98 protein-coding genes, 1 tRNA gene and 1 riboswitch (2 of these 100 only partly in view) are annotated in these 113,363 nt (G+C 71.6%); of the genes, 31 read left to right on the plus strand and 68 right to left on the minus strand.

Translation table 11 applies throughout. From position 1 onward, the window contains the following. The 6 genes in view from CP983_RS04880 to CP983_RS04905 are tightly spaced (at most 51 nt apart) and all read right to left on the minus strand, a layout consistent with a single transcriptional unit that may run on beyond the window. Positions 1-1,721: the 5' portion of an alpha-mannosidase gene (locus CP983_RS04880; RefSeq protein WP_150498646.1), read on the minus strand. 1,294 nt of this gene lie to the left of the window's left edge; only the first 1,721 of its 3,015 coding nucleotides appear in the window; it begins with the start codon at positions 1,719-1,721; the stop codon falls past the left edge of the window. Between the two features lie 33 nt (positions 1,722-1,754). Next, positions 1,755-3,752, minus strand: a complete 1,998-nt coding sequence (locus CP983_RS04885) for an endo-beta-N-acetylglucosaminidase (protein ID WP_150498647.1) — start codon at positions 3,750-3,752, stop codon at positions 1,755-1,757. Continuing rightward, entirely contained in the window at positions 3,749-5,005 is a 1,257-nt protein-coding gene (locus CP983_RS04890) for a glycoside hydrolase 5 family protein (RefSeq protein ID WP_150498648.1), read from the minus strand. The genes CP983_RS04885 and CP983_RS04890 overlap by 4 nt, the downstream gene beginning before the upstream one ends. Before the next feature lie 51 nt (positions 5,006-5,056). Further along, positions 5,057-5,965 (minus strand): carbohydrate ABC transporter permease, encoded by a 909-nt coding sequence (locus CP983_RS04895; RefSeq protein ID WP_150498649.1) that lies wholly within the window; start codon positions 5,963-5,965, stop codon positions 5,057-5,059. Continuing rightward, positions 5,962-6,855 carry a carbohydrate ABC transporter permease gene (locus CP983_RS04900; protein ID WP_150498650.1) on the minus strand — a complete coding sequence of 298 codons (894 nt, stop codon included), beginning with the start codon at positions 6,853-6,855 and terminating at the stop codon, positions 5,962-5,964. Before CP983_RS04900 ends, CP983_RS04895 begins: the two co-directional genes overlap by 4 nt. A 6-nt stretch (positions 6,856-6,861) precedes the next feature. Next, positions 6,862-8,154, minus strand: a complete 1,293-nt coding sequence (locus CP983_RS04905) for an ABC transporter substrate-binding protein (RefSeq protein WP_150498651.1) — start codon at positions 8,152-8,154, stop codon at positions 6,862-6,864. Between the two features lie 209 nt (positions 8,155-8,363). Here CP983_RS04905 and CP983_RS04910 point away from each other — a divergent pair, with 209 nt between their 5' ends. Next, on the plus strand, positions 8,364-9,410 hold the full coding sequence (locus CP983_RS04910; protein ID WP_150498652.1) for a LacI family DNA-binding transcriptional regulator: 1,047 nt from the start codon (positions 8,364-8,366) through the stop codon (positions 9,408-9,410). 58 nt (positions 9,411-9,468) lie between these two features. On the opposite strand, the gene CP983_RS04915 is transcribed toward CP983_RS04910, so the two are convergent. The 3 genes from CP983_RS04915 to CP983_RS04925 are packed head-to-tail and all read right to left on the minus strand — an operon-like array spanning position 9,469 to position 14,066. After that, positions 9,469-10,575, minus strand: a complete 1,107-nt coding sequence (locus CP983_RS04915) for a serine hydrolase domain-containing protein (protein WP_150498653.1) — start codon at positions 10,573-10,575, stop codon at positions 9,469-9,471. Positions 10,576-10,617: 42 nt separating this feature from the next. Then, entirely contained in the window at positions 10,618-12,162 is a 1,545-nt protein-coding gene (locus CP983_RS04920; protein ID WP_150498654.1) for an alpha-L-fucosidase, read from the minus strand. Between the two features lie 56 nt (positions 12,163-12,218). Further along, positions 12,219-14,066 carry a family 20 glycosylhydrolase gene (locus CP983_RS04925; protein WP_150498655.1) on the minus strand — a complete coding sequence of 616 codons (1,848 nt, stop codon included), beginning with the start codon at positions 14,064-14,066 and terminating at the stop codon, positions 12,219-12,221. Positions 14,067-14,316: 250 nt separating this feature from the next. Between CP983_RS04925 and CP983_RS04930 the strand changes: the two genes are divergently transcribed. Further along, a complete protein-coding gene (locus CP983_RS04930; protein WP_150498656.1) occupies positions 14,317-15,660 on the plus strand; it encodes an amidase in 1,344 nt (447 codons plus the stop codon). Between the two features lie 30 nt (positions 15,661-15,690). Here the strand turns inward: CP983_RS04930 and CP983_RS04935 are convergent, their stop codons facing one another. The 4 genes from CP983_RS04935 to CP983_RS04950 all read right to left on the minus strand — a co-directional run bounded on the left by CP983_RS04935 (position 15,691) and on the right by CP983_RS04950 (position 18,275). Beyond that, positions 15,691-16,887 (minus strand): GDSL-type esterase/lipase family protein, encoded by a 1,197-nt coding sequence (locus tag CP983_RS04935; protein WP_150498657.1) that lies wholly within the window; start codon positions 16,885-16,887, stop codon positions 15,691-15,693. Positions 16,888-16,904: 17 nt separating this feature from the next. Beyond that, a complete protein-coding gene (locus CP983_RS04940; protein ID WP_125524678.1) occupies positions 16,905-17,483 on the minus strand; it encodes a TetR/AcrR family transcriptional regulator in 579 nt (192 codons plus the stop codon). An 81-nt stretch (positions 17,484-17,564) separates the two neighbouring features. Further along, positions 17,565-18,047, minus strand: a complete 483-nt coding sequence (locus CP983_RS04945; RefSeq protein ID WP_150498658.1) for a GNAT family N-acetyltransferase — start codon at positions 18,045-18,047, stop codon at positions 17,565-17,567. A gap of 54 nt (positions 18,048-18,101) precedes the next feature. Further along, positions 18,102-18,275 carry a hypothetical protein gene (locus CP983_RS04950; protein WP_107908540.1) on the minus strand — a complete coding sequence of 58 codons (174 nt, stop codon included), beginning with the start codon at positions 18,273-18,275 and terminating at the stop codon, positions 18,102-18,104. A gap of 473 nt (positions 18,276-18,748) precedes the next feature. Here CP983_RS04950 and CP983_RS04955 point away from each other — a divergent pair, with 473 nt between their 5' ends. Then, a complete protein-coding gene (locus tag CP983_RS04955; protein WP_107908541.1) occupies positions 18,749-19,198 on the plus strand; it encodes an HD domain-containing protein in 450 nt (149 codons plus the stop codon). Positions 19,199-19,223: 25 nt separating this feature from the next. Next, positions 19,224-20,030, plus strand: a complete 807-nt coding sequence (locus tag CP983_RS04960; RefSeq protein WP_150498659.1) for an SDR family oxidoreductase — start codon at positions 19,224-19,226, stop codon at positions 20,028-20,030. 59 nt (positions 20,031-20,089) lie between these two features. Here the strand turns inward: CP983_RS04960 and CP983_RS04965 are convergent, their stop codons facing one another. Both CP983_RS04965 and CP983_RS04970 read right to left on the minus strand, forming a co-directional pair. Then, entirely contained in the window at positions 20,090-21,610 is a 1,521-nt protein-coding gene (locus tag CP983_RS04965; protein ID WP_150498660.1) for an SDR family NAD(P)-dependent oxidoreductase, read from the minus strand. 121 nt (positions 21,611-21,731) lie between these two features. Beyond that, entirely contained in the window at positions 21,732-23,069 is a 1,338-nt protein-coding gene (locus CP983_RS04970) for a wax ester/triacylglycerol synthase family O-acyltransferase (RefSeq protein ID WP_125524674.1), read from the minus strand. Between the two features lie 533 nt (positions 23,070-23,602). On the opposite strand from CP983_RS04970, the gene CP983_RS04975 reads away from it, so the two are divergent. Further along, complete coding sequence (locus tag CP983_RS04975; protein ID WP_150498661.1) at positions 23,603-24,268, plus strand: hypothetical protein; 666 nt, start codon at positions 23,603-23,605, stop codon at positions 24,266-24,268. Positions 24,269-24,315: 47 nt separating this feature from the next. Here the strand turns inward: CP983_RS04975 and glgC are convergent, their stop codons facing one another. The 3 genes from glgC to CP983_RS04990 are packed head-to-tail and all read right to left on the minus strand — an operon-like array spanning position 24,316 to position 27,518. Next, positions 24,316-25,536: a glucose-1-phosphate adenylyltransferase gene (glgC, locus tag CP983_RS04980; protein ID WP_150498662.1), complete on the minus strand. Its 1,221-nt coding sequence runs from the start codon at positions 25,534-25,536 to the stop codon at positions 24,316-24,318. Positions 25,537-25,587: 51 nt separating this feature from the next. Beyond that, on the minus strand, positions 25,588-26,739 hold the full coding sequence (glgA, locus tag CP983_RS04985; protein ID WP_150498663.1) for a glycogen synthase: 1,152 nt from the start codon (positions 26,737-26,739) through the stop codon (positions 25,588-25,590). Positions 26,740-26,780: 41 nt separating this feature from the next. After that, the gene (locus CP983_RS04990; protein WP_150498664.1) at positions 26,781-27,518 is read right to left on the minus strand and encodes a (2Fe-2S)-binding protein; all 738 of its coding nucleotides are present in this window, start codon (positions 27,516-27,518) and stop codon (positions 26,781-26,783) included. Positions 27,519-27,746: 228 nt separating this feature from the next. Between CP983_RS04990 and CP983_RS04995 the strand changes: the two genes are divergently transcribed. Beyond that, positions 27,747-28,892, plus strand: a complete 1,146-nt coding sequence (locus CP983_RS04995; RefSeq protein WP_189748449.1) for a DMT family transporter — start codon at positions 27,747-27,749, stop codon at positions 28,890-28,892. Here the strand turns inward: CP983_RS04995 and CP983_RS05000 are convergent. Next, entirely contained in the window at positions 28,882-30,033 is a 1,152-nt protein-coding gene (locus CP983_RS05000; RefSeq protein WP_150498665.1) for a transglycosylase family protein, read from the minus strand. The genes CP983_RS04995 and CP983_RS05000 overlap by 11 nt on opposite strands. A 292-nt stretch (positions 30,034-30,325) precedes the next feature. On the opposite strand from CP983_RS05000, the gene gndA reads away from it, so the two are divergent. The 3 genes from gndA to CP983_RS05015 all read left to right on the plus strand — a co-directional run bounded on the left by gndA (position 30,326) and on the right by CP983_RS05015 (position 35,248). Continuing rightward, positions 30,326-31,765, plus strand: coding sequence for an NADP-dependent phosphogluconate dehydrogenase (gene gndA / locus CP983_RS05005; RefSeq protein ID WP_150498666.1), 1,440 nt, complete (start codon positions 30,326-30,328; stop codon positions 31,763-31,765). A 637-nt stretch (positions 31,766-32,402) separates the two neighbouring features. After that, complete coding sequence (locus CP983_RS05010; RefSeq protein WP_229914712.1) at positions 32,403-33,662, plus strand: alpha/beta fold hydrolase; 1,260 nt, start codon at positions 32,403-32,405, stop codon at positions 33,660-33,662. Next, the gene (locus CP983_RS05015) at positions 33,659-35,248 is read left to right on the plus strand and encodes an alpha/beta fold hydrolase (protein WP_229914643.1); all 1,590 of its coding nucleotides are present in this window, start codon (positions 33,659-33,661) and stop codon (positions 35,246-35,248) included. Before CP983_RS05010 ends, CP983_RS05015 begins: the two co-directional genes overlap by 4 nt. A gap of 669 nt (positions 35,249-35,917) precedes the next feature. Here the strand turns inward: CP983_RS05015 and CP983_RS05020 are convergent. Then, positions 35,918-36,262, minus strand: a complete 345-nt coding sequence (locus CP983_RS05020; protein ID WP_150498668.1) for a GNAT family N-acetyltransferase — start codon at positions 36,260-36,262, stop codon at positions 35,918-35,920. Between the two features lie 45 nt (positions 36,263-36,307). After that, positions 36,308-36,736, minus strand: a complete 429-nt coding sequence (panD, locus tag CP983_RS05025) for an aspartate 1-decarboxylase (protein WP_150498669.1) — start codon at positions 36,734-36,736, stop codon at positions 36,308-36,310. A gap of 234 nt (positions 36,737-36,970) precedes the next feature. Here panD and CP983_RS05030 point away from each other — a divergent pair, with 234 nt between their 5' ends. Next, on the plus strand, positions 36,971-37,651 hold the full coding sequence (locus CP983_RS05030; protein WP_150498670.1) for a DUF1345 domain-containing protein: 681 nt from the start codon (positions 36,971-36,973) through the stop codon (positions 37,649-37,651). Between the two features lie 40 nt (positions 37,652-37,691). Here the strand turns inward: CP983_RS05030 and CP983_RS05035 are convergent, their stop codons facing one another. After that, complete coding sequence (locus CP983_RS05035; RefSeq protein ID WP_150498671.1) at positions 37,692-41,615, minus strand: glycoside hydrolase family 2 TIM barrel-domain containing protein; 3,924 nt, start codon at positions 41,613-41,615, stop codon at positions 37,692-37,694. A 207-nt stretch (positions 41,616-41,822) separates the two neighbouring features. Continuing rightward, positions 41,823-43,712, minus strand: coding sequence for an ABC transporter ATP-binding protein (locus CP983_RS05040; RefSeq protein ID WP_150506399.1), 1,890 nt, complete (start codon positions 43,710-43,712; stop codon positions 41,823-41,825). A gap of 150 nt (positions 43,713-43,862) precedes the next feature. On the opposite strand from CP983_RS05040, the gene CP983_RS05045 reads away from it, so the two are divergent. The 3 genes from CP983_RS05045 to CP983_RS05055 all read left to right on the plus strand — a co-directional run bounded on the left by CP983_RS05045 (position 43,863) and on the right by CP983_RS05055 (position 47,150). Then, positions 43,863-44,828 (plus strand): lysylphosphatidylglycerol synthase transmembrane domain-containing protein, encoded by a 966-nt coding sequence (locus CP983_RS05045; protein ID WP_176574451.1) that lies wholly within the window; start codon positions 43,863-43,865, stop codon positions 44,826-44,828. A 71-nt stretch (positions 44,829-44,899) separates the two neighbouring features. Beyond that, on the plus strand, positions 44,900-45,664 hold the full coding sequence (locus tag CP983_RS05050; protein ID WP_150498672.1) for a crotonase/enoyl-CoA hydratase family protein: 765 nt from the start codon (positions 44,900-44,902) through the stop codon (positions 45,662-45,664). Between the two features lie 391 nt (positions 45,665-46,055). Further along, the gene (locus CP983_RS05055; RefSeq protein WP_150498673.1) at positions 46,056-47,150 is read left to right on the plus strand and encodes a mechanosensitive ion channel family protein; all 1,095 of its coding nucleotides are present in this window, start codon (positions 46,056-46,058) and stop codon (positions 47,148-47,150) included. Between the two features lie 15 nt (positions 47,151-47,165). Here CP983_RS05055 and CP983_RS05060 read toward each other — a convergent pair whose 3' ends face one another. After that, positions 47,166-48,734 carry a M1 family metallopeptidase gene (locus CP983_RS05060; protein ID WP_150498674.1) on the minus strand — a complete coding sequence of 523 codons (1,569 nt, stop codon included), beginning with the start codon at positions 48,732-48,734 and terminating at the stop codon, positions 47,166-47,168. A 235-nt stretch (positions 48,735-48,969) separates the two neighbouring features. On the opposite strand from CP983_RS05060, the gene CP983_RS05065 reads away from it, so the two are divergent. Then, a complete protein-coding gene (locus CP983_RS05065; protein WP_150498675.1) occupies positions 48,970-51,189 on the plus strand; it encodes an NADP-dependent isocitrate dehydrogenase in 2,220 nt (739 codons plus the stop codon). Between the two features lie 103 nt (positions 51,190-51,292). On the opposite strand, the gene CP983_RS05070 is transcribed toward CP983_RS05065, so the two are convergent. Further along, the gene (locus CP983_RS05070; RefSeq protein ID WP_150498676.1) at positions 51,293-52,399 is read right to left on the minus strand and encodes a DNA glycosylase AlkZ-like family protein; all 1,107 of its coding nucleotides are present in this window, start codon (positions 52,397-52,399) and stop codon (positions 51,293-51,295) included. A 5-nt stretch (positions 52,400-52,404) separates the two neighbouring features. Next, entirely contained in the window at positions 52,405-52,746 is a 342-nt protein-coding gene (locus tag CP983_RS05075) for a DUF5713 family protein (protein WP_125526010.1), read from the minus strand. A 48-nt stretch (positions 52,747-52,794) separates the two neighbouring features. Between CP983_RS05075 and CP983_RS05080 the strand changes: the two genes are divergently transcribed. Beyond that, positions 52,795-53,592: an N-formylglutamate amidohydrolase gene (locus tag CP983_RS05080; RefSeq protein ID WP_150498677.1), complete on the plus strand. Its 798-nt coding sequence runs from the start codon at positions 52,795-52,797 to the stop codon at positions 53,590-53,592. Here the strand turns inward: CP983_RS05080 and CP983_RS05085 are convergent, their stop codons facing one another. Genes CP983_RS05085 through CP983_RS05095 form a run of 3 tightly spaced genes read right to left on the minus strand, consistent with a single transcriptional unit; the run spans position 53,593 to position 56,143 of the window. Continuing rightward, positions 53,593-54,081: a hypothetical protein gene (locus CP983_RS05085; RefSeq protein ID WP_189748453.1), complete on the minus strand. Its 489-nt coding sequence runs from the start codon at positions 54,079-54,081 to the stop codon at positions 53,593-53,595. Continuing rightward, positions 54,078-54,653, minus strand: coding sequence for an RNA polymerase sigma factor (locus CP983_RS05090; protein WP_107908559.1), 576 nt, complete (start codon positions 54,651-54,653; stop codon positions 54,078-54,080). The genes CP983_RS05085 and CP983_RS05090 overlap by 4 nt, the downstream gene beginning before the upstream one ends. 59 nt (positions 54,654-54,712) lie before the next feature. Further along, entirely contained in the window at positions 54,713-56,143 is a 1,431-nt protein-coding gene (locus tag CP983_RS05095) for a S8/S53 family peptidase (RefSeq protein ID WP_150498678.1), read from the minus strand. A 148-nt stretch (positions 56,144-56,291) separates the two neighbouring features. Here CP983_RS05095 and CP983_RS05100 point away from each other — a divergent pair, with 148 nt between their 5' ends. Beyond that, positions 56,292-58,859 carry a CHAT domain-containing protein gene (locus CP983_RS05100; protein WP_125526020.1) on the plus strand — a complete coding sequence of 856 codons (2,568 nt, stop codon included), beginning with the start codon at positions 56,292-56,294 and terminating at the stop codon, positions 58,857-58,859. Between the two features lie 137 nt (positions 58,860-58,996). On the opposite strand, the gene CP983_RS05105 is transcribed toward CP983_RS05100, so the two are convergent. Next, entirely contained in the window at positions 58,997-60,871 is a 1,875-nt protein-coding gene (locus CP983_RS05105) for a LuxR family transcriptional regulator AbsR2 (protein ID WP_167537646.1), read from the minus strand. Between the two features lie 94 nt (positions 60,872-60,965). On the opposite strand from CP983_RS05105, the gene absR1 reads away from it, so the two are divergent. Further along, positions 60,966-62,051, plus strand: coding sequence for a beta-glucuronidase AbsR1 (gene absR1 / locus CP983_RS05110; protein WP_150498679.1), 1,086 nt, complete (start codon positions 60,966-60,968; stop codon positions 62,049-62,051). 129 nt (positions 62,052-62,180) lie between these two features. On the opposite strand, the gene CP983_RS05115 is transcribed toward absR1, so the two are convergent. The 8 genes from CP983_RS05115 to CP983_RS45065 form a co-directional block, all read right to left on the minus strand. Beyond that, the gene (locus CP983_RS05115) at positions 62,181-63,554 is read right to left on the minus strand and encodes an NtaA/DmoA family FMN-dependent monooxygenase (protein WP_150498680.1); all 1,374 of its coding nucleotides are present in this window, start codon (positions 63,552-63,554) and stop codon (positions 62,181-62,183) included. A 19-nt stretch (positions 63,555-63,573) separates the two neighbouring features. Next, positions 63,574-64,776, minus strand: coding sequence for an LLM class flavin-dependent oxidoreductase (locus CP983_RS05120; protein ID WP_150498681.1), 1,203 nt, complete (start codon positions 64,774-64,776; stop codon positions 63,574-63,576). Positions 64,777-64,825: 49 nt separating this feature from the next. After that, complete coding sequence (locus CP983_RS05125) at positions 64,826-65,848, minus strand: ABC transporter substrate-binding protein (RefSeq protein WP_150498682.1); 1,023 nt, start codon at positions 65,846-65,848, stop codon at positions 64,826-64,828. Between the two features lie 67 nt (positions 65,849-65,915). Next, positions 65,916-66,701 (minus strand): amino acid ABC transporter ATP-binding protein, encoded by a 786-nt coding sequence (locus tag CP983_RS05130; protein ID WP_150498683.1) that lies wholly within the window; start codon positions 66,699-66,701, stop codon positions 65,916-65,918. After that, the gene (locus CP983_RS05135; protein ID WP_150498684.1) at positions 66,698-67,681 is read right to left on the minus strand and encodes an amino acid ABC transporter permease; all 984 of its coding nucleotides are present in this window, start codon (positions 67,679-67,681) and stop codon (positions 66,698-66,700) included. Before CP983_RS05135 ends, CP983_RS05130 begins: the two co-directional genes overlap by 4 nt. A gap of 169 nt (positions 67,682-67,850) precedes the next feature. After that, the gene (locus CP983_RS43850; protein ID WP_163017098.1) at positions 67,851-68,000 is read right to left on the minus strand and encodes a hypothetical protein; all 150 of its coding nucleotides are present in this window, start codon (positions 67,998-68,000) and stop codon (positions 67,851-67,853) included. Between the two features lie 29 nt (positions 68,001-68,029). Further along, positions 68,030-68,138: riboswitch (SAM riboswitch) on the minus strand. A 67-nt stretch (positions 68,139-68,205) separates the two neighbouring features. Beyond that, positions 68,206-69,102, minus strand: a complete 897-nt coding sequence (locus CP983_RS05140) for a glutathione S-transferase C-terminal domain-containing protein (RefSeq protein WP_150498685.1) — start codon at positions 69,100-69,102, stop codon at positions 68,206-68,208. 57 nt (positions 69,103-69,159) lie between these two features. Continuing rightward, on the minus strand, positions 69,160-69,270 hold the full coding sequence (locus CP983_RS45065; protein ID WP_312025373.1) for a putative leader peptide: 111 nt from the start codon (positions 69,268-69,270) through the stop codon (positions 69,160-69,162). Positions 69,271-69,448: 178 nt separating this feature from the next. Between CP983_RS45065 and CP983_RS05145 the strand changes: the two genes are divergently transcribed. Further along, positions 69,449-70,027: a MarR family winged helix-turn-helix transcriptional regulator gene (locus tag CP983_RS05145; protein ID WP_150498686.1), complete on the plus strand. Its 579-nt coding sequence runs from the start codon at positions 69,449-69,451 to the stop codon at positions 70,025-70,027. Positions 70,028-70,039: 12 nt separating this feature from the next. Here CP983_RS05145 and CP983_RS05150 read toward each other — a convergent pair whose 3' ends face one another. The 10 genes from CP983_RS05150 to CP983_RS05195 all read right to left on the minus strand — a co-directional run bounded on the left by CP983_RS05150 (position 70,040) and on the right by CP983_RS05195 (position 80,266). Further along, entirely contained in the window at positions 70,040-70,741 is a 702-nt protein-coding gene (locus tag CP983_RS05150) for a gamma-glutamyl-gamma-aminobutyrate hydrolase family protein (RefSeq protein WP_150498687.1), read from the minus strand. Then, positions 70,738-72,228 carry an aldehyde dehydrogenase gene (locus tag CP983_RS05155; RefSeq protein WP_150498688.1) on the minus strand — a complete coding sequence of 497 codons (1,491 nt, stop codon included), beginning with the start codon at positions 72,226-72,228 and terminating at the stop codon, positions 70,738-70,740. Before CP983_RS05155 ends, CP983_RS05150 begins: the two co-directional genes overlap by 4 nt. A gap of 140 nt (positions 72,229-72,368) precedes the next feature. Further along, on the minus strand, positions 72,369-73,817 hold the full coding sequence (locus CP983_RS05160; RefSeq protein WP_150498689.1) for an APC family permease: 1,449 nt from the start codon (positions 73,815-73,817) through the stop codon (positions 72,369-72,371). 162 nt (positions 73,818-73,979) lie between these two features. Beyond that, positions 73,980-74,645, minus strand: a complete 666-nt coding sequence (locus CP983_RS05165) for a TetR/AcrR family transcriptional regulator (RefSeq protein WP_150498690.1) — start codon at positions 74,643-74,645, stop codon at positions 73,980-73,982. A 44-nt stretch (positions 74,646-74,689) separates the two neighbouring features. Beyond that, a complete protein-coding gene (locus tag CP983_RS05170; protein ID WP_107908581.1) occupies positions 74,690-75,535 on the minus strand; it encodes a fumarylacetoacetate hydrolase family protein in 846 nt (281 codons plus the stop codon). Between the two features lie 10 nt (positions 75,536-75,545). Continuing rightward, positions 75,546-76,487, minus strand: a complete 942-nt coding sequence (locus CP983_RS05175) for a 3,4-dihydroxyphenylacetate 2,3-dioxygenase (RefSeq protein ID WP_150498691.1) — start codon at positions 76,485-76,487, stop codon at positions 75,546-75,548. Next, a complete protein-coding gene (locus CP983_RS05180) occupies positions 76,480-77,943 on the minus strand; it encodes an aldehyde dehydrogenase (RefSeq protein ID WP_150498692.1) in 1,464 nt (487 codons plus the stop codon). The genes CP983_RS05175 and CP983_RS05180 overlap by 8 nt, the downstream gene beginning before the upstream one ends. A gap of 96 nt (positions 77,944-78,039) precedes the next feature. Beyond that, positions 78,040-78,852: an acetoacetate decarboxylase family protein gene (locus CP983_RS05185; protein WP_150498693.1), complete on the minus strand. Its 813-nt coding sequence runs from the start codon at positions 78,850-78,852 to the stop codon at positions 78,040-78,042. An 11-nt stretch (positions 78,853-78,863) separates the two neighbouring features. Continuing rightward, entirely contained in the window at positions 78,864-80,072 is a 1,209-nt protein-coding gene (locus CP983_RS05190) for an NAD(P)/FAD-dependent oxidoreductase (RefSeq protein WP_150498694.1), read from the minus strand. Positions 80,073-80,077: 5 nt separating this feature from the next. Further along, on the minus strand, positions 80,078-80,266 hold the full coding sequence (locus tag CP983_RS05195; protein WP_030950801.1) for a ferredoxin: 189 nt from the start codon (positions 80,264-80,266) through the stop codon (positions 80,078-80,080). A 362-nt stretch (positions 80,267-80,628) separates the two neighbouring features. Between CP983_RS05195 and CP983_RS05200 the strand changes: the two genes are divergently transcribed. The 3 genes from CP983_RS05200 (at position 80,629) to CP983_RS05210 (ending at position 84,063) form a co-directional block, all read left to right on the plus strand. Further along, positions 80,629-81,939 carry a glutamine synthetase family protein gene (locus CP983_RS05200; protein ID WP_373309802.1) on the plus strand — a complete coding sequence of 437 codons (1,311 nt, stop codon included), beginning with the start codon at positions 80,629-80,631 and terminating at the stop codon, positions 81,937-81,939. A 32-nt stretch (positions 81,940-81,971) separates the two neighbouring features. Continuing rightward, entirely contained in the window at positions 81,972-83,246 is a 1,275-nt protein-coding gene (locus CP983_RS05205) for a cytochrome P450 (protein WP_030956714.1), read from the plus strand. A gap of 76 nt (positions 83,247-83,322) precedes the next feature. After that, positions 83,323-84,063: a class I SAM-dependent DNA methyltransferase gene (locus CP983_RS05210; protein ID WP_150498695.1), complete on the plus strand. Its 741-nt coding sequence runs from the start codon at positions 83,323-83,325 to the stop codon at positions 84,061-84,063. A 10-nt stretch (positions 84,064-84,073) separates the two neighbouring features. Here CP983_RS05210 and CP983_RS05215 read toward each other — a convergent pair whose 3' ends face one another. The 9 genes from CP983_RS05215 to CP983_RS05255 form a co-directional block, all read right to left on the minus strand. Further along, complete coding sequence (locus CP983_RS05215; protein ID WP_125526273.1) at positions 84,074-84,532, minus strand: RrF2 family transcriptional regulator; 459 nt, start codon at positions 84,530-84,532, stop codon at positions 84,074-84,076. A gap of 52 nt (positions 84,533-84,584) precedes the next feature. Next, a complete protein-coding gene (locus CP983_RS05220) occupies positions 84,585-85,844 on the minus strand; it encodes an acyl-CoA dehydrogenase family protein (protein ID WP_150498696.1) in 1,260 nt (419 codons plus the stop codon). 144 nt (positions 85,845-85,988) lie between these two features. Continuing rightward, positions 85,989-87,146: an LLM class flavin-dependent oxidoreductase gene (locus CP983_RS05225; protein WP_150498697.1), complete on the minus strand. Its 1,158-nt coding sequence runs from the start codon at positions 87,144-87,146 to the stop codon at positions 85,989-85,991. Positions 87,147-87,242: 96 nt separating this feature from the next. After that, positions 87,243-87,800, minus strand: coding sequence for an NADPH-dependent FMN reductase (ssuE, locus tag CP983_RS05230; RefSeq protein ID WP_150498698.1), 558 nt, complete (start codon positions 87,798-87,800; stop codon positions 87,243-87,245). A 98-nt stretch (positions 87,801-87,898) separates the two neighbouring features. Beyond that, a complete protein-coding gene (locus tag CP983_RS05235) occupies positions 87,899-89,188 on the minus strand; it encodes a sulfite oxidase (protein WP_150498699.1) in 1,290 nt (429 codons plus the stop codon). 88 nt (positions 89,189-89,276) lie between these two features. Then, positions 89,277-90,041 carry an amino acid ABC transporter ATP-binding protein gene (locus CP983_RS05240; protein WP_150498700.1) on the minus strand — a complete coding sequence of 255 codons (765 nt, stop codon included), beginning with the start codon at positions 90,039-90,041 and terminating at the stop codon, positions 89,277-89,279. Then, entirely contained in the window at positions 90,038-90,994 is a 957-nt protein-coding gene (locus tag CP983_RS05245; protein ID WP_229914644.1) for an ABC transporter substrate-binding protein, read from the minus strand. Before CP983_RS05245 ends, CP983_RS05240 begins: the two co-directional genes overlap by 4 nt. Further along, the gene (locus CP983_RS05250; protein WP_107908604.1) at positions 90,991-91,506 is read right to left on the minus strand and encodes a GNAT family N-acetyltransferase; all 516 of its coding nucleotides are present in this window, start codon (positions 91,504-91,506) and stop codon (positions 90,991-90,993) included. Before CP983_RS05250 ends, CP983_RS05245 begins: the two co-directional genes overlap by 4 nt. Then, positions 91,503-92,639 (minus strand): LLM class flavin-dependent oxidoreductase, encoded by a 1,137-nt coding sequence (locus CP983_RS05255; RefSeq protein WP_150498701.1) that lies wholly within the window; start codon positions 92,637-92,639, stop codon positions 91,503-91,505. The genes CP983_RS05250 and CP983_RS05255 overlap by 4 nt, the downstream gene beginning before the upstream one ends. 597 nt (positions 92,640-93,236) lie before the next feature. Between CP983_RS05255 and CP983_RS05260 the strand changes: the two genes are divergently transcribed. The 5 genes from CP983_RS05260 to CP983_RS05280 all read left to right on the plus strand — a co-directional run bounded on the left by CP983_RS05260 (position 93,237) and on the right by CP983_RS05280 (position 99,435). Next, entirely contained in the window at positions 93,237-94,250 is a 1,014-nt protein-coding gene (locus CP983_RS05260; protein WP_150506409.1) for an amino acid ABC transporter permease, read from the plus strand. Then, a complete protein-coding gene (locus CP983_RS05265; RefSeq protein ID WP_150498702.1) occupies positions 94,247-96,208 on the plus strand; it encodes an FAD/NAD(P)-binding protein in 1,962 nt (653 codons plus the stop codon). The genes CP983_RS05260 and CP983_RS05265 overlap by 4 nt, the downstream gene beginning before the upstream one ends. A 351-nt stretch (positions 96,209-96,559) precedes the next feature. After that, positions 96,560-97,666 carry an aliphatic sulfonate ABC transporter substrate-binding protein gene (locus CP983_RS05270; protein WP_150498703.1) on the plus strand — a complete coding sequence of 369 codons (1,107 nt, stop codon included), beginning with the start codon at positions 96,560-96,562 and terminating at the stop codon, positions 97,664-97,666. 34 nt (positions 97,667-97,700) lie between these two features. Continuing rightward, entirely contained in the window at positions 97,701-98,495 is a 795-nt protein-coding gene (locus CP983_RS05275; RefSeq protein WP_150498704.1) for an ABC transporter ATP-binding protein, read from the plus strand. Then, positions 98,482-99,435: an ABC transporter permease gene (locus tag CP983_RS05280; protein ID WP_229914645.1), complete on the plus strand. Its 954-nt coding sequence runs from the start codon at positions 98,482-98,484 to the stop codon at positions 99,433-99,435. Before CP983_RS05275 ends, CP983_RS05280 begins: the two co-directional genes overlap by 14 nt. Before the next feature lie 91 nt (positions 99,436-99,526). Here the strand turns inward: CP983_RS05280 and glpK are convergent, their stop codons facing one another. Further along, complete coding sequence (gene glpK, locus CP983_RS05285; RefSeq protein ID WP_125528494.1) at positions 99,527-101,041, minus strand: glycerol kinase GlpK; 1,515 nt, start codon at positions 101,039-101,041, stop codon at positions 99,527-99,529. Positions 101,042-101,083: 42 nt separating this feature from the next. After that, complete coding sequence (locus tag CP983_RS05290) at positions 101,084-101,851, minus strand: IclR family transcriptional regulator (RefSeq protein WP_107908619.1); 768 nt, start codon at positions 101,849-101,851, stop codon at positions 101,084-101,086. Positions 101,852-102,000: 149 nt separating this feature from the next. Here CP983_RS05290 and CP983_RS05295 point away from each other — a divergent pair, with 149 nt between their 5' ends. Then, positions 102,001-102,429, plus strand: coding sequence for an ATP-binding protein (locus CP983_RS05295; RefSeq protein WP_107908622.1), 429 nt, complete (start codon positions 102,001-102,003; stop codon positions 102,427-102,429). A gap of 60 nt (positions 102,430-102,489) precedes the next feature. On the opposite strand, the gene CP983_RS05300 is transcribed toward CP983_RS05295, so the two are convergent. Beyond that, positions 102,490-102,563, minus strand: a tRNA-Pro gene (locus CP983_RS05300). A 174-nt stretch (positions 102,564-102,737) separates the two neighbouring features. On the opposite strand from CP983_RS05300, the gene CP983_RS05305 reads away from it, so the two are divergent. Continuing rightward, on the plus strand, positions 102,738-103,679 hold the full coding sequence (locus tag CP983_RS05305) for an alpha/beta hydrolase (protein WP_150498705.1): 942 nt from the start codon (positions 102,738-102,740) through the stop codon (positions 103,677-103,679). Here CP983_RS05305 and CP983_RS05310 read toward each other — a convergent pair. The 7 genes from CP983_RS05310 to CP983_RS05340 all read right to left on the minus strand — a co-directional run bounded on the left by CP983_RS05310 (position 103,672) and on the right by CP983_RS05340 (position 109,898). Continuing rightward, a complete protein-coding gene (locus CP983_RS05310; RefSeq protein WP_150498706.1) occupies positions 103,672-103,971 on the minus strand; it encodes a hypothetical protein in 300 nt (99 codons plus the stop codon). The two genes, CP983_RS05305 and CP983_RS05310, sit on opposite strands and share 8 nt — an antisense overlap. 221 nt (positions 103,972-104,192) lie before the next feature. Next, positions 104,193-105,521 carry an MFS transporter gene (locus CP983_RS05315; protein ID WP_150498707.1) on the minus strand — a complete coding sequence of 443 codons (1,329 nt, stop codon included), beginning with the start codon at positions 105,519-105,521 and terminating at the stop codon, positions 104,193-104,195. Between the two features lie 128 nt (positions 105,522-105,649). Continuing rightward, entirely contained in the window at positions 105,650-106,600 is a 951-nt protein-coding gene (locus tag CP983_RS05320; protein WP_150498708.1) for a catechol 2,3-dioxygenase, read from the minus strand. Further along, positions 106,597-107,709, minus strand: coding sequence for a 4-oxalomesaconate tautomerase (locus CP983_RS05325; RefSeq protein ID WP_150498709.1), 1,113 nt, complete (start codon positions 107,707-107,709; stop codon positions 106,597-106,599). Before CP983_RS05325 ends, CP983_RS05320 begins: the two co-directional genes overlap by 4 nt. Beyond that, entirely contained in the window at positions 107,706-108,440 is a 735-nt protein-coding gene (locus CP983_RS05330; RefSeq protein WP_150498710.1) for a 4-carboxy-4-hydroxy-2-oxoadipate aldolase/oxaloacetate decarboxylase, read from the minus strand. The genes CP983_RS05325 and CP983_RS05330 overlap by 4 nt, the downstream gene beginning before the upstream one ends. Continuing rightward, positions 108,437-109,186: a PIG-L deacetylase family protein gene (locus CP983_RS05335; RefSeq protein WP_150498711.1), complete on the minus strand. Its 750-nt coding sequence runs from the start codon at positions 109,184-109,186 to the stop codon at positions 108,437-108,439. The genes CP983_RS05330 and CP983_RS05335 overlap by 4 nt, the downstream gene beginning before the upstream one ends. 61 nt (positions 109,187-109,247) lie before the next feature. Beyond that, positions 109,248-109,898, minus strand: coding sequence for a GntR family transcriptional regulator (locus CP983_RS05340; protein ID WP_150498712.1), 651 nt, complete (start codon positions 109,896-109,898; stop codon positions 109,248-109,250). A 182-nt stretch (positions 109,899-110,080) separates the two neighbouring features. Here CP983_RS05340 and CP983_RS05345 point away from each other — a divergent pair, with 182 nt between their 5' ends. Then, positions 110,081-110,425 carry a cupin domain-containing protein gene (locus CP983_RS05345; RefSeq protein ID WP_150498713.1) on the plus strand — a complete coding sequence of 115 codons (345 nt, stop codon included), beginning with the start codon at positions 110,081-110,083 and terminating at the stop codon, positions 110,423-110,425. On the opposite strand, the gene CP983_RS05350 is transcribed toward CP983_RS05345, so the two are convergent. Beyond that, positions 110,415-111,419: a LacI family DNA-binding transcriptional regulator gene (locus CP983_RS05350; RefSeq protein WP_107908687.1), complete on the minus strand. Its 1,005-nt coding sequence runs from the start codon at positions 111,417-111,419 to the stop codon at positions 110,415-110,417. The two genes, CP983_RS05345 and CP983_RS05350, sit on opposite strands and share 11 nt — an antisense overlap. A 122-nt stretch (positions 111,420-111,541) precedes the next feature. Here CP983_RS05350 and CP983_RS05355 point away from each other — a divergent pair, with 122 nt between their 5' ends. Next, the gene (locus CP983_RS05355) at positions 111,542-112,702 is read left to right on the plus strand and encodes a Gfo/Idh/MocA family protein (RefSeq protein ID WP_150498714.1); all 1,161 of its coding nucleotides are present in this window, start codon (positions 111,542-111,544) and stop codon (positions 112,700-112,702) included. After that, positions 112,699-113,363 carry the 5' portion of a Gfo/Idh/MocA family oxidoreductase gene (locus CP983_RS05360; protein WP_150498715.1) on the plus strand. The gene runs 328 nt beyond the window's last position, so only the first 665 of its 993 coding nucleotides appear in the window; it begins with the start codon at positions 112,699-112,701; its stop codon lies off the right edge, out of view. The genes CP983_RS05355 and CP983_RS05360 overlap by 4 nt, the downstream gene beginning before the upstream one ends.

Consider the following 113,363-nt stretch of genomic DNA (forward strand, 5'->3'; position numbering starts at 1 on the left):
AGCAACACCGTCTTCCAGATCCGGTCGAGTTCCTCGTACGGGTAGGGGAATCCGGCGCGTACGGCGGCGGTCGCGGCCCACAGTTCGGCCTCCCGCAGGAGGTGTTCGCTGCGGCGGTTGCCCTGCTTCGTCTTGGCCTGGCTGGTGAGGGTGGCGCGGTGCAGTTCGAGGTAGAGCTCGCCGACCCAGACGGGCGCGTCGGGGTACTCGGCCTCGGCCTTGCGGAAGAAGGCGTCCGGGGTCTCCCAGACGACGGTGGCCGAGCCCTCCAGGTCCCGCAGCCGGGCCGACTTGGCGATCATCTCGCGGGTCGTGCCGCCGCCTCCGTCGCCCCAGCCGGTGGGCGCCAGGGAGTGCCGGGCCGCGCCCTTGTCCTTGAAGTTGCGGGCCGCGTGGGCGATCTCGCTGCCCTTCATGGAGCAGTTGTAGGTGTCGACGGGCGGGAAGTGCGTGAAGATCCGGGTGCCGTCGATGCCCTCCCACTGGAAGGTGTGGTGCGGGAACTTGTTGGTCTGGCTCCAGGAGATCTTCTGCGTCAGCAGCCACTTGGAGCCCGCCGCCTTGATGATCTGCGGCAGTCCCGCGGCGAAGCCGAAGGTGTCGGGGAGCCATGCCTCGTCGTTCTCGATCCCGAACTCGTCGAGGAAGAACCGCTTGCCGTGCACGAACTGCCGGGCCATGGCCTCCGAGCCCGGCATGTTGGTGTCCGACTCCACCCACATGCCGCCCGCCGGCACGAACCGGCCGTCGGCGACCGCCTTCTTCACCCGCGCCCACACCTCGGGCCGGTGCTCCTTCACCCACGCCCACTGCTGGGCCTGGGACATGGCGAAGACGAAGTCGGGCTCGTCCTCGATGAGCGCGGTCATGTTGGACGTCGTACGGGCCACCTTGCGCACCGTCTCGCGCAGCGGCCACAGCCACGCCGAGTCGATGTGCGCGTGTCCGACGGCGCTGATGCGGTGGGCGGACGGCACGGCGGGCACGGCGAGCACCTCGGCGAGCTGCTCCCGGGCCCGGGCCGCGGTGCCGTTCACGTCCTGGAGGTCGATCGCGTCGAGCGCCCGCTCCACCGCCCGCAGGACGTCCCAGCGCCGCGCCGACTCCACCGGCAGCTCGGCCATCAGCTCACCGAGCACCTCCAGGTCGATGACGAGCTGCCAGACGTCCTCGTCGAGGACGGCGAGATCCATCCGGGCCAGCCTGTACTGGGGTTCGCTGCCGGCGGTCTCCTTGTCGCCCAGCTGCGTGGGCAGGAAGGGGTGGTAGTCGAGGATGACGGGGTTGGAGGCCGCCTCGATGTGCAGCCGCACCTCCTCGCCGCCCTCCACGGGGGCGCCGATGCGCACCCACTGGTTGCGGGGGTTGAGGCCCTTCACCGGGGTGCCGTCGGGCCGGTAGACCAGGCCCTCGCACTGGAAGCCGGGCATGTTCTCGTCGAACCCGAGGTCCAGCAGGGCCTCGACGGTCCTGCCCTTCCACGCCTCGGGCACGGTCCCGGTGACCCGGAACCAGCTGGTGCCCCACGGAGCACCCCAGCGGGCGCCCACCTCGATCGGCTCGGGTTCGGCCGCGAGTCCCTCGGCGACGGGCACCGGCTCGCCGGGCGCGTGCCACACCGCCACGTCCAGCGGCACGGACTCCGGGTACACGGCTGGGCGGATGCGCTCGTCGAGGACGCGCTTGAGGCGGGCTTCGACCAGGTTGCGGTCGTCATGCATGCGGGGTGCTCCGTAGGTCGTCCGGGCGGGTGGTTACCAGCGGTGGGTGACGGTCACGGGGGCCGACGTGGTGTACAGCTCCCCTACGGCACGCAGTTCGAACCGTGCCTCCTGCTCGCCCTGTTCCGGCTTCAGGCCGCCGAGGAAGTACGCGCTCTGGCAGGTGCCCCCGAGGAAGCGCCGGGTGCCGTCGGGCAGGAGGCGGTGCAGGGTGTGGTGACGTACGCCGGAGGCAGGATTCCAGGCGAGACGCAGGTCGCCGCCCGATGCCGCGGTGATGCGCAGGCCGGAGGGCGCCGCCGGTGTCTGCGGGGCGCTGCGCACCGCGATGCCGCCCAGCCGCCACCGCACCTGGCCGGTGCCGGCGGCGGTGAGCCGGACGCCGATCGCGCGCACGGTACCGGTCAGGCCGGTGAGCCGTACGGTCGTGGTCTGCCAGCCGCTGCCCGAGGTCACGGGGTAGTAGGTGTACGGCGGTGTCGCCCCGGGCGTGGTGGGTTCGGCGGTGGCGACGGCCAGCTCGGCCTTCACCGCGCCCGCGTCGGCCCGGTGGGTCAGCTCGACGACCGTGTCGGCCGTGACGGGCAGCCGTGTCGCATACACGTCCAGTACGGCCGGCCGGTCCAGTGCCCCGTCGACGAGCACACTGCTCCCGCCGCGCCACGCGGCCGCGAAGTCGAAGGTCACCGCGGGTCGCTGCCCGTCGGTGTGCACGACCCAGCGACGGGACGGCAGCCGGTCCTGGAGACCGAGATGGTTCCAGGGCGCGTCGGACGTCACCTGCCCGTCCTCGTACCAGCGCAGCCCGTGCCCGGTGTTGAAGACGCTCGCGAACGGCATCGAGGTGACCGTCGACCGGTCGGCGACGGACACGGCCGGTGCCCGCCAGCTGTCCGCGGTGTCGGGCCGCGAGGGGTCCCGTGACCGCCCGGTCCAGAAGTGGTCGTCGGCGGCGTGGAAGTCGCCCGGCGTCCGGCCGTCGGCCGGCAGGTGGTTGCGGGTCCACTCGGGTCGGTAGAAGCCGACCGACACGACGTGCGCCTTGTCGCGGGGCACGATGGCGTCCCAGTTCACGGACGAGTTCCAGCCGTTCGACTCGACGTCGACGCCGGCCCACAACTCGTAGCGATTGCGGCCCAGTTGCTGGGCCCGCTGCCCCGAGGACGTCAGTTTCGCGGCCGTCCAGCGGAAGTCGACGAACATGTCGTCGGCGGCCTGGAAGAACGGCTCGTTCTGCGAGTTGAGGGCGCCCTGCCAGCTCACGCCGCCGTTCACGGTCATCGAGTCGTACCAGGTGACCCGCTGCCCCTTGGCCCTTGCGAGCGTCTTCAGCTCGCGCAGGAAGCCGAGCATGTCGGTGCCCAGGGCGGTGTTCCCGCCGCTGGTCTCGGCGTTGACGAACCACCCGTCGAAGCCGTAGGCCGCCGCGACCGCGACCAGCCGGTCGGCCAGCGGATACCGGCCGGCCGCGTCCTTCTGCACCAGGTCACGGGTCCACTGCAACTGCCCGCCGTAGGCGACGGGCGGCAGGAAGATGTTGCCGAGGACGGGTACGCCGTGGCGGTGGGCGGCGTCCACGATCGGCGCGTTCGGGGCCAGGATCAGCCCCTCGCCGGAGGAGCCGCCCCAGAACACCAGCTCGTCGATGTACGCCCAGTGCGTGAGGGCGTAGTAGTCGGCGGTGGCGGAGCCCTGGGAGGGGTTGCTCGCGGTGGGCCCGAAGGAGACCAGGGACTGGATCCTGGCCTGGTCCGAGCGGGCGGTCGTGTTGGCCGGGGCCGGGGTGAAGCGCGGGGCGAGCGGCACCGTCGAGGCGTTGAAGGCGAGGTCCGCGTCGTCGGCGGGGCGCCAGGACTTCAGGCTGCGCCAGGTGATGCCGGTGCCGGGGCTGCCGGCGGGCAGCGAGTCCGGGTACCAGTAGGAGGCGTACGGCTGGAGGGCGGCGGCCTTGGGAGCCGCTTCGGCCGGCAGTGAGGGCATGAGAGCGGCCGTGGCCGCGGCGATGAGGACGGTGCGTCTGGTGGGTTTCACGAGCGGGTGCCTCCTTGTGGGGTGGGGAGTACCTGATCGGGAGCGACGACCTCGGTGATGCCGCGCGCCGCGAGGTGTTCCTGGTCGGCGGCGCGCACATCGAGGACGGTGGTGGGGCGGGCGCCGTCGGCGACCAGCCGGAAATAGGCGTCGAAGACCGGGCCGCCCGGTGCGCAGAGCGAGCGGGAGCCCGGATCGGCGGGGACGACCAGCGCCGTCGTGCGCGGCTCGGGCGTCCGTGGCACCTCCTGGGCGGCCCGCTCCAGCACCCGGGCCGTGTCCTTCGGTTTGCGGTCGTTGGTCAGCAGGCCGAGCCCGTATTCGAGTTCGGGGAAGTCGGCCAGCTCACGGGACACGTCGTGGGAGCACCACCAGGTGATGCCCCACAGGTCGGGGCAGTCCAGGGCGTTCGCGACGGTCGCCGCGGTGAAGGCGGCGGCGTGCTCGGGCGGGACCAGGGGCGCGGGCGCGCCGACCTCCTGGAGCCAGACGGGCCGACACGGTTCGTCGGACCACGCCTTGCTCAGCTCGACGAGCCAGGCGGCGTGGTGCTCGGACGGGACGGAGGTGCGGCCGTGGCGCTGGGCGGTGCCGTTGAAGACCCAGGAGTGCACGGCCGTGACGGCGCCGCGGCGGGCCGCCTGGGCCGGCGTGAACGGCTGGTCGTCCTGGTACCAGGTGGCGTCGTACTCGGCGTGCAGGTGCAGCCGACCGGGGGCGCCCTCCTCGCAGGCGGCGAGCATGCGCGTGAGCCAGCGGTCGATCTCGGCCTCGGTGGCGCGGTCGGGATCCGGGTGCGGGCCCGCCGAGAACTGGTTGACCTCGTTGCCGAGGGTCATGCCGAGGAAGTTCGGCCGGTCGGCGAGGGCGGCGGCGAGGGTGCGCAGGTAGGCGGCCTGGCCGTCGAGGACGTCCGGGTCGGTGAAGAGGTTGCGGCGGTGCCAGGTCCGGGTCCAGGCCGGCAGGTAGTCGAAGCTGCTCAAGTGGCCCTGCAGGCCGTCCACGTTGACGTCGAGGCCGCGTTCGGCGGCGGCGTCGACGAGCCGGACGAGCTGTTCGACGGCCCTGGGGCGGATCAGGGTGCGGTTGGGCTGGAAGTACGGCCACAGCGGGAAGACCCGGATGTGGTCGAGACCGATCGCCGCGATGGAGTCGAGGTCGGCGCGTACGGAGTCGAGGTCGAAGTCGAGCCAGTGGTGGAACCACCCTTCGCTCGGGGTGTAGTTGACGCCGAAGCGCACGGCAGAAGGCATGCGTGTCCTTGTCACGGAGGTACGACGGAGGTGCGAGAAGCGGGCGGGGGTTCAGCCCTTGACCGCGCCCTCGCCGACACCGCGGAAGAAGTACCGCTGGAGACAGGCGAAGAGGGCGATCAGCGGTGCGACGGCGATGATCGTGCCGGCGGCGACCAGGCGTTCGTCGCCTGCGAAGGTGCCGTGCAGATAGTTGAGGCCGATGGTCAGGGTGAACTTGGACGGGTCGCTCAGCACGATCAGCGGCCACAGGAAGTCGTCCCAGGCGCCCATGAAGGCGAAGATCGCGACGACGGCGAGGGTCCCCTTCACCGACGGCAGCGCGATCCGCAGGAACCGCTGCCAGACATTGGCCCCGTCGACATAGGCCGCCTCCTCGATCTCGTACGGCAGATTCAGGAAGGCGTTGCGCATCAGCAGGACGTTCAGGGCGCTGATGCAGCCGGGCAGGACGACACCGATGAGGGTGTTGTTGAGGCCGAGCTCCCGCATGGTCGTGAACTGGGCGATGATGATGCCCTCCACGGGCACGAGCATCGCCAGGATGAAGACGAGCGTGGCGACCTTGCGGCCCCGGTAGCGCAGCCGGGCGAGGGCGTAGCCCGCGAGCGCCGCGCCGACGCAGTTGGTGACGACGTTGGCGGTGGCGACCTTCAGCGAGTTGAGGGCGTAGTCCCAGACCGGGATGGTCTCGGAGACCCGCTCGTAGTTGTGCAGCGTCGGCTCGCCCGGCAGGAACTTCGGCGGGGAGCTGAAGATGTCCTCGGTGGGGCCCTTGAGCGAGGTCGACAGCTGCCAGAGGAACGGGCCGACGGTGAGGGCGAGCACGGCCAGCAGGAGCAGATAGCGCAGGGCGAGTTCCCAGACGCGGACGCGGCGGCCGTGTTCGTCGGTGACGCGGGGTTCGCGCCTGGCGACCCGCTCGGCGGTGGTGGGTCGTACCTTCTCCATGACGCTCATGACTCGTCCCTCCGGTCGGCGCGCAGCACGAGCAGCATCAGGGCCACGGTGACGACGAAGACGACGACCGAGATGGCCGAGGCGTAGCCGACGCGGCCGGTCAGGCCGGTGCCGGTGCGCTGGACGAGCATCACGAGGGTGGTGTCCTCGCCCGCCGGGCCGCCGCTGGGGCCGGCCATCAGGTACACCTCGGAGAACACCTTGAAGGCGGCGACCGAGGACAGCGCGCCGACCAGCACCATGGTGGAGCGCACGGCGGGCACGGTGACCGTGAGGAAGCGGCGGATCGCGCCGGCGCCGTCCACGGCCGCCGCCTCGTGCAGTTCGCGGGGCACGTTGGCGAGCGCGGCCAGATAAATGATCATGTAGTAGCCGAGGCCCTTCCAGACCGTCACGGCCATGGCGCTCAGCAGGAGCAGCCACTGGTCGCTCAGGAAGCCGACCCGGCCGACGCCGATCGTCTCCAGCAGGGAGTTCACCAGGCCGCGCTCGTCGAGCAGCCACACCCAGATCAGCCCGACCACCACGATCGAGGCGACGACCGGGGTGTAGAAGGCGGACCGGAAGAACGTGATGCCGGGGATGTTCTTCTGCACCAGGAGCGCGAGCAGCAGGGGCAGCACGACGAGGGCGGGGACGACGCCGAGGACGTACAGCGTGCTGTTGCGCAGCCCGATCCAGAACATGTCGTCGTTGAGCAGCTCCCGGAAGTTGGCCAGGCCCACGAACTCGCCGGGGATCAGGGTGCGGCGGTCGGTGAAGGCGTTGACCAGCGTGGAGAGGAACGGGTACAGGATGAAGGCGCCGGTGATCAGCAGGCCCGGGGCGGCGAACAGCCAGGGACTGGTGGGCAGCTGGCGCCGCACCCGGGAGACGGTGGGGAGGGCCATCGCGTACTACCCCTGCTGCTGGAGCAGCGTGTTGCAGGCCTTGACAGCGTTGTCGAGAGCTTCCTTGGGGCTCTCCTTGCCCTGCAACGCCTTGGCGACCTCGTTGCGCAGCTCGGTCTTCATCTGCTCGCTGAACAGCACCGGCGTGTAGTTGACCGCGTTCTTCAGCGACTTGGCGGCGGCGATCCGCACCCGTGTCTCGTCGGTGCCGTCCTCCTTGGTGAAGTACGGGTCGTCGAGCGAGCCGGCGGTGCTGGGGAAGATGGCGACCTGCTTGGCGAACGACATCTGGTGCTCGGCGTCGGTGACGTAGTGCGCGAAGGCGACCGCGGCGGGCGTGCGCTTGGTCTGCGCGTTGACCATCACGCCCATCACGTACATGTTGACGTGGCCGGTGCTGGTGATCTGGTCGGTGATGCCGATGTTCTTGTACAGGTTCGGCGCCTGCTTCTTGAAGTTGCCGAGGTCGAGCGCGCTGCCGGGGTTCATGGCGACGGCACCGGTGAGGAACTTCTTGCCGGACGACTCGGGGGTGGCGGTCAGCGCCTGCGGGTCCAGGGCCTTGGCGTCGTACAGCTCCTTGTACTTGGTGAGCAGCTCGACCCCCTTCGCGTCGTTGAAGGTGAAGGCGGTGCCCTCCTTGTTCATCAGCTCCACGCCGTAGCGGCCGAAGTCCTCGACGGTGGGGACGTTGGCAAGGGTGGCGACCTTGCCGTCCGTCTCCTTCGCCATCTTCAGGGCCGCGTCGAAGACCTCGTCGTACGTCTTCGGCGGCTGCTCCGCGTCGAGGCCCGCCTCCTTGAAGAGGGTCTTGTTGTAGAAGAGCGGGCCGGTGTTGAGGTACCAGGGGAAGGCGTACGTGCCCTCCAGGCCGGGCACCTGATGGCTGGCCCAGGCCCCGTCCAGGTACTCCTTCTTGTACTTCCCGGCGGCCTTGTCGAGGTCCATCGCGAGGCCGGCCTTGGCGAGCGGGGCGACCAGGTCGGGCGAGACGTTGACGACGTCGGGAAGGGTGCCGCCGGCGGCGTCGGCGCTGATCTTGTCGGCGTAGCCCTCGGCGGGCTGGTCGATCCACTTGACGTTCGTGCCGGGGTACTTCTTCTCGAAGTCGGCGATCAGGCCCTCGAAGTAGTCCTTGAAATTGGCGCGCAGGTTCCAGGTCTGGAAGGTGATGTCGCCCTCGACCTTGCCGGAGGCGTCGGTGCTGCCGCTGTCACCGCCTGACGAACCACAGGCGCTGAGCGGCAGCGCGACACAGACGGCGAATGCGGCAGCGAGGGCTCTACGGGATATGGGCACCGTGAACCGGCCTCCTTTGCGGGCGGGTTGGTCGACGTGGCAGACCCTGCACGCCGCTCCACGGGCCCGTCAATGGCTCTCGCGCAGCTAATTTCTTTAGTGACTAATGCGCATTAGGATCACCGAGCTGAACCGCATTAGGATCACGCAGCTGAACCGCATTAGTGCATACTGCTCGGGGAATGTGCCGCCGGAATGGGGGGAGCACGATGTCAGGCAAGCGGTCACCGGCCCGGCGTCCGACGATGAAGGACATAGCGCGGCACGCCGGGGTCTCGCAGAGCGCGGTCTCGTTCGCGCTGAACGGCAGGCCGGGCGTGTCGGAGGACACCCGGGACCGGGTGCGGCAGGTCGCCGAGGAGCTGGGCTGGCGGCCCAGCACGGCGGCGCGCGCGCTGTCCGGGGAGGGCGCTGCGACGGTCGGCTTCGTGCTGGCGCGTCCGGCGGACAAGCTGGGGGTGGACTCCTTCTTCCTCCAGCTCGTCTCGGGCATCCAGGAGGTGCTGGCGGAGCGCCATCTGGGGCTGCTGTTCCAGGTGGTGGAGGACGTCGCCGACGAGTGCGCGGTGTACCGGCGCTGGTGGGCCGAGCACCGTGTGGACGGCGTCCTTGTCGTCGATCCGCGCACCGACGACCCCCGTCCCGACCTCCTGGACGAACTCGGCCTGCCCGCCGTGGTCATAGGAGGCGCGCCCGACGAGCGCCACCCGGGCCTGTCGACCGTCTGGGCCGACGACGCCGGCGCGATGGCCTCCGTGGTGGACGGCCTGTACGCGCTCGGCCACCGGCGGATCGTGCACATCGCCGGCCTGCCGGGGCTCGCCCACACCGAGCGCCGCATCCGCACCCTGCGTGCCGAGGCGGGCCGTCGTGGCCTGTCCGAGGTGCGGTCGGTGACGACCGACTACTCCGACGCCGAGGGCGCCGCGGTCACCCGCCGGGTCCTGGAGGGCGCCGCTCCCCCTACCGCACTGATCTACGACAACGACGTGATGGCCGTCGCCGGTGCCGTAGCGGCGGCCGAACTCGGCTTCTCCGTACCGGCGGACGTCTCGGTCGTCTCGTGGGAGGACTCTGCCCTGTGCCGCATGGTCAAGCCGTGGCTCTCCGCCCTGTCCCGCGACAGCGTGGAGTTCGGCCGCACCGCGGCACAGGAACTGACCGCGCTGCTCGACGGGGGGTCGGCCCGGGCCGTGCGGGTGCCCGTGCCGACGTTGATCGAGCGTGGGAGCACGGGGGTGGCACGGGGCGCGTGACGGTCTCGTACCGTCGCGGCCCGGCGGGGTCGCTCACGCGCCACCCGTGCCGCCGGGGTCAGAGGCGCAGCCCCTGGAGCCCCTCGTAGGCCGCCGTCACGATCTCCATGCCCCGGGTGTCCTCGGCGGGCTCGCGCATCTGGTTGGTCACGTAGGCCACCACCATCCGGCTGTCGGGCTCCAGCATCATCAGGGATCCGCCCCAGCCGCCCCAGCCGTACGTGGTGCCGAAGAGGCCGTAGCCCAGTCCCCAGCGCATCGGCATGCCGAGGACGCGGTCGTCGCCGTCGAACTGTTCCTCGAAGGCGCGGTCGCAGCCGGCCCGGGACAGCAGCCGTACGCCGCCCACCTCTCCCCCGCAGGCCAGGACCGACTGCACCAGCGCGACCGAGCGGGCGTTGCCGTAGCCGCTCGCCGCGGGGATCTGTGCGCGGCGCCAGGCCGTGCTGTTGCCGTCGCGGACCCGGACGCCGTTGCCCGCCTCGGAGCCCGTCGGGTTGCCCGGCGCGCTCGCGGAGTAGTCCTCGTCCTTGCCCGTCGGGGGGATCGAGGGGGCGGCCCGGTGGTCGTGCTCGGGCGGCAGGCCGATGTGGAAGTCGGCGCCCAGCGGCCCCGTGACCTCCGCGGCGAGGAAGTCCCCCACGCTGCGGCCGGTGACCCGGCGTACGACCTCGCCGACCAGGAATCCCTGGGTGAGGGAGTGGTAGCCGGCGGCGGTGCCCGGCTCCCAGCGGGTGGTGCGCGCGGCGAGCCGGGACGTGGCGGCCGGCCAGTCGTACAGCTCGTCGACCGGGCCGTCCCAGTCGGGCAGGCCGGCGGTGTGCGAGAGCAGGTGCCGTACGAGCACCTTCTCCTTGCCCTCCGCCGCGAACTCCGGCCAGTAGCGGGCGACCGGCGCGTCCGGGTCGAGTTCGCCCCGGTCGACGAGGATCAGGGCGCACAGCGCCGTCATCGTCTTGGTCACGGAGAACACGTTGACGATCGTGTCGCGCTCCCACGGGACGGTGCGGCCGGCATCCGTGAAGCCGCCCCACACGTCCACGACGGGCTCGCCGTCCACGAAGACCGCGACGGAGCCGCCGGCGTCCCCCGCGTCCAGCATGTCGGCCAGCGCGTTCGGCACGGCGATGAACAGACGGTCGTAAGTGCCCTGGATGTCGGCCATGCACCCCATCCAGCCCGTACGGCCCCGCCCCGGTCAACCGAATTAGACCCGTGAGCGGTACAGCCCGAACTCCGCGAGCCGGGCCGCCGCGCGCGAGCCGGTGACCCGCACCCGCCATCGCCTGGCCCGCACCGGTGCCGCGAGGAGCACGATCCGGCTCGCGCCGATGGTTCCGGCCCGGGTCACCTCTGTCCAGGCGCCGCCCTGCTGTGCCTCCACGACGAAGCTCTCCACCTGCTGCCCGTGCCGGATGTCCTCCGCGAGCCGGATCCGGTCCACCTCCCGTTCCCGGCCGAGGTCGAGGGTGATGCGACCCGGTGCGGCGGTCGTGCGGGCGTCGCGTGCCAGGTCCTCGGGCAGCTCGCGGTCCACGCGCTCGCGGAACTCCCGCAGCCGGGCCACGTCGGCGGCGGGCAGCAGGCCGTCCGTGTCGGGCGGGATGTTGAGCAGGAGCACCGAGTTGCGGCCCACCGACCGGAAGTAGATGTCCGTCAACCGCTCGACACTCTTGGGCTGTTGATCGGCGTGGTAGAACCAGCCGTCGCGGATCGACACATCGCACTCGGCCGGCCACCACTGGAGGTGGTCGGCCACCGGCCGGGCCTCGACCAGCGCCGCGCGGCTGCCCATGTCAGGGGCGTCATAGGCGAGGGCGTAGTCGGTGCGGCCGTGGTCCTTCTCCTGGACCGGTACGACGCTCCACTCGTCCTCCCGGGCCAGCCCGCCCTCGTTGCCGACCCAGCGCACGTCGGGGCCTGACACGGCGATCGCCGCGTCGGGCGCGAGGGAACGGACGAGGGTGTACCAGCTGTCCCAGTCGTACTTCTCCACCTTGTCCGGCGGGATGCGGCCCTGCGCGCCGTCGAACCACACCTCGTCGATCGGGCCGTACTCGGTGAGGACCTCGTAGAGCTGGTTGAGCATGTGGGCGCCGTAGTCGGTGGCGGGGAGGGCGTACGACCGGGGCGGGGTGCGGTCGTCGCCCGCGACGAGGGTGGGGATCGTGCGGTCGGTGCGGGCGCTGCCGTTGGCGTAGACGCCGTGGAGGTACTGGTTCTCGTCGGCGGGCGAGATGTAGACGCCGACCTTGATGCCGTGGCGGCGCATGGAGTCGGCGAAGGAGCGCAGGACGTCGCCCCGGCCGCCCTGCCAACTGCTCGACGCCACCGAGTGGTCGGTGTAGCGGGACTGGTGGAGCACGAAGCCGTCGTGGTGCTTGACGGTGAGGATGGCGAGCCTGAAGCCGCCGTCGCGCAGGGCGCGGGCCCACTGGTCGGTGTCGAGGCCGGCCGGCTGGAAGACGTCGGGGTCCTCGTCGCCGGTGCCCCATTCGAGGCCGGTGAAGGTGTTGACGCCGAAGTGCAGGAACGCGGTGCGCTCCAGGCGCTGCCAGGCGATCTGCCGTGCGGTGGGGCGGACCTGGGAGGCCTTGCGGACCAGGTCGGCCTCGGTGTCGTCGGGGCTGACGGGGATGCGGTAGCGGGGGTCCTCCGTCGCGCCGGCGGGTGCCGCCAGGGCGGGTCGGCTCACGCCGGTCGCGGCGAGGACGGCGGCTGTCGCGAGGAACACGCGTCGGGAAACGGCCATGGGAAGGCTCCTCGGGTCAGATGCTGAGGTGCTCAGGTGCTCCACTGCTCAAGGGCTCAGGCGCTCAGGCGCCATACGGCGGGAGTGCGCTGGTCCGGCGGGTACTGGGCGAGCCGCCCGTCGTCCGTGACGCCCACGGGCATGCGGGTGATGGCGTTGACGAGCCGGTAGCCACCGGCGGCGGGCTCCAGCTGCCAGCGCTGGAGGGTGTTGCGGGGGTCGCACGTCTGCGGGGCCGCCGCCACGCCGGGCTGGAGCGGCACGTTGAGCGTGAGCTTCCCGCCCCGGATCTCCAGGCAGCCCTCCGCCGTCCGTACGGTGACGTAGCCGTCGGAGGTCCGCGCCACCTCGGCGTCGAAGGTCAGGCCCCGAGTGCGGAAGCTGTACGAGCCGTCCGCCACCGGCACCCTCGTGAGGTCCCGCCATCCCGGCGCATGGCCGACCGCCGCGCCGCGCGCGGTGAAGGCGGCGTAGGTGCTGTCGGGGTGCGGGTCGCCCCAGGTGGCCTGGGCGATGTGCCGCAGCGCGGGCCACAGGGCGACGGCGACCTCGTTCTCGGTCTCGCCGCGGCCGTTGTCGGGCCAGAGGCTGATCTTCGCGCCGGTGATGCCGTCGGAGGTGGCGAGTTTCTCGCCCTCGAAGCTGCGCGGGTCCCAGCTCTGGTCGTACAGCCCCTCGGTGTCACTGTGGAAACCGCCGCGGACGAGGTAGAGGGCGTAGGCCGCGTTCATCAACGGGTAGCCCTGGTCCCGCAGTCGGCTCGGTTTCGTCGCCACGTTCAGCCAGTGCTCGACCGTCGTGCCGGCGGTCACCGGGACGGTGTTGGCACCGGTGAGCCCGTCGTTCCAGATGCGCAGCCGCTTGCCCTTGTCCGCGGCGTGGGCGTGGACGCGGTTGACGAAGTCGATGAACGCGTCCTGGGGCGTGGCACCGGGGCCGTACCGGTCCTGGGCGTACTTCAGGATCTGCGGGTACTTGGCGAAGTCGGAGCCGAGCATGTACTCGTCGGCTCCCATGTGCCAGGACGTGGAGGTGAAGACCTGGGCGTACTCGTCGATCAGGCCGGTGTAGTAGGCGGGCGCCTCCGGCCTGGTGATGTCGAGGCGCGAGGGCTGCTTGTCGCCGTCGGAGTCGGTCAGTTGGAGGTCGGGCCGGTTCTCGATCCACGGGTCCATGTGGCCCGGGGAGTTGATCTCCGGAATGATCTCGACGTGGTACCGCTTGCCGAGGGCGACCAGGCCGCGGATCTCGTCCTTGGTGTAGTAGCCCCAGGTGTTGGCCTCGGGGTGGGCGTCGCTCTTCACCTTCAGTTCGAGGAGCAGCTGGTTGAGCTTGTTGTACGCCATCTCGCGGACCAGGTTCTCCAGCCACGGCAGCGAGACGTGGATGTAGCAGGCGCAGACTCCGACGCCGCGCTCCTTGTAGCGCGGTACGTCGACCGTGCGACCGGCGGGGACGGTGTCGCCCCGGGCGAGGAGCTGGAGCAGGGTGCGGGTGCCGTAGAAGGCGCCGGTCTCGGTCGCCGCGGTCACCGACAGCCGCTTGCCGGCGGCGAGTTCGTAGCCCTCGGCACCGAGGGAGGTCCGGTCCGGCCGGACATCGATGACGATGTCGCCGGTCCTCGCACCGCCGGGCACCACCGGGACCGTGCCGTGTCCGGCGGCGCGCAAGTCGTCGGCGAGCGTGCCGGCGACCCGCCGCTCGCTCGCCCCGTCGGCCACCAGGCGGGCGCCGCGCTCGTAGCGGTAACTGCCGGCCGCCGGGGTCCAGTCGGCCAGGGCGGGCACCGTGACCGGCGCCTGCGCGGGCGCCGCGGGCTCCTCCCGGGCGACCGCCGGCAGCGGCGCCGTGAGCAGAAGCGTCAGCGCCGCGAGGACTCCGGCGACTCTCCAGCGTCTCCTCATAAGACACTCCCATTCATCGGATGTCTGATCATTGAGCGGGCCCCAAGGGCTGTCAATGGGAGTTGGGAACAGCCGAGTTGACGTATTCGTCGGATGACGCGCAGGTCAGCGGGACGCTGCGGAAATGCCGCGGCGCGAAAAGTCCAACAAGAGCCACGCGAATATCCAAGCCCGGCGGCCTCTCGACGCCGAGCCCGCCGAGCGGCAGAGTTCCTCCTACATACTCGCGAGTAAGCCCTGAGGAGCGCCCGTGACCAGCTGGGTCGGCCGGACCGCCACCGAGATCGCCGCCGCCGTACGCGAGAAGCGGGCCACTCCCCGGGAGGTGGTGGCCGAGCACCTGGCCCGGATCGAGCGCCTCGACGGCGGCATCGGCGCGTTCCGGGTGGTGCGGGCCGAGGCCGCGCTCGCCGAGGCCGACGAGGTGGCCTCCCGCGGCGACCTCGCCGAACTCCCGCTGGCGGGCGTGCCGGTGGCCGTGAAGGACAACCTCGCGGTGCGCGGCGAGTCCAAGCGCGTCGGCTCCGCGGCCACACCGGACACGTCGTCCGACGAGGACCATGTCACCGTGGCCCGGCTGCGGGCCGCCGGCGCGGTGGTCGTGGGGCTGACGAACGTGCCGGAGCTGTGTGTCTTCGGCACCACCGAGGGCGTGCACGGCACCGCCCGCAACCCGTGGGACACCTCGCGCACGGCGGGCGGTTCGTCCGGCGGCAGCGCGGCGGCGGTCGCCGCGGGCATGGTGCCGATCGCCCTCGGCAACGACGGCATGGGCTCGCTTCGGATACCCGCGGCCAACTGCGGCCTGGTCACGATAAAGCCCGGCACGGGTGTGGTCCCGGCCGGTGTCAGCGACGGCGACTGGTTCGGCATGTCGGAGAACGGCCCGCTGGCCACCACGGTCGAGGACGCCCGCCTGATGCTGTCGGTGCTCGCCGACACCGAGGTCGCACGCCCGGACACGCCCGGCACCTACCGGATCGCCGTGTCCCTGCGCAGCCCGATAGCCGGGGTCGCCGTCAGCAAGCCGTACGCGAGTGCCGCGCGGGAGGCCGCGGGGCTGCTCATCAAGGCCGGTCACCAGGTGCGGCGGGCCGATCCGCCGTACCCGATGTCGCTGGGCGTCACCTCGCTGACCCACTGGACCGCGGGCACGGCCGTGGACGCCCAGGGCCTCGACGCCCGGCAGCTCACGCGCCGGACGCGGGTGCACGCCGCCGTCGGGAAGCGGTTCGTCGGCCGGGCGCGCGCCGGTGCGAGCCGGGAGGAACTGCGCCGCAGGCTGGAGCCGTTCTTCGACGAGTACGACGTGCTGCTCACCCCGGCACTCGCCCGCCGCTCCCCCAGGTCCGAGCCCTGGCACGAGCGGGGCTGGCTGCGCAACATCATGGCCAACACGAACTACTCGCCGCTGACGCCGCCGTGGAACCTCACCGGCTGGCCCGCGATGGCGGTCCCGCTCGGCACGCTGCCGTCCGGTGCCCCCACCGCCGTGCAGCTGGTCGGTCGGCCCGGCTCGGAGGCGGAGCTGCTGGCGCTGGCCGAGCGGATGGAGGAGCTGCGGCCCTGGCGGCGGACGGCACCGCTGGACTAGACGGACCGGCCCCGGTCCGGTGCCGCTGGACTAGACGGACCCGCCCTGCGTCGGCGCCGCGAAGGGTCCTTCGGCGGTGAACGCGAGGCGTGCGAAGCGTTCACCGATCCGGCGGTGCGTGGCGGCGTCGGGGTGCAGGTCGTCGGGGAGCGGCAGTTCGGCGGAGTCGGTCTCGCCGTAGAGCTCCCGGCCGTCGAGGTAGTGCAGGTTCGGGTCGTCGGCCACCCGCTGCTTCACGATGCGGGACAGCTCGTCCCGGATGACGCCCAGCGTCAGCTTCCCGCTCGCGCGTTCCGCCGGGTCGCCCATGGCGACGAACCGCAGCCGGCCGTCGCTCATGCCGCTGAAGTCCGGGGCGCAGGGGCCGGGTGTGTCCTCGTGGATGGGGCACAGAATGGGCGACACGACGAGCAGCGGCGTCGCCGGGTGGCCTTCGCGGACCGTGTCGAGGAAGCCGTGGACCGCGGGGCCGAAGGCGCGCAGCCGCATCAGGTCCATGTTGACCAGGTTGATTCCGATCTTCACGCTGATGAAGTCGGCGGGGGTGTCGCGCAGGGCGCGGGCGGTGAACGGGTCGAGCAGGGCGCTGCCGGCCAGGCCCAGGTTGATCAGCTCCACTCCCCCGAGCGACGCGGCGAGCGCGGGCCAGATGGTGGTGGGGCTCGCGGCGTCGGAGCCGTGGCTGATCGAACTGCCGTGGTGCAGCCACACCTTGCGGCCCGGGTCGCCGGCCGGCTCGACGGGGGCGTCGGTGCGCAGGGCGATCAGCTCGGTGGTCTCGTTGTGCGGCAGCCAGATCTCGACGTCCTTGTCGCGGGCGGGCAGCCCGGTGAAGCGGACGGTGCCGGCCCGGCCGGGGCGTCGCTCGGTGGTGCCGGCCATCATGTCGATGATCAGGACGTTGCCGTCGGTGACGCTGCCCTGACCTGCGGGGCGGCCGTCGACGACCAGGTCGTACACGCCGTCCGGGCGGGGCGGCGCGCCGACGTAGGTGCGCTTGGTGGGCAGGGTGTCCAGTTCGACGGCGGTGGCGCGGGTGCGGAAGGCCAGCCGTACGCCGGAGGGCTGCGACTCGGCCATGGCCAGCTGTCCGTCGGTGTTCTGGGCGCGTGCCCGGGCGGGCAGCCGGTGCGGCAGTACGCCGTGCTCGGTCCGCTCCACGTCGAGGGCGCCGCGCAGCAGGTCGGCGGTGACGGTCGTGGTGATCCAGTCGTGCTCGGTGTCCATGTCCTTCAGCCTGTCGATCAAGGGGTGGGCTCGGTGGGCCAGTTGCGCAGCAGGGCGTCCAGGGCGTCCAGGATCCGGTGCCAGGTCTCCTCGGAGTCGGGTGCGCTGTGGCTGAAGCCGCCCGCCAGTTCCAGGCTGGCGTACCCGTGGAAGACGCTGCCCAGCAGCCGAACGGCATGGGTCGCGTCCGGCTCGGTCAGGTCGTAGCCGCGCAGGATGGCGCGGGTCATCTGCGCGTGCCGGACGCCGGCGCTCGCCGCGGCCGTCTCGGGGTCGAGGGTCATGCGCGCGGCGGCGGCGCGGCCGGGGTGTTCGAGGCCGTAGTCGCGGTAGACGTTCGCGAAGGCGACGAGGGCGTCCTTGCCCGCGCGCCCGGCGACGGCGTCGGCGGCCCGGTCGGCCAGTTCCTCCAGCGCGAACAGGGCGATGCGCGTCTTGAGGTCCTGGGAGTTCTTCACGTGCGAGTACAGACTCGCGACCTTGACGTCGAACCGCCGGGCGAGCTCCGACGCGGTGACCTGCTCGAAGCCGATCTCGTCGGCGAGCTCCGCCCCGGCCCGGACCAGACGCTCCGTGGTCAGCCCTACGCGTGCCATAGCCATCCTCTCGCTTGCCAAAAGCGAGTATGCACTTGCCTAAAGCTTTTAGGCAAATAGAGAGGAGGTGAAGGCGCTCCGCTAAAGCGCCCTGTACATGATGTGCAGCCCGACCCGGCCGTGCCGGGGATGGTCGAAGGCGTCCGGAACGGTGCCGAGGATCGTGAAGCCGAGGGAGGTCCACAGGGCGACGGCCGGGTTGGTCTCGACGACGGCGTTGAACACCATGCCCCGGTAGCCGTCGGCCCTGGCCACGGCCAGGACGTGCTCGGCGAGGGCGCGGCCGACGCCGCGGCCGCCGTGGGCGGGGTCGACCATGAAGCCGGCGTTGGCGATTCCGGCGGCGGGGCCGCCGTAGTTGGGGGTGACGTAGGCGGAGGCGACGAGGGATCCCGCGTCGTCCTCGACGACGTGGACGTCCTTGGCCGGATTCATCCACAGCGCACGGGCGGCGTCCTCAGAGGTGTCCGGATCCCATGCGTAGGTCTCGCCGGCGGCGACGATCCGGTGCCAGAAAGGCCAAATCCGCGGCCAGTCGTCGGCCGCGGCTTCTCTGATCAGCATGGGCGTGAGTCTCGCACGCCCATGCGGTCGGCGATCGCGAAGGGTTCTGCCAGGTCAGTCGACGCTGGGCAGGATGTGGGGCTCGGCGAGGTCGTCCTCGTACCCCGCCAGGCGGATGGGGGCGGACCTGGCCCACACATCGAGACTGCCGAGCTCCGTGGACCGGCGGCCCGCGCGCTCCGTGCGTTCCTTGGGGCGCTGCTCGCGATTCGTCTTCTCAGGTGTCACCGCGCACTCCTTCTGTGTCGGATCACCCTCGGGGCGGGCCGGACCAGTCTGCGGTCCGGCACCTGACGCCCGCTCGGGTCTAACTCAACGTCGACTCGGACGCGGTGGCGCCGGATAACTGGTGCGAGAGCAGGCCGTTGTGCACCGGCTTGTCCCGGGACGGACCGTGGGTGTGGGTTGGGACCCTGTATTGCTGTCCGTCCGCTACAGATTAACCAAATGAGCGGCCCCCCGCTCGATGGGGCTGCAAACAACCTGTAACTATCCGGAGTCGACCAGTTTTCACCTGCCCGTTATTCACTGTTTTCCTACGTAATACTCCGTTTACCAGTCACCCGTTCGGCTCAGTGACACGTCGCCGCCCGGCCTCGGCCCCATGGACGCCGCGCAGTTCAAGTCCCGTTGGCCGATTCGCAAGGCGGCCATGATCTGCTGGCGGACGGCAACGGCTCGTCCGGCGGGAGGACTGGCGCATGGAGCTGCGCAGTGTCGAAGAGCTGATGGATCTGCTGTACGCCTGCCGGGGCAGCCGGGACGCCCCGGGCCTCGGAGGCACCCGAGTCGATCTCCACCAACACGCTCTCCAGACGGCCGCCCTGCTGCGCCGCGTCCGCCCCGCCGACAAGGAACTCCAGGTCGCGGGGCTCGTTCATGCCATCGGCCCGCTGCTGCGCCCGGGCGACGTCACCCGCCACTCCGACTGCGCCGCGGACGCGGTCCGGCCCCTCCTCGGTGAGCGGGTCTCCCGCCTCGTCCGCGAACACTGCCGGGCCCGCGACCTGGCCGACGACGACCTGCTGCGCCTGCACCAGGCCGACGAGGAGGGCCGCAGCGCCGAGTTCGACGCCGGGGTGCTGGAGGACTGGCGGGCGGTGCTGGAGCTGGTGGCGTCCAGGAACTCGCCCCTCGGGGCTGCCAACTGACGGTCCGTCATGAGACGGTACGGCGATGACGCCGCCGTACGGTCTCCAGGGCAGGGCCGCCGTCGTCACCGGCGCCACGCGCGGCATCGGCCACGCCGTCGCCCGGCAGCTCGCTGCCGCCGGGGCGCTGGTCTGCGTGACCGCGCGGGACGCGGAGGAGGTCCGGCGGACGGCCGCCGAGCTGGGCGGCGTCGGGCTGGCCGGGAGCGTGGCCGACCCGGGACATCCCCGGGCGGTGGCGGACCTCGCCCTGCGGGAGTTCGGCCGGATCGACGTGATCGTGAACAACGCGGCGACCAACCAGCCGTACGGCCCCCTCATGGACGTCGATCCGCTCGCCTGGCGCGAGGCGTTCTCGGTGAACGTCGAGGCACCGCTGCGGCTCGTGCAGTGCGCCTGGCACGCCTGGATGCGCGAACACGGCGGCGCGGTGGTCAACGTCTGCACGGAGGGCGCCACCCATGTCGGTCCCCGCATCGGCGCCTACGGCACCAGCAAGGCGGCCCTCCTCCACCTGACCCGGCAGCTCGCGGGCGAACTGGGCCCGAGGGTCCGGGTCAACTCCGTCTCACCCGGCCTGATCCGCACCGAGATGGCACGGTTCGTGTGGGAGCCGGGCGAGGAGGAGGTCGCCGCCGGACTGCCGCTGGGCCGGATCGGCGAACCGGAGGACGTGGCCCGGGCGGTGGTGTGGCTGGCGTCGGACGCGGCGGAGTGGATCACCGGGGCGGATCTGCTGGTGGATGGCGGGACGCGGGTGCGAGCGGCAGGGACAGCAACGGGATACGCGATCCACGAGCGCCTTCGATCGCGCGGTACGGCAACCTCCTAGGGGCGCGGGGAACTGCGCGATCAGCCACAACGGGCCCGCAGGCGCCCCACCGACCTCGCCTACCACTTACCCGGCGCGTAGTCCTTCAAGAAGACCCCGTACACATCGTCGCCCGCCTCGCCCCGCACGATCGGGTCGTACACCCGCGCCGCCCCGTCCACCAGGTCGAGCGGGGCGTGGAACCCGGCCTCGGCCAGGCGGAGCTTGTCGTAGTGGGGGCGCTCGTCCGTGATCCAGCCGGTGTCGACCGACGTCATGAGGATGCCGTCGCTCTCGAACATCTCCTGGGCGCTGGTCCGCGTGACCATGTTCATCGCGGCCTTGGCGGCGTTGGTGTTCGGATGCCCCGCGCCCTTGTAACCGCGGCCGAAGACGCCCTCCATGGCGGAGACGTTCACGACGTAGGCGCGCCCGCTCGCGGCCTTCTTCGCCGCGTCGGCCATCGCCGGGCGCAGCGCGCTGATCAGGATGAACGGCGAGGTGTAGTTGCAGAGCTGGGTCTCCAGAAGCTCCACCGGGGAGATCTGGTCGATGGTCTGCACCCAGGTGTTGGAGTCGACGACGTCGGGCACGAGGCCGCCCGCGTCGATGGCGGTGCCGTCGAGGTGCCGGGCGACGCTGGCGTTGCCCGCGACCAGGGCGAGGTCGGCGACCTTCTGGGCGTCGAGTCCGCTGGTGCCCAGCGGCAGCGCGGCAATGCCGTCGACCGCGCCGGAGTTGAACGCGCCGATGACGTGGTGGGCGGGCAGCTCACCGGCGGGCAGCGGCGCGCTCTCACCCTCGACCAGGGCGGCGTAGGCCGAGGGCAGCCGGCGCACGGTCTGGGTCGCGTTGTTCACGAGGATGTCGAGCGGGCCGGCCTCGGTGACCTGCTCGGCGAGGGCCACGGCCTGGGCGGGGTCGCGCAGGTCGATGCCGACGACCTCCAGGCGGTGCATCCAGTCACCGGAGTCGTCCATGGCCTTGAAGCGGCGGATGGCGTCCTTGGGGAAGCGCGTGGTGATCGTGGTGTGCGCGCCGTCGCGGAGCAGCCGGAGCGCGATGTACATGCCGATCTTGGCGCGGCCGCCGGTGAGCAGGGCGCGCTTGCCGGTGAGGTCGGCGCGGGCGTCGCGCTTGCTGCGGTTCAGGCGGGCGCAGTCCTGGCAGAGCTGGTGGTAGAAGTAGTCGACCTCGACGTACCGGGACTTGCAGGTGTAGCAGGAGCGCGGGCGCTGGAGTATCCCCGCGATCCTGCCCTCCTCGGTGTTCGACGACGGCAGCAGGCCCTCGGTCTCGTCGTCGATGCGCTGGGCGGAGCCGGTCGCCGTGGCCTCGGTGACCTGCTTGTCGTGCGCGGTCTTGGCGGCCCGGCGCTCCTGGCGGCGGCGCTGCTTGACGGTGCGGTAGAGACCGGCGGTGGCCCGGCGCACAGCGATGGCGTCGGGGTGGTCGACCTCCAGCCCGTCGAGCTCCTCCAGCACGCTCAGGCACAGCGCGAGCCGCTCGGGGTCGATGCCGGGGCCGTACACGATCTCGTCACCGGGCTCCTGCACGACGTCCGCCGTGGTCGCCGTCGCGCCGTCCTCTGTCACCGTCATCGCCGCTGCCGTTCCCTGATCACCCGCGGCGCTCCGATCGCGCTCGCTTTCGAACGCGGAATTCTACGGAGCGCCGGGCCTCTCCTCCAAAATCCGGCGAATCAGGCCGGAGAACGGGGGCTCAGGGAGCGCAGGCGGTGATCAGCGCGGCGATCTCCTCGGACAGGGCCCGCGCGAGCACATCGAGGTCGGGTACGGCCTCGGCGTCGGCGACGAGCCCGTAGTGGACGCGCCCGCGGTACGTCGAGATCGCCACCGCCAGGGACTGGCCGCGGGCCAGCGGGGCGAAGGGGTAGACCTCGGTGACGGCGTGGCCGCCGAGCTTCAGGGCGATGCCGGGCAGCGGCACGCTGGTGACGAGGATGTCGAACCAGAGCCGGGCGGCACCGCCGACCAGCGGTCCGCCGAGCCGGTGGCCGAGCGCCGGGACGTGGTCGGCGAGCAGCGCGACGGCGCCCGCGCCCCGGTTGGGGCCCGCGTCCTTGTTGCGGTCCATGGCGGTGCGCACCGCGGCCAGGCGGCGCAGCGGCTCGGGGTCGTCCACCGGAAGCCGTATCAAGTAGCCGGAGAGCCGGTTGCCCTGTGGGTGCGCGGTGCGGGGGCGGCGTTTGGAGACGGGGATCAGGGCGCGCGGGGCGACGCCCTCGCTGCCGTCGCCGCGTTCGTCGAGCCAGCGGCGCAGTGCGCCGGCGACGACCGCGATGGTGACGTCGTTGACGGTGCCGCCGACGGCCTTGCGGATCAGGTGCACGTCGTCGATGTCGACGACGACCCCGGCGGTACGGCGGGTGCCGCTGGGCTCGGCGGTCAGCGCCAACGACGAGCGCACCGCCAGCGTCGACACGGCGACGGAGGCGCCGATGTCCAGTGCCCGGCCGACGTCGGACAGGGCGCCGCGCACCAGCCCCGGCAGCCTGCGCACATCGGGCAGCCGTCGGCGCGAGGGCTCCTCCGGGCGAGGTTTGCGCGCGGGCAGGTCCATCGGGTCGAGGACGGCGGCGGCGAGCGTCAGCGCCCGCAGTCCGTCGGCGAGGGCGTGGTGGAACTTGAACAGCACCGCGAAGGACACGCCGTCCTCGCCCGGCAGGACATGCGCCTCCCACGGCGGCCGGCCGCGCTCCAGCGGGCGCTCCATGAGCCGTCCGGCCACCGCCTGGAAGTCGGCGGTCGGGGCGTGCAGCCGGACGTGGTCGAGCGGGTCGAAGTCCGGCGCGGGCTCGCGGGCGGCGCCGCCGAAGGAGAACGGCTGGAGGAGGCCGCGCGGCTGCCAGGCGTCCCGGATGCGCATCCGCAGCCCCGGCACGGCGGCGGCTCGCGCGGCGAGCAGGTCGGCCGCGTGCGCCCCGGCGGTGGGCGAGTGTGCCTCGAAGACCCCGAGCGCAGCCAGGTGCATGGGGTTCTCGGCGGACTCGATGTTCCAGAACGCCAGGTCGAGGGGTGCGAGCAGGTCAGAAGTCAATGGCTTGCCTCGCGTCGACGAAGGGGTGGACCAGCAGTCAATCGCCCTCTGGCGATTACAGTCAAGTACGATCAAGCTACGCTCAGTTAACGACAGATTAAGTCCCGCCTCTCGTGAAAGGGGCGGGACTCATGGTGCATATGAGGTCACTCCACCACGGGTAGCGGCACCGGGCATCCCGAGCGCGTCACCCGGGAGGCGTCATGGACCGGCGCCCCGGACGCGGCGAGAAGCCCGTTCGGCCCATCGAGCTCGAGCCGCCATCACCCTCTCGGCGGCGATCGAACACGCGACCGGAGTGCGCCTCCGCGGCCAGGGCAAGTCCGGATCCGAACCCCGGCCGGTCAACTCACCTCCGCCGAAGGTTGGTTGACAGCTCATCAGTTGGGGAATCAAGTACAACTTTACGATTTCTTGGTGTAGGTCGGCCGCCGATTGCGTGAGCCTCGTGGGCACCACGCGGTGACTCCGGCCCCAGCGGTACCAACGGATCCGTCACCGTCCCCCCACGTATGGCGAGAGGCAGCACAACCATGACGAGGAACCGCGCACTGCGGTACGGCGGCCGCACCCTGGCGCTGGCGACGACGGCGATCGGGATGATCGCCGCGGCCGTGCCCGCCGCGGCCGAGGAGCAGCCCACCACGGAGCAGATCATGGCCGACTGCGCTTCCGGCGAGGGCAAGTGCAGCTTCAACGCGCCGGAGATCGGCCAGGCCTACCTCGGCGAACCCCGTCAGGTCTCGGAGCTGCTCTACAACTGCACCGCCTCGCCCGCCTCCCAGTCGATGGCGTGGGCCGACACCGTGGGCTCCTCCCACTCGGTCGGAGGCTCGGTCACCGTCGGCGGTGGCATCGAAGGGATCATCACCGCCAGCGTGACCGCGACCTACAGCTACACCTGGCAGAGTTCCCGAACGGAGACGAGCACCTTCACCGTGAGCGTCCAGCCGGGTGAGGTGGGCTGGATCTCCCGCTCCCAGGTGATGCAGCAGATATCCGGCACGTGGCAGACGCACTACGACGACCCCAAGTGGGGCCACTACTACTGGTTCGTGCCGGACGTGGTCACCAGCCCCGCCCCGAACGGTACGGACGGCAAGCACAACGCGGTCGTGGTGAAGTCCCGCAAGATGACGGCGGACGAGAAGAAGCTCTGCTCCAGCGGCGCGACCCGGGGCGAGGTCTTCACCCGCTGAGCCCGTCGAAGAGGTGGCCCGCCGTACGGTGGGCCACCCGCGGACCACTAGGGCACCCGCTGCCCCTTCCCCAGCGCGATCACGCCTCCCTTGGAAACGGTGTACAGCTCGGCATCACGCTCCGGATTGACGCCGATCGTCGCGCCCGGGGGGACGTCGACGTTCTTGTCGAGCACCGCGCCGCGCACCACCGCGCCCCGCCCGATGTGCACGTTGTCGTGCAGCACCGACCCCTGCACCACCGCCCCGGGGTCGACCACCACTCCCGGCGACAGCACGGACCGCGTGACCTGCCCGCGGATCAGGCAGCCGGCGCTGATGATCGACTCGCTGGCCATGCCGCCCGCGTTGAAGCGGGCCGGGGACAGCTGGCCCGAGTGGGTGTAGATGGGCCAGCTGCGGTTGAAGAGGTTGAAGGCGGGGCGCTCGGCGATCAGGTCCATGTGGGCGTCGTAGTACGCGTCCAGGGTGCCGACGTCCCGCCAGTAACCGCGGTCGCGGTTGGTCTCGCCGGGGACGTGGTTGGCACTGAAGTCGTACAGCTGGGCCTCGCCCCGGTCGGTGAGCTGGGGCAGGATCGAACCGCCCATGTCGTGCACGGAGTCCTCGTCCTCGGCGTCCCGCTGGAGCGCCTCGACGAGGGTCTTGGTGGTGAAGATGTAGTTGCCCATCGAGGCGTAGACGCACTCCGGGTCGTCCGCGAGTCCGGGCGGGTCGGCGGGCTTCTCCAGGAAGCGGTCCACGGTCTGCCCGTCCGAGTCGGGGCTGATCACGCCGAACGACGGCGACTGCGCGCGCGGCACGCGTATGCCGGCCACCGTGACGCCCGCGCCGCCCTCGATGTGCTGGGCGAGCATCTGGCGCGGGTCCATGCGGTACACGTGGTCGGCGCCGAACACCGCGACGTACTCGGGGCGTTCGTCGTGGACGAGGTTCAGGGACTGGAGGATGGCGTCCGCGCTGCCGAGGTACCAGCGCGGGCCGAGCCGCTGCTGGGCGGGGACCGGGGTGACGTAGTTCCCGAGCAGGCTGGACATCCGCCAGGTGGTGGTGATGTGCCGGTCCAGGGAGTGCGACTTGTACTGCGTGAGGACGCAGATGCGCAGGATGTCGGCGTTGACGAGGTTGGAGAGTACGAAGTCGACGAGGCGGTACGTACCGCCGAAGGTGACCGCTGGTTTCGCGCGGTCCGCGGTCAGGGGCATCAGGCGTTTGCCTTCTCCGCCCGCGAGTACGATTCCGAGCACCGAAGGTCCGCCACGACGCATGGCCGCTCCCCTCACCGTGGTTGATGCCAGCCTGCCCCTGAGTAGCGCGCACTAAGCCTGTTTGAGGATCTCCCGGTACAGCCCTGCCGTCCGCCGCGCCACCGCGTCCCAGCCGAACTCCCCCACCGCGCGCTCCCGTCCGGCCTCCCCCATCCGCCGGGCCGCCTCCGGGTCGCCGATGACGGAGTCGAGGGCGTGCGCGAGACCGGCCTCGAAGTCGTCGTCCAGCGGGACCAGCAGGCCGGTCTTGCCGTCGTCGACGACCTCGGGGATACCGCCGACCTGCGAGGCCACCACGGGGGTTCCGCAGGCCATCGCCTCCAGGTTGACGATGCCGAGCGGCTCGTACACCGAGGGACAGACGAACACGGCCGCATGCGTGAGGAGTTGGATCACTTCCGGGCGGGGCAGCATCTGCGGGATCCAGTGCACGCCCTCACGGACCCGGCTCAGCTCCTGGTAGAGATCGCGGAACTCCTGGTCGATCTCCGGGGTGTCGGGCGCGCCGGCGCACAGCACGACCTGCGCGGCCGGGTCGATGTGCCGTATCGCGCGCAGCAGGTGCGGCACGCCCTTCTGGCGGGTGATGCGGCCGACGAACAGCACGTACGGGCGGTCGGCGTCGAGGCCGAAGCGGGTGAGGACGTCCGTGCGGTGGTCGGGCCGGTACAGGGTGGTGTCGATGCCGTTGTGCACGACGTGGACCCGCCCGGGGTCGAGCGCGGGATAGCAGCCGAGGATGTCCTCGCGCATGGCACCGGAGACGGCGATCACCGCGTCGGCGGCCTCGATCGCGGTGCGCTCGGCCCAGCCGGACAGGGCGTATCCGCCGCCGAGTTGCTCTGCCTTCCAGGGGCGCAGCGGCTCCAGGGAGTGGGCGGTCATCACATGCGGGATGCCGTACAGCAGCTTGGCGAGGTGGCCGCCGAGGTTGGCGTACCAGGTGTGGGAGTGCACGAGTTCGCGGCCTTCGAGGCCGGCGGCCATGGCGAGGTCGACCGAGAAGGTGCGCAGCGCGTCGTTGCCGGTGTCGAGGGCGGACCAGGGGCGGTGGCGCAGCACCCCGACCGCGCGGCCCTCGCCCCAGCAGTGCACCTCCAGGTCGACGAGATCCCGCAACTCCCGGGCGAGGAACTCGACATGGACACCCGCGCCGCCGTACACGTCCGGCGGGTACTCCCGGGTCAGCAGTCCCACTCGCACCCGGAACCCCCTGTTCTCAGCGGCTGGTTGCCCTTTCATGGTCACCCAGACGGGGCGTGTGGGGAAGAGCGCGGGGCTCGTGTGAAGCAACAGTCACCGCATACGCCGCCGCCGGGCACCCGGTAGTAGAGGCAGCAGCTGCGGCGCCGGAACCCCGCCGCGGTCAGGGTGCCGGTGCCGGCGAGCAGGGGGTGGGCGAGGAGTTCGGCGGTCAGGGCACGGGTGCGCGCGGCGACGTCGGTGCGGCCGTGGGCGCGGGCCCACTGGTCGAGCTGCCGGGCGGCGCCCGCGAGCGCGGACCCCGCGTTGCCCCGCAGCAGTCCGTCGGCGACGCGGTACCGGGAGCGCAGGGCGGCGTTCAGCGGTTCGAGGTGGCCGTGCAGGACGGCGTCGGCGACGGTCGCCGGGTTCGCGGGGCGCGGTCGCACCTCGGTGAGCCAGAGGTCGTCGGGGGCGCTGCCGTCGGGGTCCCAGCGCAGCAGTCGCGGGTCGAGGTCGGGGACGGTGTCGTACAGGGCGGCGCAGCCGAGCGCGATCGACCACAGCCGGGCGGCGAGGCCCTGCTGGGCGATGGAGGCGGCGACGCGCGGCTCGGGGGCGCGCAGGACCTGCCCGACTTTCCGGACCCGGAAATCAAGAGGATCCTGGTTGTCCGGGAGGGCCGGCCGCGCGTAGGCCTGCGCCAGCGTCGCGGGTGGCCGAAGAGGATCCCCGGTCGCGCGTAGGACGAAGAAGCCGCCGAGCGGCCGGAGCGCTGCGAGATCGGGGTCGAGATCCACGAAGAGCAGTAGTACCAGGGGGTGTCGGGGTCTTCACCTGGGGGTCTCCGCCCGGGGTCACCCCCCTGAGGGATGAGTCCGGCGCTCCAGTACTCCATCGGCAGTACGACACAGTGCGTGCTCTGGTACGACGACGGGAAGAGCTTTTCGAGGCATCGTGTTGATTATGAAAGCCGACCGTTCGCCGCGCCGGGGTTCGCGCCCCCGCTTCACGCAGAGGAGCAGCTCATGAGCGCCCTCGCGTTGTCCGTGCTGCTGTCGCTCGTCTCCGCCGTGGCCTACGCGGGCGGGGCGATCGTGCAGGAGCGTGTCGCGGTGTCCTCGCCGGGGCAGCAGTTCGCGCCGATGCGTCGGCCGGGCTGGTGGGCGGCGGTCGCGCTGAACGGCCTCGGTGGTCTGCTTCATGTGGTAGCGCTGGCTTTCGGTCCGCTGAGTCTGGTGCAGCCGTCGGGTGCCCTGACGATCGTGTTCGCGCTGCCGATGGCGGCGCTCTTCTTCGGCCGCAGGGCCGGGTCGACGGCCTGGCGCGGCGCCATCATGGCGACGGTCGGTCTCGCCGGCCTGCTGTCCCTGGTCGGCGCCTCCGAGTCGCAGTCCCTGGACACCGCGGAGCGGGTGGCCGTGGCCCTGGTGACCGGCGGCATCGTGGTGACGCTGATGGTCGCGGGCCGGGCGGCCCACCGGCACCCGGCGGTGCGCAGCATGCTGCTCGCGACGGCGTCCGGCATAGCCTTCGGCATGTCCTCGGTGTTCACGAAGATCGTCGCCGTGGACTGGAACGGCGGGGTGTCGGCGGCCGACGTGCCCGCCCTGGCCACGATCGGTGTCTTCGCCACGGCCGGACTGCTGCTGTCGCAGGCCGCCTACCGGGGTGCGGGGCTCGCGGCGCCGCTGGCCACGCTGACGGTCGTGAACCCGGTGGTGGCGGCCGCGGTCGGCATCACGATGTTCGGCGAGACCTTCCGGTACGGCACCACCGGCACGGTGCTCGCCCTGGGCTGCGGTGTGGTGGCCGCGGGCGGCCTGATCCTGCTGACGACGGAGCGCATCGCCCGCACCGAGGTCGAGCCGGTGGTCCCGGAGACGGTACCGGCGGAGGCGACGTCCACCGCGATCCCCGCCGCCGAGCTGCTGGACACGCTTCCGGAGCGGGCCGTGGCACTGCCCCGCGAGGAGCTGCACGAGGAGATCCTCGTCCCGGACGGCATCGAGGGCATCCTCATCCCGGCGCAGGTCGCGCAGGCGCCGTACGAGGAGCCGGAGCCGGCGCTTGCCGACGGTCACGACTCCCCGAACCTCTACGGCCCCTTCTACGGCGGCCCGTACGTCCCGCTGCCACTGCTGGACCGGCACCGGATGCGCGTCAAATCCTGACCCCGCCGGCCCGGAGGTACGCCACCGGGTCGACGTCGGCGCCGAAACCGGGCCCGGTCCGCACCTCGAAGTGCAGATGCGGGCCCGTGCTGTTGCCCGTGGACCCGGATCGGCCGATGCGCTGGCCCGCCCCGACCGACTGCCCGTCCCGCACGGAGATCGCCGAGAGGTGGGCGTACTGGGTGTAGCGGCCGTCGGCGTGCCGGATCACCACCTGGTAGCCGAAGGAGCCCTCCCACCCGGCGCTGACGACCTGGCCGGAACCCACGGCCTTCACGGACGTGCCGGTCGGCACGGCGAAGTCGACGCCGGTGTGGTAGCCCTTCGACCAGAGCGCTCCCGCCTTGCGGTACGGCGTGCCCGTGGCCGCGCTCACCGGGGCGACCATCGAGCGGCTGCCGGTGGCGGCCTCCTCCTTCGGCTCGGCGGAGGTCTTCTTCGGGGTGGATTTGGTGGTGGGCGCCGGCTCCGTGATGGTGGCGGCCTTGCCGCGCACGGCGAGGCGCTGCCCGGGCAGGATCAGGTCGGGGTCCGCGCCGATGGCCTTGCGGTTCGCGGCGTACAGGCCCCGCCAACCGCCCTTGACCTGCTCCGACTCGGCGATCTCCGAGAGGGTGTCGCCGCGGACCACGGTGTACATCTCGGCCTTGCCGGCCCGTGACTGGGGCGTGGTCTGCGGCTGGACGTCCTGGACGGAGGTCTTCGGGGTCTTCTTCGGCGTCTGCTTCGTGGTACCGGCCGGCTGAATGTCCGGGGCGTCCCCGCCCCGGGTCAGGCCGGCCCGCTCCGAGCAGACGGGCCAGGCTCCGGGCCCCTGCCCGTCCAGCACCTTCTCCGCCACGGCTATCTGCTGGTCCTTGGTGGCCTGATCCGCGCGCGCCGCGTACCGCGTGCCGCCGTAGGCCTCCCACGTGGACTGGGCGAACTGGAGTCCGCCGTAGAAGCCGTTGCCGGTGTTGACGTGCCACCTGCTGGTCGACTCGCACGCGGCGACCTTGTTCCAGGTGTCCAGGTCGGCCGCGTGTGCGACGCCGGTGCCGATGAGGGGGAGCGCCATGCCGGCGCCGCCCGCGGTGACGGTGAGTGAGGCGCGGTTGATCCTGTTCGGCTGGTACCGGCGGTGCCGGCCGCGTACGGCCATGAAGGAGCCCCCCATTGACGTGCGTCAGGAGGGGCAAAAGTAAGCGCTGCGAACAGGCCATGACAAGACGGAAAATCAGCCTCCCCTGCACGCCAAGTGGCGCGGAAGGGGCGCACGTTGTCCGACACCCGGGACGGCTGAGTGCGCCGGGGCGTTTCGTGCGTATGTGCCTGCGACATCACGCCACCCCGGATGTGCGCTCGGAGTACCAGCACGTCAGGATGGACGATGGGGAAATACTGGCGGGCATGACCGGCACCGCTGATATATCGAGGTCACTAGGAGCCAACGCATGAGCACTTCGGCGCAGATCGGCGTCACGGGTCTCGCGGTCATGGGCCGCAACCTGGCCCGGAACTTCGCCCGCAACGGCTACACGGTCGCTGTGCACAACCGGACGCCCGCGCGTACGCGGGCACTGGTGGAGGAGTTCGGGAACGAGGGCGAGTTCATCGCGGCCGAGACCGCCAAGGAGTTCGTGGCGGCGCTGGAGCGCCCGCGGCGCCTGGTGATCATGGTGAAGGCCGGTGAGCCGACCGACGCCGTCATCCAGGAGTTCGCGCCGCTGCTGGAGCCGGGCGACATGATCATCGACGGCGGCAACGCGCACTTCGCCGACACCCGCCGGCGCGAGCGGGACCTGCGCGAGCAGGGCATCCACTTCGTGGGCATGGGCGTCTCCGGCGGCGAGGAGGGCGCGCTGCACGGGCCGAGCATCATGCCCGGCGGCCCGAAGGAGTCGTACGACTCGCTGGGCCCGATGCTGGAGAAGATCTCCGCGAAGGCGAAGGACGGCGCGCCCTGCGTGACGCACGTCGGTCCGGACGGCGCGGGCCACTTCGTGAAGATGGTGCACAACGGCATCGAGTACGCCGACATGCAGCTCATCGGCGAGGCGTACCAGCTGCTGCGGGACGTCGCCGGGTACGGGCCCGCGCAGATCGCGGAGATCTTCCGGACCTGGAACCAGGGCCGCCTGGACTCCTACCTGATCGAGATCACCGCGGAGGTGCTGTCGCACGTCGACGAGGCGACCGGCAAGCCGTTCGTGGACGTGGTGGTCGACCAGGCCGAGCAGAAGGGCACTGGCCGGTGGACCGTGCAGATCGCGCTCGACCTGGGTGTCCCGGTGTCCGGTATCGCGGAGGCGGTCTTCGCCCGCTCCCTGTCCGGGCACGCGGCGCTGCGCGAGGCCTCGCGCGGACTGGCCGGTCCGAAGGCGACGCCGCTCGGTGAGGCCGAGGCGGCGGCCTTCGCCGACCGGGTCGAGCAGGCGCTGTATGCGTCGAAGATCGTGTCGTACACGCAGGGCTTCCACGAGATCGACGCGGCGCGCGCCGAGTACGACTGGGACATCGACCTGGGCGCCGTCTCGGCCATCTGGCGCGGCGGCTGCATCATCCGCGCGGCCTTCCTGGACCGCATCCGGGCCGCCTACGACGCCCGCGCCGACCTGCCGAGCCTGCTGTCGGACGACACGTTCGCGCAGGAGATCGCGGCCGCGCAGGACGACTGGCGTGAGGTCCTGGTCGCCGCGACCCGGCAGGGCGTGCCCACGCCGGGCTTCGCCGCGGCCCTCGCGTACTACGACGCGCTGCGCGCCGAGCGGCTGCCGGCGGCGCTCACCCAGGGGCAGCGCGACTTCTTCGGTGCGCACACCTACCGGCGCACCGACCGCGACGGCTCGTTCCACACGCTGTGGGGCGGCGACCGTTCGGAGGTCACCTCCTAGGACCTGGCCGATCGTCATGTGACCGCCCCCTGCCCGGTTCTCGACCGGGCAGGGGGCGGACCTCTGTCCGGGTGAGCCCGGACTGCTCCGACTGGCTCCCACGAGTGGTGGGCGTCCGCGCGCCCGCTCAGGCTGACGTACGCCGTGCCCGCCGAGGCCTGACCGCCGGCGGGCGGCGCCACGCGGCGTCGTCGACGTCGACGTGTCCGGGACGTCGGAGAAACGGGTTCACATGGCGGAATGGGGCAACAGGGCGGGCTGCGTGCCGCCCGTTCACGGGAGCGGCGGGTCCGTGCGAAGGCGGACGCGGTACGGGTACGGGTACGGGTACGCGCAGCGACGCGGACGGCGAGTTCGTGGCGGAGCGGGTCTGGTCGCGGCAGGGCTGGCGTTCCTGGCCGTGCTCGCCCCGACGCCCGGCGGTGCCGTGGCGGCGCCCCTCGACGGGCCCAGGCCGGTCTCTCCCGCGCGATTCGTGCCAGGTCCCTGCCCGGCCGTCCCTGAACCGATTCCGGGGCGGTGCGGGGTCCTCGAGGTCCCCGAGAACCGGGCCCGGCCCGGCGGGCGGACCATCCGGCTGACCGTCGCGATCATCCCGGCCGTGTCGGCGAGGCCCGCCGAGGACCCGGTGGTGTTCATGACCGGGGGTCCCGGCGGCGATGCCATCGGGGACATCCCCTTCCTGATCGACTCGGGCCTGAACCGGAACCGCGACCTGATCGTCATGGCCCAGCGCGGGACGCTCCACGCACAGCCGAACCTCGCCTGCCCCGAGGTCGACCGCTTCTACGCCGATTCCGTGGGGCTGCGCTACGACGCCCCGTCGACCGGGCGGCTCCTGGTCCGCGCTACGAAGGAGTGCCGGCACCGCCTCACCCGCGTCACGGCCCGCGGAGTGGAGCTGAGCGCCTACAACACCACCGAGAACGCGGCGGACTTCGCCGACCTGCGCAGGGCGCTGGGCATCGACCGGTGGAACGTCTACGGCTACTCGTACGGCACCGACCTGGCCCTGACCTACCTGCGCCGGCACCCCCGGGGCGTGCGCTCGGTCGCGATCGACTCGGTCGTGCCCCCGCAGATCGTCAGTCTGCCGTGGACCTGGGACAGCGCCGGTGAGGGGATCCGGACGATCTTCGCGGCCTGCGCGGCTCAGCCACGCTGCAAGAAGCGCTACCCGAACCTCCCGCGTGTCCTGACGGAACAGGTCCGGCGGCTGGAGGCGCGCCCCCTGACGGTGATGGCGCGGCCACCGGCGGGAGGGGCGCCCGTGAAGGTCGTCCTCGACGGGGGCGCCCTGGTCAATCTGCTGGTCGCCAACGCCGTCCCGGCCGTCGACGTCCCCGCGGCGCTCGACGAACTCGCCCGCGGCAACCCGACCCGCTTCGCGCGGGCCCGCGCCGCCGGCGCCACACCCGTCCTCGGCGAGTTCGCGCACGGCCTCACACAGTCGGTGGCGTGCAGCGAGTGGGTGCCCGGGTACACGCGGGCCGACCTGCTGCGGGCGGGGCGCCGGGCCTTCCCCGGGTTCCCGGACACGGTCCTGGCGCAGGCGCCGCAGCTTCCCTTCGAGTACGACGTCTGCCGTGCCTGGAGCGTCCCGGACCGCACCGCCGTCCAGCGTGTGACGACCGTCAGCAAGGTGCCCGCGCTCGTGCTGTCCGGCACCTTCGACGCGAAGACCGGGGCGCGCTGGGGCGCCTACGCGGCCCGCACGCTGTCCCGGTCGACCGTCGTGCGGATTCCCGGGATCGGCCACTGGGTGGTCCCCCAGTCGCCCTGCGCGCAGAACGTCCTGGCCTCCTTCCTCGCCCGTCCCACCGCGCCCGACACCCGCTGTGTGTCGGGGCTCTCGCCGAAGCCGTTCACCATCACGCCCACCCCGGAGACCGCATGATGTCCGTCCGTCAGCCCCACCACCGGCGCACCGCGCGACGGCTCCCGGCCACGTTCGCCGCAGCCACCGCCGGTCTCCTTCTCGCCGGTCTCGTCGCCGCGCCCGCCAGTGCCGAGAACGGCCCCGGATCGCCGCTCGGCACGGTCGCCCGCACGGTGGGCAACGCCCGTTTCGTGCCGGGCCCCTGCCCGCGCACCGCGGATCCGATCCCCGCCCTCGAAGGGGCCCGCTGCGGCACGCTCACCGTGCCCGAGAAGCACGACCGGCCCAAGGGGCGGAAGATCACCCTCGGCGTCGCGATCGTGGCGGCGGTGACCAGACGGGCGGCCGACCCGATCGTGTGGTTCGCCGGCGGACCGGGCGACGACGCGGTCTCCGAGGCCCAGTTGGCGATCGACGGCGGCCTGAACCGGGACCGTGACGTCATCTTCATGTCGCAGCGCGGCACGTACTCGGCCGATCCGGCACTCCTGTGCCCGAACATCGACCGGTTCAACGCCGACTCCCTCGGCCTCGTCTACGGCGCGCCCTCCACCGGACGCCTGCACGTCGGGGCGACGCGGGCCTGCCGCGAGCAGCTGAAGCGCCAAGGGGCCGCCCTCAGCGCCTACAACACCGGTGAGAGCGCCGCCGACTACGCTGCCCTGCGCCTCGCGCTCGGCATCAGGCAGTGGAACGTGTTCGGCATCTCCTACGGCACCGACCTGGCCCTCACCTACATGCGCAAGTTTCCGCAGGGCGTCCGGTCGGTCGGCATCGACGGCGTCCTCCCGCCGTCCCTCGCAGGCGCGAGCCTGACCTGGAGTGCCGCGCGTCAGGGCTTCGACGGCCTGTTCAAGGCCTGCGCCCAGCAGCGCTCCTGCAACCGGCGCTATCCGCATCTGTCGGACACCTTCGAGCGCCTCGTCCGCCGGCTCGAGGCCCGGCCCATCACCACCACCGTGACGGTCCCGAGCCGCCCGGCGCCGGTGAAGGTCGTGCTGGACGGCGGAGTCCTGGTGAACTGGCTGACCTCGGCCACCCACGTGGCGGCCGGAGTGCCCCGCTCCATCGACGAGCTGGCCCACGGCAACCCGCAGCGCATCGCCGAACAGTGGGCCGGCGGGAAACTCAGCCCCCAGGCCATCGGCAGACTCGCCCACGGCCTGGCCTACGGCGTCTTCTGCTCCGAGTGGACCCCCTTCGAGACCGAGGCCGACGTGATCCGGGCCGGACGGCGCGCCTTCCCGTCGTTCCCCCGCTCGGTCCTGGCCAACGCGCCGCAGCTCCCCTTCCTCCACGCGGACTGCCGTGCCTGGAGCGTCCCGCCGGCCCCGCACTCGATCAGGAACGTGACGCGCAGCAGCATCCCGACGCTCGTCATGTCGGCCGGGTTCGACGCCCAGACCGGGGCGAGCAACGGCGCCTACGTCGCCCGCACACTGAGCCGGTCGACCGTCGTCACGGTCCCCTACGTCGCTCATGTCGCGTTCGCCGAATCGCCGTGCGCGCGCTCGATCACCGTCTCCTTCTTCGACTCTCCGACGGCGCCGAACAAGTCGTGCCTGGCGGGGCTCCAGCCGCCCCGGTTCGAGATCGCACAGTAGGACGGTCCGGGCGGGTCGGCGCGCGGGCCGTGTGCGGCCCTGGGGCGCGGGGGTGCGCGGGGAGCTGATCGCACAACTCCCCGCGCTCCTGGGCGCGTGCGGTGGGTGGCGACTTCTCGTTGATCGGCAGGAAGACCGGGTGCCGTACCGATCGCAGCGCCATCACGCCCTGGACGCCCTGAGCTCACCCTCCGTGCATGGCGGGTTCAGGTGAGCGGCGGTCCGGGCTCGGGGCTCGGCACCGGCTCCGGTCCCGGCGGGATCGGCGACGGGGAGGGGTCCGGGGGCTGGGGCGGGGGCGGCCCCGGGGTGGGCGGGGGACCCGGAGTCGGGGGCGGACCCGGCGTGGGGGGCGGTCCGGGCGGAGGTGGTGCGGGTGGGGGCGGCTCGGGAGCCGGCGTGGGCTCCGGCGGCGGAACCGGGTGCGGCTCGGGGTGCGGCGGCTCCGGCGGCGGCGGTTCCGGGCCCGGGGTCGGTCCCGGATGGACCGGGTCCGGATACGGGGTGGTCATGGCGTCCTCCAGCAGTCCTCGACATCGGCTCTGGACTTCTCCCCCGCGTACCCGAGGGCCGCGCCACCAGTCACTCACCCGCGTCAACGACGGCGGCCAAGTGGGCCCGTCAGGACCAGTGCCGTCCTTGCCGGGCCCGCCCCGGAACCGCTCCGCGTCAGAACCGCTCGGGGTGCGCCCGCAGCCAGTCCTTGGCCGCCTCCAGCAGCGCCGGGTCGGCGGCCGGGGCCTCATCGGGGTGGCGTTCGGCCCACTTCACGACGTACGGGCACAGCGGCGCCACGACGATTCCCTCGCGCTTGGCCATGCCGTACAGCTCACGCGCCAGGGAACCCGCGATGCCCTTCCCCTCGTGGGCCGGTTCCACGATGGTGTGGACGGGGACGAGGGCGCGTGCCGGGGACTCGAGGACGAAGTACTCGATGTGGCCGGTGACTTCGTCGCCCTGGAGGGCCTCCAGGCGGCCCGCCGCACGGTCGTCGCGGATCTCGATGTCGCTCATGGCACGCTCCCTGGTCCGTCTTCCGTCTGCTGCCGAGTGGGGTGGTCAGGCCACCGGCACCGGCACGGCCTGCGGGCTGCGCTCCTGGTCGGAGCCCGGCACCGGCTCGGACGGGTCGGTACCCAGGGACACGATCCGGTTGGCGCCGTCCACGTGCACGACCCGCGGTCGGAACTCCCGCGCCTCGGCGTCGGCCATCTGAGCGTAGCTGATGATGATCACGAGGTCGCCGGGGTGCACGAGATGGGCGGCGGCCCCGTTGATCCCGACGACTCCCGAGCCGCGCTCGCCCTCGATGACGTACGTCTCCAGGCGGGCGCCGTTGGTGATGTCGACGATGTGGACGAGCTCGCCGGGCAGCAGATCGGCGGCGTCGAGCAGATCCGCGTCGATGGTCACCGATCCCACGTAGTGCAGGTCGGCCTGGGTGACGGTGGCGCGATGGATCTTGGACTTGAACATGGTGCGCAGCACGAGGTACTCCCTGATGTTCGGCTCCCTGCCTGCTTGTGCAGGTCAAGGGCTCATGCACCCGATGGGCGGGACCAGCGTACGGAAAGGCCCTGCGGGACCGCACCGAGAGGCTCGTCACGCGGGATTCCCGGCCGCGCGCTGCGCGGGTGAAAAGCGAGGCCGGGCCACTAAGCTACGGCTTCGCCCGAACAGGGTGAGATCGGTGTGAAAGCCGCGATCCAGAGGAGTTCGTCGGTGCATTCCTGGCTCTCCGAACGCCGTCGAGCGGGAGTGAGCACCGTCGTCGCGCTCCTCGTGGCGGCGATCCTGGCCCTGGTGGCCGCCCTCCGTGACCACTTGGCGGCGTTCTCGGGCGCGGACGCCGGCGTGGTGATCCTGTTCGTCTATCTGTTCACCTATCTCTTCCTCACGGTGCCCGCCTTCTCGAAGGCCTCCGACGAGCGGATCCGCAACTGGGCCGAGCGCAGCGACCGGGGCACGGTGCTCCAGCGCTATGTGCTCGGGACCGCGCCCGGCCCCGGGGTGTCGCTGTTCATCGCGGCGGCCGCGCTCGTGGTGGCCGTGGTGTGGCGCCCCGGGCATCTCGGTTCACGGTTCCCCGTGGAGCCCCGGGTGCTGACGGCGCTCGCTCTCGTCGTCATGGCCTGGATGTGTGTGTGCGTGTCCTTCGCGGTCACCTTCCAGGCCGACAACCTGCTGGAGAACGAACGGGGCCTGGAGTTCCCCGGCGACCAGCCGGCCGCCTGGGCCGACTACGTCTACTTCGCCCTGTCGGTCATGACGACGTTCGGGACCACGGACGTGTCGGTGATCTCGCGGGAGATGCGGCGCACGGTGGCGGCCAACTCCGCGATCGCGTTCGTCTTCAACACCGTGACGGTGGCGAGTCTGGTGGGCGCCCTGGACGCCGGCTGACCGGGGTCCGGGCGCGCGCCCTGGACCCCGATCCCCTCCCTCACTCCACCCCGGTCGGCCTGCGCGAGGCCGCCATCGCCCCGGCCACGTCGGCCAGGGGCCGCAGCCGGTAGGTGTAGGAGTAGTCGCGGCTCGGGAACAGCTTGTACTGGTCGTGGGTGTGGGCGCCCCAGCTGTTGTCACCGCCCAGGCCCATCTGCTTGTGGTTCACGCGCAGGACGACCTCTTCGCGCGGGGCGAGCTGATACTCGTGGCGCACGCCGGACGACAGGTCCTCCGGGGTGAAGTGCGAGGCGTTGACCTCCAGCAGGGGCTCGCCTGAGATGAGGAGGCCGCTGCCCGAGGCGTCGGTCAGGGCGATCCAGCGGACGTCGGTCTTGTTGCCGTTCTCCTGGGGCCGGATGTACGGCGTCCACTGCTCGGAGACCGTGCCGGAGTACACGCCCACGTCGGTGCCGTCGCGGCGGTCGACGTAGTTCTCCTCGGGCCCGCGGCCGTAGTAGCGCAGCCGCTCGAACCGTCCGGGCAGGTGCAGCAGCGTGCCTACCTCCGGGATGTAGGGCAGGGACGCGGCGCCCGGGTGCAGGGTGTTGTCGACCTTGATCTCGCCGTTGCCGAACACGGTGTAGGTGGTGGTGTACGTCGACTCGACGGCCGTCGGCAGGGTGCCGGCGACCTTGATCTCGACGGCCTTGTCACCCAGGGGGCGTGTGCTGACCTCCGTCACGGCCCGGTCGGTGCCCGCGTCGCGCCAGGTCTGGTTGCGGGTGTGCTGGCCGTTGCCGCGGTCGTTCTCGGTGGGCGCCCGCCAGAAGTTCGGCACGGGGCCCGAGGTGATGAGCCGGGTGCCCCGAGCCTCGTAGGAGGTGATGGTCCCCGTGCTCTTGTCGACGGTGACGGAGAAGTCCTTGCCCTTGACGGTGACGGCCTTGTCCCCGTCGGTGTGCTGCAGCGCGGGCACGCTCGCCAGCGGCGCGGGCGTCACGGCCGGGACGGCGGCGTCGAGGGGCAGTTGCTGCTTGGCCACCTCGAAGCCGGCCTTCGCCCAGGGGGTGGAGTCCTTGGTGGTGAAGGACAGTTCGAGGAAGTACTCGGTGCCGGGCGCCGGGTCGCCCGGCAGGCCGGCCGGCACCGTGATGTCCTTGCTGCTCAGCGGCGGGACGTCCAGCTGGGCGCGGCTCAGCTTGCCGCGCCGGACCACCTTGCCGTCGGCGACCAGTTCCCAGCAGCCGTCGAACTCACGGAGGTTGGTGAACAGGTACTCGTTGGTGAGGGTGATCGCCGATCCGGGAGCCAGTACGTCACCGGAGGCGGGTGTCGCGTGCACGGCCTGGTAGATCCGCTTGATCTCGGCCGCCTTGCCGGTGTGGCGGCGGTCGGCGGTGACGATGCCGTCGGCGTTGGACGTGCCGTCGTTGGGGTTGTCGCCCCAGTCGCCGCCGTACGGGAAGAACGTCTTCTGCCGGGGCCGCTTCTCGGTGAGGCCGGCGGTGGCCGCGTCGAACCAGAACCGTACGCCGTCGTCGCCGGGGCCGCGTGAGTCGGAGCCGAGTTCGGCGGCGCTCAGCGCACGCGCGTACACGCGTGCCCGGCGGATCGTGCCGCTGAACTCCCGGGTGGGGTTGTCGACATCGGTGGCGAGCGCGAGGGGCGCGGTGTTGGCGGCGGGCCTGCGCGTGGTGGTCCGGGTCGCCTTCTCCGCGCCGTCGACATAGAGGGTCAGTGTGCCGGCGTCCGCGTCGAAGACACCGGCGATGTGGTGCTCGCTGCCGGTCCAGTCGTCCGGGAGCGCCCAGCTCGCGGTGATCCACTGGCCGCCGCCGTAAATGAAGAACTCCAGGTTCCGGTCGGACTGCTTGAGCGCGTACTGGGTGTCGCCCTTGGCGAGGATCGGCTGGTGGTAGCCGGTGTAGTGCGGGGTGATCCAGGCTTCCAGGGTGAGCGAGCCGGTGAGGTCGAGACGGGCGTCGCGCGGGAAGACGGTGGCCCCTGAGACGCCCTTGGCGCGGTCGAAGGTGCCGCTGGCGGTGAGGACCTCGCCGCGCAGTCCGCCGGGCCCGGACTCGGTGAGGATCTTGCGGGCCGGTACGGGCCAGCTCAGCGACTGGTCGACGAAGTCCCAGATCCAGCCGCCCTGAAGGACATCGTGGCGGCGGACGATGTCCCAGTACTCCTTGAAGTTGCCGTTGGAGTTACCCATCGCGTGCGCGTACTCGATCATCACGTACGGCCGGGTGTCGGCGGTGTCCTTGGCGCGCTGTTCGACGCGGGAGGGGCTGTCGTACATCTCCGAGCGGATGTCGCTGATCGCCGGCCGGTCGTCGCCCTCGTACTGGACGACGCGCGTCGTGTCGTAGGACTTGATCCAGTCGTGCATGGCGACGAAGGTGCTGCCGCCGCCCGCCTCGTTGCCGAGCGACCAGACGACTACCGAGGCGTGGTTCTTGTCGCGGTGGACCATGGCCTGGGCGCGGGCGACGCACGCCTTGGTCCAGTCGGCGTGGTTGCCGGGGTACTCGCCGCGGATGCCGTGGGTCTCCAGGTTGGTCTCGTCGACGAGGTAGAGGCCGTACGCGTCCGCGAGTTCGTACCACAGCGGGTTGTTGGGGTAGTGCGAGGTGCGGACGGAGTTCATGTTCATCCGCTTGATGATCTCGATGTCCGTGACCATGTGTTCGCGGGTGAGCGCCATGCCGCTGTCGGGGTGCATCTCGTGCCGGTTGGTGCCGCGGAACGAGACGGGCTTGCCGTTGATCCGCATCAGGCCGTCCTTGAGCGCGAACTCGCGCAGGCCGACGCGGTGCGAGAAGGTCTCGGTCACCTTGCCTGCGGGATCGCGCAGCCGCAGTACGGCGGTGTAGAGGTTCGGGTGCTCGGCGGACCACAGCCGGGGCGCGGGGACGGCCCTGCTCGCCCGGACCGTCACGTCCTCACCGGCGGGTGCGGAGGCGAGGTCGACGGGCTGCTGGAGCGGTCTGGGCCAGACGGGATGGCCGGTGGCGTCGTACAACTGCGTCTCGACGGAATAGCCGCCCTCGCCCCGCCCGTCGTAAGCGCGCACGCTCGCGGTCACGGCCAGCTCGGCGGTCGTGCAGTCCTCGCCGAGCGGGGTGTCCAGTTTGAAGTCGCGCAGATGGACGGCCGGCGTGGAGTAGAGGTGGACCGAGCGGAAGATCCCGCTCAGCCGGATCATGTCCTGGTCCTCCAGCCAGTCGCCGTCGGAGAAGCGGTACACCTCGACGGCGATCTGGTTGGTGCCGGGCTTGAGGTGGTCGGTGATGTCGTACTCGGCGGGGGTGAAGGAGTCCTCGGCGTATCCGACCAACTCCCCGTTGATCCACACGTAGTGCGCGGACTTGACGCCCTCGAAGTGCAGGAAGGTCCGCCGTCCCGCCCAGCCGCGCGGCACGGTGAAGGTGCGCCGGTACTGCCCCACCGGGTTGAAGCGGGTGGGCGCGGCCGGGGGCTGCGCCTCCTCGCCGAGGCCGTTGGGGCCCCACCAGGGGTAGGTGATGTTGACGAAGATCGGGCGGTCGTAGCCGTGCATCTGCCAGACCGAGGGCACGGGGACGGTGTCCCAGTCGCTGTCGTCGACGTCGGTGCGGTGGAAGTCGGCGTCCCGGTCGTCGGGCCGGTCGGCGTAGGCGAACTTCCAGGCGCCGTCGAGACTCAGGCGGTACGGCGAGCGGGTGCGGTCGGCGGCCAGTGCCTGGGCGACGTCGGCGTACGGCATGAGCGTGGTGTGGGGCGGCTGGGTGCCGATACGGAAGACGTCGATGTGGCCGTTCCACTCCGGGGTGCCAGCCGCCGTCGGGGTCCCGTCGGCCGCGTGCACCGTGGCGGACGACCCGGAGACGGCGAGCGCGCCGAGCAGGGCGGCTCCGCCCTCCAGCAGACGGCGGCGGCTGACCGGCATGCCCGGCGAGCGGGACGGGCCGGTGGGGGACGCGGGAGAGAGCGGCATCGACGGTGGCCTTCCTCGGGACGACAGTGCGGCGCTGCGCGGCTTGAGGGAGCGTCAGATCATGTGCGGTGCTGTTCGGAAACCCAACGCACATTAGGTTGAGAACACAGGGGAAGCAATGAGGCTGTCGATGTTTGTGTGTTCCTGATGGGTACGGCCGACGACCTTGGCCGATTCCGCCCCCTCGGTCGCCGGCCGCGCCGCCCTCTACGCCACCACCTCGACCTCCGTGATCCCGCCGGGCCGCTCCTCGAACTGGGTGCGGTACAGCTCCGCATAACGTCCCTCGGCCGCCAGCAGCTCCTCGTGCGTGCCGCGTTCGACGATCCGGCCGGCCTCGACCACCAGGATCAGGTCCGCCGCCCGCACGGTCGAAAGCCGGTGCGCGATCACGACCGCCGTCCTGCCCTCCAGGGCCTCGGCGAGCGCCTCCTGGACGGCGGCCTCCGAGGTGTTGTCGAGGTGGGCGGTGGCCTCGTCGAGGATGACGACGCGCTGGCCTGCCAGCAGCAGCCGGGCGATGGTCATGCGCTGGCGCTCACCGCCGGAGAGCCGGTAGCCGCGCTCGCCGACCACGGTGTCGAGGCCGTCGGGCAGGGACCGTACGAGTTCGTCGAGGCGCGATCGGTACAGGGCGTCCCAGAGTTCGGCTTCGGTCGCCGCGGGCCGGGCGAGCAGCAGGTTGGCGCGGACGGTGTCGTGGAAGAGGTGGCCGTCCTGGGTGACCATGCCGAGCGTGTCGCGCAGGGACTCGGCGCTCAGGTCGCGGACGTCGACCCCACCGACGCGTACGGCTCCCTCGTCCACGTCGTAGAGCCGCGGCAGGAGTTGGGCGACGGTCGACTTGCCGGCGCCGGACGAGCCGACGAGGGCGACGGTCTGCCCGGGTTCGGCGCGGAAGGAGATACCGTGCAGCACCTCGGCGCCGCCGCGCGTGTCGAGGGTGGCCACCTCCTCAAGGGAGGCGAGGGAGACCTTGTCGGCGGACGGGTAGCCGAAGCGGACGTTGTCGAACTCCACCGCCACCGGGCCCTCGGGGACCTTCCTGGCGTCCGCTTTCTCCTCGATGAGGGGCCTCAGGTCGAGCACCTCGAAGACGCGCTCGAAGCTGACGAGGGCGCTCATGACCTCGACGCGGGCACCGGCGAGTGCGGTGAGCGGCGCGTACATGCGGGTCAGCAGCAGCGCCAGCGCGACGACGTCGCCCGGCTCCAGGGTGCCGCGCAGGGCGAACCAGCCGCCGAGGCCGTAGACCAGGGCGAGGGCCAGGGCGGACACCAGCGTGAGCGCGGTGATGAACACCGACTGGGCGGTGGCCGTCCGCACGCCGATGTCCGCGACACGCCGGGCCCGGTCCGCGAACTCCTCCGACTCCTCCCGCGGGCGCCCGAAGAGCTTGACCAGCGTGGCGCCGGGGGCCGAGAAGCGCTCCGTCATACGGGTGCCCATCGCCGCGTTGAGCGCGGCCGCCTCCCGCTGCATCCCGGCCATGCGGTGTCCCATGCGCCGGGCCGGGATCACGAACACCGGGAGCAGGACGAGGGCGAGCAGGGTGATCTGCCAGGACAGGGTGAACATGACGGCGAGGGTGAGCACCAGCGTGACGAGGTTGCTGACCACGCCGGACAGGGTGTTGCTGAAGGCGCGCTGGGCGCCGATCACGTCGTTGTTGAGACGGGAGACCAGCGCCCCCGTACGAGTACGTGTGAAGAACGCGACCGGCATGCGCTGCACATGATCGAACACAGCCGTCCGCAGATCGAGGATGAGACCCTCGCCGAGGGCCGCCGACAGGCGCCGCGCGAGGATCCCGAGCGCCGCCTCGGCGACCGCGATCAGGGCGATCAGCAGGGCGAGGCGGACGACGGTGCGCTCGTCGCCCCGCGTCACGATCGCGTCGACGATGTGTCCGGCCAGGACGGGGGTCGCGACGGCGAGCAGTGCGGTCATCACCCCCAGCACGACGAAGAGCGCGATCCTGCGGCGGTGCGGGCGGGCGAAGGCGCCGATGCGGCGCAGCGTGGCGCGGGCGAACGGGCGACGCTCCCGCTCCGCGGTCATGACGCTGTGCAGCTGCGTCCAGGCTGTGGTCTCCATGCTCATGGGAGGAAACGTAGGACCTCAAGCGACGTTGAGGTCAATATCGCCGACTTCGCGGAGATCGGTGTCCGTCCGCAGCCGGTCCGTAAGACGCCGTCTCCGCTTCCGCAACCCGCCGTTGTCGCGGCACGGAAAACCTCTCCCGATGTGACCGCAGTACGACTCCACGCGGGACGCCTGCTCCGGCGCGTCCCGATCCGCCAGATACTGGTCCTGCTACCCATCGCCCTGGTCGTCCTGGTCGCGGTGCAGCACCGGACCGTGCTCGCGGAGGGCATCGGCCATCTGGCGACGGCAAAGTGGCCGTGGCTCCTCGCCGCGGCCGGCGCCACCTGCCTGACGTGGGTGGCGGCCGCGGTGACCCGGCAGGGTGCCGTGGTCGACCGGCTGCCCAAGCTGCGGCTGCTCGTCACGCAGTTCGCGGCGGGCTCGGCCAACCATCTGTTGCCCACCGGGCTGGGTGCGAGCGCGGTGAACCTGCGCTTCATGACGGTGTGCGGGCTGCCGCTCGCGCGCTCCTCGGCCGCGCTGGCGCTGTATCTGCTGGCGGAGAGCGTGGCCCGGGTCGGCCTGCTGGCCGCGCTGCTCATCGCCTTCCCGCACGCGCTCCAGCTGGGGCCGCTGCTGCCCGACGGGGCGTGGGGTCCGCTGCTGCTGGTCATCGGCGCGGTGGTGGTCGTGATCGTCGCCCTCTTCGCTCTGGTCCGGAGGCTGCGCACCGCCGTGCTGTCGTTCCTGCGCACCGCGCTGGGCGAGGCGCGCTCGGTGCACACCCGCCCCTCCCGCGCGCTGGCGCTGTGGGGCGGCTCGATCGCCTTTCCGGCGCTCCAGGCGGCCGGGCTGGTGCTGGTCGGGATGGCACTGGGCCTGGACGTGCCGCCGGCGCACATGGCCCTCGCGTATCTCGCGGCGACCGTGGCCGTCGCCCTCGTGCCGACTCCCGGCGGCCTCGGCTCCGTCGAGGCGGCACTGATCGTGGCGCTGGTGGCGGCCGGCGGCCCGGTCGCGGTGGCGACCGCGGTGGTGCTGGCGTACCGGATCATCACGGTGTGGCTGCCGCTGCTGCCCGGGGCGCTGACGCTGGGGGCGCTGGTGCGCTTCAAGGTCATCTGAGCGGCGCTTCCACTGGAAGGCCAAGTGACCGCTGAGTAACGTACGAGGTCCGACCTGAGGAGGGCCCCGCCATGCCGGTCCGTGTCGAGCGCAAGGGACACGTCACCACCGTCGTCCTCTCCCGCCCCGAGGTCCGCAACGCGGTCGACGGGCCGACGTCCGCCGAACTCGTCGACGCCTTCCGGGAGTTCGACGCGGACGAAGAGGCCAGGGTGGCGGTGCTGTGGGGTGAGGGCGGCACCTTCTGCGCGGGCGCCGACCTCAAGGCGCTCGGCACCGAGCGGGGCAACCGGGTGGCCGAGGAGGGCGACGGTCCGATGGGGCCGACGCGGCTGCGGCTGTCGAAGCCGGTCGTCGCGGCGATCGCCGGGCACGCGGTGGCGGGAGGGCTGGAACTGGCCCTGTGGTGCGATCTGCGGGTCGCCGAGGAGGACGCCGTCTTCGGGGTGTTCTGCCGCCGCTGGGGCGTGCCGCTGATCGACGGCGGCACGGTACGGCTGCCGCGGCTGATCGGCACGAGCCGCGCGCTGGACATGATCCTCACAGGGCGGCCGGTCACCGCCCGCGAGGCCCACGAGATGGGGCTCGCCAACCGGGTCGTGCCGAGCGGACGCGCCCGCGCCGAGGCGGAGGAACTGGCCGCCGTGATCGCCGGGTTCCCGCAGGCGTGCCTGCGCTCCGACCGCGCCTCCGTGCTGGAGCAGGACGGGCTGGACGAGGCGGCGGCGATGCGCAGGGAACTCGGGCATGGGGTGGGTGTGCTGGCCGAGAGCTTGGAGGGTGCGGCTCGGTTCGCCTCCGGCGCTGGGCGGCATGGGTCCTTTACGGACATGTGACGAGGGCGCAGGGCCCGGTGAGCTCGGGGCGGACGCGCCGTCGGGAGGTGCGGGTTCGTGGGGGCTGGTCGCGCAGTTCCCCGCGCCCCTTCGCGGCGCTTCCCGTCACGTATGGCATCAAGTGGCCGTCGAGTGCGCCCCGGCGTGCGGCCGTTCGGGCCTCCGGGGAAGCGGCAATCCGAGGGAGAATGCCCAAAACGGGCCCCGTCGACGGCGCCGGGGCGAACGCGTGTACCCGATACGGCAGGATGAGCCCTCGTGCCGGTCGCGGGGGATGGGTGACCGGCACGACGGCACATCGCGGAAATCGAGCAGGTGACAACGTGACGAGACTTCACATCCGGCCGTCGGCGGATGGATTCGCCGCAGTTCTTCTCCCCGGAGGTGACCGGTGAACCGAGCCCTCACCGTGGACGACCTGGTCATCGCCGGGATCGCGCTGGCCGCGGGCATGCTCGCGGCGTTCCTGCTGCGGATGCTGATGCGCTGGCTGCGGGGGCACGCCGACCGCACCCGCTGGAGCGGCGACGACCTCATCGTGGACGTGCTGCGGACTGTGGTGCCGTGGTCGGCGTTCCTCGGTGGCGCGGCCTCCGCGGGCGCGGCGCTGCCGCTGACGAGGACGGTCCAGCACAACGTCAATCAGACCCTGACCGTGGTGCTCATATTCGTCGTGACGCTGGCGGCGGCCCGCGGGATCGCCGGGGTGATGCGTTCGGTCACGCAGTCCCGTCCCGGCGTCGCCGGTTCGGCCACGATCTTCGTGAACATCACCCGGATCCTGGTCCTGGCCATCGGTTTCCTGGTGGTGCTCCAGACGCTGGGCATCTCCATAGCGCCCCTGCTCACCGCCCTGGGCGTCGGTGGTCTGGCGGTCGCGCTCGCCCTTCAGGACACGCTCGCCAACCTCTTCGCGGGCATCCACATCCTCGCCTCCAAGACCGTCCAGCCCGGCGACTACATCCGGCTGAGCAGCGGCGAGGAGGGCTACGTCGAGGACATCAACTGGCGCCAGACGACCGTGCGGGCGCTCTCCAACAACCTGATCGTCATCCCCAACGGCGAGCTGGCGAAGTCGAACATGACCAACTTCATGCGCCCCGAGCAGGAGTTGACGATCCTCGTCCAGGTCGGCGTCGCCTACGACAGCGACCTGGACCAGGTCGAGCGCGTGACGAACGAGGTCATCGGCGAGGTGATGGCCGAGGTCGAGGGTGCCCTCCCGGACCACGAGCCGATCATCCGCTTCCACACCTTCGGCGACTCCCGGATCGGCTTCACGGTGATCCTGGGCGTCGGCGAGTTCAGCGACCAGTACCGGATCAAGCACGAGTTCATCAAGCGCCTGCACCGGCGCTACCGCAGGGAGGGCATCAGCATCCCGGCGCCCACCCGCACGGTCGCGATCCAGCAGGGCACGGTGTCGATCCCGCAGCAGCGCATCCCCGCCGAGGCGGACGAGGTGACCCCCGTCCGCCTCGACTGACCTGCCCGGACGTCCCTACAGGGTGGCCGAGTTGTCGTGGGAGCGGCTGCGCCTGCGGCTGTGCGGCGCGGCGAGCGCCGGGTTCACCGGCGTGACCGTCCAGTCCGGGTGCCCCGGCATCCGCGGCGTCTTCGTGCCGTACAGCCAGTCCTGGAGGAATCCGGACAGATCCTGACCGGAGACCTCCGAGGCGACGGCGATGTAGTCGGCCGTCGACGCGGAGGAGTTGCGGTACCGGTCGAGGAAGGCCCGCTCCAGGGCGTTGAAGGCGCTCTCACCGACGAGGTTGCGCAGCGCGTACAGGACCAGCACGCCGCCCAGGTAGCGCTGCCCCTCGAACAGGTTCGCCTGGGTCGGCGCGGCGACCGGCCCCCAGTCGTGACGCCACTGGTCGCCCTGGGCGTAGGTGTTCTTCATCCGGGCTTCCATGGTGGTCAGGCCCAGGGAGTCCGGCCAGCCGCGCTCGTAGCGGTAGAGCAGTCCGTAGAAGTCGGCGTGGCCCTCGTTGATCCACAGGTCGGCCCAGGTGGCGGGGCTGACGCTGTTGCCGAAGTAGGAGTGGACCAACTCGTGCATCATGTGCGAGCCGATCTTCGGCTCCGCCTGGAGCAGGTAGTTCGGCTTGTAGATGGTGAGGGTCTGGGTCTCCAGGCCGGTGAAGTCGAAGGCGTTCGAGGCGTCCGAGTTGCAGGGCAGCAGCCCGTACGTCTCGAAGGGGTAGGCGCCGAGCCGCGCCTCCAGCCACTCGACCAGGTTCGGCGTCAGCGCGAGCGCCGGTTCCAGCGCCTCGGCGCGCGCGACCGGGACGACGTCGCGCAGCGGGAGGCCGTGCGGGCCCTGCCGCTCCTTGATCACGTAGTCGCCGACCGTGATCTGCACCAGTTCGGTGGCCATGGGCTCGCGGGAGCGGTACGCATACGCGGTACGGCCGCCGGAGAGGCTCTCGGTGCGTTCGAGCAGGCCGGTGGCCACGCCGCGCAGGCCGCCGGGGACGGTTATGCGGAACGTGAAGTCGGCCTTGTCGGAGGGGTGGTCGTTGCACGGGAAGACGGTGTGCGCCCAGTTCGGCTGGCAAGCGACCGCGAACCCGTCCAGCGTGTCGACCCAGCCGGTGTTCGGCTGCGCAAAACGGCGCGGGTCCGCCGAGTACTCGACGCACACGGTCACCCAGGACTTGTTCGGCAGCGTCCGTGCGGGCGTGATGCGCAGCTTCTGGTCCACCTGCTCGTACGTCGCCGTGCGGCCGCCGACGCGGACGGAGCGGATGTCGAGGCCGAGGGAGTCGAGGGAGAAGCGGGACAGCGCCTGGGTGGTGCGGATCTTCAGGGTCGCGGTGGCGTCGACCAGCCGCGTCGTGGCGTCGTAGGAGAAGTCGAGGTGGTAGGCGAAGACGCGGTAGCCGTCATTGCCGAGGGCCGGGTAGACGCTGTCACCGAGGGTCTCGGGACCCGGCGTGCCGGCAGTTTTGGCGGCCGGCGCCCCCGTGCGCGTCGATGCCGCGTGGGCGGAGGGGGCGGCGGCCAGGGCCGCCGCGGTGCCGATCAGGGCGGCCGCGGGGGCCGTCACTCTGCTGCGATATCTCATGGTCCGCTTTCGCTGGGGCGGCCGGGTGGTCAGGACCGGCCTCCGGATCGGTGTTGATCTCCCTACATGACTGTTCGATCAGCCGATCCGGTTGCACGGAGGCCCTGCATCCGTTTGCGCGGATCCACAATCTCGGCAGACATACCGCACCGGTGTGCGGACCCCTGTCGAGTACGGGTCGATCACGAGATATCTTGATGTCGAGCAATGTTGCAGACGTGGAGCGGAGCACCCGGTGACTGACTCGACCATCATCTATACGCACACTGACGAGGCCCCGGCCCTGGCGACGTATTCCTTCCTGCCGGTGGTCCAGGCGTACGCCTCGCAGGCGGGTGTCGCTGTGGAGACGCGCGACATCTCGCTGGCCGGCCGCATCATCGCGGTGTTCCCGGAGTACCTGACCGAGGACCAGCGCATCCCGGACGCCCTCGCCGAGCTCGGCGAGCTCGCCAAGACGCCGGCCGCGAACATCATCAAGCTGCCGAACATCTCGGCCTCGATCCCGCAGCTCAAGGCCGCCGTCGCCGAGCTCCAGGGCCAGGGCTACGCGCTGCCGAACTACCCGGACGACCCGAAGACCGACGAGGAGCGGGAGATCCAGGCCCGCTACGACAAGGTCAAGGGCTCCGCCGTGAACCCGGTCCTGCGTGAGGGCAACTCCGACCGCCGCGCCCCCGCCTCGGTCAAGAACTACGCCAAGACCCACCCGCACCGCATGGGCGCCTGGACCACCGAGTCCAAGACCAACGTGGCGACGATGGGCCAGAACGACTTCCGCTCCACCGAGAAGTCCGTCGTGATCTCCGAGGCCGGCGCGCTGAAGATCGAGCACGTCGCCGCGGACGGCGCGACCACGGTGCTGCGCGAGTCGGTACCGGTCCTCGCGGGCGAGGTCGTCGACGCGTCCGTGCTGCACGTGGCCCAGCTGCGTGAGTTCCTCACCGCGCAGATCGCCGAGGCCAAGGCCCAGGGCGTGCTGTTCTCGGTGCACCTCAAGGCGACGATGATGAAGGTCTCCGACCCGATCATCTTCGGTCACGTGGTGCGCGCGTTCTTCCCGAAGACCTTCGAGCGGTACGGCGCCGCGCTCGCCGCCGCCGGTCTGTCCCCGAACGACGGTCTGGGTGGCATCTACAAGGGCCTGGAGGCCCTGCCCGAGGGCGCCGAGATCAAGGCGTCGTTCGACGCGGAGCTCGCCGAGGGCCCGGCCCTGGCGATGGTCGACTCCGACAAGGGCATCACCAACCTGCACGTGCCGTCCGACGTGATCGTCGACGCCTCGATGCCGGCCATGATCCGCACCTCCGGCCACATGTGGGGCCCGGACGGCGAGGAGGCGGACACCCTCGCGGTGCTGCCGGACTCGTCGTACGCCGGTGTCTACCAGGTCGTCGTCGACGACTGCCGTGCCAACGGCGCCTACGACCCGTCGACCATGGGGTCGGTCCCGAACGTCGGCCTGATGGCGCAGAAGGCCGAGGAGTACGGCTCCCACGACAAGACCTTCGAGATCAAGGCGGCCGGTACGGTCCGTCTGGTCGACCGGGCCGGGAACGTCGTCATCGAGCAGCCGGTCGCCGAGGGCGACATCTTCCGCGCCTGCCAGACCAAGGACGCGCCGATCAAGGACTGGGTGAAGCTGGCCGTCACCCGCGCCCGCGCCACCGGCGACCCGGCCGTGTTCTGGCTGGACGAGACCCGCGCGCACGACGCCAACCTGATCGCCAAGGTCAACGCGTACCTGCCGGAGCACGACACCGAGGGCCTGGACATCCGCGTCCTCGCCCCGGTCGACGCCACCAAGCTGTCGGTGGAGCGCATCCGCCGCGGCGAGAACACGATCTCGGTGACCGGCAACGTCCTGCGTGACTACCTCACCGACCTCTTCCCGATCCTGGAGCTGGGCACCAGCGCCAAGATGCTGTCGGTCGTCCCGCTGATGGCGGGCGGCGGCCTGTTCGAGACGGGCGCCGGCGGTTCCGCGCCGAAGCACGTCCAGCAGCTGGTCAAGGAGGACTACCTGCGCTGGGACTCCCTCGGTGAGTTCTTCGCGCTGGTGCCGTCCCTGGAGCAGTACGCGACCGCGACGGGCAACACCCGCGCGAAGGTCCTGGCCGACACGCTGGACCGCGCCACGGCGACCTTCCTCAACGAGGACAAGTCCCCGACCCGCCGCGTCGGCGGCATCGACAACCGCGGCAGCCACTTCTACCTGTCCACGTACTGGGCGCAGGAGCTGGCCAAGCAGACCGACGACGCCGAGCTGGCGAAGGCCTTCGCGCCGCTCGCCGAGTCGCTCACGGCGAACGAGGAGAAGATCGTCGGCGAGCTGAACGCCGTCCAGGGCAAGCCGGCCGAGATCGGCGGCTACTACCAGCCCGACCCGGCCAAGGCCGCCGCGGTGATGCGCCCGTCGGCCACCTGGAACGAGGCACTCGCGTCCCTGAGCTGACGCGGCTGCCCCTGACAGGGGCCCGGAGGCCCGACAGGGCCTGTTGAGCGCACCTCCGCCCCGGCCGAGCACCGCCCGGCCGGGGCGGAGCCATGTGCACGGGCTACCGGGGCAGCACGAGCTCCAGTCCGAGGAAGCGCGCCAGGTCCTCGATCTCGCGGCCGACCGCCTCGGTCACGGCCCTGTCGAACTCCTCGTCCTCGTGGACCGCGTCGACCCGCAGCACCCCGGCCCTGCGATCGGCCGTGGCGTCGAGCTTGCCCACCAGACTGTCGCCGTACAGGACCGGCAGCGCGAAGTACCCCCAGCGGCGCTTGGCGGCCGGCTTGTACATCTCCAGCTGGTAGTCGAAGGCGAAGAGCTCGGTGGTCCGTCTGCGGTCGTGGATCAGCCGGTCGAACGGCGAGAGCAGGGCGGCGCGTCCGGCGAACGGCTGTCCCAGCCGGGCCGGGTCGACCCGCCACCTGCCCCGCACGCCCTCGATGACGGCCGGCTCACCCGCCTCCCCCACGTCCGCCGGCTCGACCTGGCACTCCGGGCCCCGGGCCCGCGCGATGCCCAGGGCCCGCAACCGGCGCTCGTCCCGGGTGCGCAGCGCCTCCGCCACGGGGATCGCGGGCGTGTCGGGGTAGACCCGCTCGGCCAGGTCCCAGAGCCGCCCGCCGCCGCTTCGTCCCGCCACCGCGACCTCACCGCGCTGCACCATCAGCTCCAGCAGCTTGGTGACATTGCGGTTGTTGCTCCAGCCGCTGGACCGCCACGGCAGCTCGCAGGTGTCCGGCAGTTCGCGGGAGGGCAGCGGGCCCGCCGCGCCGAGCCGGTCGAGAATGTCCCGGCGGCAGGCGTCGTTGGCGGCGACCCACGTGCCGTGGTACTCGCTCCAGGACGTCGGCGTCCCTCGCTCCGGCCACTCGGCCATCTCGGCGCGGTACAGCGCGAGATCCTCGGCGGGCCGGATCATCGCCCGCAGCTCCAACAGCCTCCGGTCCGCCAGCGCGGCGGCCAGGTCGGCCGGTGCGTATCCCGAGGCGCCGAGCCGGCTCCAGGCCACGAGGTCGGCGCTGGGCGCGACGGCGGCGGTGGGGTCGATCTGGAGCAGGGTCAGCCGCCTCACGACGTCCGGCAGCCCGTCCGGCCGGGTGGCGTCCAGCAGTTGGGCGCGCACGGCGATCCGGCGGGCGTCGGTCCGCGAGAGCTCGTGGACGGTCATCGGTGTCACCAGTCCCGGGTGGCGATCAGTTCTTCCGAATCGGCGTCCCCGAAACCGTAGGCGCCGGCCAGGAACCAGAAGTCCTCGGCTATCTCCTCGCGGGCCACGGTCTCGATCTCACTGCCGGCGGCCCAGAACTCGTCCTGGAGGGCGTTGAACTCGTCGGTGGCCGCGTGGGTGAGGGCGTACAGCTCGGCCAGGCCGGCGGGCCGCTCGGCCTCGATGCGCTCGCACAGCCGCAGCAGGATGCCCTTGCCCCGGTCCACCACCGCGTCGGGGTAGTAGTCGTCCCTGTACAGCGCCTTGAGGAACGGGTGCGCGATCACCTGCTCGTTGCTGATGCTCATGCTGTGATGGTGCACCACGCCACTGACAACGCCCCGGGAGCAGCCGTCATGACCTTCGCCGCGCCGTCCTTCGAACTCCTCCCCGGCGCCGAGGACTCCCCCGTCATCCTGCACGTGCCGCACTCCGCGCGGGAGATCCCGCCGGCCGTCCGTGCCGGGATCCTGCTCGACGACCCGGCGCTGGAGCGGGAGTTGGATCACATCGTCGACGCGCACACCGCGGAGCTGGCCGAGGCGGCGGCCGGGGTGGCGGAGAGCCGGCCGTGGCGGTTCGTGAATCGGCTGGCCCGGCTGGTCGTCGATCCGGAGCGGTTTCCCGACGAGCGGGAGGAGATGCTCGCCGTGGGGATGGGGGCCGTGTACACGCGGACCACGCATCTCGCGGAGCTGCGGGCCGCCGACTCGGACCCGGAACCGCTCATCAAGCGGTACTTCGGGCCGTACGCGCGGGCCATGACGGACGCCGTGGCCGGCCGGCTCGCCGCCACCGGCCGGGCCGTGATCATCGACGTGCACTCATACCCGACCGAACGGCTTCCCTACGAGCTGCACGGCGAGGGCCCGCGGCCCCCGGTCTGCCTGGGTACCGACTCCTTCCACACGCCCGCGAAGCTGCTCGCCGCGGCGCGCGAGGCGTTCGGCGAGAGCGGGGAGATCGGGCTGGACAGCCCGTTCAGCGGCACCTACGTGCCACTGGACTTCTACGGCACCGAGCCCCGCGTCTCCGCCCTGATGGTCGAGATCCGCCGGGACACGTACATGGCGGAGCCGGGCGGTCCGGTCGGTCCCGGACTCACCCGGCTCACGCGGGCGTTGGCGGCGCTGGTGGACGCCGCCGCACGCTGATCAGGCCCGCAGCCACTCCGTGACGACGACCTCCCCGCCGGTCCGCAGCCGCAGGGCGAACGGTCCGCTGGGCGGGGCGTCGCTGGCGAAGCGACCCATGGCGTCGGCCTCGACCGGGGTGGCCGTCTGCGGGCCGCCGAGCACCTCGATCCGCGCCTGCTGCGGGGGCAGCACCTGCCCCATCAGCCCCTGCGCGGTGACCTCCACGTCGACGGTCACCTCGCCCGCGCGGAAGGTCAGCATCCGCGGCACATCGGTCGCGCCCCTGACCGGAATCGCGTCCTCGACGGAGTCGAAGGTCAGCTCCGCGATCCGGGCGTCGAGGTCGTGCAGTGCGAACGCCTCGACGGCGAGCTGGCACAACTGGGCCGGTACCGGGTCCAGAATGCTCGCGGCCTGGCGGAGTTCCTCCTCCAGCAGCTCGATGTCGAAACCGTCGTCGCCGGGGGATCCCTCGCCCGTCACGTCGTCGTGCATGTCGTCGTTCACTGCGCCCCCCGCGCGTCGAGTCGGGCCCGCAGCCGGCGCAGGCAGCGCTGCCGCAGCGGTCCGATGCTGCCCACGGCGATGCCCAGTGCGGCGGACACCTCCTGGTAGCTGGGCGGCGGCGAAGCCATCAGCACCCGCAGCAACTGGCGGCAGCGTTCCCCGAGTTCCTCGAACTCCTGCCACATCCAGCGGATGCGCTCGGACTCGGCGGCGGCCTCCTCCGAGTCCAGCACCGACTGTTCGGGCGTACGGTCCTCGCTGACCCGGTCGAGCAGCTGCGGATCGCTCGTGACGGTCAGTCGCCTTAAGCTCTTGAGCACCTTCAGACACTCGTGCCGTGCGGTGCTCGCCAGCCATGACCCGGCCTTCTCGGGTTCCCTGATGCGCCCCAGGTGCTGCGCGAAACGGAACCAGACGGTCTGGTAGACCTCATGGGCGTCGGCGTCGCTCAGGCGGTGAGCGCGCACGACGGACCACACCAGTGGGCTCAGCCCTTCCACGAGCGCCTTCCAGGCCGCCGCGTCGCCGTCGACGGCGGACTGGACCAACGCGCCGACATCTGCACGGTCCACAGCCCCACCCCTCGTGTACGGCAAGTCATCGTACGCCGCGGAGGGGATGGTTCCGACCCTCATGACCGAGGAGCCGGGGGCAGGACGGGCACAGGACGCCAGGTCCCGGGGCGAAGCGCCGCCACGTGCGCCCCCCGCACCTCCGCGTAACCGGAGTTCGCGGCGAGCATCTTGTACCGGGCGACCCGCGGGTCGCTCTCCTGCTGCGCGCTCATGTGGGACGCGATCAGACCCGCCACCAGCGGGGTGGCGAACGAGGTGCCGCTCCAGTGCGCGAGCCCCTCGAACATCACCTGGTCGGGCTTGGCGGAGCCGCCCTGCTCACTCAGCACGCCGGTGTGGCGCGGGGACACGCAGGTGCAGGCGTAGCCGAAGCCGTAGCGGCAGGTGTCGTAGGTGGAGTGCTGGTAGATGTACGGCATCGGTGCGTCGAAGCCGGTGAGGACGCCGGTGAGGCGCTCGCCGGGTGCGTAGACCTTCACCCAGGGGCCGTGGTTGCTGAAGCAGGCGCCGAACTCGCCGTCGCCGCGCAGCGCGCCGACCGACAGCACGACGTCCTGGTAGTCGGGCAGATCGGCGTAGGCGGCGGGCCAGAAGGGTGTGGCGCTGCCGTTGTTGCCGGCCGCGGCGACGAGCAGGGTGCGCTGGTCGCGCAGCTCCCGCATGAAGGCCTCGATGCCGAGCAGTCCGTCGGTGCGGCCGTTGGAGGTGCCGGCGGAGAGGCTGAGGATGTCGGGCCAGCCGCCCGCGTCGACGGCCTCGAAGAGCTTCTCGCCGAACTCCGACTCCAGGATGGCGCCCGCGTCGTTCAGGGAGTTGCGGACCGTGATGCCCGTGTTGGGCGCGACGGCGGCGACGAGCCCGGCGATGAACGTGCCGTGACCGACGTACTGCTGGAGCACGCCGTCGTCGTCGCACTCCTTGATCTGCGCGTCGCCGTCGGTGTGGGCCAGCAGCGGGGAGGACCGGAAGTCGCGCATGAGACCGGTGTCGACGACCAGGACGCCGATCGCGCTCTCCGCGTCGTAAGTGCCCTCGGCCAGGGCCGGGTTGAGTCCGTCGGCCAGCGCTACGGGCGCGGGCTCGTCGCCGGGACAGGAGTTGACGGCGATCGAGACCAGGTGGTTGCGACTGACCAGCCGGCGCCCGGCCCGGCCCTCCGACTCCCGCAGGGCGCGCAGGGCGTGCGCCACGGGGCGGTCGCCCGCGCGGTCGCCCTCCCCGGGGTCGCCGACCTGGATACGGGTGATGCCGGAGCGGTTGGTCTGCGGGCTCGCCCGGCGCACATGGTCCTGCACCAGGTCGGGCTCGGCGGTGAAGTGCGCGCGTACGGTGTCCTCGACGACGCGGGCGTCCTCGCCGTCACGGACCAGGACGTAGCCCTTCTCGTAGATGAACTCGGCAGAGTCGTCCGGTCCCATCGCGAGGGGGACGTCGCGCATGGAGCGCTGGATCTGCTCGAACTGCTCGTGGAATCGCTGTGGTGCCATGGCGTGTCCTCCCACTGAGGCGACGGTCGTCAAATTGAGCCACGTGGTCGCTGATTGATACAGCGCCAAACCCGTGTGGCACGGTTCCGGGGCAACTACCATCCGTTGAGTGACAGCGGGAAGCGAATCGGTTCTCGAACTGCTGCCGATGGTGTTCGCCGCCCCGAACGACGCGCTGGCGAGGGCGGAGGGGCTGCTCGACGCCGATCCCTCGCCCCTGCACGCCTCCGTGGCCCACCAGGTGATCGGCATCTGGCAGCGGGACTGGGGCGACATGCGCATCGCCCTGCACCATCTGCGGCGTGCCCGGGATCTCGCGGCACGGGCGGATTCCGCCGACCGCGAGGCGGATGTCCTGGCGGCGCTCGGGGTCGCGTTGGTGCATGCGGGGCGCACACAGCAGGGGCTGGCCGCGCTGGAGCGCGGGATCGAGCGCGGCAGCGGACACACGCGTGCCCGCGTGCTGTTCCGGCGCGCCTACGCCCGCTGGGTCCTCGGCCACCACCGGGAGGCGCTGGAGGACGTGCGCCGGGCGATTCCGGTGCTGCGGCAGGTGGACGACGTCATCTGGACGGCCCGGGCGCTGACGTTGCGCGCGACCGTGCATCTGGCGCTCGGCGCGGTGGACCGGGCGGACGCCGACTTCACGGCGGCGGAGGCGCTGTGGGACACCACCGGCCAGGAGCACGACAAGGCGGACGCGGTGGAGAGCCGGGGCCTGGCGGCATTCCGGTCGGGCGACATCCCGGTGGCGCTGCGGCTGCTCGACGAGGCCGAGGAGCGCTACGCCAAGCTCGGCACGCCGACGTTCATGCTGAACATCCGCCGCTGCGAGGTGCTGATGGCGGCCGGGCTGGCGCCGGAGGCGCTGGCCGAGGCGGACGCGGCGATCGCCGTGCTCGACGGCATCGGCGGCCAGTCCACCCGCAAGGCGGAGCTGCTGCTGGCGGCGGCGAGTGCCGCGCGGCTGGCGGGCGACGCGCACACCGCGATAGCGCGTGCCGACATGGCCGTCCGGCTGTTCGCCGGGCAGCGGCGCAGCTGGTGGGAGACGCACGCCCGGCTGGTCCTGATCGAGGCACGGGTGGCCGCCGGGCGCAGTTCGGGGCGGCTCGTGGCCGACACCGCGGCGGTCGCCGACCGGCTGGCCTCCTTCGGCGCGCCGGCCGCGCCGGAGGCGTCGCTGCTCGCGGGCCGGATCGCGCTCAACCTGGGCTGGCGGGCCGACGCCGAGCGGCATCTGGGCGTCGCCGCCCGCAGCCGGCACAACGGGCCGCCGCTGGCGCGGATGACGGGCTGGGCGGCGCAGGCGCTGCGGGCACAGGCCGCCGGGTCCGGGCGCGGTGTCCTGGAGGCGTGCCGGCGCGGCCTCGACGTGCTCGACGCCCACCGGATGACGCTGGGCGCCTCGGAGCTCAGGGCTCGTGCCACCGCCCAGGGCGCCGAACTGGCCGCGCTGGCCCAGCAGGCCAGCCTCGACTCCGGCAGCCCGCGCCGGCTGCTGGTGTGGAGCGAGCGCTGGCGGGCCACCGCGCTGTCGACGCCGCCGACCCGGCCGCCGGCCGACCCGGAGCTGCTGAGCGACCTGACCGCGTTCCGGGAGATCGCGGCGCGTGCCGAGGAGGCCCGGCGCGAGGCGCGTCCGGTGCCGGTACTGGAGCGCGAACAGCGGCGCCTGGAGCGGGAGATCCGCTCCCGGACGCTGCATCTGCGCGGCGACACACCCGGCGACGGCCACCGCTTCGACCCGGGCCGGCTGCTGGAGCGGCTGGGCGACGACGTACGGCTCGTCGAACTCGCCGTGCTGGACGGGCGGGTGCAGGTGCTGCTGTGCGGCCAGGGGCGGGTGCGCCGCTTCGAGGCGGGGCTGCTGGCCGAGGCGGAGACCGAGGCCGAGCACGTCCAGGCCGGGCTGCGGCGGCTGGCCCACCCGGGCGCGGAGGCGCGGCTTCCGGTGGTGGAGGCCGCCGGCCGTCGGCTGGAGGAGCTGCTGCTCGGTCCTGCGGCGGCGCATCTCGGCGACGGTCCCGTGGTGGTCGTACCGCCCGCCCGGCTGCACCGGGTGCCGTGGGCGCTGCTGCCGTCGCTGCGGGAGCGGGTGCTCAGCGTGTCGCCGTCGGCGAGCGGCTGGCTGCGCGCCCGGGAGACCGAACCGCCGCCGGGCGGCCGCCAGGTGCTGGTGCGCGGGCCGGGCCTTGCGACCGGCGGCGCCGAAGTGCCGCATCTGGCGGGCCGGTACGGCGGTGCCGTCGTCCTGGAACATGCCGACGCGCGGGCACGACGAGTGCTGGAGGAGCTCGACGGCGCCGCGCTGGCCCATATCGCCGCCCATGGCACGTTCCGCGCGGACGGCCCGCTGTTCTCGTCGCTGCGGATGGCCGACGGCCCGCTGATCGTGCACGACTTCGAGCGCCTGGACCGCAGTCCGTACCGCATCATCCTGTCCTGCTGCGACACCGCCCGTTTCGCCTCCGTCGGCGCGGACGAACTGCTCGGTCTGGTCACCGCGCTGCTGCCGCTCGGCACGGCGGGGGTCGTGGCGTGCACGGCGCCCGTCAACGACGCCGCCGTGGTGCCGCTGATGCTCGCGCTGCACAAGGGGCTCAGCGAGGGGCTGTCCCTCGCCGAGGCCCTGCGCGACGCTCGTGCGGCACTGCCGGGCGACGCGCTGCACCGGGCCACCGGATGGGCGTTCTCGGCGTTCGGCGCGGCGTGACGCTCCGCCGGTGATGCCACGACGGACGTGCCGCGACCTGCCGCCGGTCGTCCGCGGGCTCGTCGTGGCCGGTCGCGCCCGCGCGACGGCAGCCGCGGATCGGTTGCGGGCCCAGGCCCCCTGAGGCGCGCTGTCGCTCACGCCGGCTGTTCCACCAGCCACGGCAGGGCCCCGCGGTCGCTGGCGCCCAGGCGGGCGTAGGCGCTGTAGAGGTGGTTGCCGACCGTGCGCACGGACAGGGTGAGCTTCTCGGCGATCTGCCGGTTGCTCAGGCCCGTGGCGGCCAGGGTGACGATCTGCCGCTGCCGGGCGGTCAGTTCGCCGAGGACCAGGCCGGACAGCGCCGGGGTGCGGGCGCCCTGGCAGCGGCGGGCCAGCGCCACGGCACGCGTGCGTGAGGTGCGGGCGGCGCGCGGGTCGCGGTGCGCCCGTACAGCCTGGGCGTGCGCCTCCGCCGCGAAGAGCAGGAAGCCGCGCTCCTGGAGCTGTCGGGCCACCTGGTCCAGCGCTGGACCGTCGGCACGCGCGAGCGCGTCGGCATGCTCGGCGAAGACACCCGTCAGCCGGCCCGCGGCGCGCTCGGGATCGCCGAGGCGGACGGCGTCGTACGCGTCACCGCCGACCGCCCCGGCCGTACCAGCTACCGCCCCGCCGTCGCCGCCGTGAGCCCCAACCGCCGGACCGGCCTCAGCCCCGGGCGCCTCACCGGCGTCACCGACGGCGTTCGGCCGGGTGACCGCCCCACCCCCGTGGGGGCGGCCACCCAGGATCTCGTGCGCGGCCGTCGCATCGCCCGACTGCGCCTCGGCGAGCACGAGTTCGCGCCGCAAGGACGGCTCGTCGGCGGCGTGCAGCAGCCCTTCCCGGGCCCAGGCCGCCGCCTCCCGCAGCTCGCCGCGCAGTCGCGCGAACCGGGCCCGTACGGCCGCGTATCCGGCCGGCAGCCGCGCGCCCTCCGCGACCAGCCACTCCCCCACCGGCGCCGGAGCCACCCGTACGTCCGCGCGCTCGATACGGCGGCTCAGCGCGGCCCGCTCGGCGTCGAGGGCGGGGCCGCACTGTTCGGGCGTACGGGACAGGCGCCTCGCCCGCAGCCGGCCGGCCGCAGCCCGCAGCACCGGGCCGTGCAGGGGGTGGGCGAGGCGGACGGCGCCCTGGTCGTCGACGTGGACCAGCGCGTCGGCCTCCAGGTGTTCCAGGGCGCGCAGATCGAGCCGGTCCGCCTCCAGGTCGAGCGGCAACGGCTCCGCGAACGCGAGACGTTCGAGGATCTCGCCCTGTTCGGGGCAGCTGCGGTCGAGGACGTGCGCGGTGCGTTCGCGCGCGGTCGTAGTCATCGGCACCGGGCCCCGCCACGCCCACTCCTGCGTGTCCTCGACCCGGGTGAGCAGCCCGCGTTCGCGTATGGCGCCCGTCAGGTCACGCATCAGCCGCAGGTCGCCGCGGCACAGGCGGTGCAGCCGGTTGACGGTGAGCGGTTCGAGGCCGGCGCCCGCCGCTTCGGCGGCCAGCAGCCGGGCGGTGTCCTCGCGGGGCAGCGGCTCCAGGGTGAGGCGGGGCAGGAGTTCGCCGGTCCACAGCCGGGAGATCGCGCCGGGTGCGGGGGCTCCGTCGGTGGTGACGACCAGGAGCCGGGTGCGTCCGTGCACGGCCAGCTGGTGGACGAGGGCGGCCGAGGCGTCGTCGAGCAGATGGGCGTCGTCGACCAGCAGCAGCCGTACGCCGGACAGATGCTGGAAGGCGCCGTGCAGGGAGGCCGTCTCGGGGACGAGGTGCGCGAACGCGGCGAAGCGGATACGGCGGGTCTCGGGGGTGCCGGCCACCCGGGCGCAGTCGGTGCCGCGGGCGGCCTCGGTGACGAGGCGGGTCTTGCCGCTGCCTGCCGGGCCCGTGATCACGATGCCGTGCCGGCCCGCGGCCAAGGCCCCGCGGACCAGCTCCAGTTCGTCCTCCCGGCCGGTGAACGGCCAGGGCAGTTCCAGGGTCTTCGCGTCGCGTACGTAGGTCGTCACGGAAATAGGAGCGTGGTGACTCACTTCTGATACACGGGTACTTGAGTAGCCCTCGACTCAGGCGCCCGCGGCGGGCTCACGGCAACCTGTCCGCATGACCGCTCGCTACTGCTCCCTCGCGCAGCAGCCGGCCCCCGCCTTCGCGCCGGGCCTGGCCGCCGAGCGGCTCAGTGCGCTCATCGGCGGACGCCGTATGTGGGTCAACGGAACAGTGCTGCACTACCACTTCTTCGACCGGGACTCCGACGGCTCCTCGATACCGGACCCGGAGACCGGCGAGAGCCGGCACGTCTCGTGGGTCGGCAGCAAGGAGCAGCGCGACGTCGTGCGCGAGTGCTTCCAGGAGTGGCAGGGGCTCGGCATCGGGCTGTCGTTCACGGAGGTGGGCGACCGGTCGGAGGCCGAGCTGCGCGTCGGGTTCCAGCTCGGCGACGGCTCCTGGTCGACCGTCGGCAAGGACGCGCTCCAGGTCGGACTGAACGAGCGCACCATGAACTTCGGCTGGGACCTGACGGTGCCCGGGGAGCGCGGGACGGCCCTGCACGAGATCGGGCACGCGCTCGGCATGCTGCACGAGCACCAGAGCCCGTTCGCCGGGATCCACTGGGACGACGAGGCCGTGTACGCCGATCTGGCCGGCCCGCCGAACTTCTGGAGCCGGGACAAGACGTTCTTCAACATCCTTCGCAAGCTCGACGCGAACGAGGTCAACGGTTCCGTCTGGGACCCTCAGTCGATCATGGAGTATCCCTTCTCAGGCGGGCTGATCCTGGAGCCGGAGCAGTTCCGCGGGGGACTGAACCCGCCGGGTGTGCTGTCCAGGGCCGACAAGGAGTTCGTCCGCCGCTGGTACCCGCAGGCCGAGACGCCCGGCCCGCGCGAGCTGGTGCCCTTCCGTTCGGTTCCGCTGCGGCTGGGCCCGGCGGAGCAGGCCGACTTCGTCGTCGAGCCGCCCGAGACGCGCGAGTACACGGTGGGCACGTTCGGCGACAGCGACACCGTCGTGGTGGTCTTCGAGGAGCGCGACGGGGAGCCGCGCTACCTCACCGCCCAGGACGACGGCGGCACCCCGCACAACGCCACGCTCAAGGCGCGCCTCGTCAAGGGCCGCCGCTATTTCGTCCGGGTACGCCTCTATACCGGCTGGGGGTCGGGGGAGACAGCGGTCATGTGCTGGTGACGGCACGGATCCGCTGACGTGCGCGGACGGGACAGTCCACAGTCCGGCGCCGGGGAAGTGGCCGGGAAACGCCACCTTCGGGGGAGGGTGACGATTCCCGGCCACGCCGGCGTCCGCCTGCCCGTCACTTCACGACGCGATCCGTCCGGCCGGTGTCTCGTCCGGGTGTGCCAGGCCGAGGTGGTCGCGCAGGGTCGTGCCCTCGTACTCGGTGCGGAACACGCCCCGTTCCTGGAGCAGCGGGACGACCTTGTCGGCGAACTCGTCCAGGCCCGTCGGCGTGATGTGCGGGACGAGGATGAAGCCGTCACTGGCGTCGGCCTGCACGAAGTCGTCGATGGTCGTGGCGAGGGTGGCCGGGGAGCCGACGAAGTTCTGCCGGTTTCCGGTGTTGATGACCAGGTCGCGGATGGACCACTTGTTGGCCGCGGCCAGTTCGCGCCACTCGCGGGCGGTGGCGACCGGGTCCCGGTACATGCGGACCTGGGCGCGGCCCTGGGAGATGTGGTCGTCGCCGACGTCCGGGTCGATGTCGGGAAGGGGGCCTTCCGGATCGTAGGCGGACAGGTCCCGGTTCCAGACGAACTCCAGGTGCTTGAGTGCGGTGGCTCCGCTGACCTGCTGACGGCGCACCTCACGGGCGAGTTCCTCGGCCTCGGCGTCGGTGTCGGCGAGTGCGAAGGTCGCGGCGGGCAGGATGAGCAGTTGGTCGGGGCGGCGGCCGTACTTGGCCATGCGGGACTTCACGTCCGTGTAGAAGGCCCGGCCCGCCTCCAGGGTGCCGTGCCGGCTGAAGATGGCGTCGGCCTCCGCGGCGGCGAACTCGCGGCCCTCCTCGGAGTCACCGGCCTGGAAGACGACCGGGCGGCCCTGCGGCGAACGCGGGACGTTGAACTGTCCGTGGATGTCGAAGTGCTGCCCGGTGTGGACGAAGGCTCCGGCTTTGGCGTCCCGCAGGAAGGTGCCGGTCTCCTGGTCGGCGATGATCTCGTCGCCGTGCCAGGAGTCGAAGAGTTCGCCCGCCGTGGCGAGGAACTCCTTGGCGCGGGAGTAGCGCTCGTCCTGCGGCAGGAAGCCGCCGCGGCGGAAGTTCTCGCCGGTGAACGCGTCCCAGGAGGTGACGACGTTCCAGGCGGAGCGGCCGCCGGAGAGGTGGTCGAGGCTGGCGAACTGGCGGGCGACCTCGTAGGGCTCGTTGAAGGTGGAGTTGATGGTGCCGGTCAGTCCGAGGTGCTCGGTGACGGCGGCCAGCGCGGCGAGGACGGTGAAGGTGTCCGGCCGGCCCACGACGTCCAGGTCGTAGATGTGTCCGCCCTGTTCACGGAGTCTGAGTCCTTCGGCGAGGAACAGGAAGTCGAACTTGGCGCGTTCGGCTGTCCGCGCGAAATGGGCGAAGGAACTGAACTCTATGTGGCTGCCGGCCCGCGGGTCGCTCCACACGGTGGTGTTGTTGACGCCGGGGAAGTGGGCGGCCAGGTGGATCTGCTTCAGGGGTTTGGTCATGGCTGCGGTCCTTTCCGGCTCAGGCTGCGGTGTAGCGGTTGGCGGGGCGGGCCAGGCCCAGCAGACCGCGCAGGGTGTCGGCCTCGTAGGCACGGCGGAAGGCGCCCCGGCGCTGGAGTTCGGGTACGAGTCCCCTGGTGATCGCCGGCAGGTCGTGTCCCGCGACGGCGGGCCGGAGCCGGAACCCGGAGAGCCCCGCGCCCTGCAACTCCTGCAGAAGGTCGGCGAGTTGGGCGGGCGTACCGGCGAAGGTCAGGGCGTCACTCGTGTACGGCTGTCCCGCGAGCTCGTCGAGCCGCTCCCGGCGTGCGGTCGCGGCGCCCGGGTCGTCGTCGAGGAGGACGAGCAGGTCGCCGAAGACATGCAGGGGTTCGGCGGCCCGCCCGGCCGCGTTCTGCTCGGCCCGGATCTGGGCGACGATCGCGCGCGCCTCGTCGGCGTCGTACGGGGTGACGTAGCCGATGTCGGCGGCGCGGGCGACGAGCCGGTAGGGGACGGTGTCGTGGGCGAGGGCGCTGACGATCGGCTGGCCCTGCGGTGGGCGGGGTGTGATGGACGGGCCCTTGACGCTGAAGTGCCTGCCCTCGAAGTCGATGTAGTGCAGTTTGTCGCGGTCGATGAAGCGGCCGGTGGTGGTGTCCCGGATCTCGGCGTCGTCCTCCCAGCTGTCCCAGAGCCGGCGGACCGCTTCCACATGGTCGGCGGTCTCGTCGAACAGGTCGGTCACCACGTCCTGGGTGGCGGGGCTGTCGTAGGCCTCGATGCGGGCGATGGTGCGGCGGCCGAAGTGCGCGGCCTCGTTGGGGCGGGCGGTGAGCTGCACCCGCAGGCCTGCGCGGCCGGTGCTGACGTGGTCGAGGGTGGCGATGGCCTTGGATATGTGGAACGGCTCCGTGTGTGTGGATACCACTGTCGGCACCAGACCTATGTGCCGGGTCAGTGGCGCCACTCGGGAGGCGACGAGGACGGCGTCGAGGCGGCCGCGTACCTGGTCGGTGCGCTCGTCCGGGTCCAGGAAGTGGGAGGACTGGAGGCCGAGGCCGTCCTCGATGGTCACGAAGTCGAGGAGTCCTCGCTCGGCCTCGGTGACCAGGTCGGCCCAGTAGGCGGCGGTGAACAGGTCGCGCGGCCGGGCCACCGGCTCCCGCCAGGAGGCGGGGTGCCAGCCGGTGCCGTCCAGGGCGACGGCGAGATGCAGGGCGGAAGAAGGGGTCGGGGACACGGGTCGGTGCCTTCCTGGAGGTCCGTGACGGGAAGCGGACGACGGTCGGTCAGGAGTTGTCGAGCGGCAGTCCGGGCGGGTTGACCTCCGACTTGGACACGGCCTCGTTGGAGAGGTTCCAGGCGGCGAGCCACTTCGCGTACTGGCCGTTGTCGATCAGGTGGTTGATCGCGGCGGCGAGGGGTTCGGCGAGGCCGCTGTCCTTCTTGGCGGTCGCGGCGATCAGGCCCTGGAGACTCGCCCCGGCGCCGGAGAACTGGCCGGCGATCCTGGTCGGGGTGGGCGTGCTCGCGGTCTGTGTGACGTGGTAGGAGAGGTTGGGGCTCGGGCCGAAGTAGGCGTCGATCTTGCCGCTGTTGAGGGCCAGGTAGGTGCTGTTGCTGTCCTGGAAGTACTTGACGGTCAGCTTCTTGCCCTCCTTCTCCAGCCTGCTCTTCCACTCCAGCAGGATGCGTTCCTGGTTGGTGCCGGCGCCGACGGAGACGGTCTTGCCCGCGAGGACCTCGTAGTCGCCGTCGAAGGCGAACTCGGAGTCCTTGAGCGCTTCGAAGGCGAGGTCGTCCTTGCGGTAGGAGGCGAACTCGTACTTCTGCTTGCGCTCCTCGGTGTCGGTGATGTTCGAGAAGCCGACGTTCACCTTGCCGCTGTCGATGCCGACGAAGAGGTTCTCCCAGGTGAACCGCTTGACCTCGGGTTCGAGGCCGAGGACGGCCGCGACCAGCCGGGCCAGGTCGATCTCGGAGCCGGTGAGGGTCTTCTGGTCGCTGCCCACGAAGCCCAGCGGCGGCGCGCCGGAGGGCAGGGTGCCGGAGCCGATCACCAGCTTGCCGCTCTTCCTGACGTCGTCGGGCAGCTGGTCGCTGATGGACTTCACCTCGGTGACCTTGAGGGTGGCTTCCTTGGCGGCGCCGTTGGACAGGGTGCCGACGGTGACCGTGCCGGCACTGTCGTTCGTCCGGGTGGCGGCGTCGCTGTCACCACCGCAGGCGGCGAGCCCGGTGGCGAGGGTGGCGACGGCGGTCGCCGCGGTGATGCCGCGTATCAGGCTGCGTCGGGTGAGGTGCGTGGGCATGGCCGTCCTTGGTGTTCGAGAGGGTGGTGAGGTGGGGCGTGGGGGGAGTTCGTGGGGAGCGGTGGGCTCAGAGGACCTTGCTGAGGAAGTCCCTGGTCCGCTCGTGCCGTGGCTTGTCGAGGACTTCGGAGGGCGGGCCCTGCTCGACGATCCGGCCGCCGTCGATGAACACGACCCGGTCGGCGATCTCGCGGGCGAAGCCGATCTCGTGGGTGACGATGACGAGGGTGGTGCCGCTGGTCGCCAGGTCCTTGATGACGGAGAGGACTTCGCCGACGAGCTCGGGGTCGAGGGCGGAGGTCGGCTCGTCGAAGAGGATGACGCCGGGGCGCAGCGCGAGGGCGCGGGCGATGGCCACGCGTTGCTGCTGGCCGCCGGAGAGCTGCCGCGGGTAGGCGCCGGCCTTGTCGGCGAGGCCGACCCGGTCGAGGAGGTCGCGGGCGAGTTCCAGGGCGGCGGGCTTGCCGAGCCTGCCGGTCGCCACCGGGGCGGCGGCCACGTTGTCGAGGACCGTCAGATGCGGGAAGAGGTTGAAGTTCTGGAAGACGAAGCCGATCCTGCCGCGCTGGGTGAGGATGGCCCGCTCGCTCAGCTCCTTGAGCCGGTCGCCCTGCCGGCGTACGCCGATGAGCTCGCCGTCGAGGCTGACGTGGCCGATCTCGGGCTTCTCCAGGTGGTTGACGACCCTGAGCAGGGTGGACTTGCCGGAGCCGGACGGGCCGAGGATCACGGTGACCTCGCCGGGCCGTACGGTCAGGTCGACGCCGTTGAGCACCCGGTGGGCGCCGTACCACTTGTGCACGTCGTGCACCTCCACGGTGGCGCCCGTGCTCAGGAGGCTTTCGGCGGTCATACGGCGGCCTCCCTGCGGACGCGGGCCCTGAGGTCGGTGATGGCGATGCGCAGCTTCTGCAGCGAGGTCGGCGGCAGGGAACGCGTGGCGCCGCGGGCGTAGTACCGCTCGACGTAGAACTGGACGACGGAGACGACGCTGGTGAGGATCAGGTACCAGACGGTGGCGACCATCAGCAGCGGCACGATGTCGCCGGGGTAGGTGGAGCCCATGGACTGCGCGGCGCCGAACAGGTCGAGCAGGGACACGTAGAAGACCAGCGAGGTGCCCTTGATCAGGCCGATGAGCTGGTTGACGTAGTTCGGGATGATGGAGCGCAGCGCCTGCGGGAACACGATCCGCTTGAACTGGTAGCCCTTCGGCAGGCCGAGGGCCGCGGCCGCCTCGTGCTGGCCCTGGTCGACGGAGAGGATGCCGCCGCGGACGACCTCGGCGGCGTACGCGGACTCGTGGAGGCTGATGCCGACGACCGCGATGACGATGTCGGTGGCGAGCTTCGACTCGTCGAAGGAGAAGAAGGCGGGGCCGAAGGGCACGCCCACGCTCAGCGTTCTGTACAGGGCGCTGAAGTTGTAGAGGAACAGCAGCACCACGATCAGCGGGATGGAGCGGAACGCCCAGACGTAGATCCAGCTGACCGCCCGCAGCACCGGGCTCCGCGAGAGCCGGGCCAGCGCCAGCAGGATGCCGCCGAGGAGCCCCAATACCGCGCTGTAGGCGGTGACTTCGAGGGTGACGAGCAGTCCGTCGAGGATGGTCGGCCGCAGGAACCAGTAGCCGAAGCGGTCCCACTGGTAGAAGGGGTTGGTCACCAGGCCGTGCACGAACTGGGTGGCCAGGACGAGGACCACCGCGGTGGCGATCCACCGACCGGGTCGTCGCAGCGGCAGAACTCGCTGTGCCGCTAGGGGTCTTGACGTCGTGTCGGTGGGCGGCGGTGCCTCGGCGAGGGACACGGCGGCGCCTGGGGGTTCACTCATGGAGGGCTCCGGCAGGAGTCGGAATTCCCCGGACCCGGCGCAGGGTGCGGCGACGACGGCCGCGGGGCGGCGTGACGTCTCACGGGAGGCGCGGGTACCTGGGGCTGGGCGGGCGACGGCACACCGCCGGTGCGGTGTTCGTCAGGAGGTGCGTGGCCGGTGGAAGGCGTCAGCCACGACAGCGGGCGCAGCCCGGTGCGGTACACAGTGCGCTGTTGACCCGGAGCAGATCGACGGTGCGGTCGGCGACGAGCAGGTTCGTGAACGGCAGGACACGGCTCTGGGAGCGGCGTTCGGCCGTCCTGGGAGCTGCGTCCATGTCGTCACTCGCTTTTCCGGCCCTGGTGGGCCTCGCGCTTACCGAATGTCATCCGGTCCGGTCGTCACCTGGGGCACCCCACCGCGACGCGAGGGTTGCCGGTCAGCGAGCCAGGGCTTGTCGCTGACGCTCATGACCGTTCTGGGCCGTAAGTTAAGACAGTTGCCCGAACGAATGTCAACGCCGGTCCATGGTGCGGAACGGCTCAGGGCCCCTCGACCTGCGGTCGGGCGCCGGTCCCGGCTACCGCGTGGGCGGCCCAGTCCAGGATCTGGACGGCGGCGCCCGCGGCTTCCAGGCCCTGACAACGGGCGTGGTGGCGACGGGCGATGGCGTCCAGGTCGAGGTGCGCGCCGAACGCCGGGTGGGCGGCGAGCCGGCGGGCGTAGTCCCACAGGGCAGGGTGCGCGGCGATGCGCTGCACCGCCGCGGCGTCCAGGTGGTGCCGGTGGACGGTGTCGAGTTGGACCAGGGTGACCCACAACTCCACGTCCGCGGCGGTGATCTGATTGCGAATCATGTAGGTACGTCCGTCGAGCCACCGGTCCAGCGCGCCGAGGGAGCGCAGCAGTGTCCCGAGCGCCTCGTCGCGCTCCGCCGGTTCGGCACCGGCCGCGCCCGCTCGCTGCGCGGCCTCCTCGATGCCCTGTGCGCACATGTCCTCGACGGCCTCGATCTCCGACTCGGCGCCGCACGGGTAGAGCTCCAGGCGTCCGTGGCCGAAGCGCCGGGCGAGGTCGCGGGTGATGTCGGGGGCGTGGTTGCTCACGATGCGCCCGGACCAGTCGTCGCTGAGGACCGGCGCGAGGGCCGGTCCCGAGTAGCGGTGGGCGCTGGCGTCGTACAGCGGACGCAGCACGGCGTGTCCGTCGTCGGCGGAGTCGGGGATCGGGGCCAGGAAGGTCGCGGGACAGATGTCGTCGAGGCCCAGCAGGGCGTGGGCGACGGCGATGCGCAGGCCGTCCGGGCAGGCGGTCGACAGATGGAGGCGGTAGCGGCGCGGCACGGCGTAGTGGCCGCTGCGCGCGTCCCTTCCGATACGACCCCTGAAGGCGGGGGCGGGCCGGGTGGACGTGTGGGCGGCCAGCGGTGTGACGGACATGACTCTCCCCGGGGCAGGCGTGTGGACGTGCGCGGTCGGCGAAGGCGACGTGGGGGTTCAGCCCAGTGGGCTGATCGCGCTGCATACGCGGAGCAGGTCGATGTGACGGCGGGACGTGAGAAGGGGCGTACGGATCACTCGACCGGTGACCGACTCAAGGCGCCCCATGCTTCCCTACCAATTCACTAGGAATATGCTCGAGTGTCGGTCCGCTCGCGGCCCACGTCAAGAGGGCGTCCAGGGTCCGGGAAGCGGCGGCCCCTTCCGTACAATTTGAACCCGAACGAAAAACGCCTGTTCCCCGTCCGACACCGCCTGTCCGACGTCGCGGCCAAAGGAGAGTTCCATGCCCGGCCAACGATCGATCACCGCCGCCGAGAAGCTGGCCGAGGCCAAGCTCGGCGGTATCCCGCTGCACCGGGAGCAGATGGCCGTGGTCGCCAACATCTACCGCGCGGCCTCGACGGTCCGGCAGCACCTGGAGAACTCCGTGCTGCGCGGCGTCGATCTGACCTGGACGGCGTTCGTGGTGCTCTGGGTGGTCTGGGTGTGGGGCGAGTCGGAGACCCGGCATGTGGCGGAGGAGGCCGGGATCTCCAAGGGCACGCTCACGGGCGTGGCGCGGACGCTGGAGGGGCGCGGGCTGCTGAAGCGGGCCGGGCATCCGAGTGACGGCAGGCTCGTGCTGCTCAGCCTCACCGAGGAGGGCGAGGAGCTGATGCGCCGGCTGTTCCCGGCGTTCAACGAGGAGGAGGCGTTCGTCGCGGGGCAGCTCAGCGAGGAGGAGTGCCGCAGCGTCGCGGAGGGACTGCGGCGGGTGGTGATCCAGGTCGAGGAGCAGGGCGAGGAGCGCCGCCTCGCCCTGCTCGACGGAGCCGAGCCGGCACCTCGCCGCAGCGGACGGCGGGCCAGGACCGACGGCTGAGGGCCTCCTCGCTCAGCGCCGCTCGCGTGCCGCCCCCACCAGGGCGTCGAAGAGCGCCTGCTGTGCCGGGTCGCGGTCGGCGGTGTCCTCGGGGTGCCACTGCACCGCCGTGAACCACCCCTGCGCGCCGGGCAGTTCGAGCCCCTCCACCGTCCCGTCGGCGGCTCGGGCGGTGATGGTGAGGCCGCTGCCGAGGCGGTCCACGCGCTGGTGGTGGTAGCAGGATGCCTCCGCCTTCTCCGCGCCGAGGGCACGTTCCAGCAGGGTGCCGCGCTCGACGGCCACCGGGTGCACGAGGTGCCGGTGTTCGCGTTCGGGACCGCCCATGTCCTGCTCCAGCGTGCCGCCGAGGGCGACGTTCACGGTCTGCAGGCCGCGGCAGATCGCCAGCAGGGGGATGCCCAGGTCCAGTGCGCGCCGGGCGACTTCGAGGTCGAAGGTGTCCTGGAGGTCGTCGACGTCGTAGACGGCCGCGTGGGTGTCGGCGGCGCCGTAGCGGTGCGGGGCGAGGTCGCCGCCGCCGGGGAGCAGAATCCCGTCGAAGCGGGTGAGCCGGCCGGCGACGTCACCGGCTGCGGGATGGATGCCCACCGGTTCGCCGCCCGCTCGCCACACCGCCTCGATCAGGGCGCGGGCGTTGACCTCGGCGGCGTACCGCAGGGCCGAGGTGGTGGCGGAGAAGCGGGCGGGGACGGCGATCAGGGGACGGGTCACAGCTGGATCCAGGTCGTCTTGAGCTCGGTGTACTTCTCCAGGGCGTGCACGGACTTGTCGCGGCCGTTCCCGGACTGCTTCATCCCGCCGAAGGGGACGGTCAGGTCGCCCTCCTCGTAGCAGTTGACCCAGACCGTGCCGGCCTTCAGGGCCCGCGAGACACGGTGGGCGGTGGACAGGTCCGAGGTCCACAGGCCGGCGGCGAGGCCGTACTCGGTGGCGTTGGCCAGCCGTACCGCCTCGTCCAGGTCGTCGAAGGCGAGGACGGACAGGACGGGGCCGAAGATCTCCTCGCGGGCCAGCCGCATGGTCGGCGCGACCCCGTCGAAAACGGTCGGCTCCAGGTAGGTGCCGCCGGTCTCGGCGAGGATCCGCTCACCGCCGGTCCGCAGGCGTGCGCCTTCCTCCCTGCCGGTCCCGATGTGGCCGAGGACGCGGCCGAGGTGGGATTCGCCGACCAGGGCGCCCATCTCGGTGGCCGGGTCCAGGGGGTCGCCGATCCGCAGCTCGCGGGCCCGGCGTACGACGGCCTCGGTGACGCGATCGGCAACGGAGGAGTGCACGAGGAGCCTGGAGGGTGCCGTGCACATCTCGCCCTGGTTGAAGAAGATGCCCCAGGCCGCGGTGGCGGCGGCCCGGTCCAGGTCGGGGGCGTCGGGCAGGACGATGTTCGGTGACTTGCCGCCCAGTTCGAGCCAGACCCGCTTGAGGTTGGAGTCGGCCGCGTAGTGCAGGAAGTGCCGGCCGACGGCGGTGGAGCCGGTGAACGCGAGCACGTCGACGTCGGGGTGGAGCCCCAGGGCACGTCCGGCGACGGGGCCTTCGCCGTTCACCACGTTGAGCACACCCGGGGGCAGCCCCGCCTCGGTGGCGACACGGGCAAGCGTCAACGCCGACAGCGGGGAGTTCTCCGACGGCTTCAGTACGACCGTGCAGCCGGCGGCGAGCGCCGGGGCGACCTTCCAGCCGGCGAGCGTCAGGGGGAAGTTCCACGGCACGACAGCGCCGACGACCCCGGCCGGTTCCCGGGTGACCAGGGCGAGGGCGTCGGGGGCGGTGTGCGGGGACTCGTCGGTGAGCTTGTCGGCGAGCTGGCCGTACCAGCGAAAGGTGTTGACGGCGGCGCGCAGCTCGATGTCGTGGGCGTCCGTGATGGGTTTGCCCATCTCCAGGCTGACGGTCAGGGCCAGTTCGGCGCGCCGCTCCTGAAGCAGGTCGGCGATCCGCAGGAGCACACGGCCGCGCTCGGCAGACGCCAGGCGCGGCCAGGGTCCGGTGTCGAAGGCCCGCCGGGCGGCTGCGACGGCCGCGTCCACCTCGGCGGCGCCCCCGTCGGCGACCTGCGCGAGGACCTGCCCGTCCCGGGGCGAGACGGCCGCGAAGGCCGCTCCCCCGCCCGGCTCGTCGGCGCCGTCGATGTGATGGGCGCCGGACAGGTGCAGGGACTTGGCGCGACGCAGCCACTCTTCGTGGGTGACGGCCGGCATGCGAGGACCTCCAGATGACGTGCGATCTCGAAGAAGAAGACGGTCGGGGCCGGGCGACGCCGGGCACCCTCCGGGCGCTCACCCGCCGTCCGGCCGGCGGCTCCTCGGCCCCGGCCGGACGACAGGCATGACCTACCGGCCTACGTGCGGGCCGGTCGCGTCAGGCGGCCGGTGACGACGCCGAGCACCAGGACGGCCGGGACCGCTGCCTGGAGCCACAGGGCGGTGGTCCGGTCGCCGCCGATGAGCGTCGTGAAGTTCTCGACGATCAGCCAGATCGCCCCGGCGATCCCCACGGCACCCAGCAGCGGGGCGACCAGCGTGTTCCACGGCCGTGTGTCGAGGCGCTCGCGCCGGAAGAAGGCGACGACCGAGACCGAGGTCAGGAAGTACAGGAGCATGATCGCCAGTACGGCGATGCCGCTGCCCCACGAGAACAGGGTGAGCACCGGGTCCTTGCCGGCCAGCGCGAACGGGATCACCAGCAGGACGGCGATCGACGTCTGCACGAAGCCGGCGACACCGGGCGAGTGCCGGTTGTTGACCGCCGACACCCTTCGCGGCAGGAGTCCCTCACGGCTGAGCGAGAACAGATAGCGGTTGGCCGAGTTGTGGAAGGCCAGGATGCCGGCGAAGAGCGAGGTGGCCAGCAGGACCGGCAGCACGTCGTTGACCCAGGTGCCGAACTGGGCGGCGATCGGCGCGAAGACGAACGCCGTCGAGTCACCGCCCTCAAGCGCCTTGCCCGCCGCGCCGGCCGCCTTCGAGGCGCCGTAGGAGGAGATCAGCATCCAGGAGGCGAAGGCGAAGAAGCCGGTGACGAGGGCGACGGCCGCGTATGTCGCGCGGGGCACCGTTCTGCGGGGCTCGCGGGCCTCCTCGCCGTAGATCGCGGTGGCCTCGAAGCCGATCATGGACGCCACGGCGAACATCAGCGCCACGCCCGGCGCCCCCTCCAGGGCCGCGCCCGGCGAGAAGGTGTCCGCGAAGCCGAGGCCCTCGGGCCCGCCGCCCTTGGCGAAGGTGACGACGGCGAAGGCGCTGAGGATGCTGAACTCGGCCAGTACGAACACGGCCAGCACCTTCGCGCCCATCTCGATGCCCAGGGCACCGAGGACCTGCACGATCGCCATCGTGACCAGGGCACACACCCACCAGGGCACGTCGATGCCGGCGTAGTGCGCCAGCAGCCCGTTCACGGTGGCGCCGTACAGGCCGTACATGGCGGCCTGGACCGCGCAGTACGCGAAGAGGGCGATGCCCGCGCTGCCGTGGCCGAGGTCCCGGCCGAGCCCTTTGCCGATGTACCGGTAGAAGGCACCGGCGTCCACCACGTGCCGGCCCATGGCGACGAAGCCGACCGAGAACAGCAGGGTGATCAGACCGGCCGCGAGATAGGCGGCCGGGGCCCCGGCGCCGTTTCCGATGGCCACGGCGATGGGGACGGCGCCCGCGACGCCGGTCAGCGGCGCCTGGGCGGAGAGGACGAAGAAGAGGATGCCCAGCACGCCGAGAGAGTTGGGCTTGAGCTTGCCTGCGGTGGAGGCGTCGGGCGCGGTCTGGTTCGGGACCGCCGTCTGACTGTCCACTCGGATCACCTGCCAGGGGAAAGGAGGATTTCGTTTCAGGCCAAACGAGTTGCCCCATGGTGGGCTGGAACTATCCGTTTGGCAAGGGGTGGCGCCGAGAATTGCCGCGACAACGTGGAAGGACCCCGGGCCACGGGTGCCCGGGGTCCTTGAAGGTGCAGGTCAGCCGTCGTTCTCCGGTGCTTCGTGGCCGTCGGCCGAGAGCAGTCGGAGCAGCCCGCGCAGCTCCTCGATCGCGGCGTCGGTGGTCCCGGGTTCACCGAAGACCAGCTGGTGCAGCACGAGCCCGTCCAGCGCGGCGAAGATCAGCCGGGTCAGCGGCTGCCCGGCGTCCTCGGGGAGCATCCGGGACAGCTCGCGCCGGGTGGCGTCGAAGTAGTCGTCGTACAGGGCACGGATCTGCGGCAGCAGCTCCGGGCGGCGCCGGGCCTCCAGCAGCAGCTCGTACTGGAATGCCTGGATGTCCGGGTCGGCGATGACCATGTCGGAGACGCCCACCGAGAAGTCGGCGACCTTGCCGGTGCCCGGTTCGAGCGCGCTGGTGCTGAGCGAGGTGCGGATCGCGTGGGCGAGGGCCTCCTCGATCAGCGCGTCGCGCGAGCCGAAGTGGTGGACGACCAGGCCGTGCGTGGTGCCGGCCTCCTGGGCGACCGCCCGGTAGGTGAGCTTGCGCAGCCCGCCGCGCGCCACGACCCGCACCGCGGCGTTGAGCAGGGCCTCGCGGCCCTCGCCGTAGTTCATGCGCTTGCGTGGCTTGCGGTCCCTCTGCGGGGCCTCGGAGCCCGTCGACCTGGTGGATCGCTCGGGTCCCTCGGCGGATGCGGTCATGTTCGCGACCTTACCCGCCGGGTCCGGCACGGCCGTACGCACGGTCAACGCCTGGGCGGCCGGATGCCGCGGAACTCCCAGTCCCCGCCGAGCGCGGTGGACAGCACCTCCTCGGACTCGGTCGGCTGGGCTCCCACGTCGGTGCGGACCGGGGTCGGGCCGGTGACGATGTGGTTGGTGAGCCGGCCGAGGCCCTCGACCTCGACCTCGACGACGTCGCCGGGCCGGACGGGGCGGGAGTTGGCCGGGGTGCCGGACAGGAGCACGTCGCCCGGGTAGAGGGTGATGGTGCGGGCGATGTCGGCGACGAGGTAGTGCATGTCCCACTTCATCTCGTCGGTCGAACCGTCCTGCACGACCTCGCCGTTGACGTACGTCCGCAGCCGCTTGCCGTGGAAGTCCCAGTCGGTGACCAGGCCCGGTCCGAGCGGGCAGAGGGTGTCGGAGCCCTTGACCCGGAGCATGGAGCCCGCGTCGGTGTCGCGGAAGTCGTGCAGTCCGTAGTCGTTGGCGATCGTGTAGCCGGCGATGTACTCCCCCGCCTCGGCCGGGGACACGTTCCGCGCGGTCCGCCCGATCACGATGGCGACCTCGCCCTCGTAGTTGAGCCACTTGCAGCCGTCGGGGCGGACGATCGCGCCCTTGTGGGAGTTGAGGGACGAGGTCGGCTTGTGGAAGTAGGTCGGGGTGTCCGGCAGGTCGATCCGGAACTCCTCGACCCGGCTGCGGTGGTTGAGGTGGACGGCGACGACCTTGGACGGGACGACCGGGGGCAGGTGCTGGGCGTCCTCGGTCTTGACGCGCCGGCCGTCACCGGCGACGAGTTCGTCCCCGTCGACGGTGACCTGGACGGCTGCGCCGTCGAGGAGGATGCGGCGGTATTCGGGCATGACGGCCTTCCTAGAAGCGACGGTGCGGGTTGTGGGGCGCGGCGGGCACGGATGCGGACGCTTCCGTGCCGGTCCAGCCGTCGGCGGGACGGTCGAACCACAGATGGACCTGGCCGGTGCCGATGGAGTTCTCGTACTCGCCGTACTGGCGGGCCCTGGCGACGCAGGACTGTTCGCCGAGGGCGCCGGCCATCATCAGGTAGTGGAAGAACTTCGCCTCGGGCTTGTACTTCCAGAACTCGTCCATGGTGTCGAGGACCTTGTCGTGGCGGCCCTCCTTGAACCAGGCGATGCGCTCGTGGTCGGCCGCGCGGGCCTCGGGGGTGAAGATGTGCGCCGGGTCGCTGGACTCGTGGTCGCGCAGTTCGCGCAGCGGCCAGAACGTGTGCGACAGGGCGCCGGAGGCGATGAGCAGGACGCGGCGGCCCGGGGTGGCGGCGATGCCGTCGGCCAGGGCACGGCCGAGCCGCAGATGGTCCTCCATGTCGCCGGTCTGGCAGACGCCGATGGTGACCCACCGCTTGTCCGGCAGCCCCTCCCCGAGGAACTTCCAGAGGTTGATGGTGGCGTAGTAGATCGGCAGGTGGTCGTCCTCGATCGCGGTGATCCAGGTGCCGTGCTCGTCGGCGAACCTCGCGATGTTGTGGGCGAGTTCGGGATCGCCCGGGAAGTCGTACGGCATCCGGCACATGCCGCGCGGCAGCTCCTCGGAGGTGAAGAGACCGGCGCGGCGCTGCTGCGCGGTGACGACGAACTCGACCGTCGTCGCCCAGTGGGAGTCGAGGACGACGACGGTGTCGTAGTCGTCCCGCTCGAAGACCTCCGCGCGGAGCTCCTTCAGGCCGGTGACGAGGGTGATCTCCTTGCCCTCGTTGAGCTCCAGCCGGACGGCCTCCGGCAGTACGACGGTGGGGACATGGGCGAGCAGCCCGGCCCCGACGATCTCACCCATGGCTGTGGCTCCATCCCTTCGGGGCGGTGACGGTGTTCTTCAGGTCGCAGTAGAAGTCGAAGCTCCAGGTGCCGCCCTCGCGTCCGACGCCGGACTGGCGGGAGCCGCCGAAGGGGGCCTGGAGGTCGCGTACGAAGAAGCAGTTGACCCAGACCGTGCCGGCGACGAGCCGCGCGGTGACGCGTTCGGCGCGCTCGGGGTCGCCGGTGGCGAGGGTGGCGGCGAGCCCGAAGCGGGTGTCGTTGGCGAGGCGTACGGCCTCGTCCTCGTCGGCGAAGGTCTGGAGGGTGAGGACCGGCCCGAAGACCTCCTCCTGCACGATCTCGGAGTCCTGGGCGACATCGGTGAGCAGGGTCGGCGCGTAGAACTGCCCGTCCCGGCGCTCCCCGCCGACGACCGCACGGGCCCCGGCCTCGACGGCCCGCCGCACGAACCCGTCGATCTTCTCCAGCTGACGGGGGTGGATGTTGGGACCGATGTCGGTGGCCTCGTCGCGCGGGTCGCCCTGCGTCAGCGCACCCGCCCTGTCGGCGAAGCGCCGGGTGAACTCCTCGGCGACGGACTCCTCCACCAGGATGCGGGTGGCGGCGAGGCAGACCTGCCCGGCGTTGTCGTACTGCTCCACGGCGAGGTCGACCGCGAGGTCCAGGTCGGCGTCGGCGAACACCAGCAGCGGTGACTTGCCGCCGAGTTCGAGGCTGAGCGGGGTGAGGTTCGCGGCGGCGGACGCGGCGATCCGCTTGGCGGTGGGAACCGAGCCCGTGAAGCTGATCCGGCGCACGTCCGGGTGCGCGGTGAGGGTGTCGCCGATCTCGGAGCCGTAGCCCTGGACGACGTTGAGGACACCGGCGGGCAGGCCCGCCTCGGCGGCGATGTCGGCGAGGAGGGAGGCGGTGAGCGGGGACCACTCGGCGGGCTTGAGGACGACGGTGTCGCCGGCCGCGAGCGCCGGGGCGACCTTCCAGGTGGCCAGCATGAGCGGCGCGTTCCACGGGGTGATCAGCACGCACGGTCCGGCCGGGTCCCAGGAGACGTGGTTGGTGTGCCCGCGCGTCTCGAAGTCCTCGTGGCCGAGGGAGAGCAACCAGTCCGCGAAGAAGCGGAAGTTGTGGGCGACGCGGGGCATCACGCCCCGGCGGTGCGAGCGCAGCAGGGCGCCGTTGTCGGTGGTCTCGACGACGGCGAGCTCCTCGATCCGCTTCTCGACCCCGTCGGCGATGGCGTGCAGGATGCGGGCCCGCTCGGCACGGGGCGTGGCGGCCCAGGCGGGGAAGGCCTCACGGGCGGCGGCGACGGCGGCCTCGGCCTCGGCGGGACCACCGCGGGCGATCTCACCGAGGACGCCGCCGTCGATGGGAGAGGTGTCGGTGAAGGTACCGGCGGAGGCGACACGCTTGCCGCCGATCCAGTGCCGGGTGTCGACGGCAACTCCGGCGACGACGATCTTGTCAGGCATGACTAGGGCTCCATATGAACGAGGGATGACGACACCAACCAGGGGCGCGGGGAACTGCGCGACCAACCACGACGCACCCGCGGCCGACCACGAACCTCACCCGGCAGACGCTCCGGACGTCCCCACCTCCAACAGCCGCCCCCCGTCCCAGACCACCCCGACCTGCCGGTAATACGCGGCGATCGGCTCACGGACCTCCAGCCGGGCGAGCTCCTCGGTAGGCGCCTCGAAAAGCTCCAACTCGGCTTCCCCCACCCATGGTTGACCTGCCTCGAAGGACGCCGCCCCCGTCTCGACCAGCTCGTCGAGCGCGAGCCCCTTGCCCTTCTCGATCGAGGGGAGCCACCGGTGATGGGCCATCGGATGCGCGTTCACGAACCCGTTCGACTCGGCCGGCTCCCGCAGGGTGACCACGGCCTGCGCCAGCCGGCGATCCGCGGCGGCCAGCGTCGCCCCGAACCGCGCCCCCGCCTCGATCCGCGGAGCGGGCCCGTACGGGTGCGGCCGCGTCTGGTGGATGGAGCCGAGCTTCTTGGGATACCCCTGGTGCAGCCCGCGCGCGATGGCGAAGTCCTTGTCGACCCAGATGTACACGCACCGCGAGTAGGTCTGCCCGCGGTACTTGCACCGGACGACCGCGAAGGCCTCCTTGTACTGCGACAGCACGGGATCGAGCAGCTCCGCCCCGGACTGCGAGCAGGACTGCCAGTCGGCCCAGATCAGGGCCACGGCACCGGGATCCTCGTCGGCCAACTCCAGCGGCTCGGGCAGCAGTTCCCGCACTCGCGCCGGGTCCGTGCGGTACTCGACGGTCAGCAGGTCGCCGGAGTAGTGCCACGGCGGCGACGGGATCAGCGACGAGGCACCGCTGCCGGTCTTGGGGTGGAAGTAGCCACGGACTGGGGACATGACGGGGTTCCTTACGCGGTGAGGGCGGGCTGCTTCAGCAGCTGGGCGCGGTAGCGGGCGGCACCCACGGCGGCGCTGTGGCCGCCGAGCGCGACGACGCCGACCAGCCGGTCGTCGGCGTGGTAGCCCACCAGGACGTCGCCTTCGGGATCGCCGTCCAGGACGCGCACGTCGCCGAGGCCGAGGACGGGCGCGCCGAACGACTGGAGCCGGAAGTCGTGCTGGTCGCTCCAGAAGGTGGGCAGGGGGGCGAAGGGAGCGGATTCGGCCTGGCCGCCCGCCAGATGGGCGGCCAGCGTCCGGGCCGCGTGCTTGGCGGTGTCGGTCGGGATGGACCAGTGCTCGACGCGGCGGGACGCGCCGTCGTAGCGGGCGTTGGGGAAGCGGGCGACGTCGCCGACGGCCACGACCTCCGGCCGGCCGCCGGCCCTCAGCTGCTCGTCGGTCAGTACGCCGTCGGTGAGGTCGAGCCCGTTGCCGGCCAGCCACTCGGTGTTGGCGACCGAGCCGACCGACTCGACGACCACGTCGGCGGGCAGGACCGTGCCGTCGGTCAGGACGACGCCCGTCACCCGGTCCTCGCCCTCGAACCCGGCGACCCCGGTGCCGAGCGCGAAGCGGACCCCGCGCTCCTCGTGCCGCTTCAGCAGGGCACGCGCGAGCAGCTCACCGAGCGGTCCGACCATCGGCAGGGGCAGCGGGTCGACGACGGTCACCTCGGTGACGCCGAGCGCGACGGCGGTCGCGGCGACCTCGCAACCGATGAAGCCGGCGCCGACCACGACCACCCGCGCGCCGGGGCGTGTCAGCTCCTCGCGCAGGCCCTGGGCGTCGTCGATGGTGCGGACGGTGTGGCGGCCGGCGAGCGGGCCGGGGCAGCGCAGCCGCCGGGGGCGCATACCGGTGGCGACGACGAGTCCGTCGTACGGGATCTCGGAGCCGTCGTCGAGGGCGACGACGCGTTCGGCCAGGCGGGCGGCGGCGACCCGGGTGCCGAGGCGCCAGTCCACGTCGGCGGCGGCCGCCTTCGGGGTGAAGGCGAGCGACTCGAAGGGCGCCTTGCCGGCGAGGACCTCCTTGGACAGCGGAGGCCGGTTGTAGGGCATGTGGGGCTCGTCGCCCACCACCGTGATCGCGCCGGTCCAGCCGGCCGCGCGCAGCTGTTCGGCGGCGCGCAGGCCGCCCATCGAGGCGCCGGCGACGACTACGCGTCCGGTCATGGGGCTCAGCCCTCGATCCGGATGGCCTGGAGCGGGCAGACGTCGGCGGCTTCCTCGACCTCGTCGCGCAGCGCGTCGTCGGGCTCGGAGACGAATACGAGGTGTCCGTCGTCGTCCATCGAGAAGACGTCGGGGGCCGCGAAGACGCACTGGCCGTGGTCCTGGCACTTGTTCATGTCGACTACGACCTTCATGGCCGGTCCTCCTGGAGGTGAGGGCGTCGGAGCGGAGTGAAGGGGATGCGGGGCCCGGCCGGCTGTGCGGCCGGGCCCCTTGGCCAAAGGGGTGCGAGAGCCACACCCCTGACTCGTTTGGCTTCAAACAACATAGGAAGCCGCTCGACCCTGGTCAATACCTGTCCAGGTGGATAAATTTTTGAGGCCGCCCCCTTGCGGGACGACGAATCCTCTCCATACCGTTCGGGTTCAAACGACGACCCGGGGTCGCCTCTCCCCCATCTCGCACCCCCTGCTCAGGTCGTCCGCACGCCACCCTTCCCCATCCCTCCGAGGAGACATCGGTGAGCGCTCACGACAAACCAGACATCCGCCGGCACATGGAGCGGCTCACCGCCGAGGGTGTCGACGTGGTCCGGGTGACCTATCCCGACCTCATCGGCACCGACCGCGCCCGTGACGTGCTGGTGGACCATCTGCCGGCGGCCTGCGAACACGGTCTGGCGTTCTGCCGGGCCGTCTACCACACCACCCCGCAGGGCGACGTGGTCCCGGTCCCGGGCGGTCTGGACGCCGGCCTGCCCGACGTCACCGTGCGCCCCGACCTGTCCACCCTGACCACGCTCCCCTGGGAGCCCGGCGTCGCCACCTGCCTCGGCGAGGTCACCGACCCGGCGACCGGCGCCCCCGCCCCCGAGTCACCGCGCGACCTGCTGCGCACGGTCCTGGCCCACTGCGCCGAGCAGGGCCTGCGTCCGATCGTCGGCCCGGAGCTGGAGTACTTCCTGCTGGAGCGGACCGCCGCCGGCTGGCGACGGCACCCCGAGACGACCGGCGCCGTCTACACGGCCGGCCTGCGCGCCGACCCCTCGAACCATCTGCTGCGCACCCTGCGCCACCTGCGTGACCTGGGCATCGGTGTGATCACCGGCAACCACGAGTTCGACGGCGGCCAGTACGAGATCAACCTCACCCACTCCGACGCGCTGGACGCGGCCGACCGCTCCTTCCGCTTCAAGGCCGCGGTCAAGGAACTGGCCCGCCGGGACGGCCTGCTGGCCACCTTCATGGCCAAGCCGTTCGGCGACGCCGGCGGCTCGGGCTTCCATCTGCATCTGTCCTGCGACGACGCGGAGGCCCGCAACGCCTTCGACGACCCCGCGGGGGCCCACGGACTGTCGGCCGTCGCCCGGCACGCGATCGCCGGCATCGTCGCCCACGCGCCCGCGCTCGCCGCGCTGCTCAACCCGACCGTGAACTCCTACAAGCGCTTCGGCCCGGACACCCTCGCGCCCTGGCTGATCGACTGGGGCCTGGACAACCGCAGCGCCATGGTCCGCATCCCGCCCGAGCGCGGCGCCGGCGCCCGCCTCGAGCTGCGTCTCGGTGACGCGAGCGCCAACCCCTACCTGGCGATCGCGGCCACCCTCGCCGCCGCCCTCCTCGGAATCCGCGCCGGTGAGGAGCCCCCGCCCCCGCTGGAGGGCTACGGCTACGACACCGCGCGGTCAGCGCTGCTGCCCACCGACCTGTCCGCCGCGCTCGACGCGCTGGAGGCGGACACCGACCTGGCCGACCTGCTCGGCAAGGACTTCACCACCTCCTACCTCACCTACAAGCGCAACGAGGTCGAACGCTTCCAACGGCACGTCACCGACTGGGAGTTCACCGAGTACGCCTACCACCTGTGACCCCGCGGTCCCGTGACACCCAGGAGCCATCGATGACTTCCGCTTCCGCATCCGAGCCGATGCCGCTCGCCGACGTGAACCTCACCGACCTCGACAAGTTCACCGACGGGGTGACGCCCTGGCGCATGTTCCACACCCTGCGCCACGAGGACCCGGTGCACTGGCAGCCGGAGGACGCCCCCAACTCCGGCTTCTGGGCGGTGACCCGGCACGCCGACATAGCCCGCGTCGACCGCGACCCGGAGACCTTCACCTCCACGAGGTTCGTCAACCTGGAGGAGGTCGACGACGACCAGATCAAGAAGCGCGCCTCCATCCTGGAGATGGACGGTGTCCGGCACCGCGCGCTGCGCAGCGTCATCCAGCGGCAGTTCGGCGCGAGCGTCATCAACAGCTACGCAGACTTCCTGCGCGGCCTGACCGCGACGACGCTGGACGCGGCGCTCGCGAAGGGCACGTTCGACTTCGTCTCCGATGTCTCAGCGGACTTCCCGATCAACGTCCTGGCGCGGCTGCTCGACGTGCCGCCGGAGGACAACCAGCAGCTCATCGACTGGGGCAACCGCATCATCGGCAACACCGACCCCGACTACGCGGACGTGCTGCTGCACAGCGCGGAGAGCGAGAAGTACCGCGATCTGCCGTTCCGCTCCCCCGCGTCCGTCGAGGTCTTCGAGTACGGCCGTGAGCTGGCCCGGCAGCGCCGCGGCGGCGACGGTTCCGACCTGGTGTCGAAGCTGGTCAACACCGTCCCGCGCGACGGCGTCCCGCTGTCCGCGCAGGACTTCGACAACTACTTCCTGCTGCTGGTGGTAGCCGGCAACGAAACCACCCGGCACACCATCACCCACTCCATGCTGGCCCTGCTCCAGCACCCCGAGCAGCTGGCCCGCCTCCAGGAGGACCCCTCGCTGATCCCCGTGGCGGTCGAGGAGTTCCTGCGCTGGGCATCCCCCGTCTACCACTTCCGGCGCACCGCCACCCGGGACGTCGAGCTCGGCGGCAAGCAGCTCAAGGAGGGCGACAAGGTCGTCATGTGGTTCGCCTCCGGCAACCGCGACGAGGAGGTCTTCGGCAACCCGTACGACTTCGACGTCGCCCGAGCCGACAACGACCACGTCACCTTCGGCAAGGGCAGCCCGCACCTGTGCCTGGGCAACCTGCTCGCCCGCACCGAGATCCGCATCATGTTCGAGGAGCTGATCCCGCGCCTCGCCGACATCAAGCTGGCCGGCGAAGTGCCGCGGGTGCGCTCCAACTTCGTGAACGGCATCAAGAAGCTGCCGGTCAAGGTCACGCTCGCGTGAGGACCTGAGCGCTTGAGCGCCGGGGCGCCCGGAAATTCGGGTGCCCCGGTGCGCCGGCCGGCAGTACCGTCCCGGCGTGAGCGATGACGACGGCTACTTCGGAGAGAACATCGCGGCCGGGTACGACGATTCGGCGGCGGACATGTTCCGCGCGGACGTGGTGGACCCGGCGGTGGACCTGCTGGCCGAACTCGCGGGCGACGGACCGGCGCTCGAACTCGGCGTAGGCACCGGCCGGATCGCGCTGCCGCTGACCTCCCGCGGAGTCCCGGTGCACGGCATCGACATGTCACGGGCGATGGTGGAGCGGCTGCGCGCGAAGCCCGGCGGTGACGCCGTCGGGGTGACGATCGGGGACTTCTCGACGACCCGGGTGCCGGGCGAGTTCGCCCTCGCGTACCTCGTCTTCAACACGATCGGCAATCTGACCACCCAGGACGCCCAGGTCGACTGCTTCGCCAACGCCGCCGCCCATCTGCGGCCCGGCGGCTGCTTCGTGATCGAGGTGGGCGTGCCCGACCTGCGGCGGCTGCCGCCCGGCCAGACCGCCGTACCGTTCCACATCGGTGACACGGGCTGGGCGTTCGACACCTACGACGTCGCCACGCAGGCGATGAGCTCGAACTACGTCACCATCACCGACGGCCGCGCCGAGCACTGGTCCATCCCGTTCCGCTATGTGTGGCCGGCCGAACTGGACCTGATGGCCCGGCTGGCGGGCCTGAAGCTGCGGGACCGCTGGGGCGACTGGACACGCGAGCCGTTCACCGCGGAGAGCGGCAAGCACGTGTCGGTGTGGGAGAAGCCGGCCGGGTGAGAACCGCGGGTCAGGGGTTCGTCCACGCCTCGGGGTCGTCCGCGAGGCTCAGCACGTCGTCGGGCAGCTTCGCCGCGGCGACGTGCGCCAGGGTGACCTCGCCGAGGATCTTGCGGACGTTCGCGCGTACGGCGATCCACAGGGGCAGCAGGGACTCCGCGGGGCCGATGTAGGAGAGGTCGGGCGGGCGGACGCCGCGCACCGAGACCAGGGGGCCGTCGGCCACACGGATCACCTCGGCGATGGCGATCGACTCCGCCGGCCGGGCCAGCCGGTACCCGCCCTTGCCGCCGCGCTGGCTGACCACGAGGCCGCCCCGGCGCAGATCGCCGAGGATGCCCTCCAGGAACTTGTGGGGGATGCCCTGCGCCTCGGCGATGGCTTCGGCCTTCAGTGACGTGTCGTCTCCTGCCGCGGCCAGCTCCAACGCCGCCCGCACCGCATAGTCCGCTCTGGCCGAGATCCGCATGCTGAGATTATCCCTCACGCCCGCGGCGGTCCTCACCGGCAGGCCGCCCGGGTCAGGCGGGGAGGCTGAACGGCGGATGCGCGCCGTTCAGGAAGTAGTCCCCCACCTCGCGCAGCCTGTGGGCGACCGGCTCGCGCAGGGTGTGGGTGCGCGTGTCGCGCCAGAAGCGGTCGAGCCCGTGCCGGGTGAGCGCGGCGGGCGCGCCGACGGCCTCCAGCGCACGGCTGGTGATCTCCTGCGCGGCCCGGGACGCGGCGGCCTCGGCGGCGCTCGCGAGGACGGCGATCTCCGCGCACTCCTCGTCGTCGAGGTCCTCGCCCCGGTTCAGGCCACGGGTGAGGGCGTCCACCGCCTGGTCGGCGAGGGCGGACGCGGCTCGCGCGGAGACAGCGAGTTCGCCGTAGGCGGTCAGGACGTACGGATCCTGCGGCGGGTTGCCCTGCCAGGGCTGGGGTGCGAGCGAGGGCCAGGGCGAGTGCGCGGTCCGTCCGTGCTCGCGGACCTCGCCGAGCAGCCCCTCCGCGACGCCGAGACAGAACTGGGCGGAGACCAGTCGTGCGGTGGGCGCGGCGAGGCCGGCGAAGGGCGACAGGGCTCCGTCGTCGGAGGAGAGGGAGCCGAGCACGTCCTGACGCGCGACCGGCACCGAGTCGAAGGTGACGGCACCCGCGGCGGCGAGCCGCTGGCCGAAGGTGTCACCGCCTGAGCCGCTCACCAGACCGGGGTGGGCCGGGTCGACGAGGACGGCGAGGGGTTCGCCGGTGCCGGGCACGGCGGCGCGGACCAGCAGCCGGTCGGCGACGCCGACTCCGGAGCCGTAGCGCTGATGGCCGTCCAGCAGGTAGCCGTGCGCCGCCGGGGTCAGCATGAGCGGCGGTTCCTGCGAGGCGATGCCGCCGCCCCAGTACCACTGGCCCGCGGCGGACGCCCGCTCGACGCGTGCGGCGCGGTCCGGCGCGGCGAAGAACCGGGCGCTGTACGACAGGAAGTAGTGGCTGCCCAGGAGATGGCCGACGGCCCCGTCGGCCGCGGCGACGGTCCGTACGACGGCGTACGCGGCGCGCCAGTCCGCGCCCGCCCCGCCGTGCACGGCCGGCACCAGCAGCGTCAGCAGACCCGACTCGCGCAGCCGTGCCACCTCGTCGAGCGGGGGCTTGCCGGCCTCCTCGCGCAGGGCCGCGTCCGTAGCGAGGTCGTCCGCGAGTTCGCGGGCGATGTGCAGCCAGTCGGCCGGCCCGTCCGCCGACGGGACCACGGCGTCCCGCCCGGGGTCGCCGAACGGAGCGGCCGGGGCCGGAGGGGCGATCGTCATGACGTCATCCTCACTCGCTCCGTCGACGGGGGTCAACACTTCCCTAGTAATTCGATAGGAAAGCTAGGGATACTTGTCCGCTCTGGCTGATTCGTACGCCTGTCTGGCGAGTTCGCGACAGCGTCCGGCCCCGCCCGGCGTGGGTCATCGCGCGGGTGCGGCACCGGCGAAGGGCACCTGGGCCGAGGGGGTCGCCCGTGCGTCGAAGGGGTGCTGCCACAGGCCCTGCGCCCGTAGCCTCGGCAGGACGCCCTCGCCGAACCAGTACGCCTCCTCCAGGTGCGGGTAGCCGGACAGCACGAACTCGTCGATGCCGAGCCGGTGGTACTCCGCGATCCGCTCGGCGACCTCGTCGTGGCTGCCGACCAGCGCCGTGCCAGCGCCGCCCCGCACCAGCCCGATGCCCGCCCAGAGGTTCGGGTGGATCTCCAGTCCGTCGGAGCCGCCGCCGTGCAGCGCGAGCATGCGCCGCTGCCCCTCGGACTCGCTGCGGGCGAGCCCGGCCTGCACGGCACGCACGGTCTCGGGGTCGAAGCCGTCCAGCAGCCGCCGGGCCTCCGCCCACGCCTGCTCGCTCGTGTCCCGGGTGATGACGTGCAGCCGGATGCCGAAGCGGACGCTGCGGCCCTCCTTCTCGGCCAGCCCCCGGATCCGGGCGATCTTCCCGGCGACGGCGGCCGGCGGCTCGCCCCAGGTGAGATAGACGTCGGCATGCCGGGCGGCGATCTTCCCGGCGATGGGCGAGGAACCCCCGAAGTAGACCTCGGGGACCGGGTCCGGCACCCGGGCCAGCCTCGCACCCTCGACCTGGAGGTGCTCACCGACCAGATCGACGGTCTGCCCCTCCCACAACCCCCGTACGACCTGGAGGAATTCACCGGTACGGCGATAGCGGTCGTCCTTGTCGAGGAAGTCGCCGTAGGCGCGCTGTTCCTGGCTCTCCCCGCCCGTCACCACGTTCAGCAGCAGCCGTCCGCCGCTCTGCCGCTGGAAGGTGGACGCCATCTGCGCGGCGAGGGTCGGCGAGACGAAGCCGGGCCGGAAGGCGACCAGGAACTTCAGCCGCTCGGTGTTCTGGCTGACCATCGCGGTGGTCAGCCAGGCGTCCTCGCACCAGGCGCCCGTGGGGGTGAGCGCGCCCACGAACCCCAGGTCCTCGGCGGCGCGGGCGATCTGGCTCAAGTAGGCCACCGTCGGCGGCCGGTCCCGCCCGGACACGGTGGCCGGACTGCCGTGGCCACCACCGACGACGTCGCGGCTGTCGCCGTTGGTGGGCAGGAACCAGTGGAACTTGAGGGTCATGGGGGTCTCCGATCGAGGTCGTGCGCCGTGCGTCGCGCCGAGGGGGGTGCGGATCCGCGGAATCGAGCGCCGGGAGGGCTCCGGCGGCGTCGGCGCTCAGCCGGTGGCCGCCAGCAGGGTCGGACGGCCGCCGAGCGCGAGGGAGAACTGGTCGGTGACCTGGGCCAGGGCCTCGGCCGGGCCCGGCGCGACGGCGAGGCTGCCGTCGTCGCCGACGCTGATGTCCTTGTCGAGGGTGAACCAGCCCGGCGTGATGTGGGCGGGGCCCATGGAGTTCAGTACGGGGCGCAGGGCGTAGTCGATGGCCAGGACGTGCGCGGTGGTGCCGCCGGTGGCCAGCGGCAGGACGGTCTTGCCCGCCAGCGCGTACTGCGGCAGCAGGTCGAGGAGCGACTTCAACAGGCCGGAGTAGGCGGCCTTGTAGACCGGGGTGCCGATCACGATGCCGTCGGCGCGCTCGAACAGGGCGGTGGCCTCGATGATCGCCGGGTGCCGGAAGTCGGCGTGCAGCAGGGCTTCGGCCGGGAGCGTGCGGACGTCGAGCGGGATCACGTCGTGCCCGTGGGCGGTGAGCCGGTCGTCCAGGTGACGCAGCAGCCGGGCCGTGCGGGAGGTGGCGGAGGGACTGCCGGAGACGGAGAGGATGGTGGCCATGGGAGGACCTTTCAGAAGTACCGGGTGGGCTGCGGCAGTTCGCCGGTGCGGCTGCTCATGCGAAGGGGCGCCCGTGTGACGGGGCAGGGTGTTCGGATTCAGGTCACCGTCACCGGATGCCGGACGACCGCGTCGAACAGATAGCCCTGGGTGTTGGGTCTGGCGACGTCCGGCTGGCGGCGGCCGGCCGTGTCGGTGGCTCGGGCCAGGAGGTGGGTGGCGCCGGGGGTGTCGGGTTTCCAGGTGACGGACCAGCGGGTCCAGGTGTCGGCGCGGGGCCGGTCGTGCAGCCGGGCCCGGCGCCAGCTGGTTCCGCCGTCGGTGCTGACGTCGACACGGGCGATCGCGCCCGCACCCGACCAGGACCGGCCGTGGAGCTCGCGGCCCTCCCCCGCGGTGAAGGTGGCGCCGCTCGCCAGCTCGAAGGCGCTCTTGAGCGTCTGCCGGGTCAGCGGCGCGCTGCCCTCCTCGGGGTGGCCGGGGCCGAACAGCCGGTAGAAGGTGGTGTTCCAGGGGGAGAACAGCGGCTGCGTGGACACCTCGATGTCGCCGACCCACTTGATCGACGAGATCCCCACCCACGAGGGCACCAGCACCCGGACGGGATACCCGTGGTCGTGCGGCAGCGGCTCGCCGTTCATCTCGTAGGCGAGGAGGACGTCGTCCAGGGCCTTGGCCAACGGCAGCGGCCGGCGCACCCTGCCGAGGTTCTCGCCGCCGCTGACGTACTCGGCGTCCAGGCCGCGCGGCTGCACGTCCACGGCGTACCGCGACAGCCCCGCCCTGCGCAGTACGTCGGCCAGACGCACCCCGCGCCAGCGGGCGACGCCGATCGCGCCCAGCGTCCAGGCGGTGCCGGTGACCGTCTCGCCCTGCTGGGTCGTGTAGTGGCTGCGCCCGTTTCCGGCGCACTCGACGAACGCGGTCCGGGTGACGGCGGGCAGGGCGCGCAGGTCGTCGTAGCCGAACTCGACCGGCCTGTCCTCGCCGGGTGCGCCCCGCAGTCCGCTGCCCCACAGCCGCAGCCGCCATTCGTGGGCGTCCAGGACGGGGGTGGTGGTGTGGTTGCGTACGAAGAACAGTTCGTTGGGCGTGTGATGGCCGGTTCCGCGCAGGGCCTCCCAGCGGGTCTCGGCGTTGGTGCCGCGCTGGATGAACCACTCGGGCGGCAGCGGTTTGACGATCGGGGTGTCGGCCGCGCGGGCCGGACCCGGCGCGGGGAGCACGGTCGCGGCGCCCGCGGCGGCGAGCAGGGTGAGCAGCCTGCGGCGGCTGACTCCGTCCGCTCTGGCTTCCCCGGCGAGCCACTGACGCAGTCTGCGACGGTCGTAGGCGCTCTCGTCGAGGCGGGTCCGGGGACGGGATGTTGGCACGGGTGGGGCGGACATGGCGGTCCTCTTCATCGGTGGGGAGGCTGGACTCGGGCGGAGCGGGCATCGGTGGCCGCGCGGAGGCAGCGCACGGTGCGGCCGCACATCAGAGAACCTTCGACAGGAAGGCGCGGGTGCGCTCCTGGCGCGGGTTGTCCAGAACGTCCGCGGGCGGCCCTTGCTCCACCACCACGCCGCCGTCCATGAACACCACGGAGTCGGCGACCTCGCGGGCGAAGCCGATCTCATGGGTCACGACGATCATGGTGGTGCCCGTGCCGGCCAAGTCCTTGATGACGTCGAGGACTTCACCGACAAGCTCCGGGTCCAGGGCCGAGGTGGGTTCGTCGAACAGCAGTACCTTCGGTTCGAGGGCGAGCGCGCGGGCGATGGCCACCCGCTGCTGCTGGCCGCCGGAGAGCCGGCGCGGGTACACGTCCGCCTTGTCCGCCAGGCCGACCCGGGCGAGCAGCCGGCGTGCCGTCTCCTCCGCCTGCCTGCGGGGGCGGCGCAGCGCGGAGACGGGGGCCTCGACGAGGTTCTCCAACACGGTGAGATGGGGGAAGAGGTGGAAGTTCTGGAAGACGAAGCCGATGTTGGTGCGCTGCTTCGCCACCTCCTTCTCCCTCAGCTCGTGCAGCTTGTTCCCCGAGCGGCGGTAGCCGATGAGTTCGCCGTCGACGCTGATCCAGCCGCGGTCGACCTTCTCCAGGTGGTTGATGGTGCGCAGCAGCGTGGACTTCCCGGAGCCGGACGGGCCGAGGATCACCATGACCTCGCCCTCGCGGACCCTCAGGTCGACGCCGCGCAGCACTTCGAGCGGGCCGAAGGTCTTGTGGACGCCGCGGACGTCGACCATGACGGCACTCATGTGTGCTCGGGCGGGTTGATCCGCGAGGCGTCGATCGCGGAGGCGGAGGTGCCCCACTTCTTGAGGATCCGGGTGTAGGTGCCGTCCTTGATCAGTTCGTCCACGGCGGCCTGGAACGCCTTGGTGAGCGGGGAGCCCTTCTTGAAGGCGAAGCCGACGTCGAGGCGGTGGAACTCGCCGAGGAAGGCTGTCTGCGACGCGGGCTGGGCCGCCTGGTAACGCAGGCCGTTGATGGTCGACATGATCACGTCGATACGGCCCTGCTGGAGCGCGGTGAGCGTGGCCGCGTTCTCCGAGTAGACCTTCACGTCGTACGGCTTCTTGCCGGCCTTCGCGCACACACCCTTCTTCGCGGTGAGGGTCGCCTCGAAGGTGGTGCCGGCGCCGGTGCCGATGGTCAGCCCGCACAGCTCGGTGAGATCGGTGACCTTCCCCGTCAGCTCGGTGTTGCCCTGCTTCACCGCGAAGCCCTGGCCGTCGTTGATGTAGGTGACGAAGTCGATGGTCTTCAGGCGCTCGGCGGTGACGCCGAAGTTGCCGGTGCCGAAGTCGTACTTGCCGCTGCCCAGGGCGGGCAGGATCGTCTCGAAGGAGGCGTCCTGGCGCTCCAGTTCGACGCCGAGCACCTTGGCGACGGCGTCGGCGAGGTCGATGTCCTGGCCGGCGGCCGCCTTGTCCGTTCCGTTCGGGTAGTACGCCCCGGGCGGGAACCCGATGGAACTGCCGACCTTGAGTTTGCCCGCCTCGCGCACGTCGGCGGGCAGCAGGGCCGCGGCGGAGGCCACCTCGCGCACGGCGGCGACCGGGTCGTCGGTCGGCACGGGAGACGCCTGGGCGCCCACCGCCGCCGTGCCGCCGGTGTCGCCGGAACCGCAGGCGGTCAGCGCGAGCAGGGGCAGCAGTGCGAGGGCGGCGGCGCCGCGCAGGCGGCCGCTGATCGTGCGGGTGTTCACAGGGTGGGGGCCTTTCCCGTGTGTTCCGGTTCGACGAGGTGCTTCTCGAAGGGCAGCGGGCCGATGGTTTCCGGGTCGGCCTCGGTGTCGAACAGGGCGGTGTAGCCGGCCGCCAGGTAGAGGCCGCGGGCCTCGGGCTGGCGGGGGCCGGTGGTCAGGTAGAGGCGCCGGTAGCCGCGGGCGCCCGCCTCGCGCTCCAGCTCGGCGACGACACGGCGGGCGAGGCCGCGCCTGCGGTGCGCCGAGTGGGTCCAGATCCGCTTGAGTTCGGCGGTCGCTTCGTCGTACCGCCGGAATGCGCCGCCGGCGACCGGCTCCCCGTCCTCGATGAGGAGCAGCAGGACACCGCCGTGCGGTGCGGTGAACTCCTCGTCGGGATAGCGGGCGAGTTCGGCGTGGGCGTCCCTGCCGTAGCGTCTGGAGTACTCGTCGCCGAGTTCGCGCAGCAATGGCTCGACTCTGGCGTCGGAGACGGGCACCTCCACGACCGTCAACTCCGGTGCGGAGGTCATCCGTTCACCGCCGTGAGGGTCTGCGTCCCGCGTGCGGCCCGCTCGGCGTCGCGCTTGGCGACCTCCTCGCGGACGATCGGGATCACATGGCGGCCGAAGTCGATGGCGTCGCCCAGCAGGTCGTAACCACGTGCGGAGAGGATGTCGACGCCGAGGTCGTAGTAGTCGAGGAGTGCCTGCGCCACCGTCTCGGGGGTGCCGACCAGGGCGTTGGAGTTGCCGGCGCCGCCGGTCGCCGCGGCGGTCGGGGTCCACAGGGCGCGGTCGTAGCGCTCGCCTGCCTCGGCGATGGCGAGCAGCCGCTGCGAGCCGGTGTTCTGCGGCCGGGCGTGCCCGTTGTGCCGCTTGGTGATCGCCTCGCCCTTCTCCTTGCGTGCCTTGATCGCGCCGACCGTGCGCCGGGCCTTCTCCCAGGCCAGTTCCTCGGTGGGGGCGATGATCGGGCGGAAGGCGACCTGGATGCGGGGGACGTCGGTGCGGCCCGCGGCCTTCGCGGCGGCCTTCACGTGCTCGATCTGCTCGGCGGTCTTCGCCAGCGGCTCGCCCCACAGGCAGTAGATGTCGGCCTCGGCGCCGCCGGCGGCGTACGCGGCGGGTGACGAGCCGCCGAACGAGACGCCGGGGCGGGGCTGTTGGACGGGGAAGACGTCGCTGACGAAGTCGTGGAAGCGGTAGTGCTCGCCCTCGTGGTCGAAGGGCTCGTGGGTGGTCCAGATCCTCTTGACGATGCGGATGTACTCGAGGGTGCGGGCGTAGCGCTCGTCCTTGGTGAGGGTGTCGCCCTCGCGGCCCTGCTCGTGGTCGTTGCCGCCGGTGATGAAGTGCACGGTCAGCCGGCCCTCGCTGATCCGGTCCAGGGTGGCGAACGTCTTGGCGGCGAAGGTCGGGTAGGAGACGTTGGGGCGGTGGGCGAGCAGGATCTGCAGCCGGTCCAGCCTGCTGGCGATGTACGCGGCGGCCGGTGCGGGGTCCGGCGAGCCGGAGCCGTAGGCGAACAGCACCCGGTCCCAGCCGTGGTCCTCGTGCGCCCGGGCGAGCCGGAGCGTGTAGTCCTTGTCGAAGGCGGCGCCGGAGCGCGGCGTGGTTTCGGAGCCGTCGTTGGTGGCGGCGATGCCGAGGAACTCCACGGGCATGGAGGTGACCTTTCGGGCAATGCGGAGCGCGGGCGGGCATGACTCGACCGCCGTGCGCACAGGCATGAATGACGGACCGTCGGACGAGAGCCGACAGGGTTCGGTACGGGAGTGACGACGCCGGGCGTCGGTGATGACGAGAAGGCAGTGCTGCGGCAGCGCGCGTGAGAAGAGAGCTCGGCCCGCGACGGGGTCACCGAGGGAGGGAAGGGCCGGTCAGACGGCCCGCTGCCGAGTCAGACGCAACACGCCGCGGACCACACCCGACAGAAGTCGATGTGACCGCGCGAGACCAAGCGCCGCTGGGCATTCATGCGATTAATTGAGCAGTACATCGTGCTTCCCGTCAAGCAGGGCCCGGATGCCGGACCGCCTCGACCAGCGCCTCTCACCCGTTGTTGACATATCCGCGCTGTGGGCACATACGATCGATGACGGACCGGCCCCGCCCTGTGCGGCGGGCCCTCCGGCCGCGTTGAGGGACGCGGCTCCGTGACGACGCCCCGCTCGGCCGCACCGTACCCGCGCCTTGTGCGCCCACGAGTGCCGCCGGGTGGCCATCCACGTATGCCGTCCCTCCCCTCGGAGAGCCTCCCCATGGTCACGCCGTCCGATGTCACGTCCACCCCTGCCCCGGCCCCGAAATCCCTTCGGCCACCCGGCGCGCCCGACGAGGATCTGCCGCGGATCGTGCCGCGCCGGCACGCCGGCCGCCGGCTGACCGCGGCCGTCGCGCTGCTCGTCCTCGCGATGGTGCTGAATTCCGTGATCCGCAACGACGCCTTCCAGTGGGACGTGGTGGGCCGGTACTTCACCACGTCCGCCGTGCTCGACGGACTGCTGCTGTCCCTGTGGCTGACCGCCTTGGTGATGGTGCTCGGCTTTCTGCTCGGCACCCTGCTCGCGGTCATGCGGCTGTCCGCCAACCCCGTGCTGCGCGCGCTGAGTTGGGGCTACGTGTGGATCTTCCGGTCCACCCCGCTGCTGGTGCAGCTGCTGTTCTGGTTCAACATCGGCGCGCTGTACCCGACGCTCGGCCTCGGCATCCCGTTCGGCCCGCAGTTCCTCACCGTCAAGACGGTCAACCTGCTCGGGCCGGCCCTCACCGCCGTCATCGGCCTGACCCTGCACGAGACCGCCTACGCCGCCGAGGTGGTGCGCGGCGGCATCCTCTCCGTGGACTCCGGGCAGACCGAGGCCGCCCAGGCGCTCGGGCTGAGCAGACGCCGCACCCTGCGCCGGATCGTCGTACCGCAGGCGATGCGCTCGATCGTGCCGACGGCCGGGAACATGCTGATCGGCACGCTCAAGGGCACCAGCATCGTCAGCGTGCTCGCCGTGCACGACCTGCTGTACTCGGTGCAGCTGATCTACAACCAGACGTACCAGATCATCCCGCTGCTGATGGTCGCCACCCTTTGGTACATCGCGGTCACCACGGTGCTCGGCGTCGGGCAGTTCTACGTCGAGCGGCACTACGCGCGCGGCGACTCCCGCACCCTGCCGCCCACACCCCTCCAGCGGCTGCGCGGCCAACTCGCCACCGCGCGACTCCGGTTGAGCGCCGCGACGGCCTCCGACGCCCGTCCGGTGACCGGTGGTGAGCGATGAGCACCATCCCCGCCACGGCCGTCCTGGTCGTCGTCGGCGCGGGCCCGCGCGCCACGGGACTGCTGGAGCGCATCGCCGCCAACGCCCCCGAACTGTGGGACGAAAAACGGGAGTTGCACATCCACCTGGTGGACCCGCACCCGCCAGGCCCGGGGCGCGTCTGGCGCCGGGAGCAGTCCGAGCTGCTGCGGATGAACTCCATGGCCGAGGACGTCACCATGTTCACCGACGAGTCGTCCACCATCGAGGGCCCCGTACGGCCGGGGCCCTCCCTCGCCGAGTGGGCCGCCCAGTTCTCGGGCAAGGGCCCCCGCCACGCGCCCTTCGCCGAGCCCGCAGACCCGGAGGTGCTCGCCGAACTGCGCACGCTCGACGGCGCCGACTTCCCCACCCGCCGCGCCCAGAGCGCCTATCTGGACTGGGTGTTCCGCAGGGCGCTGGCCCAGCTTCCGCCCACCGTCACGGTCGAGTGGCACCGCACCACGGCGACCTCCGTCACCGGCCCCCCGGACGGCCCGCAGCACGTGCACCTGGCCGACCGCGCGACCCCGCTCACCGCGGACCTGGTGATCCTGGCGCAGGGGCACCTCGGCTCCACGCCCGCCGCAGAGCACGGTACGCACGCCGGCTTCGCCCGCCGCCACGGCCGGTTCCACCTCCCGCCGGAGTTCTCCGCCGACGCCGACCTGTCCGCGCTGCGGCCCGACGAGGACGTCATCCTGCGCGGCTTCGGGCTCGCCTTCATCGACCTGATGTCCCTGCTCACCGAGGGCCGCGGCGGCACCTTCCGCACCGAGGCCGACGGCAGCCTCACCTACCTCCCCTCCGGTCGCGAACCCGTGCTCCACGTCGGATCGCGGCGGGGCGTGCCGTACCACTCCAAGACCCGCTACCGGCTCCGGGGCCCGCGGCCGCCGCTGCCGCGCCACTTCGGGCCCGCTCAGGTCGACGCGCTGCTCGCCGAGGGGCGAGCGCTGGATCTGCGGCGCGACGTGTGGCCGCTGATGGCCAAGGAGATCGGCTTCGGCCACTACCACGAGCTCTTCCACGCCCACCCCGAGCGCACCGCCCTGCCCTGGCCGGACTTCGTGGCGGCCTACGACCGTCTGGACTGGTACGCCGAGGAGATGGCCGCCCTCGTCGCCGCGGCCGTGCCCGGCCCGGCGGACCGCCTGGACTTCGAGACGCTGGACCACCCCCTGGACGGCCTGGCCTTCGCCACGCCCGACGCCTTCCAGGACCACCTGCGCGACCACATCGCCCGGGACGTGGCCCGTCGCGAGGACCCGGAGTACAGCGCCGATCTCGGGGCGTTCCTGGCGCTGCTCTCGGTATACGGGCAGCTCCCCGGCCTGGTCGCCGGAGGACGGCTGACCGCGCGGTCCGTGGCAGAGCACCTGGACGGCTGGTGGCACGGGTTCTTCAGCTTCCAGGCCTCGGGCCCGCCCGGTTTCCGGCTGCGCCAGCTGCTGGCCCTGTCCCGGGCAGGGATCGTCCACTTCCTGGGCGCGGGTGTCCGAATCGGCACCGACGAGGGCACGGGCACCTTCACCGCGACCGGTGCCACCGTCCCCGGTCACACCGTCCACGCCACGGCCCTGATCGAGGCGTATCTGCCCATCCCCTCGCTCGACCGCACCGAGGATCCGCTGCTGCGCGAACTGCACCGGGCCGGTGCCCTGTCCGAGGAGGTCATCGCCGATCCCACCCACACCCACCGCTCCGGCCTGCTCGCCGTCTCCCCCACGGACGGCCACGTCATCGACCCGTCCCTGGGCGGCGAGCACCCCCGGCGCATCGCCCTCGGCGCGCCGACCAACAGCCGGGCCGTCGCCGCTTTCGCCAGACCTCGCACCAATGCGCCGGCTTTCCGACAGAATGACGCGGTTGCCCGCACCCTGCTCCGGGTCCTGAGCTCTCACTTCTCAATAAGTGAGATCGTCACGTCCAATATATGAACAACCCCTTGGGGTGGGCGCAACCTTCTGCCACGATCCCCATCAACCAGGTAGGAAAACTAGGAATCGGTGGGGGTGGGGTGGGCATGAGCACGCGCGATCACGCAGTCCAGTTGCTGCCGCTACTGACCTCGCGTCGCCACATCGACTTCGGGCGCACGTCCAGCGCCATCTGTCGCCGCGTCTGAGACTCTCCGCGGAACCCCCACGCATCCCCCCACACCTCTGCGCTCCCTGCTGTCCCGTCCGGACGGCGGGTGAGTGGTGTGCCGGTGCACGCCGAGGGGTGCGACGCCCGTGCCGCAGCCCTTGCTCACCTTTCCTGACCGCTCTCCCCGAGAGGACACCTCCGTGTCTGCCGCAAGACCGCTCAACACCCTGCGCACCTTCGCCGTCATCGCGGCGCTCCCCCTGCTGCTGACCGCCTGCGGCTACGGCGCCGAGTCCACCGACGACGGCAAGCAGGCCGAGGTCGCGGCGGACGCCAAGAAGCTCTCCGTCGACGAGGTGAAGATCGGCTACTTCCCCAACCTCACGCACGCCACCGCGCTGGTCGGCGTCCAGGAGGGCCTGCTCCAGAAGGAGCTCGGCGGCACCAAGATCAAGACGTCGACCTTCAACGCCGGCCCGTCGGAGATCGAGGCGCTGAACTCCGGCTCCATCGACATCGGCTGGATCGGCCCCTCCCCCGCCATCAACGGCTACACCAAGGCGGCCGGCAAGAACCTGCGGATCATCTCCGGTTCCGCCTCCGGCGGCGTGAAGCTCGTCGTCAACCCGGAGAAGATCAAGTCCCTCAAGGACGTCAAGGGCAAGAAGATCGCCACCCCGCAGCTCGGCAACACCCAGGACGTGGCGCTGCTCAACTGGATCTCCGAGCAGGGCTGGAAGGTCGACGCCGAGAGCGGCAAGGGCGACGTCTCCGTCGTCCGCACCGACAACAAGGTGACCCCGGACGCCTACAAGTCCGGCTCGATCGACGGCGCGTGGGTGCCCGAGCCGACCGCGTCCAAGCTGGTCGCCGAGGGCGGCAAGGTGCTCCTCGACGAGGGCGACCTGTGGCCCGACAAGAAGTTCGTGATCACGAACATCATCGTGTCGCAGAGCTTCCTGAAGGACCACCCGGACGTCGTCGAGGCCGTCCTGCGCGGTTCGGTGAAGACCAACAAGTGGATCAACGCCAACCCGGACAAGGCCAAGGCCTCCGCCAACAAGGCCCTGGAGGAGCTCTCCGGCAAGGCGCTGCCCGCCGAGGTCCTCGACCCGGCCTGGAAGTCGGTCACCTTCCTCGACGACCCGCTGGCCGCGACCCTCGACACCGAGGCGGAGCACGCGGTCAAGGCCGGCCTGCTCGAACAGCCCGACCTGAAGGGCATCTACGACCTCGCGCCGCTCAACAAGGTCCTCAAGGCGGAGGGCCAGGACGAGGTCGACGACGCCGGTCTCGGCGTCAAGTAAGCACGGTCCCGAGAGTTCCCAGGAGGTGACGACCATGACCACCACGGTCACGACCGCGAAGGTCGCCGAGGACACCACGGCGGTGCAGTACGCCGCCCGGATCGAGCACGTCTCGAAGTCCTTCGCCGGCCCCGCCGGGCAGCAACTCGTCCTCGACGACATCACCCTCGATGTCGCGCCGGGTGAGTTCGTCACCCTCCTGGGGGCCTCGGGCTGCGGCAAGTCCACCCTGCTCAACCTGGTCGCGGGGCTGGACCTGCCGTCCGCCGGCTCGATCGGCACGGACGGCAGGCCCGCCCTGATGTTCCAGGAGCACGCCCTGTTCCCGTGGCTGACCGCGGGCAAGAACATCGAACTCGCCCTGAAACTCAGCGGGGTCGCCAAGGCCGAGCGGCGCCCGCGGGCCGAGGAACTGCTCGAACTGGTCCGGCTGAAGGGCTCGTACGGCAAGCGGGTGCACGAGCTGTCGGGCGGTATGCGGCAGCGGGTCGCGCTGGCGCGGGCGCTCGCCCAGGACAGCCGGCTGCTGCTGATGGACGAGCCGTTCGCCGCGCTGGACGCGATCACCCGGGACGTGCTGCACGACGAACTCACCCGTATCTGGCGGGAGACGGGCGTGTCGGTGCTGTTCGTGACGCACAACGTGCGCGAGGCGGTACGGCTGGCGCAGCGCGTCGTCCTGCTGTCCTCGCGCCCGGGCCGTATCGCCCGGGAATGGACGGTCGGCATTCCGCAGCCGCGCCGCATCGAGGACGCGGCGGTGGCCGAACTGTCCGCCGAGATCACCGAAGAACTGCGTGGGGAGATCCGCCGCCATGGCCGGCACTGACAAGGGCGTCGACGTCAAGGGCGATGCCCACGACGACATCACGATCACGGGCGACATCAAGGTCGACGCGAGGAAGAACGGCGGCGAGGACCTGGCCGGGCTGGAGGCCGGGCTCGACGCCCTGGACTCGGTACAGGTCCGCCGTGCGTCGCTGCGCGAGACCCTGACCCGCAAGGTGCTGCCGCCCGTCACCGCGGTCGCGCTGGTGCTGGTGGTCTGGCAGTTGCTCGTGTGGGCGGAGGTCGTCCCCGCGTACAAGCTGCCCTCCCCGTCCGACGTATGGGGCGAGGTGCGCGACGCATGGCTCCAGGGCACGCTGCTCGACTACATCTGGACGTCCGTCTCGCGCGGTCTGCTCGGCTTCCTGCTGGCGCTGGCCATCGGCACGCCGCTGGGTCTGCTGGTGGCGCGGGTGAGGTTCGTGCGCGCGGCGATCGGACCGATCCTGTCCGGCCTCCAGTCGCTGCCGTCGGTGGCCTGGGTGCCGCCGGCCGTGCTGTGGCTGGGTCTGAACAACTCGATGATGTACGCGGTGATCCTGCTCGGCGCGGTCCCCTCGATCGCCAACGGCCTCGTCGCGGGCATCGACCAGATCCCGCCGCTGTTCCTGCGGGCCGGACGCACCCTGGGCGCGACCGGTCTGCGCGAGGCCAGGCACGTGGTGATGCCGGCGGCGCTGCCGGGCTATCTGGCCGGTCTGAAGCAGGGCTGGGCGTTCTCGTGGCGATCGCTGATGGCGGCGGAGATCATCGCGTCCTCGCCCGATCTCGGCGTCGGCCTCGGCCAGTTGCTGGAGAACGGCCGCAACAACAGCAGCATGTCCCAGGTCTTCCTGGCCATCTTCCTGATCCTGCTCGTCGGTATCGCCATCGACCTGCTGATCTTCAGCCCGCTGGAGCGGCGCGTGCTGCGCAGCCGGGGTCTGCTGGTCACCCGCTGAGGGGCGGCACCACGACCGGCCCGGGGGTCGGACACCCAGCGGGTCCGCAGACGGCGGCGGACCCGCTGGGCAGACCCATCGGCCCGGCGGGTCAGGGGCGCCTGGGCGGCTGGATCCACCCCAGCGACCGCTCGACGGCCCGCTTCCAGCACTCGTACTCCCACTCGCGCCGCTCGGCGTCCATGTCCGGCAGCCACTGCGCGGCCCGGTGCCAGTTGCGGCGCAGGACCTGGAGGTCCGGCCAGTAGCCGGCCGCGAGACCGGCCGCGTAGGCGGCGCCGAGGGACACCGTCTCGGCGACGAGGGGCCGTACGACGGGAACGTCGAGCACATCGGCCAGGATCTGCATCAGCAGATGGTCGGACGTCATGCCGCCGTCGACCTTGAGCTGCTTCAGGGCGAGCGCGGAGTCGGCGTTCATGGCGTCGACGACCTCCCGGGTCTGCCAGCCGGTGGCCTCCAGGACGGCACGGGCCAGGTGGCCCTTGGTGATGTACGACGTGAGGCCGACGATCACGCCGCGGGCGTCGCTGCGCCAGTGCGGCGCGAACAGCCCCGAGAACGCGGGGACGATATAGCAGCCGCCGTTGTCCTCGACGGTGCGGGCCAGCGTCTCGATCTCGGGGGCGCTGTGGATCAGGCCCAGCCGGTCGCGGAACCACTGCACCAGCGACCCGGTGACGGCGATCGGGCCCTCCAGCGCGTAGATGGTGGGCTGGTCCCCGATCTTGTACGCGACGGTCGTCAGCAGCCCGTGTTCGGAGCGGACGACGTCGGTGCCGGTGTTCATCACCAGGAAGCTGCCGGTGCCGTAGGTGCACTTCGCCTCGCCCGGGGAGAAGCAGGTCTGCCCGAACAGGGCCGCCTGCTGATCGCCGAGGGCCGCCGTGATCCGCACGCCCGGGAGGAGGGCGCTCGCCTCGCCGTAGTTCTCCGCCGAGGACCGGATCTCCGGCAGCATCGCGCGGGGCACGCCGAAGAAGGCCATGAGCTCCGCGTCCCAGGTCAGCGTGCGGATGTCCATGAGCATGGTGCGGCTGGCGTTGGTGGCGTCGGTGATGTGCAGGCCGCCGTCGGGGCCACCGGTGAGGTTCCAGATCAGCCAGCTCTCGATGGTGCCGAACAGCACCTCGCCGTCGCGGGCGCGCCGCTCCAGCCCGTCGACGTTGTCGAACAGCCAGCGGATCCGGGGCGCGGAGAAGTACGTCGACGGGGGCAGCCGGCAGCGGTCCAGGAAGAAGTCGTCGCCCGGGTCGCTCCTCAGCTCGTCGACGAGCGGGGCGGTGCGGGTGTCCTGCCAGACGATCGCCCGTACCAGCGGGATGCCGGTCCGCGGGTCCCAGAGCACGGTCGTCTCGCGCTGGTTGGCGATCCCGATGGCCGAGATCTGGCTCGCCTCGATCCCGGCGTTCGACAGCGCCTCGGGGACGATCCGCTGAAGGTTGCGCCAGATCTCGACGGCGTCGTGCTCGACCCAGCCCGGCCTGGGGAAGAACTGCTGGTGCTCCCGCTGGGCGACCGACACCAGCCGCCCGCCGTGGTCGAACAGGATGCAGCGGGTGGACGTGGTGCCCTGGTCGATGGACATCACATACCGTTCAACCATGATCGGCCCTCCCTTCCGATGTGTCGCGGAGGTGCTGGGGGCCTACCAGCGAGCCGCGCCCAGGTCTCTGGAGATCGCGCGTGCCGCCTCCCGCAGCACGGTGATCAGGGCCGGCAGCGGCCGGCCTTTGGAGTCGCAGATCCGCTCCACGGCCCCGGACACGCCTATCGCGCCCACCACGAGACCGCCCTGTCCCCGGATCGGCGCGGCGATCCCGGCTTCGCCCATGCTCATCTCCTGCACTTCGGCGCCCCAGCCGAGGTCCCGTATCTCCGCCAGCGCCCGGTTCAGCTCCGAGGGGTGGACCAGGGTGTGCCGGGTGTACCCTTCCGGTTCCTCCTCCAGCAGCGGCTCCACCGGGGTCGCTCCGAAGGCCAGCAGGACCTTGCCGAGCGAGGAGGCGTGCAGGGGCAGCAGCGCGCCGACGTCGAGGGTCTGGAGGGTGTCGTCCGGCCGGAAGACGTGGTGGATGACGAGCACCTTGCCCTCCAGGGGCGTGCCCAGGCGTACGGCCTCCCCGCTGCGGCCGGCCAGGGCGTCGGCCCAGTTGATGGAGCGCGAACGCAGTTCGTTCACGTCGAGGTAGCTGGTGCCGAGGTGCAGCAGAGCCGCCCCGAGCTGGTATTTTCCGGTCGCCGGGTCCTGCTCGACGAAGTCCACGTGCTGCAGGGTCCGCAGGATTCCATGGGCGGTGCCCTTGGCGAGCCCCAGCGACGAGGCCACTTCCCCCAGCCCCAGTCGGCGGGATCCGCCGGCGAGCAGTCGCAGGATCGCCGCCGCCCGCTCGATGGACTGGACTGGGCCGGCCATGAGGCGATGGTAGTCCCAGTTTTTCCGCTTTGGGACTGTCGTTCGGTAATGCCGACCCAGGTTCGTTGACCGGTGGATTCTCCTTGTTTAGCGTTCGATGACACCTACGCCCCGACCTGGGGCCGGCAGGGACCGCCCGAGGAGGACAGATGACTACAGCGCAGCTCGCCGCCGCGCCTCGTGGGGAGGTCGAGCACGTCTTCTCCCTGCCGCACGTCCCGGGGGCGGTCGCCGGCATACGGCGGCGTGTCCGTGCGGTGCTGTCCGACTGGAATCTGACGGCCGACTGCGCCGCCGACGTCCTGCTGGTGGTCTCGGAGCTCCTCACCAACGCCATCGTCCACGCCGTGCCGCCGGCGACGCTGCGGCTCTCGCGGAGCCTGCCGGAGGGGTGCGGAACGGTACGCGTCGAGGTGACCGACCTGGGCCCCGCGGCACCGGCGGAGGACCCGGCCTCCTCGATCGACCCGGACGAACACGGCCGCGGCCTCGACATCGTCAACGCACTGGCGTCCCGCTGCGGCGTCCACGTCCACACGGGCGGAACCAGCCGCTGGGCGGAGCTCCCGTCGGCCTGACGCCGACGCCGTACGAAAAGGGCCTCCGCGAGCCACTGCCCACGAAGACCCTTAACACCGTCGGGACGACAGGATTTGAACCTGCGACCCCTTGACCCCCAGTCAAGTGCGCTACCAAGCTGCGCCACGTCCCGGTGCCGTCACACGGCGTACCGCGTGATCACGCAGGTCAACCCTACCTCATCGACACCACCGCCCAGACGCGACTCGACCCCTTGACCCATTATTGTCGGCGTCTACAATTGCCTAACTCAATAGAGTCTCCCTGTGGAGTGGCAGGCCGGTGGGCCGCGACCGATCGGAGCCGTATGTCTGTGCTGGCCCGGCCCTCGGTGGCCGCCCTGGTGGCCAAGGTGATGCAGCGGGTGACGGTGATGGCGGAGCGCCGTGCCGCCGGACGGGGGTCGGTCTCGTCCTGGCACGCGCGGTTTCCCGAATATCCGCGCGAGGTACGCGAGTTGACGATTCCGACGTCGATCGCACCCGCCCGGGTCACCGTGTATCTGCCCCCGGGCGACGAGCCCGCTCCGCCGGTGCACGTCAACTTCCACGGCGGTGGCTTCGTCATGACACTGACCGAGGTCGACGACCCGCTGTGCCGTCTCCTCGCCGTCGAGGCCGGGGCGGTCGTGATCAACGTGGACTACGCCGTCGCCCCGCAGCATCCGTTCCCGGCGCCGCCGCGGCAGGCGTACGAGGTCGTCCGGTGGGTCGCGGAGCACGGCGCCGAGGAGGGCTGGGACGGCGAGCGGCTCACCGTGGGCGGGCAGAGCGCGGGCGGCGGACTCGCGGCGGCCGTGGCACGGCAGGCGCTGGAGGAGGGCGGGCCCTCGATCGCCCTTCAGGCGCTGCACTATCCCCCGCTCGACCTGGCGACGAACGCCCGCGACAAGCGCGCCGCCATCGCCAAGCCGATGCTGCGGCCCTGGATGGCCGACGTCTTCGACACGTCGTACGTCCCGGACGTCCACCGGCGGGCCGACCGCCTCGTCTCCCCGGCGCACCCCTCCGACACCGCCGACCTGAAGGGCATCGCCCCGGCGCTGCTGATCACCGCCGAGTACGACCTGCTCCGGGCCGAGGGTGAGCGTTATGCCGAGCGGCTGCGCCGGGCCGGGGCCCTGGTCGGGCACCATGACGTGGCCGGCTTCGATCATGGGTACGACGGGCTGGACGACGCCAAGGCGCGCGAGGTCTACGCGCTCATCGCCCGGCATCTGCGGGAGGCCACGGGCGGTCGCCTCACCTGAGGGCCCGGTCCGAGCCCGCCGTCGGGGCCGGGGTGTCCCAGCCGTCGGAGGCCGCAGCCCCCACGTTCGCCGCGATCGGCAAGTCGGCCGCGTCCCTGTCGTCCAGTGGAGGCAGAGCCGGCGGCAGGGCCGGGTCCGGCGCCGTCGCGCTTCTGCCACCCCGGGCCGGGCCCCCGGACACCCCCGCGGCGAATCCGGCCGTCAACAGGGCCACTGCCGCGACCACCCACCAGGGCAGTCCTGCCTTTGCCATGTATCCGACGACGGCCACCACCGCGAGAAGTGCCACCACGTCCCCCGTCCCCCTTCAAGTTCAACTCACTTGCCCCCGACGTCCCGAGAGCCGCCACGCGTCACAGCGGGCATATGACGCAACAATACGCGAGACCGTCGTATAACCCAGTTCGGACCATCAGTACATATGAAGGGCCAGTTGATATGACGGACGCCGCTCGCCGCATATGACCGCGGCGAGCGGCGTCTCGACTCTCCCCCAGGGTCGGCGTCCGCCGGTCAGTGCGCGCCGACCAACTCCTGTCCGCTGCCCGTCGAGGCCGTCCGCTTCGAGCCGCGCAGGGCGGCGATCCCTATGAAGACCATGGACGACAGGCCCGCGAGGGCGAAGGCGGTGAAGCCCCAGTCGCCGTTGTTCGCGGCGAGCAACTGGCCGCCGAGCCACGGCCCGAAGACGGCACCGAAGCGGCCCATGCCGGAGGTCCAGCCGACGGCCGTGGCCCGGTTCTCGGGGCGGGAGCCGATCGAGACCGTCGCGTAGATCATGGTCTGCGCGCTGTTGAGGAACACGCCTGTCAGGAACACCACCGTGAAGGTGAGTGCCAGCGGCATGTGAACGCTGAGCAGGAAGACCCCGACGGCCGTCAGCGCGAACCAGATCGCCGAGATCCGCGGGGCGCCGAACCGGTCGGAGGCGCGCCCCGCGACCAGCATGCCGACGATGCCGCCGAGGTTGAACAGGACCACGAACGTCAGCGCCGAGCCGAGGTTGTAGCCCTCGCTGCGCATCAGGGTGGGCAGCCAGGTGGCGACGCCGTAGACGAGGAGCAGTCCGCCGAAGGAGGCCAGCCAGTACAGGAGGGTCTGGGTCCACTCGCCGCCCCTGAAGAGGTTGGCCAGGGCGTTCCAACGGTCGCCCGCGGCCTGCTTTTCGGCCGGGGCCGCGGGCAGTTCGACCTCGTAGCGGCCGGCCAGTGCACGCGCCTGATCGGTGCGACCCTTGGCGACCAGGAAGCTCAGCGACTCGGGCAGGAACCGGACCAGCACCGGCACGAACAGCAGCGGGAGCACGCAGAACCAGAACGCGGCCCGCCAGCCGAGGGGTTCGACGACCCACAGGGCGACGTAGGCGGAGAGGATACCGCCCGCGTGGTGCGCGGTCATCAGCATCCCGATGGTGAGGGCGCCGCGGCCGCGCGGGGCGTAGTCGGAGACCATGCTGATCGCGGTCGGCAGCAGCCCGCCGAGCCCGATGCCGGCGAGGGTCCGGCCGAGGCCGAACACCGCGACGCTGCCCGCCGTCGCGCACAGCGCGGACGCCAGCGAGAACAGCGCGACGCAGGCCACCATGAGCTTCCTGCGGCCGATCCGGTCGGCGACCGTGCCCGCCGTCAGGGCGCCGACGAGCATGCCGAAGGTGGCGTAGCTGCCCAGGTCACCGGCCTTGTCGGGGGTAAGCCCGAGGGCCTTCTCGGCCAGCATGTGGGGCAGCACCGAGCCGTAGATGAACATGTCCAGGCCGTCGAAGAGGACGGCCAGCCAGCACAGGCCGACGGCCACCACGGCCAGTCTGCCGACGCGAGCGGACGGGGAGGGGGAGGAGGACATCCTTGTTTTCCTCTCGTGCGTTGTGCGCCAGACGCTAAGGAGCGGACGGCTGGACAGTCAACACTTTTGTCAACAATCTCAGCGACAATCGAGGGCTCCGGGGGAAGCGCCTGGCGCAGGGGGCCGTCTCAGACGACCGGGGGTGTCCCGTGGGTGTGGAAGGACTCGATCGTCTTCAGGCCCCACGCCTGCCCCTTGGCGCGCTCGGCCTCGGTCCAGGTGATCAGCGGCCAGTCCGGGGCCAGCACGAGCCGGGTGAGCGGGTTGCACAGCTCGATGCGGTTGCCGCCGGGCTCGTAGACGTACAGGAAGAACGTCTGCTGGATGGCGTGCTTGTGCGGGCCCGTCTCGATGAACACGCCCGTGTCGATGGCGAGGTCGGCGGCGCGCAGGACGTCCTCGCGGGTGTCGGTCGCGAAGGCGATGTGGTGCAGCCGGCCGCTGGATCCCGTCCAGTCCGAGGTGTAGACGACGTCGTACGACTTGTCGGTGTACGTCAGCCAACGCGCCGCGATCCGGCCGGAGTCGAGCCGGATCTGCTCCGTGGGCCGGGCTCCCAGCACCTGTTCCTGGAACTCGGCGTTGGCGAGCACGTCGGCGGCGAGGAAGTTGACGTGGTCCAGGCGCCGTACGCCGACGCCCCGGTTGGGTTTGGCCTGCGGCTGGTTCTTCAGCGCCGGCCGCAGCTCCTCCGGTGCCCGGTAGTACTCGCTCTCCCAGTACAGGGCGTGTTCGTGCCCGTCGGGGTCGGTGGTGAGGTAGAGCCTGCCGAGTCCTGGCTCGTCCTCGACCCACTTGCCGCTGCCGCCGCCGGCTTCGACGGCCTGGACCCGGCGTTGCAGCGCCTCCTCACCGGAGGCGCGCAGGGCGAGGCGGCCGAGGCCGGGCCGGTCGCGGGCGGTGAGGACCAGGCTGTGGTGTTCGTAGTCGTCGTAGGTGCGCAGGTAGACGGTGTCGCCCTGCTGTCCGTTGACGGTGAGCCCCAGATAGTCGGTGAAGAAGGCGACGCTGGCGTCCAGGTCCGGGGTGAACAGCTGGGCGTGGCCGATGTGGGCGATGTCGCCGAGCGGCGGGGTCATCGGGGGCCTCCGGGGGTGGGTGCGGGCAGTGGGGCCCTCTCGGCGGACCTGGGGAAGACGGTGCCGTCGAAGATCTTTCGGGCGGTACGGACCACGGCCGTACGACGGGCGGTGGGCAGACCGGCGGCGTCGGTGGCGAGGCCGCTCTCGATGTCCAGGAATCCCGTGGGGTGTTCGATGCGGATGCGGTCGCCGTCGTCGGGGAGGCGGGCGAGGCCCGCGCCGACGCCGCCCTCTACGCGCAGCCCGGCGGCGACGCTCGCCGCGCCGAGCACACCGATCGACGTATGGCAGCGGACCGGAATGAAGGTGCGGGTGGTGATCGCGCCGCCGTGGCGGGGCGGGGCGAGGAGGGTGAGCTTGGGGACGGTGGCGTCCGAGACGTCGCCGAGCCCCATCAAGTGGCCTGCCGCCAGGCGGAGTTCGCGGAGCCGGTCGGCGAGGGTCAGGTCCTCCTCCAGGTCCTTGGGCGTCTCGTAGCCGGTGACGCCGAGGGACGTGGCGGTGATCAGTACGGTCGGCATGCCGTTGTCCACACAGGTCACCGTCGTGCCGTCCAGCGTGTCGCGGACCCTGCCCGTGGGCAGCAGCTTGCCCGCGCCGGGCGGGAACTCGATCACCACGGGAGCGGCGGTGCCGGGCACGCCGGAGATCTCGGCGTCGCCGGTGTACTCGACCCGGCCGCCGGGGGTCGGGAAGGTCGCCGTAGCGGGATCGCCGGAGTTGACCATGCGGATCCGGACGGAGGTCTCCTCCTCCCCCGCCGGGACGAGCCCTCGCTCCACGGCGAACGGGCCGACTCCGGCGAGGATGTTGCCGCAGTTCTGACGGTCACTCACCTCCGGTCGGTCGACGGCGACCTGGAGGAACAGGTAGTCGACGTCGGCCCGTGGATCGGACGAGGACGACACCACGGCGACCTTGCTGGTGAGGGGGTGCGCGCCGCCCAGCCCGTCGATCTGCCGCTCGTCCGGGCTGCCCATGACGCGCAGCAGCAGCTCGTCGCGGGCGGCGGGGTCGGCGGGCAGGTCCGCGGCCAGGAAGTAGGCGCCCTTGGAGGTGCCGCCGCGCATCAGCATGCAGCGGACCTCGGCGGGACGCCGCGTCATGGCCGTTCCCCGTCCCGAAGTGCGCTGCCGCGGTCGTCACGGACGTACTCGTCGTACGACTTGCAGACCACCCCCAGCCGTACGAGCGTCTCCCGCAACCCGTAGCGGTCCAGGCCGAGTTGGCCGTCGAGGAAGGCGGCGCGGGTCGCGGCCTCCCTGGCCTCGCGGGCCTCCGCCTTCTCGACCGTCTCCCGGGCGCGTCCCCGGGGGACGACCACGACCCCGTCGTCGTCGGCGAGGATCACGTCGCCGGGGCGGACGACCTGGCCGTCGATCGCGACCGGCACGTTCACCGAGCCGCCGGTGGCCTTGACGGAGCCCTGCGCCGAGACGGCACGCGACCAGGCGGGGAAACCCATGTCGCGAAGCTCCTGGGTGTCGCGGATGCCGGTGCTCATGACGACCCCGCGCACCCCGCGCTGCTTGAGGGCGGTCGCGAACAGCTCGCCGAACAGGCCGTCCGTGCACGGGGAGGTGGTGGTGACGACGAGGATGTCGCCCTCGCCGCACTGCTCCACCGCGGCGTGAATCATGAGGTTGTCGCCGGGCCAGCTCAGCACGGTGACGGCGGTACCGGCGACCCGTACGCCCTGCTGGACGGGGCGGATCCCCGGGCCCAGCAGCCCGGTCCGTCCCATGGCCTCGCTCACGGTCGCGACGCCGAACCCGGCCAGCGCGTCGACGTCCTTCAGCGCCGCCTTCGGGGGGTTGGTGACGATGACGCCGCTCATGCCAGCTCCTGCGCGATCTGCGGGTAGGGGCGCATGTACGCCTCGGCCAGCGTCCGGTGGGCCAGGCCCAGGTTGGGACCGGCGTTGCGCTTGAGCTGCACGCCGCGGCGTACGGCGAGGTCGGTGTAGTAGTCCCACAGGTGCTGCTGGGCACCGAGGCACTCCATCGCCTTTCGCTTGGTGTCCCAGACCTCGGTGATGTCGAGCAGGACCTCGGGCCTGAAGCCGCTCATCTCGGGCTGGTGCGGCTCGAAGTAGAAGACGGGCGGGGCGCCGATGATGTCGCCGTCGCCGGGGTAGCCGATGGCCTGGGCGAGGATCCGGGCCTCGACGGCCATGCGGTTGGCGGCCGGGTGGTCGCCGTTGTACGGGTCCTCGGTCGGGTGGGTGAGGACGACGTCGGGCTGTGTCTCGCGGTAGACGGCGACGAGTTCGTCGGTCAGCTCGGCGGTGGGCAGCAGCGGATAGTCGCCGGCGTCGAAGAAGCGGACCTCGGCGCCGAGGGTGGCGGCGGCGCGCTCGGCCTCGTCGCGGCGTATCGCCTTGATCTCCGCCAGTTTCCGGCCCTCGCGCCAGGCCTTGGCGGACTCGCCGCGCTCGCCGAACGTCAGGCAGGCGATGGTGACCTTCTCGCCCCAGGAGGCGGCCAGGGCGATGGCGCCGCCCGCCCGCCACACGAAGTCGCCGGCGTGCGCGGTGATGACGAGGGTGGAACGTGGGACGGCGGGCGCGTTGGCCTGGGTCATGGGTGCAATCTCCTAGATGGACAGGTGGGCGCCCGCCTCCCCCGCGTCCGGTGCGTGTGCGTCAGTCGCGCAACGCCTCGATCACGCTGGTGAGATGGGCGCGGACGGCCGCCTCGGCCGCCTGCGGGTCCCTGGCGCGGATCGTCTCGATCATGGCCAGGTGCTCGTTCAGGGAGTGCTGCGGGCGACCGGGCCTGAGCGCCAACTGGAAGCGGTGGCGGACCAGTTGTGCGTTGAGCCGCTCCAGCAGCTCCACGGCCGTGCGCTGGCCGGAGAACTCACGGATCCTGGCGTGCAGTTCCTGGTTCAGCTCGGAGTACGTCATCGGCTCGCCGTCGTCGACGGCCTTGGTCATGGCCGTACCGAGATCCGCCAGCACGGTCAGCTGCTCGTCGCTGGCGGCGACCGCCGCCTTAGCCGCGCAGAGTCCTTCCAGCACCATGCGGCACTCGGTGATGGCGACCGCTTCCTCCACGGTCACCACCCGCACCCGTGAGCCACGGTTGCGGATCCGCTCGACCAGTCCCTGAGCCTCCAGATCGATGAGTGCCGCGCGGATGCTGGCCCGTGTCACACCGAACTGCTCGGCGAGTTCGTTCTCCACCAGCCGCTGGGCCGGTGCCATCTCGCCGTGCAGGATCGCCTGCCGCAGCTGCGCGAGCGCATGCTGTTTGGCCTGCTCTCCGGTGCCCGGACGGGCTTCGTTCGGCATGTGCCCTCCCTGAGTGAGTGCCTGTCGAACGTAAATCTAGCCAAACAGAATTGTCAACAATTTTGTCTGCCGTATTGGGCACACGGCTGGGGCCGGCGGCGACGATGTGTCCGCCCGGCCCCGCCGACACCGCACACTCTGTCCAGGCCGCCGCCCCGCCCGCCCCGGCTAGGGTCGGCCGCATGACGCACAGCTTCGTACTGCACATCCCCGACGTCGACCTCGAACCCGAGCCCCTGGACCCGGAGCAGATCCTGGCCGGGACGCCCGAGGTGACCGGAAAGGTGGTGTGGGAGTCGCAGGACGGCCGTCAGATGCGGGGCATCTGGCAGATCACGCCGGGCGTGGTCACCGACACCGAGGCCGACGAGCTGTTCGTCGTGATCAGCGGCTCGGCCACCATCGAGGTCGAGGGCGGGCCGACGCTGAAGGTCGGGCCCGGCGACATGGCCGTGCTGCGCGAGGGTGACCGTACGACGTGGACGGTGCACGAGACACTGCGGAAGGCGTACTCGATCAACCTGTGAGCGGGGGCGCCGTCGAGCCCCGGATCTCCAACGTCGGTGCGGCGAGGTGGAGTTCGCCCGCTCCGGTGGCGCCCTCGAACCGGTCGAGCAGGCAACGCGCCGCGCGGCGGCCCACCTCGTGGCTGGCGTTGTCGACCGTGGTGAGCCAGACGTGGCGCAGCCGGGCGATGCTCGTGTTGTCGTAGCCGACGACGGAGAGGTCGCGCGGGACCCGTAGCCCCGACTCCTCGGCCGCCGACAGCGCTCCGATCGCGGCGATGTCGTTCACCGCGAAGACGGCCGTCGGCCGGTCCGGGCGGCTCAGCAGGCGGACCGTCGTGCGGTAGCCGCCCTCCTCCGTCATGTCGCTCGACTCGACGACGGCCCCGTCGGCGAGGCCGTGCGCCCGCATCGTCGCCTCGAAGCTGCGCCGCCGCAGCTCGCCGACCGCGCCGTACCCCGCGATGTGCGCGATGCGCCGGTGGCCCAGTCCGATGAGGTGCTCGGTGACCAGGCGGGCGCCCCGCTCGTCGTCGTTGGCGACGACGGCCACGCCGGGCAGGGCCGGCTCACGGGCTCCCGCGACCACCACCGGGAGCCGCTCGGCGACCGCCCCGAGAGCGGCCGGGTCGGGCAGTGTGCCGACCACGACCAGGCCGTCGACCCGCAGATCCAGGAAGGGCCCGGCGGGGTCCTGGCCGGTACGGCGGTTGAGGCGGGCGTCGGCCAGGAGCATGTGCAGACCGTTGTCGTGCAGAAGGGAGTTGAGGCCCTCCAGCATGTCCACGAACCAGGGGTTGCGCAGGTCGTTCAGGAGGACGCCGACCGTGCGGGTGCGCTGCTCGCTGAGGCTGCGCGCGGCGGCGTTCGGACGGTAGCCGAGTTCGGTCACGGCCCGCAGGACGGCTTCCCGCTTCTCCGGGCGCACCTGCTCCGAGCCACGCAGCACGAGCGAGACCAGCGACTTGGAGACGCCGGCCCGGTCGGCGACGTCACGGATGGTCGGCGGTCTCATGAGGATGGACCGTTCCACAGGCACCCGCCCTTGTCAAAGGGAGCCGGAGGGATTGACACCGGTCACAAGTGGAGCCCAAGGTGGCCGGGACAGAAAATGGACCGGTCCAAAGAAGGGCTGCAATGGTGGACACGCTCGGCGTCGCCGTCGTCGGATTCGGCTGGATGGGACGGGTGCACACCCAGGCGTACGCCCGCGTCCCGCACCACTATCCGCAACTGTCCCTGCGTCCGCGGCTCCTGACCGTGGCCGAGGAGGTGCCCGGCCGGGCCGAGGAGGCCGCCGCGCAGTTCGGGTTCGCCTCGACGACCCGTGACTGGCGTGACGTGGCCGCCGACCCGAGCGTTCGGGCCGTCAGCATCACCGCCCCGAACTTCCTGCACCGGGAGATCGGTGTGGCGATGGCCGAGGCCGGCAAGCACATCTGGATCGAGAAGCCGGTCGGTCTGACCGCGGAGGACGCCCGCGCGGTGGCCGACGCGGCGGCCGGGGCCGGCGTGCACAGCGCGGTCGGCTTCAACTACCGCAACGCCCCCGCCGTGGAGACCGCCCGCGAGCTGATCTCCTCCGGTGAGATCGGCACCGTCACCCATGTCCGTGTCCGGCTGTTCAGCGACTACGCGGCCCACCCGCAGGGCGCTCTGACCTGGCGCTACGAGCGTGAGCGCGGTGGCAGCGGCGTGCTCGGCGACCTCGCCTCGCACGGCGTCGACCTGGCCCGCTTCCTGCTCGGCGCCATCGCCTCGCTGACCGCCGACACCGCGATCTTCGTGCCCGAGCGCGCCCGGCCGACGGGCGCGACCGCCGGGCACACCCTCGCCACCGGTGAGCTCGGCCCGGTCGAGAACGAGGACTACGTCAACTGCCTGCTGCGCTTCGCATCCGGCGCCCGCGGTGTGCTGGAGGCCTGCCGGGTGTCGGTCGGCGAGCAGAACAACTACGGCTTCGAGGTGCACGGCACCGAGGGCGCGGTGTTCTGGGACTTCCGCCGCATGGGCGAGCTCGGCATCAGCCGGGGCACCAGCTACCAGGACCAGCCGGTCAGCACCCTTTACGTCGGCCCGGCGCAGGGCGAGTACGGCGCGTTCCAGCCGGGCGCCGCGACGAGCATGGGCTACGACGACCTGAAGGTGATCGAGGCGTACCGCTTCCTGCGCTCGATCGCCGAGGGCGCCCCGCACGGGGCGACCCTCGCGGACGCCGTGCACAGCGCCGCCGTACTGGACGCCATGTCCCGGTCCGCCGAGAGCGGTTCCTGGGTGGACGTGGAGGTGCCGGCGTGACGGTCCGGGTGGGTGTCGTCGGCGCCGGCGTGATGGGCGCGGACCATGTGCGGCTGCTGCACGGCCATGTCTCGGACGCCGAGGTCGTGGCGGTGACGGACGTCGACGAGGCGCGTTCCCGCGCTGTCACCGACGCCGTACCGGGCGCGCGGGTGAGCCCCGACGCGCGGGCGCTGATCGCCGATCCCGGTGTGGACGCCGTGGTCATCGCCTCGCACGACTCGACGCACGCCGAGCTGACCGTGGCCGCGGTGCGTGCCGGGAAGCCGGTGCTGTGCGAGAAACCGCTCGCGCCGACCGTCGCGGAGTGCGTCGAGGTCGTTCGCGAGGACGACAAGGCGGGCGGCGGGCTCGTCTCGGTGGGGTTCATGCGGCGCTTCGACCCGGCGCACGTCGCGCTGAAGGCGGCGCTCGGCGAGGGTGCGAGCGGCAGAGTGCGGGTGGTGCACTGCGTCAGCCGGGGCGTGACCTCGGCGCCGGGTGCGGTGAGCGAGTTCAGCGTCACCGGTTCGGCGATCCACGAACTCGACACCGTGCCGTGGCTGCTGGACTCCCCCGTCACCGCGGTCTCCTGGCACGCACCCGAGGGCGAGTCCTCGCCCGGCCTGCGCGACCCGCAGATCATGCTGCTGCACACCGCGGACGGCACGCTCACCACCGT

This window comes from Streptomyces chartreusis (genome assembly GCF_008704715.1).
GTDB classification, from domain to species: Bacteria; Actinomycetota; Actinomycetes; order Streptomycetales; family Streptomycetaceae; genus Streptomyces; species Streptomyces chartreusis.

What these genes read in the sequence shown, in the direction of transcription:
- CP983_RS04890 (WP_150498648.1), bottom strand. Translation starts at nt 5,005, where the DNA reads ATGCCTTCTGCCGTGCGCTTCGGCGTCAACTACACCCCGAGCGAAGGG.
- CP983_RS04895 (WP_150498649.1), bottom strand. Translation starts at nt 5,965, where the DNA reads ATGAGCGTCATGGAGAAGGTACGACCCACCACCGCCGAGCGGGTCGCC.
- CP983_RS04900 (WP_150498650.1), bottom strand. Translation starts at nt 6,855, where the DNA reads ATGGCCCTCCCCACCGTCTCCCGGGTGCGGCGCCAGCTGCCCACCAGT.
- CP983_RS04910 (WP_150498652.1), top strand. Translation starts at nt 8,364, where the DNA reads ATGTCAGGCAAGCGGTCACCGGCCCGGCGTCCGACGATGAAGGACATA.
- CP983_RS04915 (WP_150498653.1), bottom strand. Translation starts at nt 10,575, where the DNA reads ATGGCCGACATCCAGGGCACTTACGACCGTCTGTTCATCGCCGTGCCG.
- CP983_RS04920 (WP_150498654.1), bottom strand. Translation starts at nt 12,162, where the DNA reads ATGGCCGTTTCCCGACGCGTGTTCCTCGCGACAGCCGCCGTCCTCGCC.
- CP983_RS04925 (WP_150498655.1), bottom strand. Translation starts at nt 14,066, where the DNA reads ATGAGGAGACGCTGGAGAGTCGCCGGAGTCCTCGCGGCGCTGACGCTT.
- CP983_RS04935 (WP_150498657.1), bottom strand. Translation starts at nt 16,887, where the DNA reads ATGGACACCGAGCACGACTGGATCACCACGACCGTCACCGCCGACCTG.
- CP983_RS04940 (WP_125524678.1), bottom strand. Translation starts at nt 17,483, where the DNA reads ATGGCACGCGTAGGGCTGACCACGGAGCGTCTGGTCCGGGCCGGGGCG.
- CP983_RS04945 (WP_150498658.1), bottom strand. Translation starts at nt 18,047, where the DNA reads ATGCTGATCAGAGAAGCCGCGGCCGACGACTGGCCGCGGATTTGGCCT.
- CP983_RS04955 (WP_107908541.1), top strand. Translation starts at nt 18,749, where the DNA reads ATGGAGCTGCGCAGTGTCGAAGAGCTGATGGATCTGCTGTACGCCTGC.
- CP983_RS04960 (WP_150498659.1), top strand. Translation starts at nt 19,224, where the DNA reads ATGACGCCGCCGTACGGTCTCCAGGGCAGGGCCGCCGTCGTCACCGGC.
- CP983_RS04965 (WP_150498660.1), bottom strand. Translation starts at nt 21,610, where the DNA reads ATGACGGTGACAGAGGACGGCGCGACGGCGACCACGGCGGACGTCGTG.
- CP983_RS04975 (WP_150498661.1), top strand. Translation starts at nt 23,603, where the DNA reads ATGACGAGGAACCGCGCACTGCGGTACGGCGGCCGCACCCTGGCGCTG.
- glgC (WP_150498662.1), bottom strand. Translation starts at nt 25,536, where the DNA reads ATGCGTCGTGGCGGACCTTCGGTGCTCGGAATCGTACTCGCGGGCGGA.
- CP983_RS04995 (WP_189748449.1), top strand. Translation starts at nt 27,747, where the DNA reads ATGAGCGCCCTCGCGTTGTCCGTGCTGCTGTCGCTCGTCTCCGCCGTG.
- CP983_RS05000 (WP_150498665.1), bottom strand. Translation starts at nt 30,033, where the DNA reads ATGGCCGTACGCGGCCGGCACCGCCGGTACCAGCCGAACAGGATCAAC.
- gndA (WP_150498666.1), top strand. Translation starts at nt 30,326, where the DNA reads ATGAGCACTTCGGCGCAGATCGGCGTCACGGGTCTCGCGGTCATGGGC.
- CP983_RS05010 (WP_229914712.1), top strand. Translation starts at nt 32,403, where the DNA reads ATGACCGGGGGTCCCGGCGGCGATGCCATCGGGGACATCCCCTTCCTG.
- CP983_RS05015 (WP_229914643.1), top strand. Translation starts at nt 33,659, where the DNA reads ATGATGTCCGTCCGTCAGCCCCACCACCGGCGCACCGCGCGACGGCTC.
- CP983_RS05020 (WP_150498668.1), bottom strand. Translation starts at nt 36,262, where the DNA reads ATGAGCGACATCGAGATCCGCGACGACCGTGCGGCGGGCCGCCTGGAG.
- CP983_RS05035 (WP_150498671.1), bottom strand. Translation starts at nt 41,615, where the DNA reads ATGCCGCTCTCTCCCGCGTCCCCCACCGGCCCGTCCCGCTCGCCGGGC.
- CP983_RS05040 (WP_150506399.1), bottom strand. Translation starts at nt 43,712, where the DNA reads ATGGAGACCACAGCCTGGACGCAGCTGCACAGCGTCATGACCGCGGAG.
- CP983_RS05050 (WP_150498672.1), top strand. Translation starts at nt 44,900, where the DNA reads ATGCCGGTCCGTGTCGAGCGCAAGGGACACGTCACCACCGTCGTCCTC.
- CP983_RS05060 (WP_150498674.1), bottom strand. Translation starts at nt 48,734, where the DNA reads ATGAGATATCGCAGCAGAGTGACGGCCCCCGCGGCCGCCCTGATCGGC.
- CP983_RS05070 (WP_150498676.1), bottom strand. Translation starts at nt 52,399, where the DNA reads ATGACCGTCCACGAGCTCTCGCGGACCGACGCCCGCCGGATCGCCGTG.
- CP983_RS05075 (WP_125526010.1), bottom strand. Translation starts at nt 52,746, where the DNA reads ATGAGCATCAGCAACGAGCAGGTGATCGCGCACCCGTTCCTCAAGGCG.
- CP983_RS05080 (WP_150498677.1), top strand. Translation starts at nt 52,795, where the DNA reads ATGACCTTCGCCGCGCCGTCCTTCGAACTCCTCCCCGGCGCCGAGGAC.
- CP983_RS05095 (WP_150498678.1), bottom strand. Translation starts at nt 56,143, where the DNA reads ATGGCACCACAGCGATTCCACGAGCAGTTCGAGCAGATCCAGCGCTCC.
- CP983_RS05100 (WP_125526020.1), top strand. Translation starts at nt 56,292, where the DNA reads ATGGTGTTCGCCGCCCCGAACGACGCGCTGGCGAGGGCGGAGGGGCTG.
- absR1 (WP_150498679.1), top strand. Translation starts at nt 60,966, where the DNA reads ATGACCGCTCGCTACTGCTCCCTCGCGCAGCAGCCGGCCCCCGCCTTC.
- CP983_RS05115 (WP_150498680.1), bottom strand. Translation starts at nt 63,554, where the DNA reads ATGACCAAACCCCTGAAGCAGATCCACCTGGCCGCCCACTTCCCCGGC.
- CP983_RS05125 (WP_150498682.1), bottom strand. Translation starts at nt 65,848, where the DNA reads ATGCCCACGCACCTCACCCGACGCAGCCTGATACGCGGCATCACCGCG.
- CP983_RS05130 (WP_150498683.1), bottom strand. Translation starts at nt 66,701, where the DNA reads ATGACCGCCGAAAGCCTCCTGAGCACGGGCGCCACCGTGGAGGTGCAC.
- CP983_RS05135 (WP_150498684.1), bottom strand. Translation starts at nt 67,681, where the DNA reads ATGAGTGAACCCCCAGGCGCCGCCGTGTCCCTCGCCGAGGCACCGCCG.
- CP983_RS43850 (WP_163017098.1), bottom strand. Translation starts at nt 68,000, where the DNA reads ATGGACGCAGCTCCCAGGACGGCCGAACGCCGCTCCCAGAGCCGTGTC.
- CP983_RS05140 (WP_150498685.1), bottom strand. Translation starts at nt 69,102, where the DNA reads ATGTCCGTCACACCGCTGGCCGCCCACACGTCCACCCGGCCCGCCCCC.
- CP983_RS45065 (WP_312025373.1), bottom strand. Translation starts at nt 69,270, where the DNA reads ATGGGGCGCCTTGAGTCGGTCACCGGTCGAGTGATCCGTACGCCCCTT.
- CP983_RS05145 (WP_150498686.1), top strand. Translation starts at nt 69,449, where the DNA reads ATGCCCGGCCAACGATCGATCACCGCCGCCGAGAAGCTGGCCGAGGCC.
- CP983_RS05155 (WP_150498688.1), bottom strand. Translation starts at nt 72,228, where the DNA reads ATGCCGGCCGTCACCCACGAAGAGTGGCTGCGTCGCGCCAAGTCCCTG.
- CP983_RS05165 (WP_150498690.1), bottom strand. Translation starts at nt 74,645, where the DNA reads ATGACCGCATCCGCCGAGGGACCCGAGCGATCCACCAGGTCGACGGGC.
- CP983_RS05170 (WP_107908581.1), bottom strand. Translation starts at nt 75,535, where the DNA reads ATGCCCGAATACCGCCGCATCCTCCTCGACGGCGCAGCCGTCCAGGTC.
- CP983_RS05175 (WP_150498691.1), bottom strand. Translation starts at nt 76,487, where the DNA reads ATGGGTGAGATCGTCGGGGCCGGGCTGCTCGCCCATGTCCCCACCGTC.
- CP983_RS05180 (WP_150498692.1), bottom strand. Translation starts at nt 77,943, where the DNA reads ATGCCTGACAAGATCGTCGTCGCCGGAGTTGCCGTCGACACCCGGCAC.
- CP983_RS05185 (WP_150498693.1), bottom strand. Translation starts at nt 78,852, where the DNA reads ATGTCCCCAGTCCGTGGCTACTTCCACCCCAAGACCGGCAGCGGTGCC.
- CP983_RS05190 (WP_150498694.1), bottom strand. Translation starts at nt 80,072, where the DNA reads ATGACCGGACGCGTAGTCGTCGCCGGCGCCTCGATGGGCGGCCTGCGC.
- CP983_RS05195 (WP_030950801.1), bottom strand. Translation starts at nt 80,266, where the DNA reads ATGAAGGTCGTAGTCGACATGAACAAGTGCCAGGACCACGGCCAGTGC.
- CP983_RS05200 (WP_373309802.1), top strand. Translation starts at nt 80,629, where the DNA reads ATGGAGCGGCTCACCGCCGAGGGTGTCGACGTGGTCCGGGTGACCTAT.
- CP983_RS05205 (WP_030956714.1), top strand. Translation starts at nt 81,972, where the DNA reads ATGACTTCCGCTTCCGCATCCGAGCCGATGCCGCTCGCCGACGTGAAC.
- CP983_RS05215 (WP_125526273.1), bottom strand. Translation starts at nt 84,532, where the DNA reads ATGCGGATCTCGGCCAGAGCGGACTATGCGGTGCGGGCGGCGTTGGAG.
- CP983_RS05220 (WP_150498696.1), bottom strand. Translation starts at nt 85,844, where the DNA reads ATGACGATCGCCCCTCCGGCCCCGGCCGCTCCGTTCGGCGACCCCGGG.
- CP983_RS05225 (WP_150498697.1), bottom strand. Translation starts at nt 87,146, where the DNA reads ATGACCCTCAAGTTCCACTGGTTCCTGCCCACCAACGGCGACAGCCGC.
- ssuE (WP_150498698.1), bottom strand. Translation starts at nt 87,800, where the DNA reads ATGGCCACCATCCTCTCCGTCTCCGGCAGTCCCTCCGCCACCTCCCGC.
- CP983_RS05235 (WP_150498699.1), bottom strand. Translation starts at nt 89,188, where the DNA reads ATGTCCGCCCCACCCGTGCCAACATCCCGTCCCCGGACCCGCCTCGAC.
- CP983_RS05240 (WP_150498700.1), bottom strand. Translation starts at nt 90,041, where the DNA reads ATGAGTGCCGTCATGGTCGACGTCCGCGGCGTCCACAAGACCTTCGGC.
- CP983_RS05250 (WP_107908604.1), bottom strand. Translation starts at nt 91,506, where the DNA reads ATGACCTCCGCACCGGAGTTGACGGTCGTGGAGGTGCCCGTCTCCGAC.
- CP983_RS05255 (WP_150498701.1), bottom strand. Translation starts at nt 92,639, where the DNA reads ATGCCCGTGGAGTTCCTCGGCATCGCCGCCACCAACGACGGCTCCGAA.
- CP983_RS05260 (WP_150506409.1), top strand. Translation starts at nt 93,237, where the DNA reads ATGGTCACGCCGTCCGATGTCACGTCCACCCCTGCCCCGGCCCCGAAA.
- CP983_RS05265 (WP_150498702.1), top strand. Translation starts at nt 94,247, where the DNA reads ATGAGCACCATCCCCGCCACGGCCGTCCTGGTCGTCGTCGGCGCGGGC.
- CP983_RS05275 (WP_150498704.1), top strand. Translation starts at nt 97,701, where the DNA reads ATGACCACCACGGTCACGACCGCGAAGGTCGCCGAGGACACCACGGCG.
- CP983_RS05280 (WP_229914645.1), top strand. Translation starts at nt 98,482, where the DNA reads ATGGCCGGCACTGACAAGGGCGTCGACGTCAAGGGCGATGCCCACGAC.
- glpK (WP_125528494.1), bottom strand. Translation starts at nt 101,041, where the DNA reads ATGGTTGAACGGTATGTGATGTCCATCGACCAGGGCACCACGTCCACC.
- CP983_RS05290 (WP_107908619.1), bottom strand. Translation starts at nt 101,851, where the DNA reads ATGGCCGGCCCAGTCCAGTCCATCGAGCGGGCGGCGGCGATCCTGCGA.
- CP983_RS05295 (WP_107908622.1), top strand. Translation starts at nt 102,001, where the DNA reads ATGACTACAGCGCAGCTCGCCGCCGCGCCTCGTGGGGAGGTCGAGCAC.
- CP983_RS05305 (WP_150498705.1), top strand. Translation starts at nt 102,738, where the DNA reads ATGTCTGTGCTGGCCCGGCCCTCGGTGGCCGCCCTGGTGGCCAAGGTG.
- CP983_RS05315 (WP_150498707.1), bottom strand. Translation starts at nt 105,521, where the DNA reads ATGTCCTCCTCCCCCTCCCCGTCCGCTCGCGTCGGCAGACTGGCCGTG.
- CP983_RS05320 (WP_150498708.1), bottom strand. Translation starts at nt 106,600, where the DNA reads ATGACCCCGCCGCTCGGCGACATCGCCCACATCGGCCACGCCCAGCTG.
- CP983_RS05325 (WP_150498709.1), bottom strand. Translation starts at nt 107,709, where the DNA reads ATGACGCGGCGTCCCGCCGAGGTCCGCTGCATGCTGATGCGCGGCGGC.
- CP983_RS05330 (WP_150498710.1), bottom strand. Translation starts at nt 108,440, where the DNA reads ATGAGCGGCGTCATCGTCACCAACCCCCCGAAGGCGGCGCTGAAGGAC.
- CP983_RS05335 (WP_150498711.1), bottom strand. Translation starts at nt 109,186, where the DNA reads ATGACCCAGGCCAACGCGCCCGCCGTCCCACGTTCCACCCTCGTCATC.
- CP983_RS05340 (WP_150498712.1), bottom strand. Translation starts at nt 109,898, where the DNA reads ATGCCGAACGAAGCCCGTCCGGGCACCGGAGAGCAGGCCAAACAGCAT.
- CP983_RS05345 (WP_150498713.1), top strand. Translation starts at nt 110,081, where the DNA reads ATGACGCACAGCTTCGTACTGCACATCCCCGACGTCGACCTCGAACCC.
- CP983_RS05350 (WP_107908687.1), bottom strand. Translation starts at nt 111,419, where the DNA reads ATGAGACCGCCGACCATCCGTGACGTCGCCGACCGGGCCGGCGTCTCC.
- CP983_RS05355 (WP_150498714.1), top strand. Translation starts at nt 111,542, where the DNA reads ATGGTGGACACGCTCGGCGTCGCCGTCGTCGGATTCGGCTGGATGGGA.